This window comes from Bacillus sp. LK2 (assembly GCF_001043575.1).
Lineage (GTDB): Bacteria > Bacillota > Bacilli > Bacillales > Bacillaceae_G > Bacillus_A > Bacillus_A paramycoides.
The window spans coordinates 115,344-229,380 of record NZ_LDUK01000021.1 but is presented as its reverse complement, the minus strand read 5'-3'; the positions used below and the strand labels follow the sequence as shown (position 1 = coordinate 229,380).

The following is a 114,037-nucleotide window of genomic DNA, read 5'->3' as shown; positions in this document are numbered from 1 at the left end:
ATGACATTCTCTGGTGGTTTAATTGACTTTATTTTATTCGGTGTACTACCAGGCCGTACAGCATGGTGGTGGGTAATTGTTGTTGGTCTTGTACTAGCAGTTATTTACTACTTCGGATTCCGTTTTGCAATTCGTAAATGGGATTTAAAAACACCTGGTCGTGAAGTAGCAAATGCTAATGACGGTGCAGGAAAAGCAGAAGCAGGTGAACTTCCTCGTGAAGTATTAGTAGCACTTGGTGGTAAAGAAAATATCGCTTCTTTAGATGCTTGTATTACTCGTTTACGTGTTCAAGTTAACGAACAAAAAAATGTAAACAAAGACCGCTTAAAAGAACTTGGAGCAGCTGGTGTACTTGAAGTTGGAAATAACATTCAAGCTATTTTCGGACCGAAATCTGACACATTAAAATCACAAATTCATGATATTATGTCAGGTCGTACACCTCATGTTGAAAAAGAAGAGCCTGTAAAGGTAGAAGAAACTCCTCAAAAAGTTGATGAAAATGAAACAATCGTATCACCAATTGAAGGAAAAATCTTACCGATTACAGAAGTACCTGACCAAGTATTCTCAGGGAAAATGATGGGAGACGGATTTGCAATTGAGCCGACTGAAGGAACAGTAGTTTCTCCAGTAAACGGTGAGATTGTCAATGTATTCCCTACAAAACATGCGATTGGTATTCAGTCTGAAGGCGGAAAAGAAATATTAATCCACTTTGGTATTGATACTGTAAAATTAAATGGTGAAGGCTTTGAAGCACTTGTAGCACAAGGTGATAAAGTGAAACAAGGACAACCATTATTAAAAGTAGATCTTGCATTCGTAAAAGAAAATGCACCATCTATCATTACACCAATTGTCTTTACGAATTTACAACAAGGACAACAAGTCGAATTGAAAAAAGATGGAAATGTTAAGAAGGGCGACAACGCTATTATTGACATTCAGTAGGAATTTGACGCAAAATGTTTATAATTATAATAGGCGATGTGGTTGACCGAACATCGCCTATTATATACAATAGATGATGTAGTACTCACGTCTATACAACTAAAAAAATTCGTAATTTAAAGGAGATAAATTATCATGGAAAAAATCTTTAAAGTAACTAGCGACTCAGGAATTCATGCACGTCCAGCAACTCTACTTGTAAACACTGCAAGCAAATTCGGTTCTGACATTAACTTAGAGTATAACGGAAAAAACGTTAACTTAAAATCAATCATGGGCGTTATGTCTTTAGGTATTCAACAAGGCGCAGAAATTAAGATCACTGCAAATGGTGATGATGCAGCTCAAGCACTAGCAGCTATCGAAGAAACTATGAAAAACGAAGGATTAGGAGAATAATGACTCTTAATATCCAAGGGATCGCTGCATCAAGTGGGATTGCTATTGCAAAGGCTTTCAGACTTGAGAATCCTGAATTTAACATTGAAAAGAAATCAATTACAAACGAAGCTGCTGAAATTGCACGCTTAGACGCTGCGCTTGAGAAAGCAAAATCTGAACTAGAAGCTATTAAGGACCACGCTTTTGCTGAGCTAGGTGCTGATAAAGCTGCTATCTTTGAAGCACATTTATTAGTATTAAATGATCCGGAATTAGTAAATCCAGTAAAAGATAAAGTAAATAGCGAAAAAGTAAATGCTGAATTTGCAATGGATGAAGTTGCATCAATGTTTATTTCTATGTTTGAAAACATGGATAACGAATATATGAAAGAACGCGCTGCGGATATTCGCGACGTAACAAAACGTGTTCTTGCACATTTATTAGGAATTAACTTCTCAAACCCTGGTACAATTTCTGAAGAAGTAATCATCATTGCTGAAGATTTAACACCATCTGATACAGCTCAGTTAAACCGTAAGTATGCAAAAGGGTTCACAACTGATATCGGTGGACGTACATCTCACTCTGCAATTATGGCTCGTTCTATGGAAATTCCAGCTGTTGTTGGTACGAAAGTTGTTATGGAGAAAATCCAAAACGGCGATATCGTAATCATCGACGGTTTAGATGGAGAAGTAATTGTAAATCCATCAGAAGAAACTCTTCGTTCGTTTGAAGAAAAGAAAGCGAAATTTGAAGAGCAAAAAGCTGAATGGGCAAAATTAAAAGACCAAGCTACTGTAACAAGCGATGGACATCACGTTGAGCTTGTTGCTAATATCGGTACACCAAATGACGTACAAGGCATTATCGATAATGGCGGAGAAGGCGTTGGTTTATACCGTACAGAATTCTTATACATGGGCCGTGACAATCTTCCAACAGAAGAAGAGCAGTTCGAAGCGTATAAAGCAGTTCTTGAAGGTGTAAAAGAAGGTCAACCTGTTGTTGTTCGTACACTTGACATCGGTGGAGATAAAGAGCTTCCATACTTACATTTACCAAAAGAAATGAACCCATTCTTAGGATACCGTGCAATTCGCTTATGTCTTGATGAGCAAGATGTGTTCCGTACACAACTTCGTGCATTACTGCGTGCTAGCGTATACGGTAACTTAAAAATTATGTTCCCAATGATTGCAACTCTTGATGAGTTCCGTCAAGCAAAAGCGATCTTATTAGAAGAGAAAGCAAAACTTGTAGAAGCGGGTACAACTGTTTCTGATTCTATTGAAGTTGGTATGATGGTTGAAATCCCAGCTTCAGCAGTATTAGCAGATCAATTCGCAAAAGAAGTTGATTTCTTCTCTATTGGAACAAATGACTTAATCCAATACACAATGGCTGCAGACCGTATGAACGAACAAGTAGCTTACTTATACCAACCATATAACCCATCAATTTTACGTCTTGTAAAAATGGTTATCGATGCTGCTCATAAAGAAGGCAAATGGGCTGGTATGTGTGGTGAGATGGCGGGAGATTCACTTGCTATTCCATTATTATTAGGTTTAGGTTTAGATGAGTTCAGTATGAGTGCAACATCAATCCTTCCTGCAAGAACACAACTAAGCAAGTTGTCAAAAGCAGAAATGGAAACTTTAGCAGAAAAGGCATTAATGATGTCAACTGCTGAGGAAGTTGTTGAACTAGTTAAAAGCATATAATTATAAAAAAACCTGAGTCGATTTGAAATCGGTCTCAGGTTTTTTCTATGAGAAAAGTAAAGCTTATTTTCTTACTATAGAGGATAAGGGACAGAATTAGATAGCGATTGCGATAATATCAGTTGGGCATACACGTAAAATGCCAGTAAAAGTATTTTGGTTTTGATTATTTTGATTGTTCTTATCGTCTTTATTGTTATCTTTGTTGTTATTAGCTAAAGCAGAGAAAAGAGCAACACCGTTACAGAATCCTTCAAAAATTACATTACGGAATGATTGGTGGCCTCTAATGCTTAAAAGAGAAATTTATGTTCCAACTGAAATGCTAGCAAGTACGTTACATACAGCAGGTCGTTGTGGTCTAACTTCTTCTCTCTCTTTCTCGGTGGTTGCACTCTCTTTCATGATGATGACATTCTCTAAAGTTATCACAGCATCCAAATGATCCAAATATAATCCTCATCACCCCCTTCACATTTATAATCTATGTAAGTTCGGTAGTTCGTGACTGGACAGAGAGTGGAATTTTTTCTAGGGGATTTTCTCATTTTAAACGACTAGATGGGTGTTTATTACGGGATGATGTTTAAAATGGGTAAAATAGCATAAAAAAGTGTAAAGACCACCAAAATGAATGAAATAGGTAATCTTTACACTTTTTTACTTTTATATAAAACGATGATATATACGGGAAGAGCTAAAAGTAGTGGTACGATAGATCGTGAGGTATGTAATCCTTCCTCTAATTGGAACGCTTCTTCTTTTGGGAATTGTAACACTGAAATATTTGCAGCATCGCCAATAAAATATAGAAGCAGTACAGTTACGATGTAACTTAAAAGCGCAATAAAGCTTCCGTATGAATTCAATGAAAATCCCTCTCTTGTTATCTATTTGTTACCATTGTATCATAATTGTAACAAAATAACACGCCTATATTTCAACGATCTAACAAACTTCGACATAAAACGTCATATATTTTTATATATAGGAAATGAATTTTATGATTTTACATGTATTAATGTCGAAATATCTGATTTGATATTACGAATATATGACAAAGAAAAGTAATAAAAAACGAAGGTAATGAATTACCTTCGTTTTTTATTACTTCGCCCATTCACTTACTTGCTCGACGCTCATGCGTGGTGCAGGGTGACCCTTTAAAGTTGATTCACCAATTGTAATAAGCATAATTGGTACGTAACGAGATGAAACATTGAATTCTTCCATTAATGCTTGTGAGTTGAAACCACCAATTGCGCAAGTATCCCAGCCAGTTGCTTTAGCTGCAAGCATAAGTTGCATTGCTGCTAAAGCTGCATTTGAAAAGGCAGCATCTCGCGGATATTGCTCACGATTATATGCAGATTCAATATTTGTAGCTAAGCGCTCTTTTGCTTCTTTTTTCATAAATCCTTGTTCTACAATTGGGCCGTAAACGGGTTCAATATTTTTATAAGCTTCTAAATCACCTAAAATAGCGACTACGGCAGAAGCATCAAGAATTTGTTGTTGGTTATAAGCAATTGGATGTAATCGTTTTTGTACATCTTCTCCTTGGAAAACAAGGAATTTCCAGTGTTGTAAGTTCCAAGCAGAAGGTGCTTGTGCAGCTGCTTTTAAAATATCGTGTAGTTCTGTAGATGAAATTTCTTTTTCAGGGTTGAATGCACGTGTAGATGTGCGTTCATATAAAACGTTAAAAAAATTATTGTTTGTCATTATATATCCTCCAAATTACATATCAACTTAATAAAAATACATATAATATATTCTACTTACATTTTGTAAGTTATCGAATTTAAGGATATAATATCTTTATTTTAATTGTCAAGTTTTAAACAATAAGGTAGGGCATTCATACAAACGATACACTTCATATAATCATACACTAAAAAAGGAATTTCCAGAGTAGATAAGCGCAGATAACATTCTCAATTAGCTTGTTAATATGTATCCCTCACTAATCGGATTTTTTTGGAACAATCTTTTATAAAATGATTGTGAGGAATTCAGTAGAACAAGATATATGAAGTGAGTGAAGACTAGTGATGAACATACTACGTTTTTTATTAGAGAATACTGTTTTCCAAAATGTATTACAAGATCTTCAGTTGAATGTCCTTTATATAGAAGATGGATGTACACATCAACAAACGATAGAAAATGTCCATCCAAAATGTATGTTTATAGCAAATAGTTTTGAAGAAGGAGAAATATTATTTCATAGAACTAGACCGCATATTGTAATTCTGTATGTAACAGATTTTGCTCAAATAAAATATATAAAGAATATATATGATCCGAAGAGTGCATTCATTGTCATTTGGGATCAACAGATAAACAATGAATTTGCAGATTTACTTATGTTAGGAATACGTAATATTGTTATAGCACCAGTAACCCCACAAGTGGTACTTGAGGAAGTAAATAAGAGTTTGTATCAGCTTTCTTTAGTACGACAAGTAAGTTTACAACAAGAATTACTTCAAATGATGTTTGATTTTCAAAATGATTTATTATTTATAGTAGAAGATGATGAAATTGTTGATTGTAATACAAATTTCTTGGAATTTTTCGGTTATGAAAATTTATTTGCATATCGCGAACAGCATTTAGTCTTTGCAGAACATCTTATTAGAGAGAATGGCTATTATTCGACGACCCACGATATAACATGGCTGGATGATACTTTAACAAATGGAAGAAGAATTAAGATGTACAATTATGAAGGAGAAGTGTCTACCTTTTTATTACGTGCCACACCATTGCCAGAAGATTTATCACGATTTGTAGTGAAGTGCACAGAGATTACAGAATTAGATGAAATCTATCAAGAGCAAGAAAGATTGGCTATGATAGATTCATTGACAGAAATATATAATCGTTTAAAATTCCAACAAATATTGGAGACAGAGTGGGAGAATGGAATACGTAAGGATGAAAAAATTGCACTTATTTTGTTTGATATAGATAATTTTAAAACAGTAAATGACACATATGGTCATGATTTTGGCGATTTAGCATTAATACAACTTGCAGATCTTATGAAATCTAAAGTTGAACATCAACATATATTTGCAAGATGGGGAGGAGAGGAATTCATAATATTAGTGACAAATACGGTAGAAAAAGAAGCTTTTCAAGTTGCGGAATCATTGCGATTTTTCATTGAAACAAAACAATTCTCTGGAATTTCGAAATTAACAGCAAGTTTTGGTGTTGCGTTATATGAGCAAGGGATTACAAGAGAAGAATTAATGCAAAGAGCGGATATTGCATTATATGAAGCGAAAAAAAATGGGAAAAATCAAGTGTGTATATATAGAAAAGAAAAAATGTGATTTTTCGCAACAAATTGTTGCGATTTTTTTTTATTGCCGGATAATAGAATGAAGGGTAGTATTTGTAATAACGGAGGAAGTATATGATGAAAAAAATAATGATTATGGCTTCAGTATGCGCTATTATTTGTGGCGGAGTATTTTATTTTCTTTATAGCCAAAAGGAACAAAAAGTATTAACTTCTAAAGTAACGCCTGCTATTGGGTCAAAAGTACAGGGGAGTACAGAAGAAAAAGAAGAACCGAAAATTGATTATGCTAGGATATCCCAAAAGTTGGATGAATATTTGGTAGGAAAGCAATTTAATGGAACAGTCTTGGTGACAGATAAAGAGCATGTTATATTGAATAAAGGATATGGATATGCGGATGTTCAAAATAAAATAGAAAATACGCCACAAACAAAATATCGTATCGGTTCTATTACGAAAACAGTTGTTGCTACATCTATTTTACAATTACAAGAACAAGGGAAATTAAACATTCAAGACAATGTAAATAAATATATTCCTTCATTTCCAGCAGATAAAAATATTACTTTATATCATTTATTAACGCATACATCAGGTTTACCGGGAAAAGGAAAAGGAAAAGTTAATGCAGTTTCACGTATACATTTAATAAATTGGATTGGAAGTCAGAAATTAGAGTTTCCGCCAGGAACTGGCTGGATGTATACGGATTATAATTATATGGTGCTCGCTTATATTATAGAAAATATTACGAAAAAGCCTCTAGGGGATTATGTAAAGGAAAATATATTTGCGAAGGCGGAGATGCATGAATCAGGTATGGGGAATATGGTACCTGGAGATCAAAATTTCACAAAGGGTTATGTAAAGAATAATCAAGAGCTTGAGCCTGCAAAACCATTAAATATGGCCTGGTTATATGGCTGTGGTGAGATGTATACGACAGTGGGGGATATGAAAAAATTAGACGAAGCGATTATAAATGGCAAGCTTCTTTCACAACAAAGTATACAAGCGATGTTTACACCATCTGCAGAGAAAAAATATGCATTTAGTTTTTACATATATCCAGATTATTTCCATAATCATGGTGTACTATCTGGCTGGAATACGTTTAACAATTTCAATAAAGAAAAAGGAACGTTTGTTATTTTATTTTCAAATGTGAAAAATGGTATAGATGATGATTTTAATAAGGAATTTCGAAAGATGGTAAATGATTTATTAGAACAAAGGGGATGAGAAGATGGAATATAAAAATGTATCAGTAGGTTTCATTGGTATTGGTGTGATGGGAAAAAGCATGGTCCACCATTTAATGCAAAATGGTTATAAAGTATATGTATATAATAGAACGAAGGAAAAAGCGGATTCTTTAGTACAAGAGGGTGCGACTTGGTGTGATACACCGAAAGCGTTAGTAAAGCAAATTGACGTTGTTATGACGATGGTTGGATATCCTCACGATGTAGAAGAAGTATACTTTGGGATAGATGGAATTTTAGAACATGCAAATGAAGGTACGATAGCGATTGACTTTACGACATCTACACCAACATTAGCAAAACGTATTAATGAAGTTGCGAAAAATAAGAACGTATTTACATTAGATGCACCTGTATCTGGGGGAGATGTAGGGGCTAAAGAAGCAAGACTAGCAATTATGGTAGGTGGAGAGAAAGAAATATATGATAGATGCTTACCTCTATTTGAAAAACTAGGAACAAATATTCAGTTGCAAGGACCAGCTGGGAGTGGGCAGCATACAAAAATGTGTAATCAAATTGCAATTGCTTCTAACATGATAGGGGTATGTGAAGCAGTAGCTTATGCAAAAAAGGCTGGACTTAATGCAGATAAAGTATTAGAGAGTATTTCAACAGGGGCAGCAGGTAGTTGGTCATTAAGTAATTTAGCACCGCGAATGTTAAAGGGAGATTTTGAACCTGGTTTTTATGTAAAGCATTTTATGAAAGATATGAAGATTGCTTTAGATGAGGCTGAAAAATTACAATTACCAGTACCGGGTTTAAGCTTAGCAAAGGAATTGTATGAAGAGTTAATGGAAGATGGAGAAGAGAATAGCGGAACACAAGTATTATACAAAAAGTATACAAGGGGGTAAATGAGATGGATCTTCAAAAGTTTGATACGATGATTGATGCTGTGCAGCGAGCAACTTGTGTACAGATTAATGGCAAGCAAAAAGAGGCTTTTAAACAAAAATATGATTTTGAACCAAATTTCGAATATGGGCGAGATGAACAAGGACATTATGTTATTCGAACTTCAAAAAAGATGTTAGAAGAAATGGAGTTTTATTTGGCATTGAAGTATGATCGGGATGGAATTGATCTTTACATGCACGCTGAAATTGAAGGTACATGTCATGTATCTGTTAGCTATAGTGAAGAGGCACTACATCTACAAGAATTGTTTCAATTTCTAGAAGAGAATAAATAAAAAGTCCTCATTTGAGGACTTTTTATTTATATAGGCAGGTAAAATATTCAAGTTGTATAATTATAAGCTGGAAGCACGACGGCATCGTTCGATTGGGAATGGAATAACTTGTGCAATGTGATTAGGACCAAACTGTTTTGTGCGAGCATGACGTAATATATAAAATGCGCACAGAATAGAAACAGGAATAGCACCGTACAAACCAAAAAATAAAGCGCTTACACAAGATGCGACAAAACCTAAAACCCCAACTTCTAACTCTTCCATAATAGCTCCTAAAATGACAGGAATAGCTCCGCATGAAACTCCTAGTATAAGTGCGATAAGTAAACTCATGATTATCCCCCTCTGTTTGCAAGATTCTTTTCCTTCTTATTAGTTGTAGTATATCATATATAAAACAGAATTTTCAGAAAAAATTCAAAAAAAGTTCAATAAATGTTCAAAAAATGCACTTGATAAAGTGGAATTATGATCAGGGGATTTGATATATGCAAACGAAAGGGACAAATCTTTTTAGTAAATAAAAAATCAGGCTTACTTCATTTTTATGAAATAAGCCTGTTCCATAGGAGGATGTATATATGTAGAGTGAATAAAAGGTTGGAAAAGGGGGTCCAAATCCTTTTATTCAACCAACTACCTTAATAAATTGGAACCCAACCTTCTGTTGTAACAAAAATACGAATAGCTACAACTTGGCGATCATCTTGCAAGGTAAAATAATGCCTTGCATTTTCAGGAACAGATATTAGATCACCAGGTTCAAGTTCAACATCAAAGAATCGACCATCTTTTCCTTCAATAGCAAAGATGCCATGGCCACTGACAATAAAGCGAACTTCATCGTCAGTATGATGGTGTTCTTTTTGAAAATTAATTAATAACTCGTCAAGGTTAGGTGTGCTATTTGAAAGTGAAATTACATCATGAGCTTTATAACCTCGGCGTTCTGAAACATCAGCAATTTCTTTTGAAAACAATGTTAATATTTCAGCTTTGTTTTCATCTGTTAAGGAGTAAGTTTCTTTTAAATGAGTAGGAAGTTTAGAAATATTCCATTTCTCATATAAAACACCTTCTCCTTGTAGAAAACTTGATACTTCCACTTCATTTTCAATACGAACATTTACTTCATGAATACGAATTTGCGCCATTAGAAACGCCTCCTTGAATTGATAATAGTTTTATATGGAATTGGAATAAAAACTCATAAGCTTCTAATCTTTTCTTTGCATCAAAGCTATCTCGCCCCCATACGGTAATGCCATGGTTTCGAATTAATACTGCTCCTGAATCCCCTTGTATATGTGTTCGGAATTTCTCTCCAAGTGTTGGGATATGAGCATCATTTTCGATAATAGGGATGTTAATCGTTGCACCTTCTTCCCAAATATCAAGAGCTTTAATGATTTCTTGGTTCCGAAGAGACACTGTATCGCTATACAAATTTGTGATGACATTGTTATCAGTTGTATGAACATGAAGGACGCAACCAGCATCCGTGTTATTATAAATATGTGTATGTAATATTGTTTCAGCTGAAGGGCGTAGTTCAGTATCTGAAACAGGAAGTCCTTCGTGATTTACAAGTAAGAAGTCATCTGGAGTTGTTTTGGTTTTGTCTTTCCCACTTGCTGTAATAAGAAAAGTAAGCGGATCATGGCTTACTTTTATAGAAATATTCCCACTTGTTGCTGGAAACCAATTACGAATTGTTAATTCTTTTTTTATCTCGCTTAAGTTATGCCATTGACGGAAAAGCTGTTTCATGATTTCACCTCCAACAAATGTTGTAACTCAGATTGAATATCGTAAAACGTTTCAAATGGTGTATAAGCAATCTGATTCTCCTCACATTTCGTAATAAGGAAGTCGCGAGCGAATACTTTATCGGCTTGTTTTGTTGCTTGTAAATCAGTAATGGAATCCCCTATTACAATATGAAAATCATCTGTAGAGCTTAGTTTACGAATCAATGATGATTTACAGAGACCACAACTATGATGACATTGTTCATCACAAGGATGAGGCCATTTCACTTCAACATAATCTCCTGAAAAATCAGTTGCATTACAATAAATTTGATCTTTAGGGACTATTCCTTGTAAGAGTGGATAGACGAAGAAATCCATTCCGCCAGAAATAACATAAAAAGAAATGTTGTTTTTATTTGCAAATTGTATAAATTCTTTAAAGCCAGCACGAATTTCCGCTGTTTCTTTTAGATGCTTAATAATGTCGTTGTGTAAAGTGGTAGGTAATAATTTAAATAATTGAGAAACACCTTCTTGAATAGAAAGTTCTTGTGATAAAATTCTTTCTTTTATTCCCTCAGCTTCTGGTGGTGCGAAATGTTCCATGATGGACATGATATTATCATTATTTGTGATCGTACCATCGAAATCACAAAACACTTGAATACTCATAATTTCACCTCATAAGATGGATTTCCCCATATTTGTAGCGCACTTTGCAAATTAATCTCATCTACTTCATGGAGTGGAATGTTTTGCAAAGTAGCTTCAATTGCTGCTCGGAAAGCCTTTCCACCGCCCTGTGCTCCATTTGGGTGGCCATGTATACCACCACCAGCGTTAATAACAACATCCTTACCAAAATCACGAAGGATAAAGGGAACGAAACCAGGATGAATTCCAGCAGATGGGACAGGAAAGCTTTGTTTGAAAAACGTGTCTTCTTCAGTCAATTTCTTTGTAATAAGAAGAGCTTCTTCTTTTTCTAATGCAACACTACCGTATGGTGATGGGAATAAAGAGAAATCAGCACCAGCATAACGTAGTAATTTTCCAAGTAGTAATGGAGAAGAGAATCCGTATAGTTTCGATGAAGCGTAAGCGCCACTTACAGCAGGATGTGCCATAATAGGAATTGGAATTTCATCATCTTCTACAAGTGATTGCAGTACATCTAGCCCGTAAGAAAATACATTGAATAAAAGAATGTCTGCTCCAGCTACCACTGCACGTTTCGCATTTTCTTTTAAATCATAAGTTCGTCCTGTTAAATTTACTGCATACAAAGTTTTATGACCGTATGTTTCATATACAGATTGTAATACTTCTTTTCCACATTCGATTCTTTTCGTAAGCGGTGTTAATGAATTTTCAAATAAGATTTCATCATCTTTTACAATATCTATCCCACCAATTGCTTGATCGCGTAGTTGTGTTTTTAAATATCCAATATTACGGCCTATCATCCCTTTAAAAATACTCATTAGAAGAGGGCGATCTTGAACTTGTAACAGGTTTCGAATACCATCAATTCCAAATTTCGGTCCAGGGAACTGTTTTTTTAATTCGTCTGAGAATGTTAAATCTATTAGTTTAATTTCACCATCTAGCGATAGTTTTCCAAACGTTGTTGTCAAAATGGCTGGTAAGTCTGGGCTGAAGTTCAGTGATGGATAATGAATTTTAATAATTCCACGTGTTACCTTTTTAGCAAGGTAAGAGTTTATATGTTCTTGTTCGTCTAATTCTTCTATATGAATGACATTCCCTTTATGTTGTTTTAATTGTTCTTGTAATAAGTGTGGTAAATGAGTCCATGAACCAATTGTTAAACCAATTGCAATTTGTTCCGCTTTTCTTTCTAAGTTGTGAGAATCATCATGGATTAAATATGTCGCTATAATTCCGCTCATTGTTATAACCTCCTAGTTAAATAAAAAAACCTCTCAGCTAAGGAGAGGTTTTTTTACAACCAGCTCCTTATCTGTCAGCGTAACGCTGCGAGAATTAGCACCGTGTCTACAATTGTAGATCGGTTGCCGGGCTTCGTCGGGCTCGTCCCTCCACCTGCTCTTGATAAGAAGTATTTAGAAATGTTTAAATTTTTAAGATATCTGAATTTTGTCAGATATCTTTTATATTGTCAATGACTTTTTGAAAATTTTTAATTTATCGATTCGATTAATGGCTTCTTGCAATCGTTCCTCCGTATGTAATAGACCGACACGAACATAACCTTCGCCATGTTCACCGAATCCAACACCAGGGGCAACAGCGACATGGGCCTCTTCAAGTAACATATCAGCAAATTGTTCAGAAGTGAAACTTTCTGGGACAGGAAGCCATGCAAAGAATGATCCTTTTGGAATAGTTACATTCCATCCGATTGAATGACAAGCTTTAATAAGAGCATTTCTTCGAGATTCATAACAATTTACAAGTTCTACCACACAAGACTGCGAGCTTAATAGAGCCTCACGGGCAGCTTCTTGTACAGCTCCAAAAATACTAACATACATATGATCTTGTAATAAGTTAATCGTTTCAATGACACTTTCATTGCCGACAGCAAAAGCGATACGCCATCCGGCCATATTGAAAGTTTTTGATAAAGTGTAGATTTCAATGCCGGTATCTTTGGCGCCGTCTGTTTGCAAGAAACTAACGGGCTTTTTTCCGTCAAATCCGATAGCACCGTATGCAAAATCGTGAATAACTAATATATTATGCTTATTAGCGAAATGAATTGTTTCATCAAAGAATTCTTTTGATGCTACAGCCCCAGTTGGATTATTAGGGTAGTTCAAAAACATTAACTTTGTTTGTTTGGCAATAGAGTCATCTATTTTTGAATAGTCCGGTAAAAAATTATTTTCTGAGACAAGTGGCATTATTTCAAAGTGTGCTTTGGCTAAAGAAACACCAGATAAATAATCTGGATACCCTGGATCTGGAACGAGAATAGTATCACCAGGGTTTGTAAAACAAAGTGGTAATTCAACGAGTCCAGCTTTTCCGCCAAATAAAATAGCGACTTCGGTAGCGGGATTTACTGTCACTCCGTATTCACGTTCATAAAACGTGGCAACGGCTTCTTTTAAGCTTTCATGTCCGCGAAATGGCGGATATTTATGATGAAGGGTCTTTTCTGCCGCATCTTGTAAAGCCTTTACGATATGCGACGGTGTTGGTTGATCTGGATTTCCTTGACCTAGATTAATAACATCGTGACCAGCTGCAACGACTTTGTTAACTTTTGCAACAAGTGAAGCGAAAAATTGTGTCGGCAATGATGTTACTACCTCGGAAGGTTGAAAATTTTTCATACTTTCCACCTCTTTTGAAAGTTGTTACAATTCTAGTGACAAATGATATAATCTTTCCAGTATTTTGTAAAGAAAAAAATAATGAATGGGGCTGACAAAATGAAAGTCGCATGTATTCAAATGGATATCGCATTTGGGGATGTGGAAAAGAATATTGAAAATGCAAAAAAACAAATAAGAGAAGCTATGAAAGAGCAGCCGGATGTTATTGTACTGCCAGAACTATGGACAACAGGTTATGATTTAACGAGGCTTTCTGAGATTGCGGATAGGAATGGATTGGAAACGAAAGATATGTTGAAAGAATGGTCAAAACAATATGGTGTACATATTGTTGGTGGTTCTATAGCAAAGCAAACGAAGCAAGGTGTTACAAATACGATGTATGTTGTAAATCGCGAAGGGCAGCTAGTAAATGAATACAGTAAAGTGCATTTATTTCAGCTTATGGATGAACATAAGTATTTAATCGCTGGTAATGGAACAGGTGAATTTACGCTAGATGATGTAGAGTGCGCGGGAGCAATTTGCTATGACATTCGTTTTCCAGAGTGGATGCGTGTTCATACTGCTAAAGGCGCAAAAGTTTTATTTGTTGTAGCAGAGTGGCCGTTAGCCCGTTTAGCACATTGGTGCTTGCTTTTGCAAGCGAGAGCAGTTGAAAACCAGTGTTATGTTGTGGCGTGTAATAGAGCAGGAAAGGATCCGAATAATGAGTTTGCAGGTCATTCTTTAATTGTGGATCCTTGGGGTGAAGTTGTTGTAGAGGCAAGTGAAGAGGAATCTATTTTATTTGGAGAGCTTAAACTCGAGAAAATTAAAGAAATACGTAAAGGAATTCCAGTGTTCGCTGATCGCCGTCCAGAATTATACAAATAAAATGTTGACAAGTGATTTTTATTCTTGGTATAGTCTTCATCATAAAGTTGAAAATTCAAAAAAATACAACTCTTATCAAGAGCAGGTGGAGGGATTTGGCCCGATGAAGCCCAGCAACCGACCGTAATACCATTGTGAAATGGGGCGTTTATTACGCCAAAAAGGCACGGTGCTAATTCCAGCAGAAAGTAAACTTTCTGGCAGATAAGAGGGGAGAAGATAAACTTCAAACCTCTTTCTTCGTGGAAAGAGGTTTTTCTTATGTTGAAAAACCTCTGAATTAAAAGGAGGAGAAGACGGTGGGATATTATTCATTAACAGAAGAAACAGCTGTGCAATACGCAAAAGAACAGGGCTATTTTGAAAAGAAAGCAACTGTAATCTGCCATGAAATTGGGGATGGCAATTTAAATTACGTCTTCAAATTAGATGATGGAGAGAAGACGATTATAATAAAACAAGCACTTCCATATGCAAAAGTAGTTGGTGAGAGCTGGCCACTGTCTATAAAAAGAGCGACAATTGAAAGTAAAGCACTGCAAATTTTTGCGAAGTATGTACCGGAATACGTTCCGGAAGTATACAGTCATGATGAGAAGCTGGCAGTAACAGTAATAGAAGATTTATCAAGGTTGACAATTACAAGAAAAGGATTAATAGACGGAGAAGAGTATCCACTTTTATCCCAGCATATCGGTCGTTTTCTAGCACATATTTTATTTTATACTTCAGATTTCGGCTTACGCTCAGAAGAGAAAAGAGTGTTGGATGGCACATTTGTTAATCCTGATCTTTGTAAAATTACAGAAGATTTAGTGTTTACAGATCCATTTGGTCATTATGATACGAATGATTATGAGCCAGATTTGAAACTAGTAGTTGATGAACTTTGGAGTGACAAAACTTTAAAATTAAAAGTAGCGCAGCATAAATATAAGTTCTTAACGAGAAAAGAAGCGCTCATTCATGGGGATTTACATACTGGTAGTATTTTTTCATCACCTGCTGAAACGAAAGTAATTGATCCAGAGTTCGCAACTTATGGCCCGTTTGGATTTGACTTAGGTCAATTTATTGCAAATTTATTGTTAAATGCGTTATCGCGAGAAGAGGAAAAAAGAAATGTGTTGTTTTTCCATATAGAGAAGACATGGAGTTATTTTGTAGAAGCTTTTACGAAGTTATGGATTGGAGAAGGTGTAGAAGCATATACGAAAGAAAAGCAATGGTTACCAATTATTTTGCAAAACATTTTTAGTGATGCTGTTGGATTTGCCGGATGTGAACTTATTCGTAGAACAATTGGCTTAGCGCATGTAGCTGATTTAGATGAAATAGCAGATAAAGAAAGAAGAATCCAAGCAAAGAAACAAGCACTTTACTTAGGAAAAGAACTATTAAAATATGAATCAAAGAGCGCAGATATTCAACTGTTTCGAACATTATTTCAACATACAGTTTTAGGAGGCATAAAGGCATGAGTACAATTATTACTGTTCCGAGATCTGTAAGTTGGAAAGGCGATGCCATTGCGGTATTAAATCAAACCAAACTACCGCATGTCACTGAATACAAAACATTAACGACTATTGAAGAGGTATGGAAAAGCATCATTATGTTAGAAGTACGCGGAGCACCTGCAATTGGAATTGTAGCTGCGTTTGGTTTGACACTTGCGGCAAAGAAATACAATGAGCCAAATATCGATGAATTTCAAAAGAAGTTTAATAGAGATTGTAATTATTTAGGGACATCACGTCCGACGGCAGTGAATTTATTTTGGGCAATCGATCGTATGAGAGAATCTATTCGAGAGATTGCTACAATAAAAGAAGCGCAAAAAATATTAGAGGACGAAGCGCTTCGCATTCAGCAAGAGGATGAAGAGGTGTGCCGAAGTATTGGAGAACATGGTTTAACATGTTTTAAAGACGGTAATAAAATTTTAACAATTTGTAATGCAGGGAGTATTGCAACTGCTAGATATGGTACCGCATTAGCACCGTTTTATATTGGGAAAGAGAAAGGTGTGCATTTACATGCGTATGCGTGTGAAACGAGACCAGTGTTACAAGGTGGTCGTTTAACGACATGGGAATTAGAGCAAGCAAACATTAATGTAACGCTTATTACGGATAATACGGCAGCTCATGCAATTCGAACGAAAGAAATTAATGCAGTTATCGTAGGGGCAGATCGAATCGTTGAAAATGGTGATACTGCTAATAAAATAGGAACATTAAATTTAGCTATACTAGCAAAGTATTTCGGTATCCCATTCTATGTTGCAGCCCCGTTATCTACATTTGATATTACGAAACAAACAGGTGCTGAAATTGTCATTGAAGAAAGAGACGAAACAGAAGTTACGAAAATTTTTGGGAAACAAGTGGCGCCAATAGGTACTTCTGTATTTAACCCTGCATTTGACGTAACACCACATGAATTAATTACAGGTATTATTACTGAGAAGGGTATTTTAAGAGGGGATTATAAAGATGAAATTACGTCATTATTTAAAAAACAAGCTAATTAATGATAGCTTGTTTTTTTATGCCTAAAGTTTTCTTTTTCCCTTATTTATGTAATGAAGGGAGGAGAGAAGGATGGAAGAGTGGATCTCGATGATAGGTAATGTGGGGTTTCCGATTGTTGTAACATTATATTTACTACATCGTATTGAAAGTAAATTAGATGGAGTAATTGTTGCAATTGAAAAACTCCCGCAACAATTACTAAAGTATGAAGATCCTCGCGATAGAAAATAGAATAAAGTTTGCTCTTTGTGAGCAAACTTTCTCCCGCTATGTGCGGGAGAATAATCAGTGAGGATGGACAAAATCCTCACTGATTAAAGTTTCACGTTATTTCTCTTATTGAGCAGTATAACCACCGTCGATAACGACAGCTTGACCAGTTATACCTTTTGCTTTTTCACCAGCTAAAAATATAGCATAATCAGCAATTTCTTGTACTTGTAACAATCTTTTCTGTGGTACAAGTGGATAAATGACATCTTCTAAAACATTTTCAAGTGGTACATTCCGTGTAGTTGCTAAGTCTTGTAGTTGATTGCGTACAAGGGGGGTATCAACATATCCAGGGCAAAGAGCATTTACAGTAATTCCATGAGTTGCTCCCTCTAAAGCAGCCACTTTTGTTAATCCAATTACTCCGTGTTTCGCACTATTATAAGCAGCTTTTCCAGCAAATCCGATAAGGCCGTTAATAGAAGCAATATTAATAATTCGCCCATATTTTTGGTTCTTCATAATAGGAAAGGCATGCTTAATTGCGATAAACGGAGCAATCTGCATAATTTTAATAAGAAGTTCGAACTTATCCGTTGGAAAATCTTCAATTGGTGAGACATGTTGCATTCCGGCGTTATTAATTAATATATCTAATGAACCGAAATGAGTAACTGTTTGAGAAATTGCTGCTGCAATTTCTTCTTCGGAGGTAACGTCACATTTTAAACCGATAGCTTGAAAACCTTCTTTTTGCAATTGTTCAGCAGCTTCTTTTGCACGATCTTCAAGGCGATCACTAATGACAACTTTTGCACCTTCTTTTGCGAAAGCATTTCCCATTTCATAACCAATACCGCTCGCAGCACCTGTTAAAAAAACAACTCGATTTGTAACCATGATGAAAAACACCCCTTCATAATAAAGTGAAATTTAAATCAGTGGAGGGCATCCCTCACTGATTATTAGCCCACAAATAGCGGGCTAATAGTTCTCTTATTGCTCTATTTAGAGAAGCGATAATGAAATTCCTGCAAACATTTGGAAATAATGTCGTTAGCTATCTTGCTTTGCAAAGTAGCCTCTGCTATACTATTTTGTAAAGCAAGATACTTACGCTTACCTATCTTGTAAAACAAGATAGTGGGAGGATTTGAATTATGTCGACAAGTCAAATGCTAAAAGGGATTTTAGAAGGTTGCCTCCTTGCTATTATTTCTGAAGGTGAAATATATGGTTATGAAATGAGTGAAAAACTAGCGAAATATGGCTTCACAATGGCGAGTGAGGGGAGTATTTATCCGTTATTAATACGAATGCAAAAGGAAGGATTAATAACAAGTGTAATGAAGGAATCTCCATCTGGCCCAAAGCGAAAATATTATACATTAACAGAAAAAGGCGAAGAAGCACTAGATGAATTTATGGATCGCTGGGAAGCGATGCAAAGTAGTGTAGAGCGTCTACTGGAAGGGAAGAGGAGCAGAAAATAATGCTATCAAATGAAGCACGCAAGTTTTTATTAGATATGAGATTATTTTTGACTGCAAAGGTTTTACTTATGTATGGTAGTTTATATGGATTAATGAGATGGTATTTAAAAATTGAAGAGAAAAAAGTGTGAATTAGGTGTTTAATAAGAAAAAGGCTGCTTTAGATATGCAAAAAAATATTTCCAAAGAAATATTATATTGGGATTTTTAGAGGGGTTACGTTTACTTTTAGTTCTATATTTTTATTTCTGGCAGCCGGCATTTGCTTTGTTGATGTGAATATGATGTTTTAAACAGTAACAATATTGTTACTGTTTTTTTCTGTGTAATAAAGGACTTTGTAAAGAAAGAGCTTTTTGCTCATTTGTTAATAATGAATTGATATGAACTTGATCAGGGCGGGGGACTATAGGATACATAAGGTTGGATGGAGAAGGATGATGTTCAGAACCTGTTGGAGAATGGGGATCAGCGTGCGTAAGTTTTCCATGAATCCGCCTTGTAAATAAAATATGACCAATTTCGTGAGCGAGGGTGTATATATTTTTTATTGGAGCAGCTGAGTTTGTTAAAACGATATAGCCAGTGAGTTGCTGTTGCTTCGCTAAAGAGTAAGCACAGGCAATTACTGCCGTTTCTTTGAAATAATCACTAGCGATGTAGCAAATGTACAAATCACAATTTGGGGATTCGGAAATACAAGTGTTAAAAAAAGATGATAATTTCGGTTGGTTTTGAATAGAGTTTTTATAACTAATTTCTCCATTCGTAAAGCGGAATAACTCGTTTAATACAATTACATCTTTAATTTGAAATGTAATGGGATACCATATTGATTCTGCGACAGCTAAATCTTTTGCGATACGTTCGTCTGAAATATCAGCTCCTGGGGTAATGCAAATACATATATTTAAATATTGATCCATCGAAAACACCTCAAATGGAAAAAATTCTTCCTATAATATATGTGAGGAAAAGGTGGTAGGTATGGATAAAAACCCTAGTTGTCATTACTTCTATTTTTGGAGGCGTATAACCGTTTTTGTTGAAATATATAATATAAGTCGAAAAAATTTCATAGTTCTATAACGTAGTATGGTCATCTTTTTGATATAGTAAAGAAAAGGGGGAGTATATATGTATACATTAAAAATTGTTTCAGACAGAGAAGCTCTTTATCAATTTGCGAGCTATGTAAGAGTTGTGCAAGGGGTTGAAGATGTATATGTAGAGGTGGGAGAACCTTTATATGAACATCCATTAATGAAATTTCATGTACATATTACAATTGAAGAAAAATATGACCAATATAAAGCGCTACAAGAAATAGCTAGATTAGTAGAATTGGGGCGTTTTACATATGTCCATTATCGTAATGAGGAAATTGAAGAGGCTTTTGAAACTGTAAAATACGAAAGTCTTAGAAAATAAAGGTAAAAAAGGAAGCGAAAGCTTCCTTTTTTAATTGAAAATTACATCAACAAAGGGAAGAGAATTTTGTTATGATAAGGAAGGGTGAGGAAAGGAGAGTTTGCATATTGGGGTATATTGAAGAGTTACGCAAAGTAGTTGGTACGAGACCACTTATTCTAGTAGGATCAGCAATTATTATATTAAATGATAATCAAGAAGTATTGCTTCAATATCGTTCAGATACATATGATTGGGGTGTACCTGGTGGGGCGATGGAACTAGGTGAAACGACAGAAGAAACTGCTCGTAGAGAATTATTCGAGGAGACGGGGCTAAGTGCGAAAATAATGCAATTTCTTGGTGTTCTTTCAGGAAAGGAAGTTTATTTCCGTTATCCAAATGGAGATGAAATTTTTAATGTAATTCATCTTTATCAGGCGCATCATGTAAGTGGAGAATTAAGGCTGGATCATGAAGGGCTGCAGCTTCAATATTTTCCGGTAGATAAGTTACCGAAATTGAATGAAACGACAGAGAAGATTTTACAAAAATTCTTATACGCATTAACAGAATAGAAGGTTAATTCCTTCTATTTTTATTATATTAAATATTTTGATTTTTTAGTATGTTTATAGTATGATAATGGTAGACATACATCTTATGGAAATCCATCTAAAAACTTATTAGGGTACATAAGAGAGGGGCAAGTACAAAATGCATAATGTTGTCATTACAGCTGCAGTTCGTTCACCAATTGGAACTTTTGGAGGAGCACTAAAAAATATAACACCAGTAGAATTAGCTGTTCCTGTACTTCAGGAAGCTGTAAAAAGAGGCGGAGTGGAGCCACATGAAGTTGATGAAGTAATTTTAGGTCATTGTATTCAAAGAACTGATGAAGCAAATACGGCAAGAACGGCTGCATTAGCGGCAGGATTTCCTGACACAGTTACTGGTTATACGATTCAACGTCAATGTTCTTCAGGTATGCAAGCGATTATGTCCGCTGCAATGCAAATTCAATTAGGTGTAAGTGATATTGTTGTTGCAGGTGGAGTAGAAGCGATGAGTTCGAGCCCTTATGCATTAAAACAACACCGCTGGGGACAACGTCTACAGCACGGAGAAATTCGTGATACGGTGTGGGAAGTTTTAGAAGATCCGATTCATCATATTATGATGGGGGAAACAGCGGAAAACTTAGTTGAACAATATGAAATTACAAGAGAGGAACAAGATGAAGTTGCGCTTCGTAGTCATACATTGGCGCTACAAGCGATTGAGTCTGGATATTTTGACGATCAAATTGTTCCTATTACGATAAAAGAACGTAGAAAAGAAGTTGTATTTGCAAAGGATGAACATCCACGTGCAGATATTACAGCTGAAAAATTAGCAGGATTAAAACCAGCTTTCCGTAAAGGTGGATCAGTAACTGCAGGGAATGCATCTGGTCTTAATGATGGAAGTGCAGTTCTAGTATTAATGAGTGAAGAAAAAGCGAAGGAAAAAGGCTTACAGCCATTAGCTAAAATTGTTGGATATTCAGTAGCTGGAGTAGATCCGAAAATTATGGGGATTGGACCGGCACCAGCAATTCGCAAAGGATTAGAAAAAGTAGAGTGGTCATTAGAAGACGCTGATTTACTTGAAATTAATGAAGCTTTCGCTGCGCAATATTTAGCTGTAGAGAAAGAATTAGGTTTAGATCGTGAGAAAGTGAATGTAAACGGTAGTGGTGTAGGACTTGGGCATCCAATCGGTTGTACAGGAGCTCGTATTACGGTAAGTTTAATTCACGAATTAAAACGACGTGGATTAGAAAAAGGTATTGCCTCTCTATGCGTTGGAGGCGGTATTGGAGTAGCATTATTTATAGAAGCGCTATAAAAAAGAGGCAGCGATTGCTGCCTCTTTTTTTATGACTCAAATAAATGATGAAATAATCGATCGCGATTTTCAAAGAAAAGTTTCGTCGTTTGGTAATGCTCCGTTTCTTCTAATGTCGATTCGTGAATCCCTTTTTGAGTTAAAGAGTATATAGTAGATTCGGGATAAGCCATTAAAATAGGAGAATGAGTCGCAATAACAAATTGTGAACCTTGTTCAGCTAGTTCATGCATACGAATAAGCATTGAAAGTTGTCTCATTGGGGATAAAGCTGCCTCAGGCTCATCTAAAATGTATAAACCTTGCCCTGAAAAACGATTCATAAATAATGAGAAGAATGATTCGCCATGGGATTGTTCGTGTAGTGAAATACCACCATAAGAATTAATAACTTTTTCCCCAAGTCCTTCTGAATCGTTATCCATTTCATCAATGTAAGAAGCGACGTTATAAAATGATTCGGCACGTAGAAAGAATCCGTCTTTTGGTGTGTTGAAACTTTTTGAAATTCGAATGTATTCATGTAAAGGTGAATGTGAATCATACGTGTTAAAACGGAAGTTCTTCGTTCCTCCTTCTGCATTAAAACCTAGAGAAACTGCAATTCCTTCGAGTAATGTTGATTTACCAGTTCCGTTTTCTCCAATAATGAATGTTACATTCGGATGGAAAACGAGTGATTGTAATGTTCGAATGGCCGGTAAACAGTATGGATATGCGGAAAAACTAGGGATATTTTCTTTTTGTAATGAGACACTTTTTAAAAAGGGTGTTTCGATCAATGTACAAACCTCAATTCATAAGGGATTTTGTTTCTAAAAAAGTAGCGAATACAAGTGTAAGACAGCTTGCTAATAATATCGTATATTGAAGTGCGCCAAAACCGAGACCTTCCCATCCGAAAGTCATTCTCTTCAATATAAAAATGAAAAGAACGCTCATAAAGCCAACTAGAGCAGGCGTATATTTTATAATGTTAAAGTTCTTCCATAGAAAAAATCCTATGTATGTACTTATTAAAAGAATAGAAAGAATAAGAGAAAAGAAAAGTGTTAACGACACATGAACCTCTCCTCATTTTCTGAATATTTCATGTGATTATAACATTTAAACTATCATATTCCAATGTAAAAATAAATATTGCATAGAGATTGTTCATGTCGTTATGATAGAATGTATTCTATTGAAAATATGAAAAGGAGTAAAAACATGCCGTTTACATTTGCACATCCAGCAGCTGTTCTCCCTTTCGCTAAGAAACATTCTAGCTATATTTCAGTGACGGCTCTTATATTAGGTAGTATGGCACCTGATTTTGAATATTTTTTACATTTTAGGCCATACGGTATTATTGGACATACATGGTCTGGGTTTTTATATTTGAATTTACCATTTGTTATTTTATTAGTATATGCATATCATCGTATTTTAAAAGGACCATTTATAACACATTTACCTAAGCCTTTTGCTAGTTATTATAAATATGTAGTAGATGAGAAGTGGGGGCTTTATACATGGAAAGATCTTTTTGTATTTTGCTATTCTGCTCTATTCGGTATGGTGACGCATGTAGTTTGGGATGCGTTTACCCATAAGACAGGCTATTTTGTTGTGAAAATGCCGTTGTTACAGCAAGGATTACATGGTATTCCAATTTATAAATATATGCAGCATGGGAGTACATGCTTTGGTCTACTATTACTAATATATGTACTATGGGAATATAGGAGAGAAACGGATAAAGATACTAGTTTAGCTTCGGAAAAAAGGAAATATTGGGCTTCATCAATCGTTGTGGCAGCCATTATATTTATCATTCATGCGTTATTAGACCCCTATTTTCATATTTTCCAAATAGGAGGTATAATAGTAGCTGGACTGACAAGTTCGTTTTGTGGACTTCTCTTTGTTTCTATAGTTTACAAAACAAGGGACTAATTAATGTATTTTAATGAATGATAGTGTTAGGAGAAATTAAATGATGAAAGCATGGAAATGTATTTTTGTTTTATGTAGTTTTCTTCTTATGTTAAGTGGTTGCTTCCATCAAGAAGAAAAGAAAGCAGAACCTAAAAAGAAAGAATCTATTCCAGAAACAAAAGAGTATGGTGGGCGTGAGCTTAAAAAAGTAGGGCAAAAGGTGAAAGAAAAAGGATGGGGGACTTTTGAATTAGAACAGATCAATTCTGTGAATCAAACATTTGAAGTGGCCCCAATGAAAATTCACGTACAAGACGTTAAAGTAATCTCATTATCACAAATGAGCAAAGATGCAAAAAATACATTAAAAGTGTATACTGCATTAACTCCTGAAGAAGTAAAGCGTAGATTGGGAGATAAAGTTAGTCAAGAAGATGCTGAATTATACGCATCGTTAAGTGGAACAGAGATTAGTGATACGATTCGTTATGTTGAAATTACATATAAGGTAGAAAATAGTGGAGATAAAAATATGCAATTTTTCTCTATGAATGATGTTACAATAAATGACAAACAACATTTTAATGTAGCGACTCAAAACTTTTTATACGATGAAGATACCCTCGTTGGTACAAAGAGTGTATCAAGGGAAGATTATAAGCCTGGTGAGACACGAGAAGGAATTATCGGTCTAATACTCGATGATGGAAAAGAAAAGGTAAAGGATATTAAGTTTACGACAGATGATTTAGCAGCAGGAGATACAAATGAAACTGTTAAAGAACCGCAAACTTTTAATATTTCACTTTCTAAATAAGATATCTTAATAATAATGTAAGAAAAAACAGTCAGCATTCAAAATTATGCTGACTGTTTTTTTAGTTCTTTAACGTATGACTCTACATTTTGAAAAGGCACTTTAATTTTAAAAGCATCTTTTTGTTCATTAAATTGTTTTTCATTATAAGGACCGAATCGTTTATTGTGTTTTACATCGATAATCCAATAATGTTCACTTTTTTTATTTGTTATTGCTGAATCAGGATTATTTGGATCTGATTTTTCCTCAATTTGTTTTGCGATAATATATTTATCATCCCAAGCAATCTCTGTAATTTTTGCAGGGATATACTGTGTTGCATATACAGCATCCTGTGTGGGGAAAAGTTCAAATGCATCTCCAGAAGTATGCATGAGTTCGTATTCATCGTTAATCGTATAGGTTAAATGATTTGTATTGCCTGCACAACCTGTTAATAAGAATGCGGCAAATAGGATTATCCATCTTTTCAATATGGGAACCTCCTTTACAATGCTGTTGTAACACATTGTACAAGAAAAGTAAGAGAAACGCTAGTTTACAATGTTTTTTAGAAGTGGTACGATGAAACGGGTAAAGAAGGATATGAAGGAGTCGACACAGAATGAAGTTAAAGATGCATCGTCCAGCGCTTGTAATGAATCGCATAGGTGCTTCCCTTATTGACATGTTTTTAATCTCGGTTACGTACGGTGCAGTAGTAGCTATTATCACCGGAAACTATAGTGCTATTTTTAATCGTTTTAATATAAGTTTAGGTGACTATAGGTATGACCTCACACTTGTTTTCGTATTAATGGCAATAAATTTTATTGTGTTACCTTTTCTTTGGAACGGTTCTACACTTGGTAAAAAGGTAACAAGAACAAAAATAATCTCATTAACGAGTGAAAAACTAACGTTACAAACATTAATAATACGATTTTTTGTATTATTATTACCAGGCATATTATTACTTGGAATTCCATTAATATGCAATGTATATATGATGTTATTCCGCAAAGATAATTGTGGCTTCCATGATTTAATTGCAAAGACGAAAGTGATGAGTCTTGTATAAGCGATATGTAAATTATGTATTCTATTAAAAATAATAGTAATAAAGAGGGGGGGAATCAGCGTTTCTCTCCCTATTGATTATAAGCCATACCAATCGTGTTTTTACGAGCAGCGAGACTCCCATTTAATTTAGATGGGAGTCTTATTTAAATTTTGTAAAAATAATCATTTACCTCTTATTGTTTTACAAAATTCGATAAATGGAATTGATATAATGGAATTTATATAGGGCGGATATCTCCTATATAGTACCCTCCATATTGCTGAAGGATGTTTAAAGAAGCGAGTAGCTAATTCAAACATCCTATTTTTTGTTTTAATAGATTGAAAATTAAGAAAATTATATAATGAATGCACATAATATTGTTGTATAACAAAGGGGGAAGTTAGAATGACGGGAGGTAGCTTGATTTTTTGGGGAATTCTTATTTTTATCGGCTTAATTTTTGATCAATATAATAGTAAGAAAAAAGAAGGAGTAAAAAAGTAAACGTTTACAATTTATAATGTTAACTTTTCCTGCTTGCAGACTAATCTATTAAAGGAGTATACTGAATCACGGTAAGACTTATAGAAGGGGTAATGAAAATGAAGCTTGCAGGAAAGGTTGCCATTGTAACTGGTGGTGGCATCGGTATTGGACGTAGTACAGCTCTTTTGTTGGCTAAGCAAGGCGCAAAAGTAATTGTGACGGACATTGATCAAGAAAGTGGACAAGCAACAGCGGATGAAATTACGAATCTAGGCGGAGAGGCACTTTTTGTCTCCTATGATATGGAAAAGCAAGGAGATTGGCAACGAGTTATCAGTTTTGCAATGGAGGCATACAGTCGTGTTGATATGCTTTTTCAAAATGCTGGTCTATATAAAATAGATTCTATTTTTTCCCGTCAACAAGAGAACGATTCCAATGTACTTTGTATTAATGACGTTTGGATAGAGATAAAACAATTAACGTCATCTTTTATGAAACAGCAAGAAGAAGTGGTGCTCAGTGACTTACCGGTTTTCGGTATTATTAGCACGAAAGGACAATCATTTCATACAATAGAAGCCCTAGTATAATAATGGAAAACCGCCCTCAGCATATATGTGGACGGTTTTTTTGTATGTTATATATTAAGAATTTACTTTTTAACGAATACGTTGTTCGGTTTGACTATCAAAGAAATGTGCTTTGTTCATATCAAATGCAAGTTTAATTTGGTCACCAGGTGAAAAAGTATGTCTTGCATCAACACGTGCTGCGAAATCTTGACTTCCAAGTTTCATATATAAAATGGATTCAGCACCTAACAACTCTGCAACTTCAATTTTTGTTGTAAAAGTAGTAGTTTGTGAAGCTTCTAAAAATAATAGTTCATCATGAATATCTTCTGGACGAATACCTAATACAATTTCTTTGTTTACATAGCCTTGTTCGCGTAATAACTTCATTTTTCCTTCAGATACTTTAATCTTTAGTGCATTTTCTATAACGAAATCGGTTTCAGTTAATTTTCCACGGAAGAAATTCATTGCTGGTGAGCCGATAAATCCACCAACGAAAATATTTTCAGGTGTTTCATATACTTCTTTTGGAGTTCCGATTTGTTGGATTTTTCCGTCTTTCATAACAACAAGACGTGAAGCCATTGTCATTGCTTCTGTTTGATCATGTGTTACATAAATTGTTGTCGTTCCAAGGCGGTGATGTAATTTGGAAATTTCTGAACGCATTGCAACACGTAGTTTTGCGTCTAAGTTTGATAATGGTTCATCCATTAAGAAAACTTTTGCGTCTCGAACAATTGCTCGACCTAATGCAACACGTTGGCGTTGTCCACCAGATAAAGCTTTTGGTTTTCTATTTAAATATTCTTCAAGCCCTAAAATTTGAGCGGCATCTTTCACTCGACGGTCGATTTCATCTTTCGGTATTTTTCGAAGTTTTAATCCAAATGCCATATTATCATATACACTCATATGTGGATAAAGAGCGTAGTTTTGGAAGACCATTGCGATATCTCGATCTTTTGGAGGAACATCGTTCATTAGCTTACCATCAATTGAAAATTCTCCCTTTGAAATATCTTCAAGGCCAGCCACCATTCGTAGTGTAGTAGATTTTCCGCAGCCAGAAGGGCCAACGAATACGATAAATTCTCTATCTTGAATGTGTAAATTAAAATCTGTTACGGCTGTTACGTTATTATCATATATTTTATAAATGTTTTCTAATTTCAGTTCTGCCATGATATTTCCCCCTAGAAATTTATGCAAACGTTTTCTTTGAATTCATTATAAACGAATAGATTCAAAAAAGAAATAAAAACACTAGAAAAAAATAAAACGTTTTCATTCTTCTTATTGAATATATAATAAGTTCCGTATGTTTTCTTAAAAAAAGAAAATAAACATTGTAAGCGCTATTTTAAATTTGGATAGAATCTGTTATCATTCAGTAATGAAAACGTTTGCGCCTTAAAAAAGAAAAAGAATTTATAGTATAGATGAAATGGGGTAGCATAATGGAAAAGCAATGGTGGAAAGAAAGTGTAGTATATCAAATTTATCCTCGTAGTTTTATGGATAGTAACGGTGATGGTATAGGTGATCTTCGTGGAATTCTTTCGAAGCTAGATTACTTAAAAGAATTAGGTATTGATGTAATTTGGTTATCACCAGTCTATGAATCTCCAAACGATGATAACGGTTATGATATAAGTGATTATTGTAAAATCATGCATGAGTTTGGATCAATGGGAGATTGGGATGAACTATTGCATGAAATGCATAAACGTAATATGAAACTTATGATGGACTTAGTTGTTAATCATACTTCAGATGAACATAATTGGTTTATTGAATCACGTAAATCGAAAGATAATGAATATAGAGATTACTATATATGGCGTCCTGGAAAAGACGGGAAAGAGCCGAATAACTGGGGAGCAGCTTTTAGTGGATCTGCATGGCAGTATGATGAAATGACAGATGAATATTATTTACATCTGTTTTCTAAAAAACAGCCAGATTTAAATTGGGATAATGAAAAGGTAAGACAAGATGTTTATAAAATGATGAAGTTTTGGTTAGAAAAAGGAATTGATGGATTCCGTATGGATGTTATTAATTTTATTTCTAAAGAAGAAGGCTTACCAGCCGTTGAAACTGACGAAGAAGGATATGTTTCAGGTCATAAGCATTTTATGAACGGTCCGAACATTCATAAATATTTGCATGAAATGAATGAAGATGTATTGTCTCATTATGATATTATGACAGTTGGTGAAATGCCGGGAGTAACGACAGAAGAGGCCAAATTGTATACAGGAGAAGACCGGGACGAATTGCAAATGGTATTCCAATTTGAACATATGGATTTAGATTCTGGAGAAGGCGGGAAATGGGATGTAAAACCATGTTCACTCCTTACATTGAAACAAAATTTAACAAAATGGCAAAAAGCATTAGAACAAACGGGATGGAATAGTCTTTATTGGAATAATCATGATCAGCCGCGCGTTGTATCTCGTTTTGGTAATGATGGGGTTTATCGTACTGAATCAGCGAAAATGTTAGCGACAGTACTTCATATGATGAAGGGAACACCGTATATTTATCAAGGGGAAGAAATCGGAATGACCAATGTTCGATTTGAATCAATTGATGAATATCGAGATATTGAAACACTAAATATGTATAAAGAAAAAGTTATAGAGCGTGGCGAAGATAAAGATAAAGTGATGCAATCTATTTATATAAAGGGCCGAGATAACGCTAGAACTCCAATGCAGTGGGATGATAGAGAACATGCTGGATTCACAACGGGTGAGCCTTGGATTGCGGTAAATCCTAATTACAAAGAGATTAATGTGAAACAAGCGATGCGAGACGAAGAATCAATTTTTTATTACTATAAAAAGTTAATTGAGTTACGCAAAAACAATGAAATAGTAGTGTATGGAGCATATGATTTAATACTAGAAAATAACCCGTCTATTTTTGCTTATGTAAGAACGTATGGAGAAGAAAGACTTCTTGTTATTGCAAACTTCACTGCGGATGAATGTGTATTTGAATTGCCTGAGGACATCATTTATAGCGAATCAGAGTTATTAATACACAATTACGACGTGGAAAGCGGATTGATAGATAACATTACATTACGTCCATATGAAGCAATGGTGTATACATTAAAATAAGAAAAAGCCTTATGCCCGAGCGGCATAAGGCCTTTTCTATTACCATTTTAATATTGAGAATCCATACGGAGGGAGTGTAACTTGTAGTACACTTGCTTCCGCTGAAAATTCTTCATTTGTATATATATCGATTATTTTTTTTCCGGTAATATGAAGAGGGAGTGGAGCTGTAATTTCGTTGTTAGTAGGATTTAAAACGAAAAAGATAGTTTCACCTTCATATGTTTTTGTATAAGAAATATAATTATGTTCATCATTTGCTTCAATAAATTGAAAAGCACCATTTCCTCCAAATGCTTTATATTGTTTCCGTAATGAAATTAATGTTTGTATATGTGTGAATAATAGGTGGTCTTGTTCTTTTATATCCCAAATCATACATTTACGACAACCTGGGTCCATTCCGCCATCCATACCGATTTCGTCTCCGTAATAAATACAAGGAGAACCAATGAAGGAAAGGTGGAATACATAGAGTAACTTTAACTTGTTTTTATCCCCGTTACATGTCGTTAAAATTCTTGGTGTGTCATGACTGTCTAATAAATGAAATGCAGCCTCGTTTACATTCATAGAGTAGGAATGTAAAGATTCTGTAATTTGTTTCATAAATTCACTTGCTTTAATGGAATCGTTAGCAAAGTAAGAAAGCAAAGCATTTGTAACAGGGTAGCTCATGACAGCATCAAATTGATCACCTTGTAGCCATGGGAGTGCATCGTGCCAAATTTCTCCTAAAATATATACTTCAGGATTTATTGCTTTTATTTCACTTCGGAATTCTCTCCAAAAACTATGATCGACTTCATTTGCTACATCAAGGCGCCAACCATCTATATGGAATTCTCTTACCCAATAACGACCTACTTCAAGTAAGTATTCTTTTACATCTGGGTGTGCAGTATTTAATTTAGGCATATATGGTGTAAACGCGAAAGTATCGTAATTAGGAAGTGGCTCGGTTATGATCGGAAATTCATGAATGTGGAACCACTCTTTATAAGCTGACTTCTCGCCATTTTCTAGTACGTCTTGGAATTTATCGAAAAAATATCCACTATGATTAAAAACAGCGTCAAGCATTACTTTTATACCATGTTTATGACACGCCTGAACGAGTTCTTTAAAAGTTTCTTTTGTCCCAAATTGTGGATCAATTTCCATGTAGTCAATTGTGTCATATTTATGATTCGAATGAGCCTTAAAAATAGGAGTGAAATAAATGCCGGAGATTCCAAGCTTCGCAAGATAATTAAGATTTTGAAGAATCCCAGCAAAGTCACCTCCGAAAAAATTAGTCGCAGTTGGCTCTGTACTTCCCCAAGGAAGGGTATTCTTTGGATTTATTGCGCTATCCCCGTTAGCAAATCGTTCTGGGAAAATTTGATACCATACTGTGTCTTTAATCCAGGACGGGGCTTTGAAAACATCTTTTGCATGAATAAACGGAAAACAGAAAAAGTTACCAACATCGTCATTTGGGATGTTAGAAAAAAAACCGCGCTCTGTATAAATAAGAGTTTCTGCATCATTTTTTAATTCAAATCCATAACGTAAGCGTTTAAACTTTGGTTCAATCGAAATTGACCAATAATCAAATAGCTCAGTAGAACCAGTTTTTTTCATCGGTGTACTTGCTGTAATCCATTTCCCATTTTGCCATTCGTAAGGATCACCGTAGATAAGAGTGGCGGTGTGAACATCGTTTCTTTTTGTACGCATCCGGATGTGAATCGTTTTTTCGTCGTAAGCGTATGCATAATTATCTTTTGGCCTATGATAAATCGCTTCTTTAAACATATAGAAAATCCCCCTTTAATATCTCTATACATATCGTTCCCTTAAACGTAATAATAAAGAATGTGTTGCAAACGATTGCTTTTCTCATAACTTTAATATTGCTTATAAGAGTAGTATTCATTTCAGATAAAGTCAATGTATAAAGAGTAGAAGAAGATTATTTTGAAAATTAATATTTGCAAAATGAATAAAAGGATGTATAATGATAGACAAATAGCGCAAACGTTTTCATAGATTATGATATTGTTTGCGCTTCTATTAAACTATCTAATGCAAACGTTTTCAATCAAAAGGTACATAGACAATTTAGGGAGGTTTTTGGGATGAAGAAAGCATTATCACTATTAACGATTTCAGCATTGTCAATCGGTATGTTATCTGCATGTGGACCGAAAGATTCAGGGAAAAAAGAAGCAAGTAAAGAGAAGAAGGATTATGATCTTCTCGTTTGGGAAGATGAGAAAAAAGGTGTTGGTCTAGAGCCGGCAGTGGAAAGTTTTGAAAAGAAATATAATGTGAAAGTAAAAGTTGTAGAGGTTCAGATGACGAAACAAATAGAAAAACTTCGTCTCGACGGTCCAGCTGGTACAGGACCAGATGTTGTAACATTACCGCATGATCATATTGGTAATGCGGTAACAGAAGGGCTACTTTCAGAGGTGAAAGTGGATGATGCGGTAAAAAATAAATTTACAGATCTATCAATAAAGGCACAAACATACGACGGAAAACTATACGGTTTACCAAAAGCAATTGAAACACCAATTTTTATTTACAATAAAAAATTCATGCAAAAAGCACCAGAAACGATGGACGAGCTGTTTAACTTCTCAAAAGACTTTACGAAGGATGGCAAGTACGGATTTTTAGCATTAGGAGATAACTTCTACTTTGCTAACGCGTTTATGGCGGGTATGGGCGGTTATGTATTTGGTGAAAAAGATGGAAAACTGACTCCGACAGATATTGGATTAAATAATAGTGGTGCAGTACAAGGTGCTGAATATATTCAAAAATGGTATAAAGAAAAATTATTACCAAAAGGAATTATTGGTGAATCTGGCGGTTCAGCTGCAGATGGATTATTTAATGAAGGAAAAGCAGCATCTATTATGAACGGACCATGGGCATTCCAAGCGATGGAAAAGGCTGGAATTGATTATGGTGTTGCTCCAATGCCGAAATTACCAAATGGTCAACCGATGAAAACATTTGTTGGGGTAAAAGGATGGCATGTAACAAGCTTCTCTAAACAAAATGATTTAGCTACAAAATTCACTGAGTGGGTAACAAATGAAGAAAATGCAAAAATTCGATTTGAGAAAACAAAAGAAATTCCTCCAGTAAAATCAGTGATGGAAGATCCAGTTATTAAAGATAATGAGGCTGCAAAAGCAGTTGCGACTCAATCAGAAAATGGAATTCCAATGCCAAATATTCCAGAAATGCAAGAAGTTTGGAAACCAGCTGGAGATGCGCTTCAATTAGTTGTATCAAATAAACAAGAGCCAAAAGCAGCACTTGATGATGCAGTGAAACAAATTAAAGGTAATATTGAGGCAAATCATAGTAAGAAAAAATAAGGTGAAATTCGTGCCTCTAAATATGAGAGGCACGAATTCTCTCCCTTCCAAGTAGGAAGAAAAAAGGGGGAAGGAACATGCAAACATCTATAGAACCAACGAAAGATGTGAACGGTTCAAAGCATAGGAAATTAGCGACCATGTTATCAATCATTCCAGGCATTGGTCAACTATATAATAAACAATACGTAAAAGGTCTTATTTTTCTAGTACTAACAGGTTCATTTATTGTAGCATTTGCTGATTTATTAAATATAGGATTATGGGGAATTGTAACACTAGGTACAGAAGTTCCACGCGACCATTCTGTCTTTCTATTAGTAGAAGGGATTTTGGCACTTATCGTCATAGTGTTCGGACTAGGAATATATGCATTTAATTTATATGATGCATATCAAAATGGGAAGAAACGTGATATAGGAACACCATTAAACTCAGTAAAAGAGCAATATCGCAATTTATTAGATCAAGGTTTTCCATATTTAATGGTTTCACCAGGGTTTCTATTACTTATCTTTGTTGTTGTATTTCCAATCATTTTCGTAATTTTAATTGGATTTACGAACTACGATTTGTATCATTCGCCACCAGCTAAATTAGTTGATTGGGTGGGTTTTAAAAACTTTATTGATATTTTCACATTACCAATGTGGAGAGATACATTTTTAAGTGTGTTCTCTTGGACTGTCATTTGGACGTTCGTTGCAACGACATTACAAGTAGCACTTGGAATTTTTTTAGCGATTATCGTAAATCAGCCTGGTATTAAAGGGAAGGCGATTATTCGTACAATCTTTATTTTGCCGTGGGCTGTTCCAGCATTCGTGTCTATTCTTGTATTTGCTGGTATGTTTAATGAGACATTTGGAGCAATTAACAATCAAGTATTAGATTTATTCGGAATTGAAAAGGTTGCTTGGATGACTGATCCATTTTGGTCGAAAATCGCTTTAATTATGATTCAAACGTGGCTTGGATTCCCGTTTATCTTTGCAATGACGACAGGTATATTGCAATCGATTCCAGGAGAATTATATGAAGCAGCTACAGTAGATGGTGCAACAGCTTGGCAACAGTTCCGCAAAATTACATTGCCACTTGTTTTATATGCAACAGCGCCAATATTAATTACGCAATATACGTTTAACTTTAATAACTTTAGTATTATTTATCTATTTAATAGCGGGGGACCTGCTGTGTCTGGACAAAATGCAGGTGGAACGGATATTTTAATTTCATGGATCTATAAGTTAACGATGACTTCGGCGCAGTACGGAAAAGCAGCAGCTCTTACAATGATTTTATCGTTAATCGTTATTACAGTTGCGTTATGGCAATTTAAGAGAACAAAATCATTCCAAGAAGAGGATATGATGTAAATGAATATTAAACGACAAAAGATGTTACGTCTTTCATTAAGTTATTTAGTTATCTTCGTAATGTGTGCTATTATTTTCTATCCATTACTATGGATTATTGGCTCATCGTTTAATCCAGGAGATAGTTTGTCTGGTTCTAGCATTATTCCGAAAAATGCAACGTTAGATCATTATCGTCAGCTACTTGATCTTGATTCAAGTAATTACTTACTTTGGTATAAAAATACTTTAAAAATTAGTGTAATGACGATGATCTTTTCGGTGTTAGCAATTAGCTTTACTGCTTATGCATTTTCGAGATATCGTTTTGTTGGAAGAAAGAATGGTTTATTAACATTTTTAATTCTCCAAATGATCCCGAACTTTGCAGCGTTAATCGCGCTATATATATTAGCTCAGTTAACAGGATTAATTGATACACATCTTGCATTAATTTTAATTTATGTAGGCGGAGCAATTCCGATGAATACATGGCTTATGAAAGGGTACTTTGATACAATTCCGAAAGAGTTGGATGAATCAGCTCGTATGGATGGAGCAGGGCATTTTCGTATTTTCTGGCAAATTATTATGCCACTTGCAAAACCAATCGTAGCGGTTGTAGCGTTATTCACTTTCATCGGTCCGTTTACGGATTTTATTTTAGCAAGTGTTATTTTGCGCACACCGGAAAATTATACTTTAGCAGTTGGATTATATGAAATGGTAGCGAAAAAATTTGGTAATGAATTTACGACATTTGCAGCGGGTTCAGTATTAATTGCAATACCAATTTCGATTTTATTCCTATCATTACAAAAATACTTTATTTCTGGTTTAACAGCTGGAGGTACGAAAGGATGAAAATGGGACATTACGTCCCATTTCTCTTTTCATCTCCCTATAAAAAATTTGTAGGGAGATGAAAAGAGATTTGACATCACATGCGAAAAGATGTGAAATAAATAGTATATTATAGTATAGGAAAATAAAGCTATATCCCTTACAATACATGGAGAGGGAGAAGATAATAATTTTTGCAAGATAGAACGAAGTGATGAAAGTTTGTGATTTCTCCTATTACTTGCAACGATTGCGAGATAATAATATATGAAGTATGGCAGAAAAGTGAGAGGAGGGGATTTTTATGACAGTTACAATTAAAGACGTGGCGAAGAAAGCAAATGTTGCGCCATCGACGGTTTCACGTGTAATTGCTGATAATCCAAGTATAAGTGAAAAAACAAAGCGCCGTGTTCGAAAAGTAATGAGTGAACTAGGCTATCACCCGAATTTAAATGCAAGAAACCTTGCGAACCAAACAACGAAAACGCTTGGGCTCGTTATGCCGAGTTCGGCAAGTAAAGCTTTTCAAAATCCGTTTTTCCCAGAAGTTATAAGAGGGATTAGCTCATTCGCACACATGGAAGGGTATGCGCTCTATATGTCGACAGGTGAAACGGAAGACGAAATTTTTAATGGTGTTGTAAAGATGGTACAAGGGCGTCAAATTGGTGGAATTATTCTTTTATATTCAAGAGAAAATGACCGGATCATTCAGTATTTACATAATCAAAATTTTCCGTTTGTTTTAATCGGAAAACCATATGATCGAAAAGATGAAATTACATATGTAGATAATGACAATTATACGGCTGCAAGAGAAGTAGCGGAATATTTGATTTCATTAGGGCATAAACAAATCGCGTTCATTGGCGGTGGCTCAGATTTACTTGTAACGAGAGATCGTTTGGCAGGTATGAGTGATGCTTTGAAACTAGCAGACATTTTATTACCGAAAGAGTACATTTTACATTTTGATTTCTCAAGAGAAGGTGGACAACAGGCTGTAGAGGAGTTAATGGGACTTGAACAACCACCGACAGCAATTATGGCGACTGATGATTTAATTGGACTTGGCGTACTAAGCGCACTTTCTAAAAAAGGGTTCGTTGTACCAAAGGATGTTTCTATTGTAAGCTTTAACAATGCCTTATTATCAGAAATAGCTAGTCCACCACTTTCGACAGTTGATGTGAATATTTATCAATTAGGGTATGAAGCAGCAAAAGCTTTAGTCGATAAGGTGGAGCATTCGGAGTCTACTGCAAAATGTATCATTATTCCGCATAAGTTATTGAAACGTCAAACCTGTGATCATTATGCATAAAAAGCTAAGAGTTTAACTCTTAGCTTTTTGCTTTAGAAAGGCTTCTAAACGGTCACAGCCTTCTTTTAAAGTTTCGATACTATAAGCGTAGGAAAGGCGAAGGTAGCCTTCACCGTATTCAGAAAATGCCGTTCCAGGAACGACGGCCAGCCCAGCTTCTTTTACAAGATCAAGTGCAAAATCAAATGATGAAGATGTTAAGTTTCCGACATATGGGAATAAGTAAAACGCACCCGTTGGCTTCTCGACTGTTAAGCCCATTTGAATGAGTCTATTATATACATAATCAAGGCGCTTTTTATATTGGTGGCGCATCATCTTCGGTGCATCTTTAGCAGCTGTTAAAGCCTCGATTGCAGCATATTGGGCAATTGAAGTAGCGCATGTAACATTGTATTGGTGAACTTTTAAAATATGTTTTGCTAAATAGCTTGGAGCAAATAAAAGTCCGATACGCCAGCCAGTCATAGAGTGTGATTTTGATAAGCCGTTAATGACAATAGTCTTCTCTCGCATTTCTGGGAAATGAGCAATAGACATGTGCTTTTCTTCATATACAAGTTCGCTATAAATTTCATCAGAAAGAACGAATATATTTTTATCTTTTAAGACAGATACAATATCTTTTAATTCTTCTTTTGATAGGGTAACACCAGTTGGATTAGAAGGATACGGTAAAACAACGCATCTTGTTCGTTCAGTAATTGCATTTTGCAATGCTTCAGCTGTTAAACGAAATCCAGTTTCACGAACATCTATAAAAATAGGCGTTGCCCCGCATAGTCGAATAATAGGCTCGTAACCTGGATAAATAGGAGCAGGTAAAATCACTTCCGTTCCTGGCTCCAAAATTGTACGGAATGCAACATCAATCGCTTCGCTAGCACCGATTGTAACAATGGTTTCGTTTTCAGGTGAATAGTGTAAATCGTAATTATCTTTTACAAAGTTACAAGCCGCCTCGCGTAATTTTAGTAAGCCAGCGTTATGTGTATAGCTTGTATAATTTTCTGTAATGGCCCGTTTAGCAGCTTCTTTTACTAGAGAAGGTGTAGGGAAATCGGGTTGCCCAATTGTTAAAGAGATAAGATTATCATAGTTTTGAATCATGTTAGAGAATTGGCGGATTCCAGAAATTTGGATGTCCTTCACTCTAGGGTTAATGAATTGTTCCATTGTATCTCCCTTTCTTCCGTTTGAAAATTAAGTTCATTTTATCATATTTTTCATTATTACGCTTTGTATATAAACTTTATCCTGCTATTTGTGAGCGGTAAGGATCTCCTATATTAAAATTCAATGGAAGTAAGAGATAAGAACAGATTAGGTGTGAGGTAATTAAGATTTCCCTTCAATCTAGGTATAAATGTTGCTGTACATGTTGCACAAAAAAAGCCGCTGAAAGCGACTTTTTAATAACCGTATTCCCAATCTATTTCATCTTCGTTCCAAAGTACGGAAGATACTTTGCCAAGATGGACAACAGATTCATTTACAGCACATGTACAGTTTTCTTCCCCCGTTTTATGTTGCAATTCTTCGTATACTGATTTTTCAACGTTTTCTAGCACAACCAAATTTTCTTCTTTTAAAACAAGCGTAGTACCCGCCATATTTATCTTCCTCCTACTAAAGTAATGATCACTTATTTGTAAACATAGATAGTATGGATTATATGCTGTATTTTGCGATAGTTGTCCGTCCAGTGAAGTGTTTTTTATTTTCTTTGTAATCCGTATTCATTGTATACTGCACGAAGGAAATTTGGTACAGGGTTTACAATCATTTCGGAAATCTGTAACATTTATTATTAGTTGTTAACAAATAATTAACAAATATGTTAAGAAAAATCAAAATTTTAAAACAAATAGACTTATAAATGATATAATCATATCAAAATACATATAGGGGATGAGAGGCTATGGAGCTTATCCGTGATTTAATGATCCAAATTGCCATCATTATTTTGCCACTATTTTTATATGAAGCGATTCGTTTAAATCGTTATCAAGAAATGCTTCCGAAGCCTAATCGCTACTTTATTATGTTTTTATCTAGCGTTACACTCGTTCTCTCCATGACATATTCTATTTGCTTTGGTACCGTTTGCGGATACAATTTTCATCCAATCCCGATTGTTAGTGGTTTTTTATATGGTGGGATTGTTGGGCTCATCCCTGCCATTATTTTTGTTACATATGAATGGTTTTTAAAGGGAATCAGTTGGTTTCCTATTGTAGAAGTAATATTTCTTTCGATAATTCCATTGTTCTTGTCAAAGAAATGGTCTCTTTTTTCAAGAGATAAGAAGCTAATATTAGCTTTTATGATTTCATCAGTTTATGTTCTTGTTTCATTAGTATTTAGTATGTTTAATGTCCTTTTGGAAACAGGTTTTACACCATATGTATCTCATCTATATAGTAGGTATATATTTGCTTCACTTATTATGGTTATGACAATGGTATTTCAAGTATATTTGACTGAGTATTTAAATGAGAATGCATTATTGCGTACAGAGATGCAAAAATCAGAAAAACTTAATATTGTAAGTGAGTTAGCTGCAAGTGTAGCGCATGAAGTTCGAAATCCCCTCACTGTTGTACGGGGATTTATCCAATTACTAGAGAGTACGGAAGACGTGAAAAATAAAGAGTATATGCGTCTCGTATTAGCTGAACTAGATCGTGCTGAACAAATTATTTCAGATTATTTGAATTTAGCAAGGCCTCAAATTGAAAAGAAAGAACATATTTGTTTATCAGCGCAATTGATTGAAATGACAACTCTTATGTCATCATTTGCAGCGATGCAAGGTGTATATTTGCAAGTTGAGATTTCTGAGAGTCTTTACACAATCGGTGATAAGACGAAGTTGAAGCAAGCTATTATGAATGTTGTTAAAAACGGTATTGAAGCAATTCAAGGAAACAAAGGGTATTTAAAAGTAACAGCTGTTCAAAAAGATGAAATGATCGTAATAAGAGTTAAAGATAGTGGTGTTGGAATGACAAAAGAACAGTTAGCAAGGCTTGGACAACCTTATTATTCTTTGAAAGAAAAAGGAACAGGATTAGGCCTTATGGTAACATTTAGTATTCTACAAGCACATAATGGTACACTGGAATATAAAAGTGAAAGTGGAAAAGGAACTGAAGCGATTATTATATTGCCAGCTGTAAGAAATAAGGAATAAAAGTTACCGGTAGAAGGTAACTTTTTATTTTATGTTACATTAGAAAAATATATATGATTTTACTCATTTGTTTTTTCTTGTTTTGTTCGAACAAATAAACTTCTAAATGATTGAAAGAAGCTTTGCTCTTTTGAGGCGGCGACTAATCTTTTTGTTTCTTGAATTTCGCGAATAACTTGCATAAGCTGTGCATCACGGCTACTGTCTTTATTGTAAATTTGGTTGACGAGTTTATTCATTTTCTCTTCTTGTTTGGATTCTCGCTTATACATATGATTCATTAATAAGTCCATCTTTTCTTTTTGGAGTGCATCTGTTTGAGCAGCATGATCAACTAGCTCTTGTAGCATTTTTTCTTGTGAACCTTCTTTGACATAAACTTGTTGCATCAGTTCATCTAACTTCTCATCTTTTAAACGATTTTGTGTAATAAGGGTAGAATTTTGATGAATAATTGCCTCATTTAATTGAGCGAGCATCTCAAGCTTTAACATGAATTCTTCAAAGTTACGCCCGTCATCTTTTGTTTGTACTTCTTGCTTGTTTTGTGCAATTGGTATTGGGGGATTATCTTTTTCCTTTAAAATAATTGGAATTGTTTCTGAAATATCTTCTTGTAATGTCGCTGCTCTTTCGTGTATGGATTTTAATAGTTTTAAATCATCCATTCTATAAATACGCGCATCAGCAGCTTTTGAAATGATATAACCATGTTCCTCTAAAAGTTGACTATATTTTCGAACTGTATGTTTTGGGATGCCTGTTTTATTCGTGACATCTTTCGTTTTATAGATTGCGTCCATGAAATTTCCTCCCCAAAAAGTATCGTATATACCAATTCAATCTTTTATGATAACTTCCTTTGAAAAAGAATGTCGGAAGGTTATTAGTTTTCTACAGGATTAGTGAAAAGGTGAGGGAAAATGAATGTTTTTGGCGGAATGGAGAGGAAGAGCTAAAATAATGTCTGAAAACATATATAGAAGAAGTTTGTTATAATAACTGAGGAAAAGAAATTGGTAGGAACATGGAGGTACACATGAAGCAATTAAAAGGTATTATCATTTCAATTATTGCAATTCTTTCTCTGCTGGTAGCGGTCTATGAAGTACTTATTCCAGAGAAGACAAGTAATAAAAAAACAACAACTACGTATGATCAAGTTTTAGAGTTCCCGAAAGAACGTTATCCAGAGACGGGAAAACATATAACGGATGCTATAAAAGAAGGGCATTCAGAAATTTGTACAATTGATCGTAATGGTGCAGCGGATAGAAGGAAATTATCGTTAGCACCATATCCGTCGAAGAAAGGTTATGATCGCGATGAATGGCCAATGGCGATGTGTAAGGAAGGCGGAAAAGGAGCTCATATTGAATATATAAGTCCAGCAGATAATCGTGGTGCAGGTTCTTGGGTAGGGAATAAGCTAGATAAATATCCAGATGGTACGCGTGTGAAATTTGAAGTGAAATAGTAACCGGCGTACAGTTCATAGTGGAGGAGAAGGATAGTTATGGAATTAACAATTTCATATTCGCAATTAATGGTGATGAACTCTGATAATCAGCAGCCTTATGTAGATTGGACTCCTGAAGATTTTGAAAGAGGTTATGCTGAGGTGGATGGAGCGATTATTTTTGAAGCAATCTCTGACTATACTTGTGAAGTGGAAGTGACTTGTGGAAAGCATATTGAGAAGGAAGAAGTGGTTCGAACGATATCAGTTCCTTTCACTGTGAAGAATGAAGGAGTTTTTATAACGAGTATTCTTTCTAATAAATTGCATATTCCTATTCCGAATGGGGAATATAGGATAGTCTTGCAGGCGACTCCTCTTGAAAAGCCAACAGACGATGAATTGTATAAAGTACGATACGACTTCTGTTTTGAAAGTGTAGAATAAAAAAACGTGTTATCCTTTTTGAAGGATAACACGTTTTTTTATTATGCATTTGTCTTTAGGAGAGAACGAGCGTCTTTCGCTGCCTGAACCATATACTCTAAGGCAGGTATAACTTCTTCGGTTCTTCTAGTTTTTAAACCACAGTCTGGATTAATCCAGAAATATTTAGGATCACATACTTGTAAAGATTGTTCTACGATTGCAAACATTTCGTCTTTACTTGGGACACGTGGGCTATGAATGTCATATACACCTAGACCAATTCCTTTTTCATATGTTGTATGTTTTAATGTATCAATAAATTCCCCATGACTTCTTGATGTTTCGATGGAAATAACATCTGCATCTAATGCGCGAATTGCATCTACAATATCTTCGAAGTTACTGTAACACATATGAGTGTGAATTTGTGTTTCATTTTCTACAGAAGATGTTGCTAAAAGGAATGATTGAACTGCCCATGTAATATATGCATTCCAATCTTTTTCTTTTAACGGCATTCCTTCACGAAGTGCTGGCTCATCGACTTGGATTACCCTAATTCCGGAAGATTCAAGTAATTCAATTTCATGACGAAGTGCTAATGCAATTTGATATGAAACTTCTTTTCTTGAAATGTCATTTCGAACGAATGACCAATTTAAAATAGTGACAGGTCCAGTTAGCATACCCTTTACTACTTTCTCTGTTAAGCTTTGTGCATATACAGTTTCTTTAATAGTCATTCCATTTATAAAGGCAACATCACCATAAATAACAGGTGGTTTCACACAGCGAGAACCGTATGATTGTACCCATCCATTTTTAGTAAAGGAGAAGCCAGCAAGTCTTTCACCAAAGTATTCCACCATGTCAGTTCTCTCGAATTCACCGTGTACTAGGACATCAAGACCAATATCTTCTTGGTAACGAATCCACTTCTCAGTTTCCTTTTCAATAAATTGATTATATTGTTCATTTGTAATATCGCCGTTACGCCACTGTTTACGTGTTTGACGAACTTCAGTCGTTTGTGGGAAGCTACCGATAGTTGTTGTTGGTAACAGTGGTAACTGTAAAGCCACTTGCTGTAATTCATATCTTTTTTCAAATGGAAGAGGACGTGAGAAATCATCTTCTTTAAGTGCTGTACGCGCTACTTTTACATCTTCACGATTACGTGCAGCTGATGAACGGATTGCATGATGTGCATTACGATATGTTGTCAGCTCGTTACTGATGCTTTCAACACCTTTAGTAAGAGCAGATTGGATAAGGACTAGTTCTTCTAACTTTTGATTGGCAAATGCAAGTGCATCAAATAGTTCGGTTGATAAATGCTTTTCTTCTGTCTTATCAATTGGAGTATGCAATAAGCTACAAGAAGGTTGAACAATTAAACCTTTTGCTGTGACTTGATTTTGTAATGTTGTAAATAAAGAAAGTACATCATCAAGATCAGCTCTCCAAATGTTACGGCCATCTATACAACCGATAGCTAAAATTTTATCAGCTGGGAATCCATATTTTGAAATAGCATTTACATTACCTTCTTTGCCATGAACAAAGTCCAATCCAATACCAGAAACAGGGAATGTAATAATTTCTTCATAGTTTTCTTCTACACTATCAAAATATGTTTGTAGAATAAGGTTAGCATTTGGAACTTCTTTATGAATAGCTTCGTAAAGTTCTTTCGCTTGATTAATTTCATCTTTTGTTAAAGATGCGAAGATTGGTTCGTCAACTTGAATAATTTGTGCTCCAGCTTCGTGTAATTCAGAGAATAATTGTACGTAAGGTGCAACTAGCTGTTTTAAAATAGTGGCAAATTGATCTTCGGTATAACCTTTTGCTAGTTTTAGGAATGTATAAGGTCCTAAAATAACTGGTTTTCCATCGACGCCTAACTCTTTTTTCGCTTCTTCATATAAACGAAGGGGACGATTGTCTTTTAAAGAGATTTGTAACCCTTCTTCATATTCAGGAACAATATAATGATAGTTTGTGTTAAACCACTTTGTCATTTCAGAAGCAACATGATCTTTAGATCCACGTGCCATTGCAAAATATACATCAAGGTAAGATGTAAACTCTGAAAAACGTGATGGGATGAATCCTAACATGTAGGCTGTATCCAGAACGTGGTCATAATATGTAAAATCGCCTATTGGAATTAATTCAATTCCTTTTTCTTGCTGTACCTTTACGTGTTGAAGGCGGATTTCTTTCATTGTCGTTAAAAATGTCTCTTCATCAATTTTATTGGACCAAAAAGCTTCCAATGTTTTTTTCCACTCTCGTTGTAGTCCGATACGTGGATAACCTAAGTTACTTGTTTGAATTGCCATTTTAAATTCCTCCCTAATTGAAAGTAAGCATTTCCGTTTACTAGGAAATACCTATAACAAAAAGCATAAAGGCATAGAAAATAAGCCTTCCTTTTTGTTCTTAACACCTCATCATCATCCGTGAGTCTATCAGTGTTGTTAAAATAGGCAGGTCTCCTGACTTATGCTTCATATAATTTCTTTCACCTTCCCGTTTTCACAGTGGCACAAAAAAGAAATCTCAGCATTTACAGTGGCGGGACCGTGTTGGAGTTTCACCAAACTTCCCTTTTAAACACGAAATAAAATTTTCGTGTACCTATTTTCCTTTTGAAAGGAATTTAACAAGCGATATGATATTGAAACAAATTCTAACATAATTTTTAGAATTTTGTCTACTGTTTTAAAATAAGAAAATTCTAAAGTTTTTCATTTCCTTGTATTTGTAATTTTTGAAATATTTAGGTCGGTTTTTATACTAGAATGAGGGTGTTTTGAACTGTGAAACAATGGTGGGATTAAGTTTTTCTAAAAGAGGTGATACCTCTTTTAGAAAAACTTAATCAGTCTCTACTCCTATTTCTGAAAGGCGGCTTGCAGTTGCATCTTTTAGGAGTGTGTTTAGCCAGCGCAATTCAACATTAATATGCTCAATGACGCTCTGTAAAATATATAGTTGGGCACGAGGAACTATTTGTTTGTTATGATCGTATATTGTTTGCATTGTATGTAAGTATTGAACCGTATCATCTCTCTTTTTTTCTAAAATAGGAACTAGTGCTTGTTCGTCACTAAAGTGAGCGAAAGAGAGTGCTGAATAAATTGGTTTATATATTTGATTTTTTGCTTCAAATTGTTTTAATAATAAAGTGTGGAAAAGGTTTTTTCCTTCCTCGGTTATATGGAAGATTGTTTTATCTGGTCTATTCGTATCTCGAACAATATTTGTAACACGAATTGCACCTTGCTTTTCTAATTGCTCGAAGGCATAGTATAGTGATCCCTTGGCATATTTAATATAACAATCCATTTGTCTCTCTTTCATTATGTGCTGTACTTCATATGGATGCTTATCCCCTTCGAGTAGCAAGCCGAGAATGACTAATTTCATACTCATGCTGTCTCAACTCCTGTATATAGAAATTTTATACATATTATAAACGGTATATCCTCTTTCATAAAGGGATATACCGTTTCATTTTTCCATATTAGCTTACTTGTTTTTGTTTTTGTTTTTGTTTCGTTTTTGGTCCTGTTAAAAGACGTTCTTTTCCCATAAGTAAAATACAGATTATACTTAGTATAGCTGGGATAAGTGCCCAAAAAAATGTATTAGCAATAGATGTTGCAAGGGCATCCTTAATTCCGCTCAGTATTTCAGGTGGTAGCTTTTCAGTAGCGTTTGGTGATAATAAGAAGCTGGTGTCTCCACCTTTTGGTGCCATTTTTGCTAATTCAGGAGGAAAGACTGCTTTTAATTTATCAGTGAAGATATGATTTTGAATCGTACCGAAAATAGTGACACCAAGGGTCATTCCTAGTGAACGGAAGAATGAATTTGTTGATGTAGCAGAACCGCGATCTCTCATTTCTAGTTTGTGAATAGATGCCATACTTAAAACTGAGAAGGAGAATCCAACTCCAAGTCCAGCGAGAATCATAAACATTGTTACGAGTGTACGAGGTGTTTCCATTGTTAAGGTGCTTAGTAAATAAATACCAAGAACGAAGAAAGCTCCAGATACCATCATAATGTTACGATAGCTTGTTCGTGAAGCTAACTGTCCACCAGTTTGACTCCCGATTACAGACCCTACCATCATTGGTGTTAAAATTAATCCAGCATTTGAGGCCGAACCACCGAGAACACCTTGAACGAAGATTGGAATATAAACTGTGCAGATGATAAAAGCTGCACCATAGAAAAAGGCAACCCCTTGGCTGGCTGCAAATAAAGGCTTTTTAAATAAATGGAAAGAAATAATAGGCTCAATCGCGTTTCTTTCTACGAAGAAGAAAATAATAAGCATAATAACAACTGCTGTAAATAAACCAATAATTACATTAGAATTCCATGCATATTCTTTACCGCCAAGTTCTAGAGCAAACATTAAACAAACGATACTAATGACCAGTGTAATGGCGCCAGCCCAGTCAATTTTTTGTTTTCGATATTCTAGAGACTCGTTGTAGTATTTAGTAATGAAGAAGAAGGAGATAAGTCCTAATGGAATATTAATATAGAAGACCCAGTGCCAGCTTATATAATCTGTAATATATGCACCCAATAAAGGTCCGAAAACACTAGATGTCCCGAAAACAGCACCAAATAGTCCTGTCATTTTCCCTCGTTTTTCAGGTGGGAATATATCATACATAATTGTAAATGCGATAGGCATAAGAGCGCCGCCACCAATTCCTTGAATGGCTCTATAAATACTTAGTTGTTCAATACTTGATGCTGTCCCGCAAAGGGCAGAACCGAATAAGAAAAGAATTAGTCCACCAATATAAAAACGTTTTCGTCCGTACATATCAGACAGCTTACCGAAAATAGGCATTCCGGCCATTGTTGCTACCATGTATGCAGATGTGACCCAAACGAATTTGTCGAACCCTCCTAGGTCTCCGACGATAGTTGCCATCGCGGTTGCGACTATTGTATTATCCATTGCTGCCATTAGAATACCAAGCAATAAACCAGCAACAACAAATTTTGTTTTGCTTGAGTCTTTTTTTGATAGTTGTGTTTCCAAATATAGCCCTCCTTTAATAAAAATTAAACTAACTTAAGTTTTTGGGTGCAGTGCATAAAAAACTTCATGTACAGTTTGTCTCGTTCCGGCTTTATTTATAAAAAATTGCACTGACATGATATAAAGATTAGAAATCATAAATTATATTATAGTCAAATTTGACTAAAAGGCAAACTTTTTCTTTCACCAAATTATTCTCTTATCCTGCTATTTACGGGCAGTAAGACTTGACGTTATTACATAGTCAATGAGGGAAAATGTAAAAAAATATTTAATAAAGAATAGCCCCTGTCACCTATTAAAAATGGTTTTTTCTTTATATTGTCGAATAGGATAAAAGGAAGAGAAATAATTAATGCTGTTTGTAACAAGTTCCAATATTTTTTTGTGTGATTTATTGTGTAGATAGGCAGAATAAAGTTGTATAGATGATACATCTGGAATGAGGTGAATTTACATTATGAAAATATGGAAACGAATTTCGGATCAAGGAAGGTATTTTATACCGTTGCAGCCTGTGTTGTGGATTGATGGTTCAAAAAAAGAAACGGAAATTCCTAATGTAGCCGTCACATTGCAAATCCGTAGTATGTATAAAGAAAAATTTTCATATGAACTAGCCTTTGATGTCAATGATATACTTATTATTCGTCTTGAAGTTGAAAATAAAGGAGTTGAAATGATTTCACGAGTTGTCGTAAGTCATATGATTCGTGACTATTTTGCGTATATCCCCAATTCTTTAAAGACAGATAAGGGGATAAGTGAATTTTTATTTCAGCTTGTAAGGTGGCGAATCGATAATTTATCACCAAATGAAAAAGTGGAATTAATTTGTAAAATAAAAGCAAATAAAGAGAAAGCTCCTCCAAATTCAGTATTTCAAGCTACATACACATGTCAATATAAAGGATTATCATATGGCCCACTGCAAACAAATGAAGTGGTTGTAAGGCAATGATAAAAAGGAACCTGAGTGAAAGGTTCCTTTTTTAATGAAGATTGTGTTTCTTGAGTAATTTCTTTTGTTCTATTCCTTTTTTTCCTACATAGTTATTTTTGTATCCAACATATAGAATGAATAGAAATGAACTAACATTTACTATAGCGTCAATTTGATCGTTTGTAATGAAGTTTATTCCGAAAGATTTAAATAGTAGTGTTAATGATAATAAAAAACCAGCTAGTAAGCGCATAATATCTGATAGATTTTCTTTTTGAGGCATATATGTCACTCCTTTCTAAAAACGATATATAGTATATATATGAAATAGAATAGAAAAGGTATACAAGCTTAAGCGAAAATGTGCATCGAATATGTACATTTTTTATTTTGTAGAAAAACATTATTTTTATAGAAACATATATTGGTACGATAAAAGAGCAAGCGTGCGTATGAATGTTGAAGTGGGAGGAATGACGAACAACGATTTTGTCGTTGATTTTTTCAGGAAAGTAGCTGCTTTATCCGAAAGAGATTCTCGTAATATTACATTGTACATTCTTTCAGTAAAAGAGTGGGATGTAATAAAAGGCACAGTGCAAGAAAAAAGTTGGATGAGTTAGTCCAAAGAGTGGAGCCTACAATTGTAAAGACAGTTCGAAAAGGCGATGTAGTTACGAGATGGGATGAAAATAAATACGTTATTGTAGTAGTTGATAATGGCTATGAAAAATCAACAATAACAAATCGATTAATCAAAAATATTCAAAATGAAATAGCAAATGATTTACTAAGTGTTACTTTACTATTTGGCGCTGCTAGTTATTCGGGAGAGGGGAAAACTTTTGAAGAGTTGTTAAGAAAGGCACAAAATCAATTGTATAATTATGGAAATTCGCAAGGTGATGAGTGAAAGCTTGATTTGAAGAAGTATGATATAAAGAAATTTCCCTGTAATATTTTTTTGTTTTTTGTTACAAAAAACATTTTTTTGTAACAAAGTCCTTTAAAAATATATGTAATCAGCATATAATTATGTTGGATGTGTCAATGCATTTTGCACAATGCGTTTTATTTTAAAAGTGTAGAGGAAAATAAGCTCTACACTTTTCCTTTTTAGGAAATCAAAAGAATATTTGTAAGTTGTTGCGAGATAACCTTTGTACTGTGTAAAATGGACAAAGAGATTATTTGATAGAAAGCGGAAAGGGAATGATGGAATGATAGACGTGAGAGACCAACAATCATCTTTTATCAGGTGAATTATTATAGTTGTTCTTGCAGTTATTAAAACTGAGGTAAATTCCTTTGTGTTTGAAGCTATTACATAATTTGAAACTACTAAATAATACAGATGTAGAAACGAAAAACGTAATTTTAAGTACTAAATTTGTGCAAGAAAAGAGAGAAGCTATACAAGCATGATAAATAATTATTGATGATCTTCGTAAAAAGATGTGAGAGTGAAAGAGATGAAGGATTTATACATTTTGTATGGGATTTTTGGCGCGATGATCGTTTATTAATAGGAGGAATAGATGTTGAAATATAATAAATTAGCAATTGTAACTGCATTATCAATGACTTTACTAGCTGGTTGTTTCGGTCCGAAACCAGAAGAGGAACTATATGTTGCATTTGAGAATGCTGCCAAGCAAGAAAAAACAATGTTTGAAGATGCGAAAAAGCTTGAATCATTAGAGAAAGAAGGACAAGCATTATATAATCAAATTGTTCAAGAAGGAAAAGATAATAATCAGGCTGTTAAGGAAAAGCTTGATCAAGCAGTGAAAAATACAGATGAACGAGAAAAAGTTCTTATTAAAGAAAAAGATGCGTTAAATAAAGCGCAAGAAGAAGTGAAATCGGCTGATAAGTATGTGGGGAAAATTGAAGATAATAAATTAAAAGACCAGGCGGATAAAGTAAAGAGTACTTATGAGAAACGACATGATTCATTCAAAAAAATGTATGATAGTTATAATAAATCTTTAAAGCAAGAAAAAGAATTGTATACAATGCTACAAGATAAAGGGACAAAATTAAAAGATATTAGTGAGAAAGTAAAGACAGTAAACCAATCTTATAAGGATATTGAGCAAGAAAAAGATAAGTTTAATGAATATACAAAATCATATAATACAGAAAAAGTTGCATTCTATAAGCAAGCAAATATTAAAATTAAAGAAGATAAAAAATAAAACAGTTTGGCCTATATTAGGCCAAACTGTTTTATTTTTTTGTATAGGTACGGCTATACCATGGAACTGGTTCGCTTAATTTTTTTTCTTGTTTTACTGCTTCCGGACCAATATAATCTTGAAGTGTTTTTTTTGCAATAGTTAAAGATAAGGTTGTTTTCGGATTTCGATAGGAGGATTCAAGATGACCAAGATGTGGTAGGGTGCGAAAATCATCTTTCGTAGGAGGGATATGGAAAAAATAATCACCTAAACGTATGAGAACATCAGATTGTTGTTGACTAAAACGCGGATTTCTAGAAAAATGTAATCCTTCTTTGATAGCTTTTTTTTCAGCAATGAGACGTTCTAAAGCGGTCTTTTTTAACCAGTATAAGTATTTAGGATTAGTTGCAGCTTTAGCATGTCGATTCACAACGAAAATAGATTGAGCTAGTCTGTTAATAGAATGTTGGTTATGTAATTGAGATTGTGGTTGTGAAGGTTTCATATTGAATCTCCTTTCAAGTTTTCCTTATTATAACATAAATAAAATAGGTTTTTATTATATGCAAAAAGTGATTGTATATATTTTCAATATTAAAGCAATATTGTTACAAAAAACAACTATTTTGTATAATAGTGATAGAATATGTTTTAGAAATTTGATAATGAAAGAGTGAGAAGTTTGAAAGAAATATTAAAACAACAATATGCCATTATAGACATAGGCTCCAATACAATGCGTTTAGTTATTTATGAAAAACAAAACGGTGGTTTTTATAAAGAGATTGAAAATACGAAAGTAGTTGCTAGGCTAAGAAATTATTTAGTCAATGGTGTATTAATTGAAGAGGGAATAGAAGTGTTGTTACAAACATTATTTCAATTTCAAGAAAGTACACGATTCTATAAGTTACATCATGTACTTTGTGTTGCAACGGCAACAATTAGACAGGCTGAGAATCAAGATGAAATTAAAAAACTTGTTGAAGGACAAACAGATTTTACTCTTAGAGTTTTATCAGAATATGAAGAAGCACGTTATGGTTATTTAGCAGTTATGAATTCTACTTCGTTTTCAGAAGGAATTACAGTTGATATCGGTGGGGGAAGTACAGAAGTTACATACTTCCGTAATAGAGAAATTTTAGAATACCACAGCTTTTCTTTTGGAGCACTTTCTTTAAAGCAACAATTTATTCAAGATAATATTCCTACTACAGAGGAGTTAGATGAGATTAGAAGCTATTTATGTAGTCAATTCCGAACGCTACCATGGATAATCGATAAAAAATTGCCACTTATCGCAATTGGGGGTAGTGCGAGGAACATGGTGAAAATCCATCAAAATTTAATTTGTTATCCTATAGCTGGACTACATTTATACAAAATGAAAGAAGAAGATATTGAAAATGTGAAAGATGAATTAAAACAATTATCATTCATAGAACTTCAAAAATTAGAAGGATTAGCAAAAGATCGAGCAGATACAATTATTCCAGCTGTCGAAGTATTTCATACGCTTGTTAATGTTATACAGGCACCTGCTTTTGTATTAAGCAAAAAAGGATTAAGAGAAGGTGTTTTCTATGAAGAATTAACGAAAGATTTGGGGATTTCATACTATCCGAATGTAGTGGAAGAAAGTTTACATTTATTATCATATGAATACGAATTAGATATGGAATTTGTTATTCAACTTATTAAACTAGGAACATTAATCTGCAAACAACTTGAAGGAGCTGGACTCATTTCTATGTCAGCGAAAGACTGGGAAATATTCCATCAAGCAGCGAAAGTATTTAATATTGGAAAATATATAGATGAAGAAGCGAGCCGTTTACATACGTTTTACTTACTAGCCAACAAAACAATTGATGGTATGATGCATAAAGATCGAGTTAGATTAGCACTTATAGCTTCTTATAAATCAAAAATGTTATTTAAACAGCATTTGGCACCGTTTGAAGGGTGGTTTGATAAAAGTGAACAAAAGAAAATTCGATTATTAGGGGCTGTATTACAATTTTCGGCTGCTTTAAATGTGAGACAAAGGCCGCTTATTGAAACGATATATATAACGGAAAGTAAAGAAGGTTTAACATTCAGGATTTTATGTGAACAATCGGCATTAGCGGAAAAAGTTCAAGCGGAAAAACAAAAAAAACAGCTAGAAAGAGTATTAAAAACGAATATTAATTTAGTATTCGAATTAAAACGATAAGTGGTACGGATATCTTTACAAAAAATTAACACTTTAGAATATTGTAATTTGATAAAATAAAAGGAACTAAATTATATTGAAAAAGTTTCAAAGGGAAGTGTGAAGAGAATGGAATTGCTAAAGGGGAATTTAGTAAATTTAAATGATACAGCTTATTATAATAATCGTGAATTAAGCTGGCTAGCGTTTAATGAACGTGTACTACAAGAAGCACAAGATGAAAATAATCCACTTTTAGAAAGATTAAAGTTTATTAGTATTTTCAGTTCAAATTTAGATGAATTTTTTATGGTGCGCGTAGCAGGTTTGAAAGATCAAGTAAGTGCCGGATTTAATCAGCCAGAAAATAAGGCAGGTTTAACACCGAAGAAACAGTTAAATAAGATTGCGATAAAAGCTCATGAGTTAATGACTGTGCAGTATAACACATTTAAAAATTATGTATTACCAGCGCTTGAACTAGAGGGGATTGAGCGTTTAACATTCCGTGATTTGACGAAAGAGCAAAGGGAATTTATCGAAGAATATTTCGATGAACAAATATTTCCAGTTTTAACCCCTGTTGCTATTGATGCGTATCGTCCATTTCCGATGTTATTAAATAAAAGTTTGAATTTAGCTACTATTTTATATGATGAGAAGCAAGCTGAGGAAGAAAATCGTACGAAGTTAGGAATTGTACAAGTACCTTCATTACTTGAGCGTTTCATATTTTTACCGAGTGAAGGACAAAAGCATAAATTTATTTTATTAGAAGATGTAATTAGTGGTTTTACCCATAAATTATTCACAGGATATAAAGTATCGCCTGTTACTCGTTTTCGTATTACACGTAATGCGGACTTAACAATTCATGAAGAAGGTGCACGTGATTTATTAAAAGTAATTGAAAAAGAATTGAAAAAGCGTAAGTGGGGAGCTGCTGTTCGTTTAGAAGTTGGTAAAGAACACATTGATGAAAGAGTATTGTCGTTACTATATGAAGTGTTGGAAGTAAAAGATGAAGATGTGTATATGATGGATGGACCGCTAGATTTAACATGTTTATTCTCCTTATATAAAAAATTAGCGCCTTTATATGAGCATCTTGTATATCCAGCCCTTATTCCTCAACCTCCTCAAGACTTAGGTGATGAGGAAGATGTATTTGAAAAAGCGATAGAACATGATATTTTATTACACCATCCATTTGAGTCGTTTCAGCCAGTCGTTGATTTTGTCCGTGATGCGGCAGAGGACTCGAATGTACTTGCGATTAAACAAACATTATATCGTGTAAGTGGAGACTCCCCAATAATTCAGGCTTTGAAGGTGGCGGCTGAAAAAGGAAAACAAGTGACGGTATTGGTTGAATTAAAGGCGAGGTTTGATGAAGAGAATAATGTTCATTGGGCTAAAGAACTGGAACAGGCTGGATGTCATGTTATTTACGGAGTAAGTCACTTGAAAACGCATAGTAAAATCACACTTGTTGTAAGGAGAAAAAACGGGAAAATCGAAAGGTTTGTACATCTTGGAACAGGAAATTATAATGATGCAACAGCGAAGTTGTATACTGATTTTGGATATATTACATCGCGAAAAGACTTTGGTGTAGATGCAACGAATTTCTTTAATTATTTGAGTGGTTATACAACGAAACCGCATTTTCATCATCTATCTGTTGCACCGTTTGATATAAGAGAGCAATTTATGGACTTAATAGATGAGGAAATCCGTTATCATAGACAATATGGAAATGGATATATTATCGCTAAGATGAATTCGTTAACAGATAAACCATTAATAAAAAAAATGTATGAAGCATCACAAGCTGGGGTTAAGGTAGAGCTCATCGTTAGAGGGACATGTTGTTTAAGGCCTGGGATTCCAAATGTAAGTGAAAATATTCGTGTAGTTAGTGTTGTTGGAAGATATTTAGAACATAGTCGTATTTATTATTTCCATCATAATGGCGATGAAAAAATATATTTATCTTCAGCTGATTTGATGACGCGAAATATGGAAAAACGAGTAGAAATATCCTTCCCAATTTTAGATATTGAAATGAAAGCGAGAATAAAGGCAATTTTACAGCTTATTTTAGCTGATAACGTGAAAACACGTGAACAAAATAAAGATGGTGACTATTACTATATAATTAATAGTAGTATAGAAGAAATTGATAGCCAAGTGAACTTATTTAAGATGGCGTATCAAAATACAGACGCTGAATAATGAAAATATAGTAAAAACCTCTTAATGCAATTAAGAGGTTTTTACTTTTTTCTCTATCATATGTTCCATAAATGGAAGAATGAGTAGAGAGAATAGTTTTTATTATAGGCGTGTGATGAATCGGTTCGTTGGTTTAAATTAATAATAGAATGGTTGTTGACAAGGCCCTCCGTAACAAGGAAAAGGTGCTGGTGGTGGGAAAGGTGGTGGATATGGCGGATAAAACGGTCTAGGGCCGAAAGCTAATGCTCCACCGAGCAATCCTCCAGCAATTCCAGCTAGAAATGGAACGCCGAAAAATGGAAAGAAGCGTGAGTCGCCTACTGGACCAATAGGTGCTGAACGAACTGGGACTGGTTGATAATATGGATACATGAACAAACCTCCTTTACTGGACTCACTTTTATCATATGGTGAACCAAGCGTGGATGAGCGCGTACAAGAAAGGATGTATAAGAAAATAGGCAAATATATGTTACGAATGTTGTAGGGTAAAAAGCGTAATTTCAGGTTTAGCCATAAAGCGGAATGGGACGCGTGTTCTTCCAAGACCTCGATTGACATAGAGAGTCAAATTTCGAACGTTATAGAAACCTTCAATGTAGTATTTCGCGAGAGCTGGGGTAATAATAGCACCTAAAAAAGGAAGTTGTACTTGTCCACCGTGGCTATGACCAGAAAGTTGAAGATTGATTGGATATGTAGCGATTTGTGGTGCGATATCTGGCTCGTGAACAAGAACAATTGTATAAATATTTTGCTGGGCACGTTGTAATGTTTCCTCTATTTTTGGCTTGCCTAGTAGTATATCATCGATTCCAAAAATGGAAATTTCACTATTATCCAATAAACGAATTCGTGTTTCTTTATTTTGTAAAAGTTCAAAACCAGATTCACGCATGATGTGATCATAGTATTCAGTTCCATATCCGCCGTGGTCGTGGTTTCCATAAATAGAAAATTTACCGAATGGTGCTTTTATATTTTTTAAGATGGATGCAACAAAAGGAGCTTCAGTATATGTTTGGTAGTTGTCAATAAGATCACCAGTAAAAAGGACAATATCTGGATTTTCGGCATTGATTTTGGAAACGATTTGAGATAGGTGTTGGAGTGAGAAATAGTATCCAAGATGTAAGTCACTAAATTGAAGGATCTTCATACCGTGAAAACTTCTTGGTATGAGTGATGATTTAAGTATGTGCTTTGTAAAAGAGACGCAATGTGGTTCTATATATTTCGCATAATAATAGCCGATGCTAGCGGTTATAAGTGAATATAGACAAGTGCGTATTCCAGCCTTTAAAAATTTCCTTCTTGTAATTTGCTTCATAATAATGTGAGTATACCTATCAGGTTTACAGCAAGTGTATGTATTCCATATACAGGTTACTCGAATCTCCTTTCAGTTTGTTTTTTTTAATATATTTTAGACTCGAGAAAAGTAGTATAGATTAAGAAAAATAGAAGAGAAAGAAATTTCTCTACATTAAAATATCAGAAAACTTTAAAAATATAAAGATTTCTATCAAATTAAATGATAAAATGAATGTGTATTCATTTTTGGGAGGGGATGTAATTGAAAGAAAAAGTAGTTATTATAACAGGTGGATCAAGTGGAATGGGAAAAGGAATGGCGACTCGTTTTGCAAAAGAAGGGGCACGAGTTGTTATTACAGGGCGTACGAAAGAAAAGCTAGAAGAAACAAAGCTAGAGATTGAACAGTTCCCAGGGCAAGTATTACCTGTACAAATGGATGTACGAAATACCGATGATATTCAAAGAATGATTGAACATATTGATGAGAAGTTTGGACGAATTGATATTCTAATAAATAATGCAGCTGGAAATTTTATTTGTCCAGCAGAGGATTTATCTGTGAATGGCTGGAATGCTGTCATTAATATTGTATTAAATGGAACGTTCTATTGTAGCCATGCTGTCGGGAAGTATTGGATTGAGAAAGGTATAAAAGGAAATATCATTAACATGGTGGCAACATATGCATGGGATGCAGGCCCAGGAGTCATTCATTCAGCTGCAGCAAAGGCTGGAGTATTAGCAATGACGAAAACGCTTGCTGTTGAGTGGGGACGTAAATATGGAATACGAGTTAACGCTATCGCACCAGGACCAATTGAACGCACAGGTGGTGCCGATAAATTATGGATTTCAGAAGAAATGGCTAAGCGTACATTGCAAAGTGTTCCACTTGGTAGACTGGGTACACCAGAAGAAATTGCGGGTCTAGCTTATTATTTATGTTCAGATGAAGCTGCATACATAAATGGAACTTGTATGACAATGGATGGTGGTCAACATTTGCATCAATATCCATTTTAAAAGGGATAAAAAAATGAATGATTTATTCATTTCTTTGTGGTAAAATATGACGAAATTGTGACATGTAAAAGAAAAGTGTTTACAAGAGGGGATATATACGTTATATTTAAGACCTCTTTTTTCTTCATAGTAGAATTGCTAATTCCCCTTAGCATTTTACCCCTCTAATCCCTTCAGGAAAACTGAAGGGATTTTTTATTATTTTTCCGTAAATATCATGTTATAATTTTTGAAAAGTAAAGGGAGGGAAGCACGTTGATAGATGCATTAGATGTAATGAGTAACTTGGATAAAGTCCTTCCTTATTATCAAGCTATTTTTAGTGCTGATGAGCATACAGTAATTGGATATGAAGTTGTAGGACGTATTCAAACAGAAGAGGGCATACAAAGTTTAGCCTCTTTCTTTCATGATGATTCTATTCCGAGTGAGTTCCAACTTGAAGCAGATAACAATATTGTAGAAAAAGCTTTAAATAGGTATTTAGAAAGCGATCAAAAATTATTATTGTTTATACATCGGAATGCTAATGTATTAATGAATGATGAAGATGAAAGTTTGCTTCAACTTTTGTTGATGTATGAAAAAAAAGGTTTAAACTTGAAGCGCATTGTTTTAGAAATAACAGAACACGAATGTAAAGAAGATATAGAACAATTTAATCATTTACTTATGTATTATCGTACATACGGTATTCAAATTTCGATTAATAAAGTTGGAACAGGTACAAGTAATTTAGAGCGTATTAGCGTGTTAGCGCCGGATATTTTAAAAGTAGATTTAACAAATTTAAGGCAAACTGCACTTTTACAATCTTATCAAGATATTTTATATTCCCTATCATTACTTGCAAGAAGAATTGGGGCAACATTGTTATATGAAGAAATAGATGCTTTTTATCAACTGCAATATGCTTGGAAAAACGGTGGTAGATATTATCAAGGTAATTATTTGAAAGAATGTTTACCAGATTTTATTGAAACAAATGTTTTAAAAGAGCGACTTGGTAATGAATGTCACCAATTTATTCAGCATGAAAAGAAGAAATTGCAAAAAATTTATAATTTAACAGAGATGTTACGTAATCAAATTGGAGATGTTTTATCCAAACAAAAAAAGAATGAAGATATAAATGATTGGTTATTACAGTTTAGTCAAAGTGTATCACAATATAGTTTCCGGATATTTATTTGTAATGAAGATGGTTTTCAGCAATCTGGTAATATCATGAAAAAAGATGGTGAATGGATTATTATGCCAGAGTATTATATGAAGAACTGGAGTTGGCGCCCGTATTTTCTAGAGAATATAATGAAAATGCGTTTTGAGAATAAGGCAAGACTTTCAGATTTATATGCTGATATCGAAACTGGTGAAATGGTACGAACATTTTCTTTCCCAATTGATGATGAAAACTTTTTATTTATAGATTTATCTTATGAATATTTATATGAAGAAGATGTTTTATTTTAATGCACGAAGAGATTCGTGCATTTTTTTGTTTGTTTTTATCATAAATTGGTAATAGTGAAAATGATGATGAAAATGCTGTCTATCGTTGTAAAGATTTTACGAACGAAATCATCCCTTTCTTTGCATAATCATTGTTACAATGAATACTACAAAGACAAGCTCTTTAAAGGGAAGGTGAAAAAATGAGGAAATATGGAATATGGTTTGTTCTATTTGTATGTGTTGCCTTTCTAGTTGGTTATAGTGTCACAACTGTTTTAGGAAAAGAAGAAGTGAAAGTTGATCGGAAAGAAGTGTTTACAACGATACAAAAAGGGTATGAGACACAATTTTCAATCCGTGGGAAGCATTTGCCAATGAATAGGATGATAGAGACGTTATCACCGTATTTTACAGATAATTTCCTTCAAGTTTTTACAGATGAAAACAGTAGAAATGATAAGCAGAGTGGTGAATATTTACTTCCGGCAAAAGAGGCTCCTTTCTCCTTTAGTTCAGAAACAAAAATGTCTTATGATGAAGAGCATAAAAATTTATATGTATATGAGCGGGCGAAAAATGGACAATATCAAATTGTGACATTGCAAAAGGACAACGGGAAATGGAAATTAGCAGGGTATCATGAAAGTCAGGAACTTTTGACTGAAATAAAAAGGTTGCAACAATTATAAAAATAGGAATAGGTGTCTTCCTATTCCTATTCCTATTCTATATTTAATAACTGCTGTAATTTTTCGATTTGAAAACCTGCGACAACTTCTCCGTCAATTACAACTGTTGGAGTTGAATAGGAGTCATAGTCATATAAAAGGCGATTGCGAGCGGCAGCGTCTTTTTTTACGTCAAATTCTTCATATGCAACGTTATTATGTTTTAAAAATTCTTTCACAATGACACATGGCGGACAATCTGGTTGTGTATAAACCTCAATTTTTTTCATTGTAATTCCTCCCTTTTTCTGTTTTTTATTATATTCTGCCAGTATAAAAATCGCAATAAAGAAGAGAAAAGATGAACTTTCTTCTTTTTACTTCGTATTTCGACAAATTTTAGTTGAGTTTCTGGTCAAGAACCTTTATCCTAGAGTGTGGAACATTTTTTCTGTTATGACGGATAGAATGAGTATAGCTGTAAAACCTATTGGTAGGAAGATCAGAGAAAGGAGAGATTTCATGTCTCTACTCCAAGGAATTTTAACTCGACTTGTTAGTCTACAAGAACAAGCTGAAAGCGGTGAAGTAGCACAACGCTATTTTGAAGTGAACGGTGAGCGCAAATGTAGCGTGAAATTTTTCGATAAAAGTGAAATGTATGAGTTAGAAGTGTATCAACAAGGTGAAAAACCTCAAGTGTATCAATTCGATAACATCGACATGGTTGCAATTGAGATTTACGATATCATTTCTTGATACATATAAAAAAGGTACTACCAAATGGTAGTACCTTTTTTAGTTATATTACTTAAAAAGCTATACAGGTAGTGAAAATCGCATTTTTAGTCCCGATCAAATAAAGGAGTTTTTACAAACGTACATGTATAGGAATTTTTTGTTTTTCCTACAATGGTAGTAAATATAAAATAGGAGGTGTGAAGAATGGAACGCTTACCGATTGTTATTTGTCCGAATTGCCACAATCACGCTGAAATTATTCATGTATTAACCGCCCAGTCTAATCAAAATGTAATTTATACGTGTAGGTTTTGTCATTATGTAATTCGAAATATTGAAACGAATAAAGGGTAGTAGTTATAATTTTTGTTTTTGTCCCATACAATGAGAATACGAAAAGTCTGTCTAATTGAAAGGACGTGACTATGTGGACGGTGAGCATACATTTTATAATGTTTCAGAGAGACATTTGAATTTTGATATGGTCTTTAACCGCATTTGCAGTTTCATTGAAAAGGATCCACGAAATTTATATCGATTATCTATTGGGACAGACTCACAAGCGCATCAAAAGGATACGAGGTTTATTACAGCGATACATATTCATCGGGTTGGAAAAGGAGCATGGGGATGTTTGCACCATAAATCAGTAAAAAACAAGCCAGCAACATTGCGTGAGAAGATATATTTAGAAACACAGTTTAGTCAAGAAATCGCCTGTCTATTTACTCCCAATCGTATACAAACAATATGGGATTTATTGCACCCATACGCTCAAGAAGGGGCAGGGTTCATAATGGAAATTCATTTAGATATCGGGAATGATGGTTTAACAAAAGAATTTATTTTAGATATGACGATGAAAATTCAAGCAATGGGATTAACCGCAAAAATTAAACCGGATTCTTATGCGGCGTTTAGTTATGCAAATCGATATACTAAATAGTACGAAACGATTTCTATATATTTGCGGCTTTTAAATGCAATTGTCAAAAACTGAATATTACATCTATTAAATAGGTTGAAAATTTTATATAATAAGGGTGACGATGCGAGTGTAAGGAGAGGAGTATATGGAAAAGGAGTTAATTTTAACAAAAGAAGAAGAAAGTTTATTACTGGATATTCTGTTTCAGCAAAATTACGCGAGCGAAATTTTAGCTGTGGAGCTTACAGATATTGAGAATGGTTTAAAAAAGACAGATGTGACACAATATAAAAAAATAACAAGATTATTTTACCGATTAAAAAATAAAGGGTATTAAGCGCTACCGGAATGGTAGTCTTTTTTTTGTGTTGTATGCTAAAATGGCTGTGTATCTTTATTTTTATTAGAATAACGTAAGGACAAAATAATAATGTGAAAACGCTATCATAAAATGTGAATAGGATCAAGAATATTAGCAGGAAAAAGGAAAATGGGGGATGTAACATGATTAGTATTCCGAAAGACGAGTTTCAACAAATTCTTGTGAAGGATTTAATGATTTCATCAGAGAAGGTGGCACATGTCCAAATAGGGAATGGTTTAGAACATGCTTTACTCGTTCTTGTGAAATCTGGATATTCGGCGATTCCTGTTCTAGATCCGATGTATAAATTACATGGGTTAATTAGTACTGCTATGATTTTAGACGGTATTTTAGGGTTAGAGCGCATTGAGTTTGAAAGACTTGAGAATATGAAAGTGGAACAAGTGATGAAGGAAGATATTCCAGTTCTTATGTTAGAAGATTCCTTTGCAAAAGCTTTAGAAATGACAATTGATCATCCTTTTATTTGCGCTGTCAATGAAGAAGGGTACTTCGAGGGGATTTTAACACGTCGAGCTATTTTAAAATTGTTGAATAAAAAAGTGAGACAGCATAATCGATAACGTGAAAAAAGTGACTTCATAGAAAAGAAGAAGTCACTTTTTTTCGTGCATATCAGTTGTGTATGTATTATATTTAAAAAGACATAAAACATAAGAAAAGTTTGAGCTGAAAAATCGTTCTTCTGTATAAAAGTGTTTAATTAAATTAAGGATGAAAAGCTTATTGAAATTAGGTGTATGGAAGCTAAGGAAAGAGGGAGAAAGTTGCAAATTGATGATTTTCAAATGATGGTTGTGTTAGCTCAGGAATCAAATATGAGAAAAGCGGCGGAACGTTTATTTGTTTCCCAACCTGCGCTTAGCCAACGATTACAATCTATGGAGAAACAATGGGGAATGAAATTTTTTATCCGTTCACAAAAAGGATTGACAATTACACCTGAAGGGGAAAAAGTCGCAAATTATGCAAAAGAAATGTTGCAAAAGGAAGAAGATATAAAAAGTGAACTGGCTGTTTTTAGAACAGAAACTTACGGGACGCTAAAGATAGCTGTTGCGTCAGTCATTGGTCAATATTGGCTTCCGCCTGTTTTGAAAAAATTTGTGCATAAGTATCCTTCTGTGAAGATATCTCTGTTCACTGGCTGGAGTAGTGAAGTTCAAAAGCAATTTTATGAAGGGGACGTTCACGTCGCTATATTAAGAGGATCACAAGAATATAAAGGACAAAAGCAACAATTGTTTGAAGACGAATTATATTTAGTTGATAAAGAAATAAAAGATATTTCGATGTTAAAAGAGACGAATAGACCATTTATTCAATTTAAAAGTGACTCGACCTACTATGGACAAATACAAAATTGGTGGTATGGGTTATTTTCCAATCCACCTAAACGGACGATTGTAGTTGACCAAATTGAAACGTGCAAACAGCTCGTTTTAAATGGTATAGGTTATGCTCTTTTACCTTCGACGGTTTTAAAAGAAGTGCAGGAAAATATGTATAAAACACCTGTTCAATTAACGAGAGAAACATGGTTATTGACGAGTGACTCAGCGAGACAATTGAAGCAAGTGCAAGCATTTTTAGAAATTATAGAAGAAATTCAAATGGAAAAATAAGATTATTGTCTTGCTACTCGCTCTATCGTTTGGTAGAGTAACAATATAAATGGATTTAGGAGGCAACAAGAATGAAAATGATGGACGCTAACGAAATTATTTCGTTTATTCAAAAAAGTGAAAAGAAAACTCCTGTAAAGGTATACATAAAAGGGGAATTAAAAGAGGTAACATTCCCTGAAACAGTACAAGCATTTGTAAATAAAAAATCTGGTGTTTTATTCGGAGAATGGTCTGAAATTAAGACAATTCTTGAAGAAAATAAAAAGCACATCGTTGACTACGTTGTAGAAAACGACCGTCGTAATTCTGCAATTCCGATGCTTGATTTAAAAGGTATTAAAGCTCGTATCGAGCCAGGTGCGATTATTCGTGATCATGTTGAAATTGGTGACAATGCAGTTATCATGATGAATGCAACAATTAACATCGGTGCTGTAATTGGTGAAGGTTCTATGATCGACATGAACGCAGTACTTGGTGGACGCGCAACAGTTGGTAAAAATTGTCACGTAGGTGCAGGTGCTGTACTTGCAGGTGTTATTGAGCCGCCTTCTGCAAAACCAGTTATCGTTGAAGATGATGTTGTAATTGGTGCAAATGTAGTTGTTTTAGAAGGTGTAACAGTAGGTAAAGGTGCAGTTGTAGCAGCAGGAGCTGTTGTAACAGAAGATGTGCCTCCATATACAGTTGTTGCAGGAACCCCAGCACGTGTAATTAAAGAAATTGATGAGAAGACAAAAGCAAAAACTGAAATTAAACAAGAGCTTCGTCAATTAAACCCAGAGAAATAAAAAAACAAAAAGCGTAAGAGCATAAATGGGCTCTTACGCTTTTTATAGATAGAGGTGCAAAAATGACAGTAAGCAAATTTGTCAAAATTCGTAGAGATTTACATAAGATTCCGGAAATTGGATTTAAAGAGTGGAAAACACAACAATATATTTTAGATTACATAGGAACTCTCCCTAATGAATATTTAGAAGTGAAGACATGGAAGACAGGTGTAATCGTTAAAGTAAATGGGGAAAATCCAGAGAAAATAATAGGCTATCGCGCAGATATAGATGGTTTACCAATTACAGAGGAAACAGGGTATGAGTTTGCTTCTGTTCATGAAGGAATGATGCATGCATGTGGACATGATTTGCATACGACAATTGGTTTAGGCCTTCTAACAGCAGCTGTAAGCGAAAGAATAGATGATGATATTGTGTTTATATTCCAACCAGCAGAAGAAGGGCCAGGTGGTGCTCTTCCTATGTTAGAAAGCGAAGAGCTAAAAGAATGGAAGCCGAATATAATTCTTGGTCTTCATATTGCGCCAGAATACCCTGTGGGGACAATTGCAACCAAAGAGGGGTTATTATTTGCAAATACATCAGAGTTATATGTTGATTTAAAAGGGAAAGGTGGACATGCTGCATATCCGCATACAGCAAATGATATGATTGTTGCAGCAAGTCATCTCGTTACACAACTTCAATCAGTTATTAGTCGTAATGTGAACCCTCTTGACAGTGCTGTAATTACAATTGGGAAAATCACAGGCGGTACAGTTCAAAACATCATCGCAGAAAAATCTCGTTTAGAAGGAACGATTCGTACACTATCCGTTGAGTCAATGAAACGTGTTAAAAGTCGAATTGAGGCAATTGTCGCGGGTATAGAAGCTTCTTTCCAATGCGAAGCTGTAATTGACTATGGAGCAATGTATCATCAAGTGTATAATCATGAAGAGTTAACGAGAGAGTTTATGCAATTTGTAGGTGAACAAACAGATATGGATGTCATTACATGCACTGAGGCAATGACAGGTGAAGATTTTGGCTATATGCTTCGAGAGATACCTGGATTTATGTTTTGGCTTGGAGTAAATTCAGAACATGGTTTACATCATGCGAAATTAAAACCAGACGAAGAAGCTATTGAGCAAGCAATAGCATTTTTAGATCAATATGTGAAGTGGAAAGGAAATAGAAAGTAAACTTACTTGCTAACTTTGCAAAAGTTTAGAGTAGGCGCCTCTTAGTTCTGAGACGAAAACATCTTTCATATTTGTTAGTGTTAGACAACTTCATACAAATGGATGAAGTGAAATTTAGCGTATTAATAATGAGCAGGGGGAAGCCACTGCTCATTATTAATTCTCGCTAATAGGGAAGATAATTGTTTAACTACCGTATATATGTTTACTTTTAGTATAAAAAGTGTGTAAAATCAATGTGATACATAGAAAAAAGGGTGGGGAATTACGTGCAAATTAGCAGTGCGATTTTATGTTTCGTCTTATATGCATATGTTATTATTGCGGCGGTTTATTTTGGGATAAGTTTTTACGCCTATCGTTTAGCGAATAATAGTGAATATGAAGAAACATATAAATGGGTGAAAAGATATTTATCACCTGTACTAGAAATTATGAATGGATTTGTTCTTTTTTTATTTATTGGATTAATTGCTTTCTCAACTAGTTTAGTAGGGAATAAGACTACATTATTTGTACTAGGTATCATTATTTTTATGCTATTAGGAATTCGGATTGGTAATACGGTGTTTTGGAATGAAAGAAAAATAGATGGTTGGACAGGCATGTTAATTCCATGTATGCTAGCTGCGATCGTGACGAATATAGAACATGAATATTATCAATTACATTTTTGGCTTATCATTGTTTTAACAATCCTCTCTGTTTTGTATATAAGTACTGTCGTGCTAACATACATTGCAAATGAAAAAGGAGATACAAAAGGTACACGCTTCTTTAGAGGACGTGCATTATTATGGAGTGTGCCAACAATGGCAGTTATAGGAATTATTGCGATATTAGTAAATGGATATCAATTTTCTAATTGGCAACTGTTTTTAGAAAATTGGTGGATCTTCATTGTTTCGTTTATAGCCTTTTTAGGTGCAACGCATTATTTATTCCATCAACATCATTACATATTGGCACTGTTATTCGCATTTACACAACTTTTATTTGCTTTTTTTGGACAAGAAACATTATTGTTCGTTTTTGAAACATTTAGTTCGTTTGGAAATATATTTGTATTCGGTATGTTAATTTTCAGTATCGCATTTTATTTACAACAGTATTTTTATATGCAAAAACAAAAATAAGGATTATATACAGGTTTTTGTAGCAAATATAAAGTATGTTACAATAAAACCACATAGTACTTGATGTTATTGGAGGAATTCCTGTGAGTGAAAAAGAGAAAGAATTTGCTGTCATTGGGCTTGGGCGTTTTGGTGGAAGTATTTGCCGCGAACTAGCGCAATTAGGTATGGAAGTAATGGCAATTGATTCAGATGAAGATAAAATTAATGAGTTTGCAAATATTGCTTCGCATGCTGTAATTGCGGATTCAACAGATGAGATGGTATTAAAAAGTCTTGGTATCCGTAACTTTGACCATGTGGTCGTTGCTATTGGAGATAATTTAAATTCAAGTATTTTAACAACGTTAATTTTGAAAGAATTAGGTGTGAAAAATATTACTGTGAAAGCTCAAAATGACTACCATGAAAAAGTGTTAAGTAAAATAGGGGCAGATCATATTGTGCATCCAGAACGAGATATGGGAAAAAGGATTGCTAATAATATCGCATCAAGTAATGTGTTAGATTACCTAGAGCTTTCAGATGAACATAGTATTGTAGAGATTATTGCAAATAAGAAAATTGATGGACACTCTTTAATTGAATTAGATATTCGTGCGAAGTTTGGTTTGAATATTGTAGCAATTAAACGTGGCAAAGAAGTTATCGTATCTCCTCGAGCTACAGAAAATATTCAAGCAGGAGATATATTAATTGTAATTGGTCATGACGATGAAGTAGATCGTTTTAAGCATTTTTTAAGATAAGAGAAAAGGACAATGCCAAGAAGGCATTGTCCTTTTTCTTATATTTCCATAATGATTGGTAAAATCATTGGACGACGTTTCGTTTTTTCGTATAGGAATGGTGCTAATGTGTCTGTAATCTCATTTTTAATTTCAGACCATTGTGTTGTTTTTCGCTCCATTACTTTTTCTAAATGTGTTGTAATTAACGTTTGTGCATCATTGATTAAATCGCTGCTTTCACGCATATAAACGAAACCACGTGAGATGATATCAGGTCCTGCTGCAACTTTAAATTCTTTCATATCAATGCTTACAACTACAATTACAAGCCCTTCTTCAGAAAGAATGCGACGATCACGTAATACGATATTACCGATATCTCCAATACCGTTTCCATCAATATAGACAGAACCAGATGGGATTTTTCCAGCTACGCTTGCTTCGTCAGAACGTAAAGCAAGAACATCTCCATTATCCATAATGAAACAATTTTCTTCTGGAATACCACAATCATTAGCTAATTTCATATGCATACGTTGCATACGATACTCACCATGAATTGGCATGAAATATTTCGGCTTAATAAGACGTAGCATCAACTTCTGTTCTTCTTGTCCACCGTGTCCACTCGTATGAATATTTGAGAGTTTACCATGGATGACATCAGCGCCAGCGCGGTACAACATGTTAATTGTACGACTTACGCTAATTGTATTGCCTGGGATTGGTGAAGAAGAGAAAACAACTGTATCGCCAGGGATAATTTGAATTTGACGATGCGTACCGTTAGCAATACGTGAAAGTGCTGCCATCGGCTCACCTTGACTACCTGTACATAAAATAACAACTTTATTAGCTGGTAGGCGGTTTAGCTGAGATGTATCTATGAATGTATCCTTTGGACATCGTATATAACCAAGGTTTTGTCCGATTTCAATAGCAGCTTCCATACTTCGACCGAAAACAGCCACTTTACGATTGTTTTCAACAGCAGCCTCAACAACTTGTTGTAAGCGATGTATATTCGATGCAAAGGTTGCGAATATAATACGACCTTCTACCTTGCGGAATATATCTTGAATACTATCACCAACGCGGCGTTCAGACATCGTAAAGTTCGGAACTTCACTGTTTGTACTATCAGATAGGAGACAAAGTACACCGTCTTTTCCGATTTCGGCCATTTTAGTTAAATCTGCTGGCTCACCGACTGGTGTGAAATCGAACTTGAAATCACCAGTATGAACGACTTGTCCTTGAGGTGTTTTCACAACAACTCCGTATGAATCTGGAATACTGTGAGTTGTACGGAAGAAGGAAACAGATGTTTTTTTGAATTTTATAACATCATCTTCTTGAATTTCATAAAGTTTCGCTTTACGAAGCAATCCGTGCTCTTCTAATTTGTTTTTAATTAGGGCAATTGCTAATTTACCGCCGTAAATCGGAATGTTCACTTGACGTAATAGGTAAGGGATTCCACCAATATGATCTTCGTGACCATGTGTAATGAATAATCCTTTAATTTTATCTTCGTTTCGCACAAAATAAGTGTAATCTGGTATTACATAATCGATTCCGAGGAGTTCGTCTTCTGGAAATTTAATTCCAGCGTCAATTATAATAATTTCATCTTGAAATTGAACAGCATATGTATTTTTGCCGATTTCACCAAGTCCACCGAGAGCAAAAACAGCAGCCTGATCATTTTTTAGGAATTTCATATGATTATACGATCTCCGCTAATATTAAATCAGCGTTTTGTTTTTCATATTCAAGATGAGCACCAGTAACAGACTGAACAAACTCGATATTATATGCGAACTTTTGTAATTTTTTACGAACATCCTTTTCAGACGTAGCCTCTAAATATAAAACTTTTGTATTTTCACGTACTGGGACCTCAGTTAATTTTTCTTGATAAAATACTTTAAAAATCATTTGGAAAACCTCTCCTTGTCTATGTTTTGCATTATCTGTTACTTATTATAAAGCAAACAGTCACGATTTTCATGTTTTTTCGAATGAGAATGAAGAAAAAGCCCGAAATGGGCACAATTTAAGCGATTGTCTTTTTACGGACTAGATCATTTAAATAACGCTTGAGCTTTTTCTTCAGCTTCTTCAGCATGATTACTCCTTCCTTTCCTTATTTGAAACATGCATATTACTAGTGATAACTTCGCCCTCCGTACAAGAAAGAAGATTAGAAGTGAATTATGAATCTTGTCCTTTCAAGTACAGTGTAAGTTATCTTGTAGTAACGATTAGTAGCCGTTAGTTATAGCTATAGTATGAGAAAGAATGGAAAAGAAAATTCATCCGAACAAGTATCCACATTTTTTACTAATAGTATATGCGTATTCCATAAATAAGGTCAGAAAGTGAACGCTTTCTTCACAGATGTTTAATATGTTATACTTTTTTTGGGATTTTGAAAAGTGATAACCAAAATAGGAATATAGAGTGCCAGAAAGGATTTTGACAAATGAATGATAAAATTGTCTTTTTTGATATTGATGGAACATTATTAGATCATGATAAAAAAATTCCGCAATCTACACGAGATGCAGTACGACATTTACAAGAAAAAGGCGTGCATGTAGCAATTGCGACAGGACGTGCTCCATTTATGTTTGAAGATATTCGGAAGGAACTTAATATTCATAACTATGTCAGTTTTAATGGACAGTACGTTGTGTTTGAAGACGAGGTGATATTTAACAATCCATTACATCCAGCTGCTCTACATAAGTTTACTGAGTTTGCAAAAAAAGAAGGATATCCCCTTGTATATCTTGATCATCAAGAAATGAAAGCGACAGTAGAATATCATGATTATGTGAAAGAGGGGTTTGGGAGCTTACACTTTAAGCATCCAGCATATGAGCCTGAGTTTTATGAGGAACGCGATATATATCAAACGCTTCTTTTTTGTGAAGTAAATGAAGAAGAAAAGTTTATTCATCAGTATCCGGATTTTCATTTTATTCGTTGGCATGCATATTCAATGGATATTATTCCTAATGGTGGTTCTAAGGCAAAAGGAATTGAGAAATTTATTGAGAAATTAGGGTTTAACCGTGAACAAGTATATGCATTTGGGGACGGATTAAATGATTTAGAAATGATTGAAGCAGTAGGAACAGGAATTGTGATGGGGAATGGTCATGAGGACTTGAAAAAACTAGCTAATTATGTGACAAAAGATGTTAGTGAAGACGGTATTTATCATGGGTTGAAATGGGCTGGGTTGTTGTAAGTGGATATGGAACCCATTTCATATAAGTAAAAAGGCGGAAGTTAAATCTTCCGCCTTTTTACTTATCGCTCTAGAGGTTTTGAATCATCAGGAGCTGCAAATGGATTGTCTTTATTAATATGGTCATAGAACATAACACCATTTAAATGGTCGATTTCATGTTGGAATACAATTGCCGGTAACCCTTTTAATCGTAGTTTTACGTCTTCACCGTTAATAGTTGTGGCTCTCACCGTAATCCTTGTATAACGAGGAACATAACCAGATACTTCACGGTCTACAGATAGACACCCTTCACCACTTGGTAAATGTGTACGTTCAACAGAATGACTAATAATTTTTGGATTAAATAATGCGTAACTATATAACGTATCATTTGTATCGGTCACATGAACAGCGATCATTTTCTTTGAAACACCGATTTGCGGAGCTGCTAATCCTATTCCAGGGCGCAAATTATATTTTTCAGCCATTTCAGGGTCTTGGCTATTTATTACAAATTCGATCATTTCTTTAAGGGTATTTGTATCTTCTTCGCTCGCTGGTAATGAAACTTCTTCTGCGACTTCTCGCAAAATAGGATTTCCTTCGCGAATTACATCATTCATTGTAAGCATATGTAATCTCTCCTTTCTTCTTTAGTCTACCAAAGGAGATAAAAAAAGTCATCGGCAAGTAAGGTAGGGCTACTTGGAAACAAATCTTCTATAGATAAGTTATGTGCATAATAAAAAGAAAAGACGGCAAAGCCGTCTGTTTCTTTCCATAGTTGTTTCATTTTACATTAGCGAATGCAAGCAGCACCAACGATAATTAAAAGGATAAACAACACAACGATTAATGCGAAGCCGCACCCAGATCCGCCGCAAGAACCGCCATAACCGTAGGAAGGATATGAACAAGTCGTTGGATAGCAATATGAGTATCCGTACATGAGATGACCTCCTTTATCATTTCCCGCTAATACTGCGGTTACTTTAATGTATGGAGTAGCAGTAAGAAATGTATGGGTGTTCACCTAGAAAAGGGAGAAGAGTTTGTATATTTTTATTGGGAAGAGAGAAAAACTAAGGAGAATTAAATCGTTTACATATTATTCTAAGAGCAAAAACAAGCTAAAAAGGGAATAATATAACAGTGGGTTAATGCTTACTAATACAGATGTGAAAAATAAAAACACGTTTGTGTAGAGGAAACCTGCATATTATTTATAAAAAAACGTATTCAAAGTAATTGACATCGTAATTAGAATAGTTGTAAACTAAAAAACGTGATCAAGATTGTATTAATATGTTTCTGAAAAAACATTAGTACAGATTGTTAGGTACACAAAATTATTCTCAACCGACAGACAAATTTGTTGGTTTACATTGTTACGTTTTCAGTCTAGCTAATAGATAGTGAAAGCGTTTCAGAATATGGTTCAAGAGAGGAAGAGGTGAACGGAATGGGTACTAAAACAAAAAAGACCCTATTTAATGTTGATGAGCAAATGAAAGCTATCGCAGCTCAATTTGAAACATTACAAATTTTAAATGAAAAAGGCGAAGTTGTGAATGAAGCAGCTATGCCTGAATTATCTGATGATCAATTAAAAGAATTAATGCGCCGTATGGTGTATACTCGCGTACTAGATCAACGTTCTATTTCTTTAAACCGTCAAGGACGTTTAGGATTCTACGCACCAACAGCTGGACAAGAGGCTTCTCAATTAGCAAGTCATTTCGCACTTGAAGCAGAAGATTTCATCTTACCAGGATATCGTGATGTGCCACAATTAGTATGGCACGGTTTACCATTATACCAAGCATTCTTATTCTCTCGTGGACATTTCATGGGTAACCAAATGCCTGAGAATGTAAATGCACTTGCTCCACAAATCATTATCGGTGCGCAAATCATCCAAACTGCTGGTGTTGCGTTAGGTATGAAACTACGTGGTAAAAAATCTGTTGCTATTACTTACACTGGTGACGGTGGTGCTTCACAAGGTGACTTCTACGAAGGTATGAACTTTGCGGGTGCATTCAAAGCTCCAGCAATCTTCGTTGTACAAAACAACCGTTATGCAATCTCTACTCCAGTAGAAAAGCAATCTGCAGCTAAAACTGTAGCACAAAAAGCAGTAGCAGCAGGTATTTACGGAATTCAAGTAGACGGTATGGATCCATTAGCTGTATACGCAGCAACTGCTTTCGCTCGTGAGCGCGCAGTAAACGGCGAAGGCCCTACTTTAATCGAGACTTTAACATTCCGTTATGGTCCACATACAATGGCTGGTGATGACCCAACTCGTTACCGTACAAAAGATATCGAAAACGAATGGGAACAAAAAGATCCAATCGTACGCTTCCGTGCATTCTTAGAAAACAAAGGCCTATGGTCTCAAGAAGTTGAAGAGAAAGTAATCGAAGAAGCAAAAGAAGATATCAAACAAGCAATTGCTAAGGCTGACCAAGCTCCAAAACAAAAAGTTACTGATTTAATGGAAATCATGTACGAAAAAATGCCTTACAACTTAGCTGAACAATATGAAATTTACAAAGAAAAGGAGTCGAAGTAAGCCATGGCTCAAATGACAATGATTCAAGCAATCACTGATGCTTTACGCGTTGAAATGAAAAATGACCCTAACGTACTTGTGTTTGGTGAAGACGTTGGTGTAAACGGCGGAGTATTCCGTGCTACTGAAGGTTTACAAGCTGAATTCGGTGAAGATCGTGTAATGGATACTCCACTTGCAGAGTCTGGTATTGGTGGACTTGCAGTTGGACTTGCACTTGAAGGTTTCCGTCCAGTTCCAGAAATTCAATTCTTCGGTTTCATTTATGAAGTAATGGATTCAGTTTCTGGTCAATTAGCTCGTATGCGTTACCGTTCTGGTGGACGTTGGACTGCTCCAGTAACAATTCGTTCGCCATTCGGTGGTGGTGTTCATACTCCTGAACTACACGCTGATAGCTTAGAAGGATTAGTGGCACAACAACCTGGTCTAAAAGTTGTTATTCCATCTACTCCATACGATGCAAAAGGTCTTTTAATCTCTGCGATTCGTGACAACGATCCAGTTATCTACTTAGAGCATATGAAATTGTACCGTTCATTCCGTCAAGATGTACCAGAAGGCGATTACACAATTGATTTAGGTAAAGCTGATATCAAACGTGAAGGTACAGATGTATCTGTTATCGCTTATGGTGCTATGGTTCATGCTGCATTAAAAGCTGCTGAAGAACTTGAAAAAGAAGGTATCTCTTTAGAGGTTGTTGACTTACGTACAGTTCAACCATTAGATATCGAAACAATCATCGCTTCTGTTGAAAAAACAGGCCGCGTAGTTGTAGTTCAAGAAGCTCAAAAACAAGCTGGTATTGCAGCTAACGTTGTAGCGGAAATTAACGACCGTGCAATCTTAAACTTAGAAGCTCCAGTTGTACGTGTTGCAGCTGCTGATACAGTATTCCCATTCTCTCAAGCTGAGAGCGTATGGTTACCAAACCATAAAGATATTGTTGAAGCTGTTAACAAAGTAATGAACTTCTAATTTTTAGTTTTTCATGTGCAGAAGAAATCAGCACATGCTGGTTTCTTTTGTACATATTCCATAATAATGAAATGAATCAGGGGGCTGAATTCCGTGGCATTTGAATTTAAACTACCAGATATCGGTGAAGGTATCCACGAAGGTGAAATCGTAAAATGGTTTATTAAACCAGGCGATGAAGTAAATGAAGACGATGTACTTCTTGAAGTACAAAATGATAAAGCAGTAGTAGAAATCCCTTCTCCTGTTAAAGGTAAAGTACTTGAAGTACTTGTAGAAGAAGGAACAGTTGCAATTGTAGGAGATACATTAATTAAATTTGATGCTCCTGGATACGAAAACCTTAAATTTAAAGGTGACGATCATGATGCAGCTCCAAAAGCTGAAGAAGCAGCAGTAGAAGCTCCAGCAGCGGAAGCTACTCCAGCAGCAACTGCAGAAGTAGTAAATGAGCGCGTTATCGCTATGCCATCTGTTCGTAAATATGCTCGTGAAAAAGGTGTAGATATTCATAAAGTAGCTGGTTCTGGTAAGAACGGCCGCGTTGTGAAAGCTGACATCGATGCATTTGCAAATGGTGGACAAACAGTAGCAGCAACTGAGGCTCCAGCAGCAGTAGAAGCTACTCCAGCAGCAGCGAAAGAAGAAGCACCAAAAGCACAACCAATCCCAGCTGGTGAATATCCAGAAACTCGTGAGAAAATGAGCGGTATCCGTAAAGCGATTGCAAAAGCAATGGTTAACTCTAAGCATACAGCTCCTCACGTAACATTAATGGATGAAATTGATGTAACTGAGCTTGTTGCTCACCGTAAGAAGTTCAAAGCTGTTGCAGCGGACAAAGGTATTAAATTAACTTACCTTCCATACGTTGTTAAAGCTTTAACATCTGCATTACGTGAATACCCAATGTTAAACACTTCTTTAGACGATGCATCTCAAGAAGTAGTTCATAAACATTACTTCAACATCGGTATCGCAGCTGATACAGACAAAGGTCTATTAGTACCAGTTGTTAAAGATACAGATCGCAAGTCAATCTTTACTATTTCTAACGAGATCAATGATCTTGCTGGTAAAGCACGTGACGGTCGTTTAGCTCCAACTGAAATGAAAGGTGCTTCTTGCACAATTACAAACATTGGTTCTGCAGGTGGACAATGGTTCACTCCAGTTATCAATCACCCAGAAGTAGCAATCCTTGGTATCGGCCGTATTGCTGAGAAACCAGTTGTGAAAAACGGTGAAATCGTTGCAGCTCCAGTATTAGCATTATCTCTAAGCTTTGACCATCGTTTAATTGACGGCGCAACTGCTCAAAAAGCATTAAACCAAATTAAACGTTTATTGAATGACCCACAATTATTAGTAATGGAGGCGTAATAACAATGGTAGTAGGAGATTTCCCAATTGAATTAGATACAGTCGTTGTTGGTGCAGGTCCTGGTGGATACGTTGCGGCAATTCGTGCAGCACAATTAGGTCAAAAGGTAGCAATTATTGAAAAAGCTAACCTTGGTGGCGTATGCTTAAACGTTGGATGTATTCCTTCAAAAGCGTTAATCAATGCAGGTCATCGTTATGAGAATGCAATGCATTCTGATGACATGGGTATCACTGCAGAGAACGTAAAAGTTGACTTTACAAAAGTTCAAGAATGGAAAAACGGCGTAGTTAAGAAATTAACTGGCGGTGTTGAAGGCCTTCTTAAAGGTAACAAAGTTGAAATCATTCGCGGTGAAGCTTACTTCGTAGATGCTAACACATTACGCGTAATGACTGAAGATGCAGCTCAAACTTATACGTTTAAAAATGCTGTTCTTGCAACTGGTTCTACACCAATCGAAATTCCTGGATTCAAATACTCTAAACGTGTTATCAACTCTACAGGCGCTTTAAGCTTACCTGAAATTCCTAAAAAACTTGTTGTAATCGGCGGCGGTTACATCGGTATGGAATTAGGTACTGCATATGCTAACTTCGGTACAGAAGTTACTGTAGTAGAAGCTGGCGACGAAATCCTAGCTGGTTTTGAAAAAGCAATGAGCTCTGTTGTTAAACGTGCTCTTCAAAAGAAAGGTAACGTAAACATCCATACAAAAGCTATGGCTAAAGGCGTTGAAGAAACAGAAACTGGCGTAAAAGTTAGCTTCGAAGTTAAAGGTGAAATCCAAACTGTAGAAGCAGATTACGTATTAGTAACTGTAGGTCGTCGTCCAAATACTCAAGAAATCGGTCTTGAGCAAGTTGGAGTTAAAATGACTGACCGCGGTATCATCGAAATCGATGAGCAATGCCGTACAAATGTACCAAACATCTATGCAATCGGTGATATCGTTCCTGGACCACCATTAGCTCACAAAGCTTCTTACGAAGGTAAAGTAGCTGTTGAAGCAATTAGTGGCCATGCATCAGCTATCGATTACATCGGAATTCCTGCAGTATGCTTCACTGATCCAGAATTAGCATCTGTTGGTTACACTAAGAAACAAGCTGAAGAAGCTGGAATGAGCGTAACTGTATCTAAGTTCCCATTCGCTGCAAACGGTCGTGCATTATCATTAAACAGCACTGACGGTTTCGTACAACTTGTAACACGTAAAGAAGATGGTCTTCTTGTAGGTGCACAAGTTGCAGGTGCAGGCGCTTCTGATATTATCTCTGAGATTGGTTTAGCTATCGAAGCTGGAATGACAGCTGAAGATATCGCTCAAACAATCCATGCTCACCCAACATTAGGTGAAATCACAATGGAAGCAGCTGAAGTTGCTCTTGGAATGCCAATTCACATTGTAAAATAATTTAAGTAATGTAAATAACCCATCTCTTATTTTAAGAGATGGGTTATTTTTATTTCCATAAAATGAGTTGCAAGGTCTTTATATGTACTTGTCGAATGAATATATAATACTTTAATGAACTGTTAAAACATATGTTACTTTAAAAGTGGTATATATGCCCTCGTATAATATGTAATTGATTCAAATTTAACCCCATATATTAATAAAATAGAGCATGTCAAAGGAGAAGGTTCCATGAAAATATTACATGTTATATTTTATCATTTTCTACTATGGAGTGGTTTTTCCATTGTATTATCATTATCAAATGGAGATAAATTCCATTACAAAGTAATTCTCTTTTTCGTATTTCTTTATTTAGCGTATGTGATAGCATGTTTTGTATTACACGTCAGGAAACGGGCTCTATTTCTTACGTGTTCAAATTGTATACTTTTTTTTATCATATTATCGATTTTTTAAATTAGCGTTTATAGAAATACATTGTTCTTCCATTAAATAATTGTAACTCTCCTTCTAATTTCTTCGCTAGAAAACGGCTAAATTCGTTTGCTTTTCCTTTATCACCGAATGTTGCTGTAGTGGGTAAAGAAATCTGAATGAAAGATTGTTCATTTTCTATCCCGATTCCAACATAAATTGAATCATATCGATCGTGACTAGATTGAAGTTTTAATGTTGTTGCTGATGTATCTAATATTTCATAAGGAAAAGCTGTATTTGTATAAGTATAATTAATTTGATCACCAGTCTTGGAGGTGATGGTTTTATAGTAATGAAAAAGGTGTTTTACATCTTCTATTGAAACAGATTGTTTATTGGATTTAGGTACAAGTGTGATAAAGGCATGTTGCATATAAATTCCCCCTAGCTTAGTAGAATAATATAATTCTACATCCTACTGAATTTTTTGACAATTAAAAGGAGTATTACTTTTTTTGTTTAATATATTTATGAGTAGGAAGTGTTACTTAGAAAGGTGGAAACTAATGTTTGAAAAATTGTATGATGAGCATGAAAGTGTGAAGGTACGATTTTTAGGGTTTATGACGCATGATACACGCTATGATTTTGGAGTTATTTATACCAATATGTTTTTTGGAAAGCCACTCATTGTTTGCATGCAAACAGGAAGATCGACTTTGCTTGGACGAGATGATGTGGAGAATGTTCAATATATACAAGAAACTTTTAAGTTAGGATCGGAAGAGGAAGCCGAGGAGGTAGCTCAGTTTTTTAAATTTCTTGTTCCGTCTACATCTTTACATGCGGAGTATGAAGAATAATTAATGAGAAACAGTCGTACGTATGGATATGGCTGTTTTTTCATGTTAATATCGCATACTAATTAAAATTAAAAATATTTAATGTGTTATACTAAAAACCTATTGACGTAAAAAGTATAACATATTAAAATAAAGACAGAAAGTTAAGCGGTTACAAAAGTTTTTGGGATTATAAACTTAGGGGGAAATGAAAAATGGGAACAATCGTATGTCAAGATTGTGAAGGTACAATTGCACACTTCGAGGATGAGAAAGTAACGGTACTTTACGGGAAATGTGGATCTTGCGGATGTGATCACACAGAGCATACAAAAGCCCAATAATTGATAGGAAATGGACAGCTAAAAGTTTTTAGGACCATAAACTTAGGGGGAAATGAAAAATGGGAACAATCGTATGTCAAGTTTGCGAAGGAACAATCGCACATTTTGAGGATGAGAAAACGACAGTACTTTATGGGAAATGTGGATCAAATTGTGACTGTGCTAGTAGAGACAATGCGAAAGCTTAATCATATATAAGTAGATTATTCTTAAAACTCAGGGGGACATGAAAATGGGAACAATCGTATGCCAAGTTTGTGAAGGAACAATCGCACATTTTGAAGATGAAAAATCAACAGTACTTTATGGGAAGTGTGGATCTCATTGCGAATGTGACCATAAAGAACATACAAAAGCTTAATGATAAGAGAAAACGCCTACTTGTGTAGGCGTTTTTTTAATAGATTGTAGTTGTATGTCCAACTGTTGCAACGATTGCATCATCTCTAATAGGGATAAATCCTATCGCTGTTTGTGGCGTGTTAGGAGAAGCGTAGTGACTCATAATACGACTATCAATACGAGTAATAAAATCGGTCAAATAAGCTGAAATAAAAGCGTAAGGAACCCTTCGTTCATTTAATAAATAAATAATTTCCTCTTTCGTTTTTACGCCTACACCATGTCCGTAAAAAAAGGAATTTCCTAGATAGATTGTGTTTTCTCCTTGCCACTCAATCGTAGCTGGATTCACTTGTGGGTTTTTAAAGTAAACGAGGTCACCTGGAACGATATCGCCACTCGTTTTTGTTATGAGCTTTAAGTCGCGATCGTAGTCCCATGTATAAAGTAAAAGGTTCGCGAATAGACGGTTGAAAGTTTCTTCCTCATATAATGCTAGTAATGCTTTGTAAAAAATGATAATCATTGCGGTGGCGCATTCAGTTCCATATAGTTTTCCATTTTTAAAAATATCTTGGATGGCAATAGAGGGTGGTACGTTTGGAAGGAGTTGAAACCCTCCAAGTGATGTTCTTTCCCAAAACTGAGGGTTGCAAAAAGATTGTTGAAATGTACGAAACTGAAAGCCACTTTGAAAAAGTTCTAGCGCGGAAGTAATAATATTAACTCGTAAATTAAGATCAAAGCTGAGTTCATCAGCTGTTCGGAAGGAATAAACTTCTTGATTTCCCGCCATTATGGATAAAATTTGTTGTTTCTCAGCTGCAAATGGCTCATATTCATTTGTGATATAAGGGTGTACAATAGAACGGCCTATCACAATCATAATGGTATCCCCACCTATACGTTACATTCTTTAGTATCGTATGAGGAAAAGAAAAAAAGGTGAAAGAAAAGCCTATCAACTGATAGGCTTGTACTCTTTAATAACACGTAATGTTTGTAATGTCATATCTTCTGGGCCTTGTACAGGTAACCCAGCTTCTAAATTTTTACGAATATACTCTAAGTTTTCTTGTGTAATAATTTCCCCCGGAGTAAAGATTGGAATCCCTGGCGGATAAACCATAACAAAATCAGCTATAATACGACCTGCTGCGTTTTCAAATGGAATGACTTCCGTTTCTGAATAAAAAGCATCTCTAGGAGAAAGTGCTAGCACAGGTATTTCGGGTATTTCTACTTGTACTTGAACACCTTTATCCGCTCTATTTCTAAATGTTGCTGCTAAATCTTGTAATGCTCTAATAAGTATATTTGTTTCACTTTCTGTATCACCAAAAGTGACAAGACAAAGTATATTATATAAATCAGAGAGTTCGACTTCAATGTTGAAATGTTCTCTAAGCCATACTTCAGCCTGATGGCCTGTAATACCTAAATCTTTTACAGATACAATTATCTTTGTAGGATCATAGTTAAAAGTAGCATCTGTGCCTAGCATCTCTTTTCCAGGACAATAAAGATGCTCAATAACATTTATAGCATCACGAACATGTTCAGCTAATTGTATTGTTTGTTCTATGAGAGCTTTTCCTTCTGTAGCAAGACGTTTTCTAGCAACATCAAGTGATGCTAACAAAATGTAAGAAGTTGATGTAGTCGTAAGCATGCTAATAATGGATTGAACATGTTTTACGTTAACAAGACCCTCTTTTACATTAAGAATAGAGCTTTGGGTTAAAGACCCTCCTAATTTGTGAACACTTGTTGCTGCCATATCTGCACCCGCTTGCATAGCTGACATCGGCAGTTCATCATGAAAATGGATATGAACACCGTGAGCTTCATCAACAAGTACAGGAATATCGTAAGAATGAGCTAATTCTACAATCTGCTCTAAGTCTGCAGCAAACCCAAAATATGTTGGATTTATAACAAGTAAACCTTTCGCATCTGAGTGCTCTTCAAGAGCCTTTTTGACAGATTGAATTGTAATCCCATGTGAAATACCGAGCTTCGGATCAATCTCAGGATGCATGAAAATTGGTTTTGCACCTGAGAAAATAATAGCTGACATTACTGATTTATGCACATTTCGTGGCACGAGGATTTTATCCCCAGGACCGCAAACGCTCATCACCATTGTCATAATTGCACCACTTGTACCTTGAATAGAAAAGAATGTATGATCTGCACCGAAAGCAGCGGCTGCTAAATCCTGTGCTTCTTTAATCATACCCTTTGGATGATGTAAATCATCGAGCGGCGCAATATTAATTAAATCAATTGCTAATGCATTATGCCCAATAAATTCGCGAAATGTAGGATCCATGCCCTGTCCTTTTTTATGACCAGGAATATGGAATTGAATTGGATTTCGCTTACTGTGCTCAACTAAAGCGGTAAACAATGGTGTTTCGTATTGGGACAATCTATACACCCCTTCTTCTTTGTAATATTTATTAGAGTTTGTTTTATATGATTTCATCTCATTCTAAAAGGAAATTAAGATGACATACTTTTAGAACGTGACTTGTTTTTCTGCCATTCACAAAAGCCTTTTTGGGGATGGTAGTCTCACTTTATTTTCTATAAAACAAAAGCATTATATCACCAATAATTATAGATGTATAGAAAAAATTCATTTTCAAGGTGAGTATGTTTAATAGTTATATTTTAAATACCGCAAAGAGGAAGACAATTCCATTGAAATGAATAAATGGTGTATAATGCAGAGTGGCTATAGTGAAGAATAAAAGTTTCTCTTAAAGGTAGCATAATGGAAAAAGAAAGAATACTGAATGAGGTGCAAAAATGGAATATCAATATCCACTTGACTACGATTGGTCAAATGAAGAAATGGTAGCAGTTGTAAAGTTTTATGAAGCGATTGAAAAAGTATATGAAAAAGGAGTTTTGAGAGAAGATTTGATGGAATTATATCGTCGTTTTAAAGAGATTGTGCCATCGAAGGCAGCGGAGAAAAAAATAGATAAAGAATTTCAAGAAGTAAGTGGATATTCTATATATCGTGCGATTCAAAAAGCAAAAGAAGTAGCGGAACAAAAGATTGTAAAAATGTAAAAAAATTTTGAAAAATAAAATACAAAGTGCTATAATGTGATAACAACTAAAAACGGACAATATAAATTGTCCGTTTTCTGCTATCGATTACAAAGTGCATATAAAGGAAGGAGTGATTGCATCGTAGATTCAATCTTAGCAAGGAATTGTTCGTTGGTCATTGCTGAAAACTCCTCTGGTGGTATATGAATACCGACTAATAATTCTGCTTTTTTCACAGTAGCTAAACGTTCAATCATCTTTTGTAAGTCTTCTGTTTCAAGCGTTTCATGTAATTTTACACCTGGTTTAGTATGGTCAATGGACCAAACGAAGTCATTTGGAATATTTGTTTTTAAATCATTTAAATGTTCTAAGAAGGCGTGAGCCGTCTCCACTTTTTGTGGACACTCATAGATTAAACCAAAGTATATGAAGGCATGAGTACCCCATAAACCAATTTGAAAGTGTGGTAACATTTTATATCCACGTTTATTTGTTGAAAAAGCAACCCAAGTATCGTTTGGTGGATTGACTTTGCGGCGTGCATGTTTTGCTACATGATAGAAAAAGTTATCATCAGTTTGTTGTGATAAATATTCTGCAAACTGTTCCCCTAAAGCTTCTAGCTTAGGATGAATATTCGTTTTAATTGCGCTCATTCGTTCTTCAAGACCATCAACAGTAAAGACTTCAAAATCAGTTGATGTGAATGTTTGTAGTGTCATGATTGTTCCTCCAACTCCTATTTTGTTTTAATTTTAGCATAGCTTGTACTATTCATAAAAAAAACAGCACAAAAAAATTTAAATAAAAAAATATAATTTTGTTGCATAGATGATTTATCCAACATAGTATAGTATAAAACAAAAAATCAGAAAATTGAATCAATTCTAGTCCGAGGGCAGACGAATATTGGGAGGAGGCAAAAAAATGAGACAGGTGATTAATGCGTTAAAGAGAACAGATGCTGAAAAAAGAATTCCGGTGCTACGTTTGGAGCTAGATTATGAATTAGCAACTTTATACGATGCGATGATGGAGAACGACAAACAGAAAAAAGAAGAGTGCGTACAAAAATTAGAAGTGTTAAGACTTGAAATGATTCGTTTAGAAGCGTAATAATAGTATATGTATAAAAAATTAGTTGGTGCGAACCTTATAAAGGGTTCGTTTTTTCTGTGAACAGTATAGATCGGAGTGTTTAAACATGCAAGAGGTATGGAAAGACATCGATACACACGCGAAACAGTGGATTCGAGAAGCGGGAGAACGTTTAATGGCTTCACTGAAAAAAGCACTTATTATAGAAACAAAATCCAATGCAGCTGATTTAGTAACGAACATGGATCGAGAAACGGAGCAGTTTTTAATTGGGAAAATTAAAGAAACATTCCCGGCTCATAATATTTTAGGAGAAGAGGGCTACGGAGATGAGATTACTTCTTCTAATGGGGTTGTTTGGTTAATTGATCCAATTGACGGCACGATGAACTTTGTTCATCAAAAAAGGAATTTCGCAATCTCAATTGGGATTTATGAGAACGGTATCGGAAAGATTGGTCTTATTTATGATCCAGTTCATGACGAATTGTATCATGCGGTAAAGGGAAATGGCGCTTTTTGTAATGATTTATCTATTCCTCCGCTGGAAGAAGGAACAGTAGAACAGGGAATTATAGCTCTAAATGCGGTATGGCTTACCGAAAACCCATTACTTAATATGGAAAAAATGATGAGGCTCGTTAAGAAAGCGAGAGGTACGAGGTCTTATGGTTGTGCAGCGTTAGAAATGGTATACGTTGCAACAGGGAGATTAGATGCATATGTAACACCGCGATTATCACCATGGGACTTTGGCGGGGGACAGATTATTGTAGAAGAAGTTGGCGGGAGGGTAACAACCTTCTCAGGAGCTCCTCTTTCTATCGTAGAGAAGAGCAGTGTGTTAGTTGCGAAGCCAGGAGTATACGAGGAGTTATTCCCATTTGTATCGCAGTAACAAAAAAAGTAAGAGGCTATAAAAGAAGCTTCTTACTTTTTAGTGTTATTGCGATTTACGCATTTTTCTTTTTGTTGCAAAACCGTATCCAACTGTAACAAATGTGCCGATAATGCAAATAATAATACCGATGGGACTATTTTCAGCAATCATAATACCGATACCAATTAAGAAGATAACACCGATAATTGCTGTTAATAAAAAGCGATATTGAATGTGTTCCATTTCTTCACCCTCCAATCTCATTTTACTTTCACAAAAGTAAGAATACAACTATATTTTCATTCTTGATTTTATTTTGATTGCCATTGTATCCCCTTCGCTCTTATAATAGAGAAGGATTAAAAAGACATTAGGAGTTGGACATGTTGAAAAAACGACAAGATTTACGAAATATAGCAATTATTGCCCACGTTGACCATGGTAAAACAACACTTGTTGACCAGTTATTACGTCAAGCGGGGACGTTCCGTGCGAATGAACACATTGAAGAACGCGCAATGGACTCAAATGATCTAGAAAGAGAACGTGGTATTACAATTTTAGCGAAGAATACTGCGATTCACTATGAAGATAAAAGAATTAACATTTTAGATACACCTGGTCACGCTGACTTCGGTGGAGAAGTAGAACGTATCATGAAAATGGTTGATGGTGTTCTACTTGTTGTTGATGCATATGAAGGTTGTATGCCACAAACACGATTTGTTTTAAAGAAAGCTCTTGAGCAAAATTTAACGCCAATCGTTGTTGTAAACAAAATTGACCGTGACTTCGCTCGCCCTGATGAAGTAGTTGATGAAGTAGTCGACTTATTCATCGAACTTGGTGCAAACGAAGATCAATTAGAGTTCCCGGTTGTATTTGCATCAGCAATGAACGGAACAGCAAGCTTAGATTCAAATCCAGCAAATCAAGAAGAGAATATGAAATCATTGTTTGACACAATCGTTGAACATATTCCAGCACCAGTTGATAACAGCGAAGAGCCACTTCAATTCCAAGTAGCACTTCTTGATTACAATGACTATGTTGGTCGTATCGGGGTTGGACGCGTATTCCGTGGTACAATGAAAGTAGGACAACAAGTTGCATTAATGAAGGTTGACGGAAGTGTAAAACAATTCCGTGTAACTAAATTATTTGGTTACATTGGATTAAAACGTCAAGAAATTGAAGAAGCAAAAGCTGGAGATTTAGTAGCTGTTTCAGGTATGGAAGACATTAACGTAGGTGAAACGGTATGTCCGGTTGAGCATGAAGAGGCTTTACCATTATTACGTATTGATGAGCCAACACTACAAATGACATTCCTTGTAAATAACAGCCCATTTGCAGGTCGTGAAGGTAAATACATTACATCTCGTAAAATTGAAGAGCGTCTTCGTTCACAATTAGAAACAGATGTAAGTTTACGTGTAGATAATACAGATTCTCCTGATGCATGGATCGTATCTGGACGCGGAGAGTTACATTTATCTATCTTAATTGAAAATATGCGTCGTGAAGGTTATGAACTACAAGTATCTAAGCCTGAAGTAATTATTAAAGATGTTGATGGCGTAAGATGTGAGCCTGTAGAGCGCGTACAAATCGATGTGCCTGAAGAATACACTGGTTCTATTATGGAATCAATGGGTGCACGTAAAGGTGAAATGTTAGATATGGTGAATAACGGAAACGGTCAAGTTCGCCTTACTTTCATGGTTCCAGCACGTGGTTTAATTGGTTACACAACAGAATTCTTAACATTAACTCGTGGTTACGGTATTTTAAACCACACATTTGATTGCTACCAACCAGTACATGCTGGACAAGTTGGTGGACGTCGTCAAGGTGTTCTAGTTTCACTTGAAACAGGAAAAGCATCACAATACGGTATTATGCAAGTTGAAGATCGCGGTGTAATCTTCGTTGAACCAGGTACAGAAGTATATGCTGGTATGATCGTTGGAGAACATACACGTGAGAATGATTTAACAGTTAACGTTGTAAAAATGAAACAACAAACTAACATTCGTTCTGCGACGAAAGATCAAACTTCAACAATGAAAAAACCACGCTTAATGACTTTAGAAGAGTCATTAGAGTACTTAAACGATGACGAGTTCTGTGAAGTAACTCCAGAATCAATTCGTCTACGTAAAAAGATTCTTGATAAGAGCGAGCGCGAAAGAGCTGCTAAGAAAAAGAAATCTGTTGAAGCGTAAAATAATAGAACAGCTACCTTTTATAAAGGTAGCTGTTTTTATTTTGTTTATTTTTTTAGAATATTTACTCTTTTTGTGGACAGTATTTTTTTTGCGGGTTAATCTAGTATTAAGTACATAAAGAGAATTTGTTTTCATGAGAAGGGGTGAAAGGTAGTGTTAGAAAGAATGTCATTTTTCGCGAAATTGTGCAAAGTCGATGAAAATCCAGAACTAGGGATGTGGTTGCTTTATGGAACAATTATTATATTAAGTGCACTTGTATATAATTTAGGATTCGCAAGGAAACTATCGGTACTGAAAAATATAGTGATATATACATCTTTAGCAATTGGATGCACGGTATTAACTTTCTTTGCAGTTTTTTTACCTGTTGGAGAAGGGCTCGTTGTGGCGGCAATTGTACTTGGAATTTATAGACTGCGTTTACGTCAAGCTAGACAACAAAAAGCAGGGTGAAAAGGGGGACTTCCATGCGCTCAGTACAAGATGCACTATATAATTGGTTAACAATTAAAACGGTTGCGGAAGCACGTCCAGATGATAATGCCGCACAAGAAACGTATTTATTATTTCAAAATATGATATATGAAGAGCATAAATTAAGAAATGTAGAAGTTGAAAAGAACGAGGAAATGTATTTGATTACATATGAAATTGATGGGGAAATGAGGTGTGCAAGATTTCCAGTAGAAGCAATTGATTGTTTTTTGGATCAGATGAATCGTGAACCAGAAAAATACAAATAAGTCCTTATCTATATGATTAAGGACTTATTTACGATCTACCAATCGTCTTCTACTTTTTTATCACGATATAATCGGAAATTACCACTTGCATGGCGCTCCATAGTACGATCTGCAATTCGTTCCGTACATTCCATGCACATATATGTATGAATAGGGCGATTACGCAGTTTTTTTGCCATAGGATTTTCGTCATCTAACATATCTTTTTTATCACAAATCATACATTTGACTCTCATTTCGTCACCTCAATACGAATTCTATCAGTATAAGTATATCATGGAAGCATAATGTTTTTGAATAATAGCCGGAAAAAATAATATTTTCGCAATTCGAAAAATAAGTTATGATAAGGATATAGAAAGAATATTTGGAGGTGGAAATATGGCGAATGTAGTAGAGCCTACATTGACAGATGATTTAGTACAATCGTTACGTAAAGAATGTATCGTTATGATAGCAACGACAGATTTTGAAAAACAAATGCCTAACGTAAGTGCTATTTCTTGGGTATATGCAGTGAGTGAAACTAGTATTCGATTTGCGGTAGATCAACGCTCACGTATTGTGGAAAATATGCGGCATAATGCAGGGGTGGTTTTGACTATAATGGCGAATGAATCCGTATTTTCCATAAGTGGTGAAGGTGAAATTTTAACAGATAGAATGGAAGGGATTCCTCTGAAATTAACTGTAATAGAAGTAAATGTGCAAGAAGTTCGTGATGTTATGTTTTATGGAGCGAAACTTGCTACAGAACCAGCATATGAAAAAACATATGATCTTCGAGCTGCGAAAAAGCTTGATAGTCAAGTGTTAGTAGGCATGAAAGGATTATAAATGGGGTTAATAGGAAATTAGTTCATTAACTTTTGTAATTGAGTATTGTGATTTAATGTGAAAAATTATAATTAAAAGTAATATATTGAATAGAAATGAATAAAAAATAAAGAAAAGGTTTAATTTCTATGAATTTCGATTCTACCTCGTTTATACGGTACATATAATTATAACAATGGTTCGTCCATACTTTATGGATGAAACCCTTGTTCTACAAATTTAAAAGTGGAGTCAGGGGGTAACAGGTTGGATAAAATTTATGTGTTAGATACGAATGTACTTTTGCAGGATCCTTTATCTATTTTTTCATTTGAAACAAATGAAGTAGTGATTCCAGCAGTTGTATTAGAAGAGGTTGATTCGAAAAAACGTTATATGGATGAAGTAGGACGAAATGCTCGCTATGTATCTAAGTTAATAGACAAATTTCGTGAAATAGGAAAGCTGCATGAAAGTATTCCGCTAGAAAACGGCGGTACATTTCGTATTGAATTAAATCATCGCTCATTTGTTCAACTGCAAGATATCTTTGTAGAAAAAACAAATGATAATCGAATTTTAGCTGTAGCGAAAAACCTCTCTTTAGAAGAACAAGAAAAAGAGGATGGGAAATCAGTTATTTTAGTAAGTAAAGATGTGCTCGTAAGGGTAAAAGCCGATGCAATCGGATTGCAGGCTGAAGATTATTTAAGTGATCGAGTAATTGAAGTGGAAAATATATATTCAGGATTTTTAGAAGGGTATATATCAAAAGAACAATTAGATTATTTTTATGAAAAAGGTGAACTACCTTTATCTGAAATTGCAAACCATCCTTTTTATCCAAATCAATTTGTTGTAATGAAGGATGCGCTAGGTGGCTCTAGCTCCGCACTAGGGATTGTCGATCACTTAGGTAAGAAGGTAAAGAAACTTATTTTTCACAATGAGCAAGTGTGGGGGATACGTCCGCGAAACGTACAGCAAATTATGGGATTAGAATTGTTACTTCGGGAAGATATTCCACTTGTAACGTTAACAGGGAAAGCAGGTACAGGAAAAACGTTACTTGCATTAGCTTCGGGACTAATGCAAACGGAAGATTTAGGGTTATATAAAAAACTACTTGTTGCGAGACCAATTGTTCCGGTAGGAAAAGATATAGGTTATTTACCAGGAGAAAAAGAAGAAAAGTTAAGACCGTGGATGCAGCCGATTTTTGATAATCTAGAGTATTTATTTAATACGAAAAAGCCTGGAGAGCTAGATGCTATTTTAGCTGGGATGGGTTCGATTGAAGTAGAAGCACTTACCTATATACGCGGGAGAAGTATTCCAGATCAGTTCATTATAATTGACGAGGCGCAAAACTTAACGAAACATGAAGTAAAGACGATATTAACAAGGGTAGGAGAAAAAAGTAAGATTGTATTAATGGGAGATCCTCAGCAAATTGATCACCCATATTTAGATGAATATAATAATGGTTTAACGTATGTTGTAGAGAAGTTTAAAGAACAACGTATTAGTGGTCATGTAAAGTTTGTTAAAGGAGAGCGTTCTAATTTAGCTCAACTAGCAGCGGATTTATTATAAAAAGGAGTGGGCATAAGCTCACTCCTTTTTACCGTTTAACTATACAATTAAATAATTGTAAATTTACGGATGTTACGGATTGGATTTTGTCTATTAGATCCATCATGGAAATATAGATGAACAGGTCCGTCTTCTCTTAACGGTTTTCCTTCTTTTGAAAAACCAAGAATAGCTTTTTCGACTGTTTCTAATGGAAGTGTAACTGTATTGTCTACTGTTTCAATTACGACTTGAGTAGCATCGTCTGAAAGTTCAGCGTTCGTAAGAAATGGATGAAATGGTATACCGAATGTACCGGTAATAAGCTGTTCTTTTTTATATTTCTTTACACTTTTTTGGATTGGTGGGAAGGCAGCACCATCACGGATTTCACGATCCCAATGTTCTGAAGTATGCTTTAAGTATGTTTCTAATTCGGATATTTCTTCTCTAGTTTCATCAAAGTAAGTTGTTAAATCTACTTTCCGGTCATCAAAAATCCAAACAGTTGGATCGATAGTGATCGGAAAACGAACTTTTCCATTAATAAATAAAATTTCGCTCATTGTTGTTCCCCCATTTGTGTTATACTCCCACTTTTCAGTATAATAGTATTAGACACTGTTGTCACAAAAAATGTTTCTATTGCATTTTATTAAAACTATCGCTAATATTAATAGATAAGAGAGAGTAGGACGGAAACGGAGGGAATCAATTTGGCGTCTGAGACAGTATCAAATCATCAGGAAAAGGCACTTGCCCTTCTACAAGCGGATGCGGAGAAGATCTTAAGACTTATTAAGGTGCAAATGGACCATCTTACAATGCCGCAATGTCCATTATATGAAGAAGTGTTAGACACACAAATGTTTGGACTATCCCGAGAGGTCGATTTTGCGGTTCGCCTTGGTCTTATTGCAGAAGAACAAGGGAAAGCAATGTTAGGAGAGCTCGAACGTGAGGTATCTGCACTTCATGAAGCATCTACAAACAAACAACAATAACGGGTTCAAATAAGGGGGCTCAAACTGAAATAGTTTGGGCTTTTTATTTGTATAATAAAGCAGGAAGAACCTATATACATATGGAATACAACAATAATTAAATTGACACAGAAAGAGGAAATGAAATGAAAAAAGTATGGAAGTCAATGGATTATTCATTATTACTTCCTCTTGTTATCTTATGTGTGCTGGGAGTAATAATGGTATATAGTTCTAGTTCCATTGTTGCGATTTCGAGGCATAATTGGCCGGCAAATTACTTTTTTAAAAGGCAATTAGTAGCTCTGGCTGTTGGAACAATAATGTTAGCGATCATCATTTCTATTCCTTATAAACTTTGGAGAAAGCGAATAGTTCTATTGGCAATGGGAATAGGTAGTCTTGGTTTATTAGCAGCAGCATTGGCTTTCGGTCAGGAAATAAATGGTGCAAAAGGGTGGATATTAGGTATACAGCCCGCTGAATTTGTTAAAATATCGATTATTATTATTTTAGCTCGTTTTTTTGCAAGAAGACAAGAGACAGATACGCCTGTTTTTAAAGGATCGGGAGTTACGCTTGCTTTTGTTGGATTGGCAATGCTTTTAATTTTAAAGCAAAATGATTTAGGTACCGATTTGTTAATTGGGGGAACAGTTGGAATTATGTTTCTTTGCTCGGGAGTGCGGATCAATTTGTGGATAAAACGAATTGTTTTAACTTCTATAATATGGGTTCCATCTCTTTATTTGCTAGCTAACTTTAAGTTAAGTGCGTACCAAAAAGCTCGCTTTTCAGTCTTTCTTGATCCATTTAATGATCCTCAAAATGATGGATTCCAGCTAATAAATTCTTTTATTGGAATTGCTTCAGGAGGACTAAACGGTCGAGGACTAGGAAACAGTGTACAAAAATATGGATACTTACCAGAACCGCAAACGGATTTTATTATGGCAATTATATCTGAAGAGCTTGGTTTTATTGGTGTGGCTGTTATTTTAATTTGTTTGCTACTTATTATCATTCGTTCATTCAGGATTGCTCAAAAGTGTAAAGATCCATTTGGAAGCTTAATAGCAATTGGTATTGCTAGTTTATTTGGGATTCAAACGTTTGTTAACGTAGGTGGCATGTCTGGATTAATACCACTTACAGGTGTGCCTTTGCCATTTATAAGTTATGGCGGTAGTTCCTTATTAGCAAATCTACTTGCAATGGGTATACTATTGAATATTGCTAGTCATGTAAAACAACAAGAGAAGCAACAAAACGAAATGACTAAAGAAAGAGAACAAGGTGGACCGCATCTTGTTGTTGTAAAATAAAAGCACACTGGGCTAAAAAGCTCAGTGTGCTTTTTATTTCGATCACCTTTAATGTGATATACTAATTTGTTATTATGGTTAAAAATATATCATATATAAATTAATGTGATATACAATAAGGTTGTTAGAAAACGAAGAGGTATGCTATACTATTTTTGTGAAACAAATTGATCAGAAAACTTATCATTTGTTGAAAAATAAGGTATGATGAATAAAAATAAAGTGAAGCTTTCTAAGTATAATATAATGTAGAAAGTGAAGAACTTCACGCTCTTTAGAGTGTGTATGTATTTTATCTCTAGAGTGGTAGGAAAGTAGAGGGGGAAAATCATGACAAAGCTGCAACGTATTCAAAAAGTATTGGTAGCTAACCGTGGAGAGATTGCAATTCGTGTATTTCGAGCATGTTCAGAACTTGGATTAAACACAGTTGCAATCTATTCGAAAGAGGATAGTGGTTCTTATCATCGCTATAAAGCCGATGAGTCCTATTTAGTTGGGGAAGGGAAAAAGCCAATTGATGCTTATCTAGATATTGAAGGCATTATTGAGATTGCGAAAAGTAATCATGTAGATGCAATCCACCCTGGATATGGTTTCTTGTCAGAAAATATTCAATTCGCAAAACGTTGTGAAGAAGAAGGGATTATCTTTATCGGTCCAAAAAGTAAGCATTTAGATATGTTTGGAGATAAAGTTAAAGCAAGAACACAAGCGCAGCTAGCACAAATTCCAGTTATTCCTGGTAGTGATGGTCCAGTAAATTCATTAGAAGAAGTCGCAGAATTTGCTGAAAAGTATGATTACCCGATTATTATTAAAGCATCGCTTGGTGGCGGTGGTCGTGGTATGCGTATCGTGCGCACTAGTGAAGAATTAAGAGAATCGTATAATCGTGCGAAATCAGAAGCAAAAGCAGCTTTTGGTAATGATGAAGTTTACGTTGAAAAATTCGTTGAAAAACCTAAACATATAGAAGTACAAATTTTGGCAGATGAAGAAGGTAATGTTGTGCATTTATATGAGCGTGATTGCTCTGTACAACGACGTCATCAAAAAGTAGTTGAAATTGCACCGAGCGTGTCGCTTTCAGATGATTTGCGTCAGCGAATTTGTGATGCTGCAGTAAAGTTAACGAAAAATGTGAATTATTTAAATGCTGGAACAGTTGAATTCCTAGTAAAAGGTGATGAGTTTTACTTTATTGAAGTAAATCCACGTGTTCAAGTAGAACATACAATTACAGAAATGATTACAGGAATTGATATTGTTCAATCACAAATTTTAATTGCAGATGGACATGCTTTACATAGTAAGATTGTAAGTGTGCCGAAACAAGATGAGATTATTGTACATGGTTATGCCATTCAATCTCGTGTAACGACAGAAGACCCGCTTAATAACTTTATGCCTGATACAGGGAAGATTATGGCATATCGATCAGGCGGTGGTTTTGGTGTTCGTCTTGATACAGGTAATAGTTTCCAAGGTGCAGTTATTACACCGTACTATGATTCTTTACTTGTAAAAGTTACAACTTGGGCGCTTACTTTTGAACAAGCTGCTGCAAAAATGGAACGTAACTTAAAAGAATTCCGTATTCGTGGTATTAAAACAAATATTCCATTCTTAGAGAATGTAGTAAAACATAAAAACTTCTTATCGGGAGAATATGACACTTCATTTATTGACGCGTCACCTGAACTGTTCTTGTTCCCAAAACGTAAAGACCGCGGAACAAAAATGTTAAATTACATTGGTACAGTAACAGTAAATGGCTTCCCAGGAGTAGGGAAAAAAGAGAAGCCAATTTTCCCAGATGCTCGTATACCAAGTGTAAAACACTCAGAACCAATTCAAAACGGAACGAAACAAATTTTAGATGAGCGCGGGGCGGATGGATTAGTAAAGTGGGTTCAAGATCAAAAACGTGTGCTTTTAACGGATACAACATTCCGTGATGCACATCAATCTTTACTTGCAACGCGTATTCGTACAAAAGATTTACATCAAATCGCAGAGCCAACAGCGAGAATGTTGCCAAACTTATTCTCCGCAGAAATGTGGGGCGGTGCAACGTTTGATGTTGCGTATCGTTTCTTAAAAGAAGATCCATGGGAACGATTACTAGATCTTCGTGAAAAAATGCCGAACGTTTTATTCCAAATGTTACTTCGTTCTTCAAACGCAGTTGGATACAAAAACTATCCAGATAATTTAATTCAAAAATTTGTAGAATGTTCCGCTCAAGCTGGAATTGATGTGTTCCGTATTTTTGATAGCTTAAACTGGGTAGAAGGTATGAGAGTTGCAATTGATGCTGTACGAGATACTGGTAAAATTGCAGAAGCGACAATGTGTTACACAGGAGACATTCACGATCCATTACGCACCAAATATGATTTAAATTATTATAAAAACTTAGCGAAAGAGCTGGAAGCATCAGGAGCTCACATTTTAGGAATTAAAGATATGGCGGGCTTATTAAAGCCGAATGCAGCATATGATTTAGTTTCAGCATTAAAAGAGACGGTGTCGATTCCAATTCATTTGCATACACACGATACTAGCGGAAATGGTATTTTAACGTATACGAAAGCGATTGAAGCAGGCGTTGACATTGTTGATGTAGCGGTGAGTTCTATGGCTGGTCAAACGTCACAACCGAGTGCGAATACTCTATACTATGCGTTAGGTGGAAATGAAAGACAACCAGATGTTAATATAGACTCATTAGAAAAACTATCTCATTATTGGGAAGATGTACGTAAATACTATGCGCCATTTGAAAGTGGTATGAACGCTCCTCACACAGAGGTGTATATGCACGAAATGCCAGGTGGACAGTATAGTAATCTTCAACAACAAGCGAAGGCGGTTGGTTTAGGAGATCGTTTTGATGAAGTTAAAGTAATGTACCGTCGTGTTAATGACATGTTTGGAGATATTGTAAAAGTAACACCGTCATCTAAAGTTGTTGGTGATATGGCATTATTTATGGTTCAAAATCATCTGACAGAACAAGATATTTTAGAGCGTGGACATTCTATGGACTTCCCGGGATCTGTTGTTGAAATGTTCTCTGGAGATTTAGGTCAACCATATGGTGGTTTCCCGAAAGAATTACAAAAAATTATTTTAAAAGGGAAAGAGCCATTAACAGTAAGACCAGGTGAATTATTAGAGCCAGTAGATTTCGATGCTTTAAAAGAAGAGTTATACCATAAACTTGGGCGAGAAGTAACGATTTTTGATGTAGTCGCATATGCATTGTATCCGAAAGTATTTATGGACTACGAAAAAGTTGCCGCACTTTATGGAAACGTATCTGTGCTTGATACACCGACATTCTTCTATGGTATGAGACTTGGTGAAGAAATTGATGTGGAAATCGAACAAGGTAAAACATTGATGGTTAAACTAGTATCAATTGGAGAACCGCAGCCAGATGGAAATCGTGTTCTTTACTTGGAATTTAACGGTCAACCACGTGAGATTGTTGTGAAAGATGAAAGTGTGAAAGCAACAGTTGCCCAACGTGTGAAAGGAAACCGTGAAAATCCAAATCACATTAGCGCAACGATGCCAGGAACTGTTGTTAAAGTAGTTGTAAAAGAAGGCGATGAAGTGAAAAAAGGCGATTCTATGGCAATTACAGAAGCAATGAAAATGGAAACGACGGTTCAAGCACCATTCAATGGTAAAGTGAAGAAAGTATATGTAAATGATGGTGATGCAATTCAAACGGGAGATTTACTCATTGAATTAGATCATTAAAATAAAGAAAAAGAGCTGTGCGAAAGCAGCTCTTTTTTTGTTGCAAATAATACCTTGCCGAATTGGCAAGGTATTAAAGTGTTACTTTATTTTATTTTGCTTAGAAGTCGATACGGCTTCTTTTGCATTGACTGTACTTCTTGTACCTAACATAGCTAAATAGCATAGTACTGCAAACAAGCAAGAAATGAAGAGTGAGTGTAATAATGCCATTGATAAACTAGCATTTGTATATACAACTAAAATTCCTACAATAGCTTGAAGTGTTACAAGGATAAATGAAATAATCCATCCCCAATATACTACACGCTGCTGTTTGTAATGACGAATAGCAATAATCATCACATATAGTATCCAAAAGAATATTAACATCGCTGCAACTCTATGTCCCATTTGAACCCACTCATGTAGTTGAGTTGGAATAGGTCTGTTTTTACTGCATAAAGGGAAGTCTGGACAGGCTAAGCTAGCTCGTTCGTGACGTACTAAAGCTCCTGTGTAGACAACGATATAACTGTAAATTGTTACACCATAAATATGAAATTTCATTTTTTTGTCCATAATAAGTGAACGTGCATCGAATTTCTGATCAATTTCAAAAATAAGACACGTTAACAAGATGACAGAAGCAAATGAAATTAAGGAAATACCAAAATGAATAGCTAGTACAGCAGGTATTTGTCCCCAAACAACTGCAGCTGCCCCCATTAATGCTTGTGCAACTAAAAATACGAAGGATAAAATTGCTAACGTCTTTGTTTCACGCACATGTTTATAATATTTCCAGGACAAGATACAAAGAAGAGTAACAAGGATACCTGCTGATCCCGATGTTAAGCGGTGACTCAGCTCAATAATAGTTTCCATTGATAAATTAGATGGAACAAATTCACCGTTACAAAGTGGCCATGATTTACCGCACCCTTGGCCTGAACCTGTTTTTGTAACTAAAGCGCCTCCTAGTAAAACTACTAATAAATCGAGACTTGTAATGACTGCTAACCATTTAATAAAGCGTTGCAATCTCTTTCACCATCTTTCTGCTATGAAGTTATTGCGAAATATTTTCATTCCATTATGTATAGAATAAAACGTGCTACAGTCCTATGATATATAAAAAATAATAAAATAGCAAAGAAATGAAGGGTGAGGACAACGTATACAGAATAAAGAAAAAAATGGGATTTTAAATACATATTTTAGGCGAAAATGAGGCTATTTTGAAAAGAAATGGGGAGAATACATGCTAAATATGACAAAATAGTTTATTATAGAAGATAACATCATGTTATGATAAGGATAGGTTAGAATAAAGTTTTTTATTATTCGACACAAAAAGTTCATGTTTTCTTCACAAATTGTTCGGGAAATATGATTTAATATATTGGAGTATGGGCGTAGATTAGTAGTAGAATGGGTTAACAATATTTCTACTGTAATAATATTGCTATATAGAAGCGAAATATTTCGCTTAGAAAGATGATAGGTTTAAGAGGGGGTTAAAGTGATGAACCATGCAACAAGTGAGCTGCATGATGAGTCAGCTGTTTCAAGTGTACCGGAAACAACTCGGTTACAAGATTTATCAGCGCTCGTTAAAATGGGGATTGTAAACTCAAATACACTTACTGTATTTACAGGATTTTGGTTGGCTTTACATTTTAATGGATTGAGTGTTATGGACCATCTGGATAAGCTATTTTTTACAATCGTTGGTTCTGCATTAATTATGGCAGGGGTATGTTGTTTAAATAACTACATTGACCGAGATATCGATCCATTAATGGAGAGAACAAAAAACCGTCCAACGGTAACAGGTAAATATAAACCTGGATTTGCACTTGCATTTGGACTTGTAATTTTACTTCTTGGCTTCGTATTTTTATTACTTACGACACCAATGGCAGTATTAATCGCATTTATTGGTGCCTTCACATATGTAGTTTTATATACATTATGGACGAAGAGAAAATATACGTTAAATACTGTTGTAGGTAGTATATCAGGAGCTGTTCCACCTTTAATTGGATGGGCGGCAATTGATCCATCTTTAGATCATCCAATAGCTTGGATGTTATTTTTAATTATGTTTATTTGGCAAATCCCACATTTCCTCGCGTTAGCGATGAAACGTGTTGATGAATATCGCAATGCAGGAATCCCAATGCTTCCTGTTGTACAGGGATTTAATATTACGAAACGTCAGATTATGATCTGGACAGTATGTTTATTACCACTACCATTTTATATGAGTGGGCTTGGAGTAACCTTCATGGTAATTGCAACATTGCTTAACATCGGATGGATCGTACTAGGGTTTTATGGCTTCCGTAAGCAAGATGACATCAAATGGTCCGTAAAAATGTTTGTTTACTCCCTGAATTACTTAACAATCTTATTTGTGTCAATGATTGTAGTTACATTCTTCTAAGACAACGACATGATTGGATTTCTTTACGTTGAGATTTACTTTACTTAACTATAAAGTACAATCTAATTCACAAAGAAAGTGGGGGTTGTTTGTATGAAGAAACAGTGGCGACTGCTTTCGTTCGTTTCACTGCTGGCTTTACTGTTAGGGGGATGCGGTAAAGCCTTTCAATCTACTTTAATTCCGCAAGGGGAAGTAGCAAAAATGCAATACGATTTGCTCTTGCTAGCGAGTGCAATCATGGTAGGAGTAGTACTTGTAGTTACTATTATTTTCTTATATGTAATTGTGCGTTTCCGACAAAAAAAGGGTGAGGAAGATTATATTCCAGAGCAAGTTGAAGGGAATCACAAACTAGAAATTATATGGACAGTTATTCCGATTATTCTTTTATTAATCTTGGCTGTTCCGACTGTTACATATACATTCAAACTTGCTGATGTAAGTGCGATGGAGAAAAAGAATATTGATAAAGATACTATCGTTGTTGATGTAACAGCGAATCTTTATTGGTGGGAATTTTCTTATAAATCAGAAAAAATAGTAACTTCTCAAGATTTAGTTATCCCCACAGGCAAGAAAGTGTATTTGAATTTGAAGGGTGCCGATATTAAACATTCGTTTTGGGTTCCATCTTTAGCTGGTAAAATGGATACAAATACAGATAATGTGAACAAAATGTGGTTAAAGGCAGATAAGTCGGGCACTTATAATGGTTTTTGTGCAGAATTTTGTGGCCCATCACATTCTTTAATGCAATTCAAAGTGAAAGCTCTGGATGAAAGCGAGTACAAAAAATGGCTTGCTGACATGAAGAAGATTGATGGGAAGAAAGAAGTAGCGTCTACAAAGGCGCAAGAAGGTCAAGACGTATTTAATAAAAGCTGTATTGGTTGTCATGCAGTGGGATCAAATGATAGTAGACCACCTTCTGCTCGTATCGCACCAAACTTAGCAAACTTTGCTGATCGCGATATGGTTGCCGGTATTGCCGAAAATAATGAAGCGAACTTAAAAAAATGGCTCAAAGATCCTGAAAATATGAAGCCAGGTAATAAAATGACTGGTAAATATGGTAACTTAACGGATGATCAAATTGATGCATTAAATGCATATTTACAAACGTTAAAGATTGAAAAGTAAAGAGGGATCATTTGCGAAGGGGAGGTTGAAAACGTGAGTTCTGTAGCAAAAAAACAGGGGATGGGTGCTGTCATATGGGATTATTTAACGACAGTAGACCATAAAAAGATTGCCATTCTCTATTTAATTGCAGGTGGATTGTTTTTTGTAATAGGCGGAATAGAAGCGCTATTTATTCGCCTTCAGTTAGCGATTCCTAACAATGCTTTTCTAGTTGGGGATGCTTATAACCAAGTATTAACGATGCACGGTACAACAATGATTTTCCTCGCAGCTATGCCACTCGTGTTTGCATTTATGAACGCCGCAGTACCACTTCAAATTGGAGCACGTGATGTGGCGTTCCCGTTTTTGAATTCACTTGGATTTTGGTTATTTTTCTTTGGTGGAGTATTTTTAAATTTAAGTTGGTTTTTAGGGGGAGCACCTGATGCAGGTTGGACATCGTATGCATCTTTAGCTTTATCCTCCAAAGGACATGGTGTTGATTTTTATGTACTCGGCTTGCAAATATCAGGTATTGGTACATTGATTGGAGGTATTAACTTCCTTGTTACAATTATTAATATGCGTGCGCCAGGAATGACATATATGCGCATGCCGATGTTTACATGGACAACATTTGTAACATCTTCACTTATATTATTTGCATTTCCACCGTTAACTGTAGGATTAGGGCTTCTAATGTTAGATCGTTTATTTGGCACAAGTTTCTTTAATCCAGCATTAGGTGGGAACACAATTATATGGGAGCATTTATTCTGGATCTTCGGTCATCCAGAAGTATACATTCTTATACTCCCAGCTTTCGGAATATTCTCAGAAATCTTCGCTACATTTTCGAAAAAACGATTATTCGGTTATTCATCGATGGTGTTCGCGACTGTATTAATTGGATTTTTAGGCTTTATGGTATGGGCGCATCATATGTTTACCGTTGGTCTTGGTCCTGTTGCAAATGCTATCTTCTCAGTTGCAACAATGGCGATTGCAGTTCCGACAGGTATCAAAATCTTTAACTGGCTCTTTACAATGTGGGGTGGAAGTATTCGGTTTACGACACCAATGATGTGGGCGGTAGCTTTTATTCCATCATTCGTTATGGGTGGAGTTACAGGAGTTATGCTTGCGTCGGCACCAGCTGATTATCAATTCCATGATAATTATTTCGTAGTAGCACACTTCCATTATGTAATTGTCGGCGGTGTTGTATTTGGTTTACTTGCAGGTGCACACTATTATTGGCCGCTTATGTTTAATAAAATATTAAATGAAACGTTAGGAAAGATAACATTTTGGTTATTCTTTATTGGTTTCCATTTAACGTTCTTTATCCAACATTTCCTTGGTTTAATCGGTATGCCGCGTCGTTACTACACATATTTAGAGGGGCAAGGATTAGAGGTTGGAAATATGATTAGTTCAATTGGAGCAGTTTTCATGGCCCTTGGAACGATTGTTCTTTTGTTCAATGTTATAAAAACAACAGTATCAAAAGAAAAAGCTGGTCGTGATCCATGGAATGCGCGTACATTAGAGTGGACAATGCCAGCGCCTACACCAGAATACAATTTCAAACAATTACCATTTGTTCGTGGGTTAGATCCGTTTTGGATTGAAAAACGCGAAGGTAAAAAAGAGATGACAGCGGCGGAACCAGTCGGTGATATTCATATGCCGAATGCTTCATTTTCACCGTTTATCATTTCTCTAGGTCTATTTATAGCCGCTTTTGGTGCGATGTATATGCAAGGCGGCAAAGATAAGTTTTGGTTATTAGTAGCAATTATAGGTTTGATCATTACATTCGGTACAATGTTCCTTCGCTCAGTAATCGATGATCATGGATATCATATTCATAAGGAAGATTTAGAAGATAAGGGGGGCAAGGCATAATGCATGTAGATGAAAAATTAACGAATGAAACATTTCCAGCAGAGCCTGAAAAAGCAACCCTTGAGGGGAAAAATAAGTTTGTCGGTTTTTGGTTATTTCTTGGAGGCGAGACAGTGTTGTTCGCTTCCTTATTTGGCACATATTTAGCGTTAAAGAATTCTACAAATGGTGGACCAACATCTCAAGAAATGTTTCAAATGCCGCTCGTTTTCATCATGACGATGTTGTTGTTGACAAGTAGTTTAACGAGTGTATATGCAATGTATCATATGAAAAATTTCAATTTTAAGAAAATGCAACTGTGGCTACTTATAACAGTGTTGCTTGGCTTAGGATTTTTGGGGTTTGAAATCTATGAGTTTTATCATTATACACATGAATTTAAGCATACTATGAGAAGTAGTGCATTTGGTTCTGCATTTTATGCTCTTGTTGGTACGCATGGGCTCCACGTATTGTTTGGATTGTGTTGGATTTCGACATTAATCTTTAGAAATGCGAAGCGAGGCTTAAATTTATACAATGCACCAAAGTTTTACGTTGCATCAATTTATTGGCACTTTATAGATGTAGTTTGGGTGTTTATTTTCACTGTAGTATATTTGATGGGAATGGTGGGATAAACAATGGCAATTAAGCAAACGAATAATCCTAAGGTTGATCTTGTTTATCGGAAAAGAAAAAGTGCAGAGGAAATGAAGCACCAAGTTATTACGTTTGCACTAATGATCTTTTTAACATTTGTTGCATTTGCAGCGGTAGCATATCCGAAAACATTTAGTCCAATTTTTTCGGTACCATTTATTTTATTGTTGGCAGTTGTTCAAGTTGTATTTCAATTATATTATTTCATGCATATGAGTCATAAAGGACATGAAGCGGCGAGTTTCTTCTTATACACTGGATTGTTAATAGGTTTATTAACGATTTTAGCCTTTATGACAATTGTGTGGATTTAAACAGTAGTAGTTGGAGGGCTCTGATTTATCATAGCCCTCTTTTCATATGAAAGATAAGAATTTTGAAAAGGTAGGTGTGAAAATGGAGAATTTATGGATATTTGGTTTTCAGGCTTTATGGAGTCCGATTTTTCTGTTATTTATGGCCTCGATTCTTATTAGTTATTTCTTAATTATTGGACCGTATAGAACACGATTTGAAAATGCGACGAAGGTAAGTAAAAAGCAGATTTTTTATTTTACGACCGGGATTGTTCTTTTGTATTTTGTAAAGGGAGGACCTATTGATTTAATTGGTCATATTATATTTAGTGCACATATGTTTGAGATGGCAGTAATGTACATTGCAGTTCCTCCATTATTATTGCTTGGTATACCTGTTTGGTTATATCGTTATATTACTTCTTTTAAGTTTGTTCAAATTGTACTAAAGGCTTTTGCTAAACCGCTTATTGCGTTGTTTGTATTTAATGGTCTGTTTTCCTTTTATCATTTGCCAATTGTTTTTGATACAGTAAAACAAAGTCAAATAGCACACCCCATTTGCCTCGCTATATTGTTTTTTACAGCAATGATGATGTGGTGGCCGATGTTAAATCCACTGCCGGAATATCAAACATTAAGTGATATAAAGAAACTTGGTTATATGTTTGCTAATGGTATTTTATTAACCCCAGCTTGTGCGTTAATAATTTTTGCGACTGAACCATTATTTGCAACATATACAGATCCGGCTGCTTGGATGAAGGCGATGGAGCTTTGTGTACCGGCTGGTACTTTATCAGATTTAAATATTACTGGACCAGAATTTTTACATTGGATACCAGTAGTGCAAGACCAACAAACAGGCGGTATCATTATGAAAATTGTCCAGGAAATAGTGTACGGCACGATTATCGGCTATGTGTTCTTTAGATGGGCACGTAGAGAGCGTGAAAAGGATAAGGAGCAATTACAGGAGCTACCACCGTATTTACAGACTAAGTAGAAAAAGCGTACGGGAGCCCATACGCTTTTTTCTTTTTTAGTTGTAGTGGACATTTAAAAAGATTGAATTTTCAATCTTTTTTGTTAACCTAGTGTAGGCATGTACTAAAAGTGGATATAAAACTTACTACTAGCTTTAATACGTAATATTTCCAGATGTAGTGCTAGTTTTTTAGAGAGTTACAAATTTATATTGTTTTCTTTAATAAACACAAACTATTTTAAGGGGGATTTTAAATGGGTAGTAGTGGAAGTATGGTAAAGCCGATTAGTGGTTTTTTAACAGCGTTAATTCAATATCCAGTACCGGTAGTGGAGTCGCGTGCAGACATTGATAAACAAATTAAACAGATCATAAAAACAATTCATTCAACTAAATCAGGCTATCCTGGATTAGAATTGATAGTATTTCCTGAATATAGTACACAAGGGCTCAATACAAAAAAATGGACTACAGAAGAGTTTTTATGTACAGTGCCTGGGCCAGAAACGGACTTATTTGCTGAGGCATGTAAAGAATCTGAAGTATATGGTGTTTTTTCTATAATGGAAAGAAATCCTGATGGTGGAGAACCGTATAATACAGCAATTATTATTGATCCACAAGGTGAAATGATTTTGAAGTATCGTAAGTTAAATCCTTGGGTGCCAGTCGAACCTTGGAAAGCTGGAGATTTAGGCTTACCTGTTTGTGATGGACCTGGAGGAAGTAAATTAGCTGTTTGTATTTGTCATGATGGCATGTTTCCTGAAGTAGCCCGTGAAGCGGCCTATAAAGGTGCAAATGTCTTGATTCGTATTTCTGGATATAGTACACAAGTTAGTGAACAATGGATGTTAACCAATCGTTCAAATGCATGGCAAAATTTAATGTATACATTGTCAGTGAACTTAGCGGGTTATGATGGTGTATTTTATTACTTTGGTGAAGGACAAGTATGTAATTTTGATGGGACTACTTTAGTGCAGGGACACCGAAACCCTTGGGAGATTGTTACTGCTGAAGTATATCCAGAGCTAGCAGATCAGGCTAGATTAGGATGGGGTCTAGAAAATAATATATATAATTTAGGTTCAAGGGGGTATGTCGCGACTCCTGGTGGGGTGAAAGAAAACCCGTATACGTTTGTAAAAGATTTAGCTGAAGGTAAATATAAAGTCCCTTGGGAAGATGAGATTAAAGTAAAAGATGGATCCATTTATGGGTATCCAGTCAAAAAGACGATTCATTCTTAGGAAAGATAAATAGAACAAGCGCATCATATTGATGCGCTTGTTCTATTTACTCAATAATTTGAAATTCTTTCAACTCTTTTTCAATATTTAGTAGGAGCTGTTCGCTTTTTTGAAGTACATTCGTTGGGAAAATCTCGTCATCACCATATTCAACGCCGTGAGGGTAATAATGTTTTCCTAATAAGGGTGGCAATAGTTTTACTTGAGCGTGTCTGCTGCCGATGTCACCTTCAACAGCAAAACCTTGTACGCGTAAATAATAAATATCCTTTAATATTTCAAATTTATAATCATATGTAACGCGTTCGTAATCCCATTGTCCAGCAAGTACAAAATGATTGTTTTCCATAATCTCAGTTAAAAGAGTTAAATCAATGACTGCACCATTAAATTTCGTATTTGTAAATTGCATAGAATACCTCCTTCTTTTTATGGTGTTTTATTATTTTTATAATAGTATGAATAGTAAGAAAGTGCAATTCATATTGAGAGAAAAGGGATAATCCAGACTTTTTTCGTGAAAATATGATATAGTGAAAAGAGTACGGTACACACAAAAAAAGGAAAGAAAAGGCTTTGTGTATATCTCAATTTTATGTTTTGTTCAGGAGGTATATCGTTTGAAGAAATTATTGCGTATCGTAATGATTACATTTTTAATTTTAGCTGTTGATTTATACGGGAAGTTACTCGTTTCACAATATATATTAACTCCATCGCACTCTAAGCAAGAAAATAAAATTGTGAAAAAGAAAAAGCAAGTAAATGAAGAATCCACAGACACTGTTTTAAATATGATTGGTGGGGATCCTGAGAATTTATTAGCAAAGTGGGGCGAACCGTCTCGAATAGAGCCGTCTGCTTATGGATATGAATGGTGGGTGTATAATCAAGATTTAACTCAGTATGTTCAATTTGGAGTTGCTGAACGTAAAGTTGTAACGGCGTATGTTGCTGGTGATCAAGTCAAGGTAGCTCCCTATTATATAAATGAAAAGTATGAAGAGGTATATAAAAAGAATCCGCTTTCACATGAGATTTCATTAAAAAGAGGAAAGAATAGTTATCAATTTGAGTTATCTGATACGGAAATAATGGAACAACCACTAATCCCTGTAGAAGATGGGTGGGCACAATTATATTTTGATCACTTTACACATGAACTTGTTGGTGTTCGTTATATGGATGATGAAACGTTATTACGCCAAAGGCCGTATCAGCTTGTTTATTCAGGTGAATTAATAGCAGAACAGCCGTTGACGCCAGAAAAAATGAAGCAAGTAGAAAATGGAAATATGCAACAAATTCTCGACTTAACAAATATTATTCGAAGTCGTCATCAATTACCGTTGTTAACATGGGATCAACAAACTGCAGATGTTGCATTTGGCCATAGTAAAGATATGAAGGATAATAATTATTTTTCACACGATTCTCCTACCTTTGGTACATTAGGAGATCGTTTGCAACGTGGGCAAGTGGCTTTTCAACTTGCTGGTGAGAATATAGCCGCGCAACATAGTGATGGAATTGCAGCTGTACAAGGCTGGTTAAATAGTGAGGGTCACAGAAAGAATTTATTAAATGAACAATTTACTGGATTAGGTGTTGGGGTATATGATAAATTTTATACTCAAAACTTTATCCGAAAATAAAAAGGTGCATGAATCGTCTAAAAATAGGCGAACCATGTGCCTTTTTTTTCTTACAATATAGTAGATATACATGAAGAGGTGAGTAGTATGCCAACAACAAAAGGACCGTTACATCCATCGGTTCAACAGTTTAAAGAGTTTGTAAACCATCACCCTAAAATGGTTCATGAGGTTAGAAGTGGTCAAAAAACTTGGCAGCAATTTTATGAAGAATGGTACCTACTTGGTGAAGAAGATCAAATATGGGCAGCGTATAGACCTGATGGAGCACCTGCTTTTTCTTCAGTAAAAGAAAATAAAGAAGAAAAAGAAAATCGAACTGAGGAGGAAAAAACTGCTGATGTGATGGGGCAAATGCTTTCTTTCTTTAAAAAGCTAGACGTAGAACAAATGCAACACCATTTAGCAAATGTAACGAGTGCGATTGGTAGTGTGCAGCAAGTTATCCAACAATTTCAAGGGAACCGCACGCAGCAAGAACAAAATACTTCTGAAAATAATCCATTTTTCTTTCAAAAGGATTAGGGGGAAAGAGGATGAGAGCAGAGCTTATGGAGTTTATAAAGGCTGATGAGGATTTAGCTCGTTATATTCGGGAACAGCCATACTGGTACCGGAAATTAACACGTAATCCAGAAGAAAAAGAGGCTTTTGAGTTAGCTGCCATGCAACATTTCAAAAAAACGATACCAGATAAAGTAGAAAAATTTCAAAATCAATTGGCGGTTGCCTCAATTATGATTGATATGTTCCAGTATATGAAGCAGCAAAATGCGACGTAAAATTGGAAGGGAAAACTATGTCCGTTATGCAAAACTTTTGTTACAATAGAATCGGATTATTAAAAAAGGAGTTGCAGCATGACGGAAATTTGTTTAGTACGACATGGACAAACTGATTGGAATTTTCAAGAGATTATTCAAGGGCGCGAAGATATTCCGCTCAACGAAGTTGGGAAAAAGCAAGCGAGTCAAAGTGCAGCTGCCTTGCAAGCGGAATCGTGGGATATAATTATAAGTAGCCCGTTAATTAGAGCGCAAGAAACGGCTAAGGAAATTGCTGGGGCTATTGGATTGCAATCTATTTTATTAGATGAACGATTTATGGAACGTAATTTTGGGGAAGCTTCTGGGAAACCAGTTGCAGCTGTTAGGGAGTTAATTGCAGAAGGTAATGTAGAAGGAATGGAGCAGGATGAAGAGATTGTAGAGCGCTGTTATACCGCATTACAAGAGGTTGCAGCAACACATGGAGATAAACGTATTATCATTGTTGCGCATTCACATGCAATAAAAGCGATTTTACACGCAATTGCGCCAGATGAAATTACATTTAAAACGCCATTAAAAAATGCATGTATTAGCTACGTGAAAGAAAATGGTGGGAAATGGGATGTTCTTAAATATAATATTGCGGAGCATATTATTGTATAAAAGTACAAGGGAATTGTATGGAAATGAGTTAGAATCATATCTTTCTTTTAGGTGAGACACTTCAATTAGTAGTTCTGTGCCAAATGTGTTATGATGAATACTTGGAGGTGTCTCTCATGATTGTAGCGACGCTGGAAAGCGTATTGATTTTAGATAAGGCAGAGCAGCTTGCAAAAGCGATTATCTGTTCAGATATAGCAGAAGATTATCGTAAGTATTATAAGGATTTGCAAGAAGATATGGAAGTCCAGACGTTAATTCAGCAATTTACAGCGATGAAAGAGCGATATGAAGAAGTGCAACGTTTTGGTAAATATCATCCTGACTATACTTTCGTTTCGACGAAAATGAGGGAATTAAAGCGTTCTGTAGATTTGCATGATAAGGTTGCAGCCTTTAAAAGAGCAGAAACTGATTTACAAAAGTTATTAGATGAAGTTAGTGTAGCAATTGGTTCTGAGGTGTCATCTTCCATTAAAGTTCCAACAGGAAATCCATTTTTTGATGTGGGTGGCTGTGGCGGTGGCTGTGGTACCGGAGGCGGTTGTGGTTGTAAAAAAACGGGGTAATTTACCCTGTTTTTTAGAATATAGAAGAAAACGTATACAGAGTTTGTCCTATAATGTCATAAATTTCTGATTGGTTTTCATAAAATATAAGAATATAAGTTTTTAAAAAGGAGAAGATGGAGAAGATTATGTTCGGGCAACGACAAAGTATGATTGTTTATTTACATTCATTGAAACATGCCAAGATTTTAAGGAAATATGGTAACATTCATTACATATCAAAACGATTGAAATATGCCGTTGTATATTGTGATATGGAACAAATTGAGCATATGATGCAAAAATTGAATAAACTTCCTTTTGTAAAAAAAGTAGAACAGTCGTATCGCCCGTTTTTAAAAACGGAATTCGAAAATTCGCGTCCTGACCGGGCAAAAGAATACGATTATAGCTAAGTAAAAAAATCCCCCGCTAAATTCAGTTGGGGATTTTTTTATTTGAAATAACGTGTTATCTCATTGGAGGAATGAAATTGTTCATTCGTAAAATACCAATCAGATGATTAAAAAATAGTTCTTTTTCAGGGAAAGTTGTTGATGGTTTTACAGTAAAGGGTGTAACTTTTTTTCCTATTTGTTCTGCCATTTCTTCAAATAAAACGACACGTTTGCTTTTTTTATTTTCAAGTATAGGAATGCCTTCACGACATATGTATAATGGCTGGAAATCGCCAGTAGTTGTCGGTTTTAGTATTACAACAAGTGAACACACTTTTTTTTCGTTTTTTACAGTTTCAAATTGTAACATATGTGTTACACGTTCTTGGTTTGTTTTGGCAATTTCAAGTAATTCATATAAGTCAGAGTAGCCTTCTCCGAGTTCTATAAAGCGTTGAATCATATTTTTTCCTCCTCTTTCTTTTACTGTACCATCTCACTTTTTAAATGAAAAGTAGACAAAGAAAAAAACCCTGCAAAGCAGGGCCCTTCTAATACTAGTATGTACTAGTAAGAAGGCAAAGGGAGAGGAGAAACCGGAGGAAGAACTTATGGGGAAACGTAAGTCTTCTCCGCGGTTGGCAACAACATCGAAGGTGATGTTGTTATATTTATTTATGTCCAATCTAAATGAAGATATACATAATGAAATTAAAATTTATGTTTGGCTTTTTATTTTTCTTTTTTTTATTTTATGATAGGATAAAAAAGGTAAAGTAGAGCTGATGTACATAAAGGGTTCTTGTTCGCAAATAGTGAGATGAATATGTAAGAAATAGCGAACGGTTATTTTAACTAAAGTTCTCTATTGGTTAAGTAACGAATTAGTGAAGAATTGTATGGTTTGGTAGCGGTTACTGAATTCAGATGGATTTGCTGTAATCGCTCGATAGATTGAAATAAAGGTAGTGACAACAGATGAGAGTAGTTTCAGGAAAATGTAAAGGGCACCCACTTAAAGCGGTACCTGGTAATACAACACGGCCAACGACAGATAAAGTGAAAGAATCTATTTTTAATATGATAGGTCCTTATTATGATGGTGGTATCGCTCTTGATTTATTTGGTGGTAGCGGTGGCCTTGGAATTGAGGCCATAAGTAGAGGGATTGATAAAGCGATTTTTGTTGACCGAGATAGTAAAGCGATAAAAGTAATTCATCAAAATTTAGAAAGCTGTAGAATACATGAACAAGCTGAAGTGTATCGAAATGATGCAGAGCGTGCGGTAAAGGCGCTTATAAAGCGTGAAATATCATTCGATCTTATACTAATAGACCCTCCATATAAAGATCAAAGAATTGTATCTCTAATTAGTGTGATGGATCAACATGGATTGTTAAATGAAGATGGATTAATTATGGCAGAACATGGCGATGACGTAGTTTTACCTGATTCTATAGGAGAACTTGTAAAAGTGAGAGCAGAAAATTATGGGATTACAGCAATTTCGATTTATAAGTATGAAGGTGAGGGGACAGAATGACAAGTATAGCTATTTCTTCAGGAAGTTTTGATCCAATTACCCTTGGACATTTGGATATTATTAAAAGGGGAGCAAAAGTATTTGATGAAGTGTATGTAGTTGTATTAAACAATTCATCAAAAAAACCATTTTTTTCAGTAGAAGAGCGCTTAGAGTTAATTAAAGAGGCAACAAAGGACATCCCGAATGTAAAAGTTGATTCACATAGTGGATTATTAGTGGAATATGCAAAAATGCGTAATGCAAATGCGATTTTACGCGGGTTACGAGCGGTTTCTGATTTTGAATATGAGATGCAAATTACTTCTATGAATCGAAAATTAGATGAAAATATCGAAACCTTTTTTATTATGACAAACAATCAATACTCATTTTTAAGCTCGAGTATTGTGAAAGAAGTTGCAAGATATGGTGGAAGTGTAGTAGACCTTGTTCCTCCAGTTGTAGAGCGTGCTTTAAAAGAAAAGTTTCAAACCCCGTTAAAGTGAACGGGGTTTTTCTTTATCCCTCTATTTGCGGACAGTAAGACTCACACCTCAAAATTCGGCTGAAGCAATGAATTTAGGTGGGAGTCGGGCTGCCCGTAAAAGCCCGATTGGTGAAGGTTAATAAAATCTGTAGGGGATGAACAAAACCTCCACGGATTAAAGTTTCACTTTATTAATGCGTAAAAACAGTAAGATAACATATAAATATAAACAAAATAAAGTGAAGATAGGTCCGTAGTGTATAAACGATGTCCAAACATCATTAAGTGCAGAAGAATGATTCAATAAAAATACGGGAATATCTTCTTGTGTAGGTGAGAAAGAATGAACTTTTTCATAAAATGGTCCCCAAAATATAAAAGTGAGAATAGGAGCGAAAATACTTTGGATAATTCGCGCTAAAAAATATGGTTTAAAACGGATGTCTGTCTCCGCTAATATGCTTGCTACTTGAGCCTGAATAGAAAGACCGCTAAATGCTAATATGAAGCTTGTTACCATCGCTTGTTGAAGAAGTGTGGTTTCATTTATTTGACTAATCATTTGGCTTCCAAGTGTCATTTCAAAAATACCAGATAGTATCGGAATGCTAAATTCGGATGTTAGTTGGAAGAATGATAAAATATGTTGCATAATAAAAGAAAGCGCTTCTGTAATTTGGAAAACAGTAATCATTTTATTTAAAACAGAGAATAAAATAATAAACCCACCAATCATGAGTAATGTTTGAATAGAAGAAACGATAGCGTCTCCGAGTAGTTTTCCGATTGGTCTTTTTTCTTGCATACGCGTTTGGTGGAGGACTGAGAAAGGGTTTTGAAAGGGACGTTTTTGGATAGTATGTTTGTCTTTTATGTAGGTATCGTTATTGCCGTAAAAACGCATAATTAATCCGACGGCAAAGTTACTTATATAATGTGCAGCTGCTAATACAAACCCTAATTTCGGATTATTGAAAAAACCGATAGAAACAGCTCCGAAAATAAAAAGTGGATTAGAAGAATTTGTGAAAGATACGAGTCGTTCTGCTTCAATTTGTGTTAGTTGATTGCTTTTGCGTAGTCTAGCGCTTAATTTGGCGCCAGCAGGGAATCCTGAAGCCATTCCCATTGCCCAAACAAACCCGCCTACCCCTGGAACACGAAAAAGTGGCCGCATTAGCGGCTCTAATATAACACCGATAAATTTTACAACACCAATACTGATTAGAAGTTCCGCAATGATGAAAAACGGTAGTAGTGAAGGGAATACAACTTCCCACCATATATTTAACCCGCGAATTGAAGCTTGCAAGGCAGCTTGGGGGTGGAGTACAAGAGAAAAGGTTAAAAATAACATTGATATGGTAAGAAAAGCAGTTTTCCATTTTTCGTACATGTAAGAAAATCCCCCTTTGTCCCAAAAACGTTCATTTCAGTATACGTGGATATGTGGTGAATTTAGACCATAAGTATGAAAAAGGAATGAAAAAAATTAAAGGGTGAGAAAAATGAAGGAACCAAAAATTGGTTTAGCGCTTGGATCTGGAGGTGCGAAAGGTTTTGCTCACATTGGGGTAATAAAAGTGTTAAGGGAAGCTGGCATCCCTATTCATATGATAGCAGGTAGTAGTATAGGAGCGTTAATAGGCACATTTTATGCAGCGAGTTGTAACGTTGAAAGGCTGTATAAATTGGCAGCTGTTTTTAAAAGGAAATATTATTTAGATTTTACAGTTCCTAAAATGGGATTTATTGCTGGAAAACGTATTAAAGATATGATTAAAATGTTTACATATAATAAAAAATTAGAAGAGTTAGATATCCCAACGGCTGTTGTGGCTACTGACATTTTGAAGGGGGAAAAAGTTGTCTTTACAAGTGGCCCGATAGCAGAGGCGGTTCGAGCTAGTATATCTGTACCGGGGGTGTTTGTTCCAGAAAAAATAGATGGCCGCTTATTAGTGGATGGAGGAGTAATCGATCGTATTCCAGTATCAGTTGTAAAAGATTTAGGTGCTGATATTGTTATTGCTGTTGATGTATCTCCGATTAAGGTGAATGGAGAGGTTACATCTATTTATGATGTGATTATGCAAAGTATTGAAATTATGCAACATGAACTTGTAATGAACCGGCAAATAGCATCAGATTTAATGATGCGACCAGCTGTTGAACAATTTAGTTCGCGTGCTTTTACACATATTGAAGACATTATAAGGGTCGGAGAAGTGGAAGCAGAAAAACACATTTCAAACATTTATTTACTAATTGAGCAGTGGAAGGAGAAACATAATGTTTAAGCGTTTTCGGTTTATATATGCAATTTTAATAGGTGTTATATTGGCGATGTTACTTGTTTATGTACGTTTGCCATATTATGTGACAAAACCAGGTATGGCGGCGAAATTAGCGCCATACGTTCAAGTAGATGGTGGAACGAAAGAGTCTGGTGATTTCATGCTTGTCACTGTCTCGATGGGACCGGCCAATGTGGTGAATTTAATAGCCGCGCAGTTTAATAAATATACACATATTTCGAAAGCGGAAGAAATATTACAAAGAGGCGAGAGTGATGAAGAATATCAATTTCGCCAAAATTATGCAATGAAAGATTCGCAAAATGCAGCAATCTATAATGCTTATAAACGTGCAAATCGTTCTGTTTCTTTTGAAAATAAAGGTGTACTAGTTGCAGGTGTAGCAAAGGGTATGCCGTCAGAAGGAAAGCTGAAGCTTGGGGATGTTATTATAGCTGTCGATGGAAAAATATTTGACAAGACGGAACAATTTATTGAGTATATGACAGGGAAAAAAGAAGGGGATACAGTAAATATTGAATATAAGCGAGGGGGAAAACAGTTTAAAGAAAATTTAAATGTAAAGACAATTCCTAACGGAAATGGACGCGTTGGTATAGGGGTCTCTATTGTTACGGAAAGAGAATTAGTAGTGGACCCGAAAGTGAAAATTGATTCCCATGAAATAGGGGGGCCATCAGCAGGTTTAATGTTCACATTAGAAATTTATAATCAGCTTGTGGAAGAGGATTTAACGAAAGGACATGAAATAGCTGGAACAGGTACAATCAATGAACAAGGAGAAGTTGGTCCAATTGGTGGCATTCAGCAAAAAGTGGTAGCTGCTAGTGATGCGGGTGCTGAGGTATTCTTTGCGCCGAATGAAAAAGGTGCGGAGAAATCAAATTATAAAGATGCGCTTGAGGCTGCAAAAGATATTAAAACAAAGATGAAAATTGTACCAGTGGATACATTGGATGATGCGTTGAAGTATTTGGAAAAAATGGGCGAAAAAAAGTAAACCTCTCTGAAAAAGAGAGGTTTTTTTATAAGAATCTTGTTGTTGTTTCGTCGTAACGAATTGGATGATGCGTTGCGTCTTGCTTTAGCGATTGTGTCCGTATCGGTTCTTTCATTATGGAGAAATATACAGCATTTGCTTTTCGTTCTATGTCTAAAGTAGGGTGTTTGAATGTTTTTGTATGGGTAAGGATTGGGAGATCTATTTTTTTCTTATTTTTAGAAAGGTAAGTTTGTCCTTTTTGTGACATACCGAGTAGACGGATATACGGTGCGTATTGCTCTATATTTGCATTGTATATTTCTTCCTTCGTTGTATTTGTTAAAATATGTGTACAAGCTCTTTGTAATCTAGTCCATGTATAACGTTTTGTTTTTAATGCTTCCATGAATGAATGGAACGATGAACTGTCCTGTATTTTTGATAAAATACGATGCTCTAAACCTTCTTCCATTTCATATATATGTTGTAAGTCTTGAGAAGACATGGTCATGAGTTTGTATTTGAAAAACGAAAAGTAATTTTCCCAGTTATGTAACACACCGTAGTTTTGCTTGTAATTTTCTAAAAGAGAAGCAGACGTTTTCGGGATAAAAGGCTCAATAGTTGAAAATGAACTGTTTTCGCTAAATAGTTGCTTACGAATACTTGTTGCGCTTGCAATATGTTTATTATGAAATGTTTCATCATGATAATGAGAGGCGAATCTTTTTATAGTTTGTACTTGCATGGCACTATTTTGTGAGAGAATTGCCTTGATGTATTGTAAGCCTAAAATGTTATTTGGTTGTGACATATCTACGTTTTTTTCGGGTGGTAAGATGCGTAGAAAGGCTTCAGATGTTGCTTTTGCGTAACTATTCCCCTCGTTCATAAATTGTTTTACAAGACGATTAAAAGTCTCTTCTTCATTTTTTTGTACAGAAATGGTATTATAAAAATTTTCAGTTTGCCCATCTTCACTACCGA

General features: G+C 35.2%; 126 protein-coding genes, 3 pseudogenes and 3 riboswitches (2 of these 132 only partly in view). Of the genes and pseudogenes, 86 read left to right on the top strand and 43 right to left on the bottom strand.

The genetic code is table 11. From position 1 onward, the window contains the following. From ptsG to ptsP, 3 genes are all read left to right on the top strand, one after another. On the top strand, window positions 1–957 hold the final stretch of the coding sequence (gene ptsG, locus VK90_RS16085) for a PTS glucose transporter subunit IIABC (RefSeq protein ID WP_025150161.1). 1,107 nt of this gene lie to the left of the window's left edge; the window shows 957 of its 2,064 coding nt (coding positions 1,108–2,064); its start codon lies beyond the left edge, outside the window; the stop codon is at window positions 955–957. A gap of 135 nt (window positions 958–1,092) precedes the next feature. After that, entirely contained in the window at window positions 1,093–1,356 is a 264-nt protein-coding gene (ptsH, locus tag VK90_RS16080) for a phosphocarrier protein HPr (protein WP_000411079.1), read from the top strand. Beyond that, a complete protein-coding gene (gene ptsP / locus VK90_RS16075) occupies window positions 1,356–3,068 on the top strand; it encodes a phosphoenolpyruvate--protein phosphotransferase (protein ID WP_002173284.1) in 1,713 nt (570 codons plus the stop codon). Before ptsH ends, ptsP begins: the two co-directional genes overlap by 1 nt. A gap of 96 nt (window positions 3,069–3,164) precedes the next feature. Here the strand turns inward: ptsP and VK90_RS16070 are convergent. From VK90_RS16070 to VK90_RS16060, 3 genes and pseudogenes are all read right to left on the bottom strand, one after another. After that, window positions 3,165–3,522 (bottom strand): annotated as a pseudogene (locus VK90_RS16070) (DUF3915 family protein). Window positions 3,523–3,718: 196 nt separating this feature from the next. Continuing rightward, complete coding sequence (locus tag VK90_RS16065) at window positions 3,719–3,937, bottom strand: hypothetical protein (RefSeq protein ID WP_002173282.1); 219 nt, start codon at window positions 3,935–3,937, stop codon at window positions 3,719–3,721. A gap of 238 nt (window positions 3,938–4,175) precedes the next feature. Then, on the bottom strand, window positions 4,176–4,793 hold the full coding sequence (locus tag VK90_RS16060; RefSeq protein WP_048374085.1) for a nitroreductase family protein: 618 nt from the start codon (window positions 4,791–4,793) through the stop codon (window positions 4,176–4,178). Window positions 4,794–5,122: 329 nt separating this feature from the next. Between VK90_RS16060 and VK90_RS16055 the strand changes: the two genes are divergently transcribed. From VK90_RS16055 to VK90_RS16040, 4 genes are all read left to right on the top strand, one after another. Next, on the top strand, window positions 5,123–6,415 hold the full coding sequence (locus VK90_RS16055; protein WP_048374084.1) for a GGDEF domain-containing protein: 1,293 nt from the start codon (window positions 5,123–5,125) through the stop codon (window positions 6,413–6,415). An 83-nt stretch (window positions 6,416–6,498) separates the two neighbouring features. Continuing rightward, window positions 6,499–7,629 carry a serine hydrolase domain-containing protein gene (locus VK90_RS16050; protein ID WP_048374083.1) on the top strand — a complete coding sequence of 377 codons (1,131 nt, stop codon included), beginning with the start codon at window positions 6,499–6,501 and terminating at the stop codon, window positions 7,627–7,629. 4 nt (window positions 7,630–7,633) lie between these two features. Then, window positions 7,634–8,512, top strand: a complete 879-nt coding sequence (locus VK90_RS16045) for an NAD(P)-dependent oxidoreductase (protein ID WP_048374082.1) — start codon at window positions 7,634–7,636, stop codon at window positions 8,510–8,512. A 5-nt stretch (window positions 8,513–8,517) separates the two neighbouring features. Further along, on the top strand, window positions 8,518–8,850 hold the full coding sequence (locus VK90_RS16040; RefSeq protein WP_048374081.1) for a DUF3909 family protein: 333 nt from the start codon (window positions 8,518–8,520) through the stop codon (window positions 8,848–8,850). Between the two features lie 60 nt (window positions 8,851–8,910). Here VK90_RS16040 and VK90_RS16035 read toward each other — a convergent pair whose 3' ends face one another. The 6 genes from VK90_RS16035 to VK90_RS16010 all read right to left on the bottom strand — a co-directional run bounded on the left by VK90_RS16035 (window position 8,911) and on the right by VK90_RS16010 (window position 13,933). Next, window positions 8,911–9,186 (bottom strand): hypothetical protein, encoded by a 276-nt coding sequence (locus tag VK90_RS16035; protein WP_002173276.1) that lies wholly within the window; start codon window positions 9,184–9,186, stop codon window positions 8,911–8,913. A gap of 308 nt (window positions 9,187–9,494) precedes the next feature. Further along, window positions 9,495–10,007 carry a 1,2-dihydroxy-3-keto-5-methylthiopentene dioxygenase gene (locus VK90_RS16030; protein WP_048374080.1) on the bottom strand — a complete coding sequence of 171 codons (513 nt, stop codon included), beginning with the start codon at window positions 10,005–10,007 and terminating at the stop codon, window positions 9,495–9,497. Next, window positions 9,985–10,623: a methylthioribulose 1-phosphate dehydratase gene (locus VK90_RS16025; RefSeq protein WP_048374079.1), complete on the bottom strand. Its 639-nt coding sequence runs from the start codon at window positions 10,621–10,623 to the stop codon at window positions 9,985–9,987. Before VK90_RS16025 ends, VK90_RS16030 begins: the two co-directional genes overlap by 23 nt. Next, window positions 10,620–11,279 (bottom strand): 2-hydroxy-3-keto-5-methylthiopentenyl-1-phosphate phosphatase, encoded by a 660-nt coding sequence (locus VK90_RS16020; protein WP_048374078.1) that lies wholly within the window; start codon window positions 11,277–11,279, stop codon window positions 10,620–10,622. The genes VK90_RS16025 and VK90_RS16020 overlap by 4 nt, the downstream gene beginning before the upstream one ends. Continuing rightward, the gene (gene mtnW / locus VK90_RS16015; RefSeq protein WP_048374077.1) at window positions 11,276–12,520 is read right to left on the bottom strand and encodes a 2,3-diketo-5-methylthiopentyl-1-phosphate enolase; all 1,245 of its coding nucleotides are present in this window, start codon (window positions 12,518–12,520) and stop codon (window positions 11,276–11,278) included. The genes VK90_RS16020 and mtnW overlap by 4 nt, the downstream gene beginning before the upstream one ends. 64 nt (window positions 12,521–12,584) lie before the next feature. After that, a riboswitch (SAM riboswitch) is annotated at window positions 12,585–12,690 on the bottom strand. Between the two features lie 52 nt (window positions 12,691–12,742). Beyond that, window positions 12,743–13,933 carry a pyridoxal phosphate-dependent aminotransferase gene (locus tag VK90_RS16010; RefSeq protein WP_048374076.1) on the bottom strand — a complete coding sequence of 397 codons (1,191 nt, stop codon included), beginning with the start codon at window positions 13,931–13,933 and terminating at the stop codon, window positions 12,743–12,745. Window positions 13,934–14,032: 99 nt separating this feature from the next. Here VK90_RS16010 and VK90_RS16005 point away from each other — a divergent pair, with 99 nt between their 5' ends. The 4 genes from VK90_RS16005 to VK90_RS15990 all read left to right on the top strand — a co-directional run bounded on the left by VK90_RS16005 (window position 14,033) and on the right by VK90_RS15990 (window position 17,580). Next, window positions 14,033–14,812 carry a carbon-nitrogen family hydrolase gene (locus tag VK90_RS16005; RefSeq protein WP_048374075.1) on the top strand — a complete coding sequence of 260 codons (780 nt, stop codon included), beginning with the start codon at window positions 14,033–14,035 and terminating at the stop codon, window positions 14,810–14,812. Between the two features lie 69 nt (window positions 14,813–14,881). Continuing rightward, a riboswitch (SAM riboswitch) is annotated at window positions 14,882–15,023 on the top strand. Between the two features lie 88 nt (window positions 15,024–15,111). Continuing rightward, window positions 15,112–16,293: an S-methyl-5-thioribose kinase gene (gene mtnK, locus VK90_RS16000; protein WP_048374074.1), complete on the top strand. Its 1,182-nt coding sequence runs from the start codon at window positions 15,112–15,114 to the stop codon at window positions 16,291–16,293. Beyond that, window positions 16,290–17,348, top strand: a complete 1,059-nt coding sequence (mtnA, locus tag VK90_RS15995) for an S-methyl-5-thioribose-1-phosphate isomerase (RefSeq protein ID WP_048374073.1) — start codon at window positions 16,290–16,292, stop codon at window positions 17,346–17,348. The genes mtnK and mtnA overlap by 4 nt, the downstream gene beginning before the upstream one ends. A 70-nt stretch (window positions 17,349–17,418) precedes the next feature. Further along, the gene (locus VK90_RS15990; protein ID WP_002173267.1) at window positions 17,419–17,580 is read left to right on the top strand and encodes a YvrJ family protein; all 162 of its coding nucleotides are present in this window, start codon (window positions 17,419–17,421) and stop codon (window positions 17,578–17,580) included. 105 nt (window positions 17,581–17,685) lie between these two features. Here the strand turns inward: VK90_RS15990 and VK90_RS15985 are convergent, their stop codons facing one another. Then, window positions 17,686–18,462: a 3-hydroxybutyrate dehydrogenase gene (locus VK90_RS15985; protein WP_048374072.1), complete on the bottom strand. Its 777-nt coding sequence runs from the start codon at window positions 18,460–18,462 to the stop codon at window positions 17,686–17,688. A 260-nt stretch (window positions 18,463–18,722) separates the two neighbouring features. On the opposite strand from VK90_RS15985, the gene VK90_RS15980 reads away from it, so the two are divergent. From VK90_RS15980 to VK90_RS30765, 3 genes and pseudogenes are all read left to right on the top strand, one after another. Beyond that, complete coding sequence (locus VK90_RS15980) at window positions 18,723–19,055, top strand: PadR family transcriptional regulator (RefSeq protein WP_048374071.1); 333 nt, start codon at window positions 18,723–18,725, stop codon at window positions 19,053–19,055. Then, a complete protein-coding gene (locus tag VK90_RS31100; protein ID WP_269431822.1) occupies window positions 19,055–19,186 on the top strand; it encodes a hypothetical protein in 132 nt (43 codons plus the stop codon). The genes VK90_RS15980 and VK90_RS31100 overlap by 1 nt, the downstream gene beginning before the upstream one ends. Window positions 19,187–19,219: 33 nt before the next feature. Beyond that, a pseudogene (locus VK90_RS30765) lies at window positions 19,220–19,348 on the top strand (DNA-binding protein); the annotation flags it as partial. A gap of 15 nt (window positions 19,349–19,363) precedes the next feature. On the opposite strand, the gene VK90_RS15975 reads toward VK90_RS30765, so the two are convergent. Further along, the gene (locus tag VK90_RS15975) at window positions 19,364–19,981 is read right to left on the bottom strand and encodes an ImmA/IrrE family metallo-endopeptidase (protein ID WP_002173262.1); all 618 of its coding nucleotides are present in this window, start codon (window positions 19,979–19,981) and stop codon (window positions 19,364–19,366) included. A 211-nt stretch (window positions 19,982–20,192) separates the two neighbouring features. Here VK90_RS15975 and VK90_RS15970 point away from each other — a divergent pair, with 211 nt between their 5' ends. From VK90_RS15970 to VK90_RS15960, 3 genes are all read left to right on the top strand, one after another. Further along, entirely contained in the window at window positions 20,193–20,486 is a 294-nt protein-coding gene (locus tag VK90_RS15970; protein ID WP_002173261.1) for a DUF3928 family protein, read from the top strand. Between the two features lie 107 nt (window positions 20,487–20,593). Then, entirely contained in the window at window positions 20,594–21,043 is a 450-nt protein-coding gene (locus VK90_RS15965; RefSeq protein ID WP_002173260.1) for an NUDIX hydrolase, read from the top strand. A 139-nt stretch (window positions 21,044–21,182) separates the two neighbouring features. After that, on the top strand, window positions 21,183–22,358 hold the full coding sequence (locus VK90_RS15960) for an acetyl-CoA C-acetyltransferase (RefSeq protein WP_002173259.1): 1,176 nt from the start codon (window positions 21,183–21,185) through the stop codon (window positions 22,356–22,358). A gap of 29 nt (window positions 22,359–22,387) precedes the next feature. On the opposite strand, the gene VK90_RS15955 is transcribed toward VK90_RS15960, so the two are convergent. Next, window positions 22,388–23,140: an AAA family ATPase gene (locus VK90_RS15955; RefSeq protein ID WP_048374070.1), complete on the bottom strand. Its 753-nt coding sequence runs from the start codon at window positions 23,138–23,140 to the stop codon at window positions 22,388–22,390. Window positions 23,141–23,150: 10 nt separating this feature from the next. Beyond that, window positions 23,151–23,420 (bottom strand): hypothetical protein, encoded by a 270-nt coding sequence (locus VK90_RS15950; protein WP_048374069.1) that lies wholly within the window; start codon window positions 23,418–23,420, stop codon window positions 23,151–23,153. Window positions 23,421–23,567: 147 nt separating this feature from the next. On the opposite strand from VK90_RS15950, the gene VK90_RS15945 reads away from it, so the two are divergent. Next, a complete protein-coding gene (locus VK90_RS15945) occupies window positions 23,568–24,296 on the top strand; it encodes a DUF4184 family protein (RefSeq protein WP_048374068.1) in 729 nt (242 codons plus the stop codon). Between the two features lie 40 nt (window positions 24,297–24,336). After that, window positions 24,337–25,095, top strand: a complete 759-nt coding sequence (locus VK90_RS15940; RefSeq protein WP_048374067.1) for a hypothetical protein — start codon at window positions 24,337–24,339, stop codon at window positions 25,093–25,095. A gap of 44 nt (window positions 25,096–25,139) precedes the next feature. Here VK90_RS15940 and VK90_RS15935 read toward each other — a convergent pair whose 3' ends face one another. After that, entirely contained in the window at window positions 25,140–25,571 is a 432-nt protein-coding gene (locus VK90_RS15935; RefSeq protein ID WP_048374066.1) for a DUF3997 domain-containing protein, read from the bottom strand. Between the two features lie 131 nt (window positions 25,572–25,702). On the opposite strand from VK90_RS15935, the gene VK90_RS15930 reads away from it, so the two are divergent. From VK90_RS15930 to VK90_RS15920, 3 genes are all read left to right on the top strand, one after another. After that, complete coding sequence (locus VK90_RS15930; protein ID WP_002173253.1) at window positions 25,703–26,158, top strand: RDD family protein; 456 nt, start codon at window positions 25,703–25,705, stop codon at window positions 26,156–26,158. A 390-nt stretch (window positions 26,159–26,548) separates the two neighbouring features. Next, complete coding sequence (locus VK90_RS15925) at window positions 26,549–26,647, top strand: hypothetical protein (protein WP_002173252.1); 99 nt, start codon at window positions 26,549–26,551, stop codon at window positions 26,645–26,647. A 65-nt stretch (window positions 26,648–26,712) separates the two neighbouring features. Beyond that, on the top strand, window positions 26,713–27,222 hold the full coding sequence (locus VK90_RS15920; protein ID WP_048374065.1) for an SDR family NAD(P)-dependent oxidoreductase: 510 nt from the start codon (window positions 26,713–26,715) through the stop codon (window positions 27,220–27,222). 69 nt (window positions 27,223–27,291) lie between these two features. Here VK90_RS15920 and VK90_RS15915 read toward each other — a convergent pair whose 3' ends face one another. Further along, the gene (locus tag VK90_RS15915; protein WP_048374064.1) at window positions 27,292–28,392 is read right to left on the bottom strand and encodes an ABC transporter ATP-binding protein; all 1,101 of its coding nucleotides are present in this window, start codon (window positions 28,390–28,392) and stop codon (window positions 27,292–27,294) included. A gap of 275 nt (window positions 28,393–28,667) precedes the next feature. On the opposite strand from VK90_RS15915, the gene VK90_RS15910 reads away from it, so the two are divergent. Beyond that, entirely contained in the window at window positions 28,668–30,344 is a 1,677-nt protein-coding gene (locus VK90_RS15910; protein ID WP_053081429.1) for a glycoside hydrolase family 13 protein, read from the top strand. 39 nt (window positions 30,345–30,383) lie between these two features. On the opposite strand, the gene VK90_RS15905 is transcribed toward VK90_RS15910, so the two are convergent. Further along, window positions 30,384–32,144: an alpha-glycosidase gene (locus tag VK90_RS15905; protein WP_048374062.1), complete on the bottom strand. Its 1,761-nt coding sequence runs from the start codon at window positions 32,142–32,144 to the stop codon at window positions 30,384–30,386. Window positions 32,145–32,467: 323 nt separating this feature from the next. On the opposite strand from VK90_RS15905, the gene VK90_RS15900 reads away from it, so the two are divergent. The 4 genes from VK90_RS15900 to malR all read left to right on the top strand — a co-directional run bounded on the left by VK90_RS15900 (window position 32,468) and on the right by malR (window position 37,255). Further along, window positions 32,468–33,727 (top strand): extracellular solute-binding protein, encoded by a 1,260-nt coding sequence (locus VK90_RS15900; RefSeq protein ID WP_048374061.1) that lies wholly within the window; start codon window positions 32,468–32,470, stop codon window positions 33,725–33,727. A gap of 77 nt (window positions 33,728–33,804) precedes the next feature. Beyond that, a complete protein-coding gene (gene malC, locus VK90_RS15895; protein WP_025150411.1) occupies window positions 33,805–35,106 on the top strand; it encodes a maltosaccharide ABC transporter permease MalC in 1,302 nt (433 codons plus the stop codon). Then, window positions 35,107–35,949 (top strand): maltosaccharide ABC transporter permease MalD, encoded by an 843-nt coding sequence (gene malD, locus VK90_RS15890; protein ID WP_048374060.1) that lies wholly within the window; start codon window positions 35,107–35,109, stop codon window positions 35,947–35,949. A 283-nt stretch (window positions 35,950–36,232) separates the two neighbouring features. Next, window positions 36,233–37,255 (top strand): maltose operon transcriptional repressor MalR, encoded by a 1,023-nt coding sequence (malR, locus tag VK90_RS15885; RefSeq protein ID WP_002173244.1) that lies wholly within the window; start codon window positions 36,233–36,235, stop codon window positions 37,253–37,255. 12 nt (window positions 37,256–37,267) lie between these two features. Here the strand turns inward: malR and VK90_RS15880 are convergent, their stop codons facing one another. Then, window positions 37,268–38,431 carry an aminotransferase A gene (locus tag VK90_RS15880; protein ID WP_048374059.1) on the bottom strand — a complete coding sequence of 388 codons (1,164 nt, stop codon included), beginning with the start codon at window positions 38,429–38,431 and terminating at the stop codon, window positions 37,268–37,270. 236 nt (window positions 38,432–38,667) lie between these two features. Further along, a complete protein-coding gene (locus tag VK90_RS15875) occupies window positions 38,668–38,868 on the bottom strand; it encodes a hypothetical protein (protein ID WP_000929285.1) in 201 nt (66 codons plus the stop codon). A 308-nt stretch (window positions 38,869–39,176) separates the two neighbouring features. Here VK90_RS15875 and kinB point away from each other — a divergent pair, with 308 nt between their 5' ends. After that, window positions 39,177–40,451, top strand: a complete 1,275-nt coding sequence (gene kinB, locus VK90_RS15870) for a sporulation sensor histidine kinase KinB (protein WP_048374058.1) — start codon at window positions 39,177–39,179, stop codon at window positions 40,449–40,451. Window positions 40,452–40,510: 59 nt separating this feature from the next. On the opposite strand, the gene VK90_RS15865 is transcribed toward kinB, so the two are convergent. After that, the gene (locus VK90_RS15865) at window positions 40,511–41,254 is read right to left on the bottom strand and encodes a DUF3967 domain-containing protein (RefSeq protein ID WP_025150415.1); all 744 of its coding nucleotides are present in this window, start codon (window positions 41,252–41,254) and stop codon (window positions 40,511–40,513) included. A gap of 236 nt (window positions 41,255–41,490) precedes the next feature. Between VK90_RS15865 and nucA the strand changes: the two genes are divergently transcribed. Both nucA and comJ read left to right on the top strand, forming a co-directional pair. Next, window positions 41,491–41,928: a DNA-entry nuclease gene (gene nucA / locus VK90_RS15860; protein WP_048374057.1), complete on the top strand. Its 438-nt coding sequence runs from the start codon at window positions 41,491–41,493 to the stop codon at window positions 41,926–41,928. 39 nt (window positions 41,929–41,967) lie between these two features. After that, complete coding sequence (gene comJ, locus VK90_RS15855; RefSeq protein WP_048374056.1) at window positions 41,968–42,357, top strand: competence protein ComJ; 390 nt, start codon at window positions 41,968–41,970, stop codon at window positions 42,355–42,357. Window positions 42,358–42,398: 41 nt separating this feature from the next. Here comJ and metE read toward each other — a convergent pair whose 3' ends face one another. The 3 genes from metE to VK90_RS15840 all read right to left on the bottom strand — a co-directional run bounded on the left by metE (window position 42,399) and on the right by VK90_RS15840 (window position 47,422). Further along, window positions 42,399–44,687: a 5-methyltetrahydropteroyltriglutamate--homocysteine S-methyltransferase gene (gene metE / locus VK90_RS15850; RefSeq protein ID WP_048374055.1), complete on the bottom strand. Its 2,289-nt coding sequence runs from the start codon at window positions 44,685–44,687 to the stop codon at window positions 42,399–42,401. A gap of 129 nt (window positions 44,688–44,816) precedes the next feature. Next, a riboswitch (cobalamin riboswitch) is annotated at window positions 44,817–45,004 on the bottom strand. Between the two features lie 221 nt (window positions 45,005–45,225). Further along, window positions 45,226–45,783: a PadR family transcriptional regulator gene (locus VK90_RS15845; protein ID WP_048374054.1), complete on the bottom strand. Its 558-nt coding sequence runs from the start codon at window positions 45,781–45,783 to the stop codon at window positions 45,226–45,228. A 91-nt stretch (window positions 45,784–45,874) separates the two neighbouring features. Then, a complete protein-coding gene (locus VK90_RS15840) occupies window positions 45,875–47,422 on the bottom strand; it encodes an MDR family MFS transporter (RefSeq protein WP_048374053.1) in 1,548 nt (515 codons plus the stop codon). Window positions 47,423–47,882: 460 nt separating this feature from the next. Between VK90_RS15840 and VK90_RS15835 the strand changes: the two genes are divergently transcribed. Next, on the top strand, window positions 47,883–48,383 hold the full coding sequence (locus VK90_RS15835) for a hypothetical protein (protein ID WP_048374052.1): 501 nt from the start codon (window positions 47,883–47,885) through the stop codon (window positions 48,381–48,383). Between the two features lie 31 nt (window positions 48,384–48,414). Here the strand turns inward: VK90_RS15835 and VK90_RS15830 are convergent, their stop codons facing one another. Further along, the gene (locus VK90_RS15830; RefSeq protein WP_048374051.1) at window positions 48,415–48,648 is read right to left on the bottom strand and encodes a phage holin; all 234 of its coding nucleotides are present in this window, start codon (window positions 48,646–48,648) and stop codon (window positions 48,415–48,417) included. A 136-nt stretch (window positions 48,649–48,784) separates the two neighbouring features. On the opposite strand from VK90_RS15830, the pseudogene VK90_RS15825 reads away from it, so the two are divergent. Beyond that, a pseudogene (locus VK90_RS15825) lies at window positions 48,785–49,278 on the top strand (diguanylate cyclase domain-containing protein); the annotation flags it as partial. Window positions 49,279–49,903: 625 nt separating this feature from the next. Continuing rightward, complete coding sequence (locus VK90_RS15820; RefSeq protein ID WP_048374050.1) at window positions 49,904–50,566, top strand: YkyA family protein; 663 nt, start codon at window positions 49,904–49,906, stop codon at window positions 50,564–50,566. A 31-nt stretch (window positions 50,567–50,597) separates the two neighbouring features. Here the strand turns inward: VK90_RS15820 and VK90_RS15815 are convergent, their stop codons facing one another. Continuing rightward, window positions 50,598–51,056 (bottom strand): YkyB family protein, encoded by a 459-nt coding sequence (locus VK90_RS15815; protein WP_025147723.1) that lies wholly within the window; start codon window positions 51,054–51,056, stop codon window positions 50,598–50,600. Between the two features lie 177 nt (window positions 51,057–51,233). On the opposite strand from VK90_RS15815, the gene VK90_RS15810 reads away from it, so the two are divergent. Next, on the top strand, window positions 51,234–52,772 hold the full coding sequence (locus VK90_RS15810; protein ID WP_048374049.1) for a Ppx/GppA family phosphatase: 1,539 nt from the start codon (window positions 51,234–51,236) through the stop codon (window positions 52,770–52,772). A gap of 108 nt (window positions 52,773–52,880) precedes the next feature. After that, window positions 52,881–54,989, top strand: a complete 2,109-nt coding sequence (locus VK90_RS15805) for a polyphosphate kinase (RefSeq protein WP_048374048.1) — start codon at window positions 52,881–52,883, stop codon at window positions 54,987–54,989. A 138-nt stretch (window positions 54,990–55,127) separates the two neighbouring features. Here the strand turns inward: VK90_RS15805 and VK90_RS15800 are convergent, their stop codons facing one another. Continuing rightward, the gene (locus VK90_RS15800) at window positions 55,128–55,364 is read right to left on the bottom strand and encodes a hypothetical protein (RefSeq protein WP_002173230.1); all 237 of its coding nucleotides are present in this window, start codon (window positions 55,362–55,364) and stop codon (window positions 55,128–55,130) included. 100 nt (window positions 55,365–55,464) lie between these two features. After that, entirely contained in the window at window positions 55,465–56,322 is an 858-nt protein-coding gene (locus VK90_RS15795; RefSeq protein WP_048374047.1) for a metallophosphoesterase, read from the bottom strand. A 246-nt stretch (window positions 56,323–56,568) separates the two neighbouring features. Here VK90_RS15795 and fadH point away from each other — a divergent pair, with 246 nt between their 5' ends. The 3 genes from fadH (at window position 56,569) to VK90_RS15780 (ending at window position 59,477) form a co-directional block, all read left to right on the top strand. Continuing rightward, window positions 56,569–57,333 (top strand): 2,4-dienoyl-CoA reductase, encoded by a 765-nt coding sequence (gene fadH, locus VK90_RS15790; protein WP_048374046.1) that lies wholly within the window; start codon window positions 56,569–56,571, stop codon window positions 57,331–57,333. Between the two features lie 255 nt (window positions 57,334–57,588). Continuing rightward, on the top strand, window positions 57,589–58,806 hold the full coding sequence (locus VK90_RS15785) for an EAL domain-containing protein (protein WP_048374045.1): 1,218 nt from the start codon (window positions 57,589–57,591) through the stop codon (window positions 58,804–58,806). Window positions 58,807–58,988: 182 nt separating this feature from the next. Then, window positions 58,989–59,477: a DUF3993 domain-containing protein gene (locus VK90_RS15780; protein WP_048374044.1), complete on the top strand. Its 489-nt coding sequence runs from the start codon at window positions 58,989–58,991 to the stop codon at window positions 59,475–59,477. A gap of 32 nt (window positions 59,478–59,509) precedes the next feature. On the opposite strand, the gene VK90_RS15775 is transcribed toward VK90_RS15780, so the two are convergent. After that, window positions 59,510–59,746 (bottom strand): glutaredoxin family protein, encoded by a 237-nt coding sequence (locus VK90_RS15775; protein WP_000717875.1) that lies wholly within the window; start codon window positions 59,744–59,746, stop codon window positions 59,510–59,512. A 232-nt stretch (window positions 59,747–59,978) separates the two neighbouring features. On the opposite strand from VK90_RS15775, the gene VK90_RS15770 reads away from it, so the two are divergent. The 10 genes from VK90_RS15770 (at window position 59,979) to VK90_RS15730 (ending at window position 67,007) form a co-directional block, all read left to right on the top strand. Next, window positions 59,979–60,215: a YkuJ family protein gene (locus tag VK90_RS15770; protein WP_000055151.1), complete on the top strand. Its 237-nt coding sequence runs from the start codon at window positions 59,979–59,981 to the stop codon at window positions 60,213–60,215. Between the two features lie 186 nt (window positions 60,216–60,401). Next, window positions 60,402–60,551, top strand: a complete 150-nt coding sequence (locus VK90_RS30275; RefSeq protein ID WP_033795377.1) for a hypothetical protein — start codon at window positions 60,402–60,404, stop codon at window positions 60,549–60,551. 73 nt (window positions 60,552–60,624) lie between these two features. Beyond that, window positions 60,625–61,143: a ribonuclease H-like YkuK family protein gene (locus VK90_RS15765; RefSeq protein ID WP_002173223.1), complete on the top strand. Its 519-nt coding sequence runs from the start codon at window positions 60,625–60,627 to the stop codon at window positions 61,141–61,143. A 127-nt stretch (window positions 61,144–61,270) separates the two neighbouring features. After that, window positions 61,271–61,462, top strand: coding sequence for an antirepressor AbbA (gene abbA, locus VK90_RS15760; protein WP_002173222.1), 192 nt, complete (start codon window positions 61,271–61,273; stop codon window positions 61,460–61,462). A 167-nt stretch (window positions 61,463–61,629) separates the two neighbouring features. Next, the gene (gene cbpB / locus VK90_RS15755) at window positions 61,630–62,073 is read left to right on the top strand and encodes a cyclic-di-AMP-binding protein CbpB (protein ID WP_002173221.1); all 444 of its coding nucleotides are present in this window, start codon (window positions 61,630–61,632) and stop codon (window positions 62,071–62,073) included. 177 nt (window positions 62,074–62,250) lie between these two features. Further along, on the top strand, window positions 62,251–63,135 hold the full coding sequence (locus VK90_RS15750; protein ID WP_025147731.1) for a LysR family transcriptional regulator: 885 nt from the start codon (window positions 62,251–62,253) through the stop codon (window positions 63,133–63,135). Window positions 63,136–63,206: 71 nt separating this feature from the next. Next, on the top strand, window positions 63,207–63,929 hold the full coding sequence (dapD, locus tag VK90_RS15745; protein ID WP_048374043.1) for a 2,3,4,5-tetrahydropyridine-2,6-dicarboxylate N-acetyltransferase: 723 nt from the start codon (window positions 63,207–63,209) through the stop codon (window positions 63,927–63,929). 62 nt (window positions 63,930–63,991) lie between these two features. Further along, window positions 63,992–65,122, top strand: a complete 1,131-nt coding sequence (locus tag VK90_RS15740; RefSeq protein WP_048374042.1) for an N-acetyldiaminopimelate deacetylase — start codon at window positions 63,992–63,994, stop codon at window positions 65,120–65,122. Window positions 65,123–65,391: 269 nt separating this feature from the next. Next, window positions 65,392–66,258 carry a hypothetical protein gene (locus tag VK90_RS15735; protein ID WP_048374041.1) on the top strand — a complete coding sequence of 289 codons (867 nt, stop codon included), beginning with the start codon at window positions 65,392–65,394 and terminating at the stop codon, window positions 66,256–66,258. Between the two features lie 83 nt (window positions 66,259–66,341). Continuing rightward, window positions 66,342–67,007, top strand: coding sequence for a potassium channel family protein (locus VK90_RS15730; RefSeq protein WP_001290442.1), 666 nt, complete (start codon window positions 66,342–66,344; stop codon window positions 67,005–67,007). 38 nt (window positions 67,008–67,045) lie between these two features. Here the strand turns inward: VK90_RS15730 and rnjA are convergent, their stop codons facing one another. Beyond that, complete coding sequence (gene rnjA, locus VK90_RS15725) at window positions 67,046–68,713, bottom strand: ribonuclease J1 (RefSeq protein WP_000670372.1); 1,668 nt, start codon at window positions 68,711–68,713, stop codon at window positions 67,046–67,048. Window positions 68,714–68,717: 4 nt separating this feature from the next. Then, the gene (locus VK90_RS15720; protein WP_048374040.1) at window positions 68,718–68,930 is read right to left on the bottom strand and encodes a DNA-dependent RNA polymerase subunit epsilon; all 213 of its coding nucleotides are present in this window, start codon (window positions 68,928–68,930) and stop codon (window positions 68,718–68,720) included. A gap of 547 nt (window positions 68,931–69,477) precedes the next feature. Between VK90_RS15720 and VK90_RS15715 the strand changes: the two genes are divergently transcribed. Next, window positions 69,478–70,251 (top strand): Cof-type HAD-IIB family hydrolase, encoded by a 774-nt coding sequence (locus tag VK90_RS15715; protein ID WP_048374039.1) that lies wholly within the window; start codon window positions 69,478–69,480, stop codon window positions 70,249–70,251. A 62-nt stretch (window positions 70,252–70,313) separates the two neighbouring features. On the opposite strand, the gene def is transcribed toward VK90_RS15715, so the two are convergent. Beyond that, a complete protein-coding gene (gene def / locus VK90_RS15710) occupies window positions 70,314–70,868 on the bottom strand; it encodes a peptide deformylase (RefSeq protein ID WP_048374038.1) in 555 nt (184 codons plus the stop codon). Between the two features lie 167 nt (window positions 70,869–71,035). Beyond that, entirely contained in the window at window positions 71,036–71,185 is a 150-nt protein-coding gene (locus VK90_RS15705) for a YjcZ family sporulation protein (protein WP_025147739.1), read from the bottom strand. 513 nt (window positions 71,186–71,698) lie between these two features. Between VK90_RS15705 and pdhA the strand changes: the two genes are divergently transcribed. From pdhA to VK90_RS28750, 5 genes are all read left to right on the top strand, one after another. Further along, window positions 71,699–72,814, top strand: a complete 1,116-nt coding sequence (pdhA, locus tag VK90_RS15700) for a pyruvate dehydrogenase E1 component subunit alpha (RefSeq protein WP_000536893.1) — start codon at window positions 71,699–71,701, stop codon at window positions 72,812–72,814. Between the two features lie 3 nt (window positions 72,815–72,817). After that, the gene (gene pdhB / locus VK90_RS15695; protein ID WP_000068162.1) at window positions 72,818–73,795 is read left to right on the top strand and encodes a pyruvate dehydrogenase complex E1 component subunit beta; all 978 of its coding nucleotides are present in this window, start codon (window positions 72,818–72,820) and stop codon (window positions 73,793–73,795) included. 93 nt (window positions 73,796–73,888) lie between these two features. After that, the gene (pdhC, locus tag VK90_RS15690; RefSeq protein ID WP_048374037.1) at window positions 73,889–75,178 is read left to right on the top strand and encodes a pyruvate dehydrogenase complex dihydrolipoyllysine-residue acetyltransferase; all 1,290 of its coding nucleotides are present in this window, start codon (window positions 73,889–73,891) and stop codon (window positions 75,176–75,178) included. A gap of 5 nt (window positions 75,179–75,183) precedes the next feature. Then, window positions 75,184–76,596, top strand: a complete 1,413-nt coding sequence (gene lpdA / locus VK90_RS15685; RefSeq protein ID WP_048374036.1) for a dihydrolipoyl dehydrogenase — start codon at window positions 75,184–75,186, stop codon at window positions 76,594–76,596. A 234-nt stretch (window positions 76,597–76,830) separates the two neighbouring features. Next, on the top strand, window positions 76,831–77,058 hold the full coding sequence (locus tag VK90_RS28750) for a hypothetical protein (RefSeq protein WP_071718792.1): 228 nt from the start codon (window positions 76,831–76,833) through the stop codon (window positions 77,056–77,058). Between the two features lies 1 nt (window position 77,059). On the opposite strand, the gene VK90_RS15680 is transcribed toward VK90_RS28750, so the two are convergent. Then, entirely contained in the window at window positions 77,060–77,452 is a 393-nt protein-coding gene (locus VK90_RS15680; RefSeq protein WP_025147743.1) for a DUF1885 family protein, read from the bottom strand. 133 nt (window positions 77,453–77,585) lie between these two features. Here VK90_RS15680 and VK90_RS15675 point away from each other — a divergent pair, with 133 nt between their 5' ends. The 4 genes from VK90_RS15675 (at window position 77,586) to VK90_RS15660 (ending at window position 78,566) form a co-directional block, all read left to right on the top strand. Beyond that, window positions 77,586–77,882, top strand: coding sequence for a DUF3055 domain-containing protein (locus VK90_RS15675; protein WP_048374035.1), 297 nt, complete (start codon window positions 77,586–77,588; stop codon window positions 77,880–77,882). 194 nt (window positions 77,883–78,076) lie between these two features. Beyond that, window positions 78,077–78,205, top strand: coding sequence for a GapA-binding peptide SR1P (locus VK90_RS15670; RefSeq protein WP_000536778.1), 129 nt, complete (start codon window positions 78,077–78,079; stop codon window positions 78,203–78,205). A gap of 59 nt (window positions 78,206–78,264) precedes the next feature. Beyond that, window positions 78,265–78,393: a GapA-binding peptide SR1P gene (locus VK90_RS15665; protein WP_002173207.1), complete on the top strand. Its 129-nt coding sequence runs from the start codon at window positions 78,265–78,267 to the stop codon at window positions 78,391–78,393. A gap of 44 nt (window positions 78,394–78,437) precedes the next feature. Then, the gene (locus VK90_RS15660; RefSeq protein ID WP_000536785.1) at window positions 78,438–78,566 is read left to right on the top strand and encodes a GapA-binding peptide SR1P; all 129 of its coding nucleotides are present in this window, start codon (window positions 78,438–78,440) and stop codon (window positions 78,564–78,566) included. A gap of 36 nt (window positions 78,567–78,602) precedes the next feature. Here the strand turns inward: VK90_RS15660 and VK90_RS15655 are convergent, their stop codons facing one another. Together VK90_RS15655 and speA are read right to left on the bottom strand one after the other, a co-directional pair. Then, complete coding sequence (locus VK90_RS15655; protein WP_048374034.1) at window positions 78,603–79,433, bottom strand: protein-glutamine gamma-glutamyltransferase; 831 nt, start codon at window positions 79,431–79,433, stop codon at window positions 78,603–78,605. 75 nt (window positions 79,434–79,508) lie between these two features. After that, entirely contained in the window at window positions 79,509–80,981 is a 1,473-nt protein-coding gene (gene speA / locus VK90_RS15650; protein ID WP_025147746.1) for an arginine decarboxylase, read from the bottom strand. Between the two features lie 383 nt (window positions 80,982–81,364). Here speA and VK90_RS15645 point away from each other — a divergent pair, with 383 nt between their 5' ends. Beyond that, a complete protein-coding gene (locus VK90_RS15645) occupies window positions 81,365–81,634 on the top strand; it encodes a UPF0223 family protein (protein ID WP_025147747.1) in 270 nt (89 codons plus the stop codon). A gap of 80 nt (window positions 81,635–81,714) precedes the next feature. Here the strand turns inward: VK90_RS15645 and VK90_RS15640 are convergent, their stop codons facing one another. After that, a complete protein-coding gene (locus VK90_RS15640) occupies window positions 81,715–82,341 on the bottom strand; it encodes a YktB family protein (protein WP_048374033.1) in 627 nt (208 codons plus the stop codon). A 205-nt stretch (window positions 82,342–82,546) separates the two neighbouring features. Here VK90_RS15640 and VK90_RS15635 point away from each other — a divergent pair, with 205 nt between their 5' ends. Next, on the top strand, window positions 82,547–82,735 hold the full coding sequence (locus tag VK90_RS15635; RefSeq protein ID WP_001250168.1) for a hypothetical protein: 189 nt from the start codon (window positions 82,547–82,549) through the stop codon (window positions 82,733–82,735). An 88-nt stretch (window positions 82,736–82,823) separates the two neighbouring features. Continuing rightward, window positions 82,824–83,615: an inositol monophosphatase family protein gene (locus VK90_RS15630; RefSeq protein WP_048374032.1), complete on the top strand. Its 792-nt coding sequence runs from the start codon at window positions 82,824–82,826 to the stop codon at window positions 83,613–83,615. Between the two features lie 45 nt (window positions 83,616–83,660). Here VK90_RS15630 and VK90_RS15625 read toward each other — a convergent pair whose 3' ends face one another. Further along, window positions 83,661–83,840, bottom strand: coding sequence for a DUF5325 family protein (locus VK90_RS15625; protein ID WP_048374031.1), 180 nt, complete (start codon window positions 83,838–83,840; stop codon window positions 83,661–83,663). 140 nt (window positions 83,841–83,980) lie between these two features. Here VK90_RS15625 and typA point away from each other — a divergent pair, with 140 nt between their 5' ends. The 3 genes from typA (at window position 83,981) to VK90_RS15610 (ending at window position 86,574) form a co-directional block, all read left to right on the top strand. Continuing rightward, a complete protein-coding gene (typA, locus tag VK90_RS15620; RefSeq protein WP_048374030.1) occupies window positions 83,981–85,825 on the top strand; it encodes a translational GTPase TypA in 1,845 nt (614 codons plus the stop codon). Window positions 85,826–85,981: 156 nt separating this feature from the next. After that, window positions 85,982–86,284 (top strand): YlaH-like family protein, encoded by a 303-nt coding sequence (locus tag VK90_RS15615; protein ID WP_002173199.1) that lies wholly within the window; start codon window positions 85,982–85,984, stop codon window positions 86,282–86,284. Window positions 86,285–86,298: 14 nt separating this feature from the next. After that, window positions 86,299–86,574 (top strand): hypothetical protein, encoded by a 276-nt coding sequence (locus tag VK90_RS15610; RefSeq protein WP_025147751.1) that lies wholly within the window; start codon window positions 86,299–86,301, stop codon window positions 86,572–86,574. Between the two features lie 35 nt (window positions 86,575–86,609). Here VK90_RS15610 and VK90_RS15605 read toward each other — a convergent pair whose 3' ends face one another. Continuing rightward, a complete protein-coding gene (locus VK90_RS15605; RefSeq protein ID WP_002173197.1) occupies window positions 86,610–86,810 on the bottom strand; it encodes a YlaI family protein in 201 nt (66 codons plus the stop codon). A gap of 145 nt (window positions 86,811–86,955) precedes the next feature. Here VK90_RS15605 and VK90_RS15600 point away from each other — a divergent pair, with 145 nt between their 5' ends. Further along, window positions 86,956–87,411, top strand: a complete 456-nt coding sequence (locus VK90_RS15600; RefSeq protein WP_048374029.1) for a pyridoxamine 5'-phosphate oxidase family protein — start codon at window positions 86,956–86,958, stop codon at window positions 87,409–87,411. Between the two features lie 246 nt (window positions 87,412–87,657). Further along, the gene (locus VK90_RS15595) at window positions 87,658–88,986 is read left to right on the top strand and encodes a PhoH family protein (protein WP_048374028.1); all 1,329 of its coding nucleotides are present in this window, start codon (window positions 87,658–87,660) and stop codon (window positions 88,984–88,986) included. A gap of 47 nt (window positions 88,987–89,033) precedes the next feature. Here the strand turns inward: VK90_RS15595 and VK90_RS15590 are convergent, their stop codons facing one another. Then, on the bottom strand, window positions 89,034–89,531 hold the full coding sequence (locus tag VK90_RS15590; RefSeq protein WP_048374027.1) for a hypothetical protein: 498 nt from the start codon (window positions 89,529–89,531) through the stop codon (window positions 89,034–89,036). Between the two features lie 150 nt (window positions 89,532–89,681). Between VK90_RS15590 and VK90_RS15585 the strand changes: the two genes are divergently transcribed. From VK90_RS15585 to pyc, 3 genes are all read left to right on the top strand, one after another. Next, entirely contained in the window at window positions 89,682–89,969 is a 288-nt protein-coding gene (locus VK90_RS15585) for a YlaN family protein (protein WP_048374026.1), read from the top strand. A 125-nt stretch (window positions 89,970–90,094) separates the two neighbouring features. Beyond that, window positions 90,095–91,273 (top strand): FtsW/RodA/SpoVE family cell cycle protein, encoded by a 1,179-nt coding sequence (locus VK90_RS15580; RefSeq protein ID WP_048374025.1) that lies wholly within the window; start codon window positions 90,095–90,097, stop codon window positions 91,271–91,273. Window positions 91,274–91,603: 330 nt separating this feature from the next. After that, window positions 91,604–95,050, top strand: a complete 3,447-nt coding sequence (gene pyc / locus VK90_RS15575; RefSeq protein WP_048374024.1) for a pyruvate carboxylase — start codon at window positions 91,604–91,606, stop codon at window positions 95,048–95,050. Between the two features lie 81 nt (window positions 95,051–95,131). Here the strand turns inward: pyc and ctaA are convergent, their stop codons facing one another. Beyond that, complete coding sequence (gene ctaA / locus VK90_RS15570) at window positions 95,132–96,073, bottom strand: heme A synthase (RefSeq protein ID WP_048374023.1); 942 nt, start codon at window positions 96,071–96,073, stop codon at window positions 95,132–95,134. 484 nt (window positions 96,074–96,557) lie between these two features. Here ctaA and ctaB point away from each other — a divergent pair, with 484 nt between their 5' ends. The 7 genes from ctaB (at window position 96,558) to VK90_RS15535 (ending at window position 103,702) form a co-directional block, all read left to right on the top strand. After that, the gene (gene ctaB / locus VK90_RS15565; protein WP_002173189.1) at window positions 96,558–97,481 is read left to right on the top strand and encodes a protoheme IX farnesyltransferase; all 924 of its coding nucleotides are present in this window, start codon (window positions 96,558–96,560) and stop codon (window positions 97,479–97,481) included. 93 nt (window positions 97,482–97,574) lie between these two features. Then, complete coding sequence (gene coxB / locus VK90_RS15560; RefSeq protein ID WP_002173188.1) at window positions 97,575–98,624, top strand: cytochrome c oxidase subunit II; 1,050 nt, start codon at window positions 97,575–97,577, stop codon at window positions 98,622–98,624. Window positions 98,625–98,684: 60 nt separating this feature from the next. Beyond that, window positions 98,685–100,520, top strand: coding sequence for a cytochrome c oxidase subunit I (ctaD, locus tag VK90_RS15555; protein ID WP_197088215.1), 1,836 nt, complete (start codon window positions 98,685–98,687; stop codon window positions 100,518–100,520). Beyond that, window positions 100,520–101,143, top strand: coding sequence for a cytochrome c oxidase subunit III (gene ctaE, locus VK90_RS15550; RefSeq protein ID WP_002173186.1), 624 nt, complete (start codon window positions 100,520–100,522; stop codon window positions 101,141–101,143). The genes ctaD and ctaE overlap by 1 nt, the downstream gene beginning before the upstream one ends. A 3-nt stretch (window positions 101,144–101,146) precedes the next feature. Continuing rightward, window positions 101,147–101,479, top strand: coding sequence for a cytochrome c oxidase subunit IVB (gene ctaF, locus VK90_RS15545; protein WP_048374021.1), 333 nt, complete (start codon window positions 101,147–101,149; stop codon window positions 101,477–101,479). An 82-nt stretch (window positions 101,480–101,561) separates the two neighbouring features. Continuing rightward, complete coding sequence (gene ctaG, locus VK90_RS15540; RefSeq protein WP_002173184.1) at window positions 101,562–102,467, top strand: cytochrome c oxidase assembly factor CtaG; 906 nt, start codon at window positions 101,562–101,564, stop codon at window positions 102,465–102,467. 236 nt (window positions 102,468–102,703) lie between these two features. Further along, the gene (locus tag VK90_RS15535) at window positions 102,704–103,702 is read left to right on the top strand and encodes a formamidase (protein ID WP_000535796.1); all 999 of its coding nucleotides are present in this window, start codon (window positions 102,704–102,706) and stop codon (window positions 103,700–103,702) included. A 46-nt stretch (window positions 103,703–103,748) separates the two neighbouring features. Here VK90_RS15535 and VK90_RS15530 read toward each other — a convergent pair whose 3' ends face one another. Beyond that, window positions 103,749–104,114, bottom strand: coding sequence for a YugN family protein (locus VK90_RS15530; RefSeq protein ID WP_048374020.1), 366 nt, complete (start codon window positions 104,112–104,114; stop codon window positions 103,749–103,751). Window positions 104,115–104,322: 208 nt separating this feature from the next. Here VK90_RS15530 and VK90_RS15525 point away from each other — a divergent pair, with 208 nt between their 5' ends. The 6 genes from VK90_RS15525 (at window position 104,323) to VK90_RS15500 (ending at window position 107,754) form a co-directional block, all read left to right on the top strand. Further along, on the top strand, window positions 104,323–105,357 hold the full coding sequence (locus VK90_RS15525) for a CAP domain-containing protein (protein ID WP_048374019.1): 1,035 nt from the start codon (window positions 104,323–104,325) through the stop codon (window positions 105,355–105,357). Between the two features lie 87 nt (window positions 105,358–105,444). Next, window positions 105,445–105,882 (top strand): YlbD family protein, encoded by a 438-nt coding sequence (locus tag VK90_RS15520; protein ID WP_048374018.1) that lies wholly within the window; start codon window positions 105,445–105,447, stop codon window positions 105,880–105,882. An 11-nt stretch (window positions 105,883–105,893) separates the two neighbouring features. Next, window positions 105,894–106,139 (top strand): YlbE-like family protein, encoded by a 246-nt coding sequence (locus VK90_RS15515; protein ID WP_002173180.1) that lies wholly within the window; start codon window positions 105,894–105,896, stop codon window positions 106,137–106,139. A 78-nt stretch (window positions 106,140–106,217) separates the two neighbouring features. Continuing rightward, a complete protein-coding gene (locus tag VK90_RS15510) occupies window positions 106,218–106,790 on the top strand; it encodes a histidine phosphatase family protein (RefSeq protein WP_048374017.1) in 573 nt (190 codons plus the stop codon). Window positions 106,791–106,906: 116 nt separating this feature from the next. Then, window positions 106,907–107,359 carry a YlbF family regulator gene (locus VK90_RS15505; RefSeq protein ID WP_025147766.1) on the top strand — a complete coding sequence of 151 codons (453 nt, stop codon included), beginning with the start codon at window positions 106,907–106,909 and terminating at the stop codon, window positions 107,357–107,359. Between the two features lie 128 nt (window positions 107,360–107,487). After that, the gene (locus tag VK90_RS15500) at window positions 107,488–107,754 is read left to right on the top strand and encodes a YlbG family protein (protein WP_002088292.1); all 267 of its coding nucleotides are present in this window, start codon (window positions 107,488–107,490) and stop codon (window positions 107,752–107,754) included. Window positions 107,755–107,809: 55 nt separating this feature from the next. Here the strand turns inward: VK90_RS15500 and VK90_RS15495 are convergent, their stop codons facing one another. Beyond that, window positions 107,810–108,199, bottom strand: a complete 390-nt coding sequence (locus VK90_RS15495) for a DUF7147 family protein (RefSeq protein ID WP_002173177.1) — start codon at window positions 108,197–108,199, stop codon at window positions 107,810–107,812. Between the two features lie 515 nt (window positions 108,200–108,714). Here VK90_RS15495 and rsmD point away from each other — a divergent pair. After that, complete coding sequence (rsmD, locus tag VK90_RS15490; protein WP_002173176.1) at window positions 108,715–109,281, top strand: 16S rRNA (guanine(966)-N(2))-methyltransferase RsmD; 567 nt, start codon at window positions 108,715–108,717, stop codon at window positions 109,279–109,281. Next, window positions 109,278–109,769, top strand: coding sequence for a pantetheine-phosphate adenylyltransferase (gene coaD / locus VK90_RS15485; protein ID WP_025147769.1), 492 nt, complete (start codon window positions 109,278–109,280; stop codon window positions 109,767–109,769). The genes rsmD and coaD overlap by 4 nt, the downstream gene beginning before the upstream one ends. A gap of 156 nt (window positions 109,770–109,925) precedes the next feature. On the opposite strand, the gene ylbJ is transcribed toward coaD, so the two are convergent. After that, the gene (ylbJ, locus tag VK90_RS15480; RefSeq protein ID WP_002173174.1) at window positions 109,926–111,146 is read right to left on the bottom strand and encodes a sporulation integral membrane protein YlbJ; all 1,221 of its coding nucleotides are present in this window, start codon (window positions 111,144–111,146) and stop codon (window positions 109,926–109,928) included. 112 nt (window positions 111,147–111,258) lie between these two features. On the opposite strand from ylbJ, the gene VK90_RS15475 reads away from it, so the two are divergent. Beyond that, entirely contained in the window at window positions 111,259–112,050 is a 792-nt protein-coding gene (locus tag VK90_RS15475) for a patatin-like phospholipase family protein (RefSeq protein ID WP_048374016.1), read from the top strand. After that, entirely contained in the window at window positions 112,043–113,068 is a 1,026-nt protein-coding gene (locus VK90_RS15470; RefSeq protein ID WP_002173172.1) for a SepM family pheromone-processing serine protease, read from the top strand. Before VK90_RS15475 ends, VK90_RS15470 begins: the two co-directional genes overlap by 8 nt. Window positions 113,069–113,093: 25 nt before the next feature. Here VK90_RS15470 and VK90_RS15465 read toward each other — a convergent pair whose 3' ends face one another. After that, window positions 113,094–114,037, bottom strand: the 3' portion of a protein-coding gene (locus tag VK90_RS15465) for a nucleotidyltransferase (RefSeq protein WP_048374015.1). Its footprint extends 238 nt past the window's final position; only the last 944 of its 1,182 coding nucleotides appear in the window; the start codon falls outside the window, past its right edge; it ends in the stop codon at window positions 113,094–113,096.

What these genes read in the sequence shown, in the direction of transcription:
- ptsH (WP_000411079.1), top strand. Translation starts at nt 1,093, where the DNA reads ATGGAAAAAATCTTTAAAGTAACTAGCGACTCAGGAATTCATGCACGT.
- ptsP (WP_002173284.1), top strand. Translation starts at nt 1,356, where the DNA reads ATGACTCTTAATATCCAAGGGATCGCTGCATCAAGTGGGATTGCTATT.
- VK90_RS16060 (WP_048374085.1), bottom strand. Translation starts at nt 4,793, where the DNA reads ATGACAAACAATAATTTTTTTAACGTTTTATATGAACGCACATCTACA.
- VK90_RS16055 (WP_048374084.1), top strand. Translation starts at nt 5,123, where the DNA reads ATGAACATACTACGTTTTTTATTAGAGAATACTGTTTTCCAAAATGTA.
- VK90_RS16050 (WP_048374083.1), top strand. Translation starts at nt 6,499, where the DNA reads ATGATGAAAAAAATAATGATTATGGCTTCAGTATGCGCTATTATTTGT.
- VK90_RS16045 (WP_048374082.1), top strand. Translation starts at nt 7,634, where the DNA reads ATGGAATATAAAAATGTATCAGTAGGTTTCATTGGTATTGGTGTGATG.
- VK90_RS16040 (WP_048374081.1), top strand. Translation starts at nt 8,518, where the DNA reads ATGGATCTTCAAAAGTTTGATACGATGATTGATGCTGTGCAGCGAGCA.
- VK90_RS16035 (WP_002173276.1), bottom strand. Translation starts at nt 9,186, where the DNA reads ATGAGTTTACTTATCGCACTTATACTAGGAGTTTCATGCGGAGCTATT.
- VK90_RS16030 (WP_048374080.1), bottom strand. Translation starts at nt 10,007, where the DNA reads ATGGCGCAAATTCGTATTCATGAAGTAAATGTTCGTATTGAAAATGAA.
- VK90_RS16025 (WP_048374079.1), bottom strand. Translation starts at nt 10,623, where the DNA reads ATGAAACAGCTTTTCCGTCAATGGCATAACTTAAGCGAGATAAAAAAA.
- VK90_RS16020 (WP_048374078.1), bottom strand. Translation starts at nt 11,279, where the DNA reads ATGAGTATTCAAGTGTTTTGTGATTTCGATGGTACGATCACAAATAAT.
- mtnW (WP_048374077.1), bottom strand. Translation starts at nt 12,520, where the DNA reads ATGAGCGGAATTATAGCGACATATTTAATCCATGATGATTCTCACAAC.
- VK90_RS16010 (WP_048374076.1), bottom strand. Translation starts at nt 13,933, where the DNA reads ATGAAAAATTTTCAACCTTCCGAGGTAGTAACATCATTGCCGACACAA.
- VK90_RS16005 (WP_048374075.1), top strand. Translation starts at nt 14,033, where the DNA reads ATGAAAGTCGCATGTATTCAAATGGATATCGCATTTGGGGATGTGGAA.
- mtnA (WP_048374073.1), top strand. Translation starts at nt 16,290, where the DNA reads ATGAGTACAATTATTACTGTTCCGAGATCTGTAAGTTGGAAAGGCGAT.
- VK90_RS15990 (WP_002173267.1), top strand. Translation starts at nt 17,419, where the DNA reads ATGGAAGAGTGGATCTCGATGATAGGTAATGTGGGGTTTCCGATTGTT.
- VK90_RS15985 (WP_048374072.1), bottom strand. Translation starts at nt 18,462, where the DNA reads ATGGTTACAAATCGAGTTGTTTTTTTAACAGGTGCTGCGAGCGGTATT.
- VK90_RS15980 (WP_048374071.1), top strand. Translation starts at nt 18,723, where the DNA reads ATGTCGACAAGTCAAATGCTAAAAGGGATTTTAGAAGGTTGCCTCCTT.
- VK90_RS31100 (WP_269431822.1), top strand. Translation starts at nt 19,055, where the DNA reads ATGCTATCAAATGAAGCACGCAAGTTTTTATTAGATATGAGATTATTT.
- VK90_RS15975 (WP_002173262.1), bottom strand. Translation starts at nt 19,981, where the DNA reads ATGGATCAATATTTAAATATATGTATTTGCATTACCCCAGGAGCTGAT.
- VK90_RS15970 (WP_002173261.1), top strand. Translation starts at nt 20,193, where the DNA reads ATGTATACATTAAAAATTGTTTCAGACAGAGAAGCTCTTTATCAATTT.
- VK90_RS15960 (WP_002173259.1), top strand. Translation starts at nt 21,183, where the DNA reads ATGCATAATGTTGTCATTACAGCTGCAGTTCGTTCACCAATTGGAACT.
- VK90_RS15945 (WP_048374068.1), top strand. Translation starts at nt 23,568, where the DNA reads ATGCCGTTTACATTTGCACATCCAGCAGCTGTTCTCCCTTTCGCTAAG.
- VK90_RS15940 (WP_048374067.1), top strand. Translation starts at nt 24,337, where the DNA reads ATGATGAAAGCATGGAAATGTATTTTTGTTTTATGTAGTTTTCTTCTT.
- VK90_RS15930 (WP_002173253.1), top strand. Translation starts at nt 25,703, where the DNA reads ATGAAGTTAAAGATGCATCGTCCAGCGCTTGTAATGAATCGCATAGGT.
- VK90_RS15925 (WP_002173252.1), top strand. Translation starts at nt 26,549, where the DNA reads ATGACGGGAGGTAGCTTGATTTTTTGGGGAATTCTTATTTTTATCGGC.
- VK90_RS15915 (WP_048374064.1), bottom strand. Translation starts at nt 28,392, where the DNA reads ATGGCAGAACTGAAATTAGAAAACATTTATAAAATATATGATAATAAC.
- VK90_RS15910 (WP_053081429.1), top strand. Translation starts at nt 28,668, where the DNA reads ATGGAAAAGCAATGGTGGAAAGAAAGTGTAGTATATCAAATTTATCCT.
- VK90_RS15905 (WP_048374062.1), bottom strand. Translation starts at nt 32,144, where the DNA reads ATGTTTAAAGAAGCGATTTATCATAGGCCAAAAGATAATTATGCATAC.
- VK90_RS15900 (WP_048374061.1), top strand. Translation starts at nt 32,468, where the DNA reads ATGAAGAAAGCATTATCACTATTAACGATTTCAGCATTGTCAATCGGT.
- malC (WP_025150411.1), top strand. Translation starts at nt 33,805, where the DNA reads ATGCAAACATCTATAGAACCAACGAAAGATGTGAACGGTTCAAAGCAT.
- malD (WP_048374060.1), top strand. Translation starts at nt 35,107, where the DNA reads ATGAATATTAAACGACAAAAGATGTTACGTCTTTCATTAAGTTATTTA.
- malR (WP_002173244.1), top strand. Translation starts at nt 36,233, where the DNA reads ATGACAGTTACAATTAAAGACGTGGCGAAGAAAGCAAATGTTGCGCCA.
- VK90_RS15880 (WP_048374059.1), bottom strand. Translation starts at nt 38,431, where the DNA reads ATGGAACAATTCATTAACCCTAGAGTGAAGGACATCCAAATTTCTGGA.
- VK90_RS15875 (WP_000929285.1), bottom strand. Translation starts at nt 38,868, where the DNA reads ATGGCGGGTACTACGCTTGTTTTAAAAGAAGAAAATTTGGTTGTGCTA.
- kinB (WP_048374058.1), top strand. Translation starts at nt 39,177, where the DNA reads ATGGAGCTTATCCGTGATTTAATGATCCAAATTGCCATCATTATTTTG.
- VK90_RS15865 (WP_025150415.1), bottom strand. Translation starts at nt 41,254, where the DNA reads ATGGACGCAATCTATAAAACGAAAGATGTCACGAATAAAACAGGCATC.
- nucA (WP_048374057.1), top strand. Translation starts at nt 41,491, where the DNA reads ATGAAGCAATTAAAAGGTATTATCATTTCAATTATTGCAATTCTTTCT.
- comJ (WP_048374056.1), top strand. Translation starts at nt 41,968, where the DNA reads ATGGAATTAACAATTTCATATTCGCAATTAATGGTGATGAACTCTGAT.
- metE (WP_048374055.1), bottom strand. Translation starts at nt 44,687, where the DNA reads ATGGCAATTCAAACAAGTAACTTAGGTTATCCACGTATCGGACTACAA.
- VK90_RS15845 (WP_048374054.1), bottom strand. Translation starts at nt 45,783, where the DNA reads ATGAGTATGAAATTAGTCATTCTCGGCTTGCTACTCGAAGGGGATAAG.
- VK90_RS15835 (WP_048374052.1), top strand. Translation starts at nt 47,883, where the DNA reads ATGAAAATATGGAAACGAATTTCGGATCAAGGAAGGTATTTTATACCG.
- VK90_RS15830 (WP_048374051.1), bottom strand. Translation starts at nt 48,648, where the DNA reads ATGCCTCAAAAAGAAAATCTATCAGATATTATGCGCTTACTAGCTGGT.
- VK90_RS15820 (WP_048374050.1), top strand. Translation starts at nt 49,904, where the DNA reads ATGTTGAAATATAATAAATTAGCAATTGTAACTGCATTATCAATGACT.
- VK90_RS15815 (WP_025147723.1), bottom strand. Translation starts at nt 51,056, where the DNA reads ATGAAACCTTCACAACCACAATCTCAATTACATAACCAACATTCTATT.
- VK90_RS15805 (WP_048374048.1), top strand. Translation starts at nt 52,881, where the DNA reads ATGGAATTGCTAAAGGGGAATTTAGTAAATTTAAATGATACAGCTTAT.
- VK90_RS15800 (WP_002173230.1), bottom strand. Translation starts at nt 55,364, where the DNA reads ATGTATCCATATTATCAACCAGTCCCAGTTCGTTCAGCACCTATTGGT.
- VK90_RS15795 (WP_048374047.1), bottom strand. Translation starts at nt 56,322, where the DNA reads ATGAAGCAAATTACAAGAAGGAAATTTTTAAAGGCTGGAATACGCACT.
- VK90_RS15780 (WP_048374044.1), top strand. Translation starts at nt 58,989, where the DNA reads ATGAGGAAATATGGAATATGGTTTGTTCTATTTGTATGTGTTGCCTTT.
- VK90_RS15775 (WP_000717875.1), bottom strand. Translation starts at nt 59,746, where the DNA reads ATGAAAAAAATTGAGGTTTATACACAACCAGATTGTCCGCCATGTGTC.
- VK90_RS15770 (WP_000055151.1), top strand. Translation starts at nt 59,979, where the DNA reads ATGTCTCTACTCCAAGGAATTTTAACTCGACTTGTTAGTCTACAAGAA.
- VK90_RS30275 (WP_033795377.1), top strand. Translation starts at nt 60,402, where the DNA reads ATGGAACGCTTACCGATTGTTATTTGTCCGAATTGCCACAATCACGCT.
- abbA (WP_002173222.1), top strand. Translation starts at nt 61,271, where the DNA reads ATGGAAAAGGAGTTAATTTTAACAAAAGAAGAAGAAAGTTTATTACTG.
- cbpB (WP_002173221.1), top strand. Translation starts at nt 61,630, where the DNA reads ATGATTAGTATTCCGAAAGACGAGTTTCAACAAATTCTTGTGAAGGAT.
- VK90_RS15750 (WP_025147731.1), top strand. Translation starts at nt 62,251, where the DNA reads ATGGAAGCTAAGGAAAGAGGGAGAAAGTTGCAAATTGATGATTTTCAA.
- dapD (WP_048374043.1), top strand. Translation starts at nt 63,207, where the DNA reads ATGAAAATGATGGACGCTAACGAAATTATTTCGTTTATTCAAAAAAGT.
- VK90_RS15740 (WP_048374042.1), top strand. Translation starts at nt 63,992, where the DNA reads ATGACAGTAAGCAAATTTGTCAAAATTCGTAGAGATTTACATAAGATT.
- rnjA (WP_000670372.1), bottom strand. Translation starts at nt 68,713, where the DNA reads ATGAAATTCCTAAAAAATGATCAGGCTGCTGTTTTTGCTCTCGGTGGA.
- VK90_RS15720 (WP_048374040.1), bottom strand. Translation starts at nt 68,930, where the DNA reads ATGATTTTTAAAGTATTTTATCAAGAAAAATTAACTGAGGTCCCAGTA.
- VK90_RS15715 (WP_048374039.1), top strand. Translation starts at nt 69,478, where the DNA reads ATGAATGATAAAATTGTCTTTTTTGATATTGATGGAACATTATTAGAT.
- def (WP_048374038.1), bottom strand. Translation starts at nt 70,868, where the DNA reads ATGCTTACAATGAATGATGTAATTCGCGAAGGAAATCCTATTTTGCGA.
- VK90_RS15705 (WP_025147739.1), bottom strand. Translation starts at nt 71,185, where the DNA reads ATGTACGGATACTCATATTGCTATCCAACGACTTGTTCATATCCTTCC.
- pdhA (WP_000536893.1), top strand. Translation starts at nt 71,699, where the DNA reads ATGGGTACTAAAACAAAAAAGACCCTATTTAATGTTGATGAGCAAATG.
- pdhB (WP_000068162.1), top strand. Translation starts at nt 72,818, where the DNA reads ATGGCTCAAATGACAATGATTCAAGCAATCACTGATGCTTTACGCGTT.
- lpdA (WP_048374036.1), top strand. Translation starts at nt 75,184, where the DNA reads ATGGTAGTAGGAGATTTCCCAATTGAATTAGATACAGTCGTTGTTGGT.
- VK90_RS28750 (WP_071718792.1), top strand. Translation starts at nt 76,831, where the DNA reads ATGAAAATATTACATGTTATATTTTATCATTTTCTACTATGGAGTGGT.
- VK90_RS15680 (WP_025147743.1), bottom strand. Translation starts at nt 77,452, where the DNA reads ATGCAACATGCCTTTATCACACTTGTACCTAAATCCAATAAACAATCT.
- VK90_RS15675 (WP_048374035.1), top strand. Translation starts at nt 77,586, where the DNA reads ATGTTTGAAAAATTGTATGATGAGCATGAAAGTGTGAAGGTACGATTT.
- VK90_RS15670 (WP_000536778.1), top strand. Translation starts at nt 78,077, where the DNA reads ATGGGAACAATCGTATGTCAAGATTGTGAAGGTACAATTGCACACTTC.
- VK90_RS15665 (WP_002173207.1), top strand. Translation starts at nt 78,265, where the DNA reads ATGGGAACAATCGTATGTCAAGTTTGCGAAGGAACAATCGCACATTTT.
- VK90_RS15660 (WP_000536785.1), top strand. Translation starts at nt 78,438, where the DNA reads ATGGGAACAATCGTATGCCAAGTTTGTGAAGGAACAATCGCACATTTT.
- VK90_RS15655 (WP_048374034.1), bottom strand. Translation starts at nt 79,433, where the DNA reads ATGATTGTGATAGGCCGTTCTATTGTACACCCTTATATCACAAATGAA.
- VK90_RS15645 (WP_025147747.1), top strand. Translation starts at nt 81,365, where the DNA reads ATGGAATATCAATATCCACTTGACTACGATTGGTCAAATGAAGAAATG.
- VK90_RS15640 (WP_048374033.1), bottom strand. Translation starts at nt 82,341, where the DNA reads ATGACACTACAAACATTCACATCAACTGATTTTGAAGTCTTTACTGTT.
- VK90_RS15635 (WP_001250168.1), top strand. Translation starts at nt 82,547, where the DNA reads ATGAGACAGGTGATTAATGCGTTAAAGAGAACAGATGCTGAAAAAAGA.
- VK90_RS15630 (WP_048374032.1), top strand. Translation starts at nt 82,824, where the DNA reads ATGCAAGAGGTATGGAAAGACATCGATACACACGCGAAACAGTGGATT.
- VK90_RS15625 (WP_048374031.1), bottom strand. Translation starts at nt 83,840, where the DNA reads ATGGAACACATTCAATATCGCTTTTTATTAACAGCAATTATCGGTGTT.
- typA (WP_048374030.1), top strand. Translation starts at nt 83,981, where the DNA reads ATGTTGAAAAAACGACAAGATTTACGAAATATAGCAATTATTGCCCAC.
- VK90_RS15610 (WP_025147751.1), top strand. Translation starts at nt 86,299, where the DNA reads ATGCGCTCAGTACAAGATGCACTATATAATTGGTTAACAATTAAAACG.
- VK90_RS15605 (WP_002173197.1), bottom strand. Translation starts at nt 86,810, where the DNA reads ATGAGAGTCAAATGTATGATTTGTGATAAAAAAGATATGTTAGATGAC.
- VK90_RS15600 (WP_048374029.1), top strand. Translation starts at nt 86,956, where the DNA reads ATGGCGAATGTAGTAGAGCCTACATTGACAGATGATTTAGTACAATCG.
- VK90_RS15590 (WP_048374027.1), bottom strand. Translation starts at nt 89,531, where the DNA reads ATGAGCGAAATTTTATTTATTAATGGAAAAGTTCGTTTTCCGATCACT.
- VK90_RS15580 (WP_048374025.1), top strand. Translation starts at nt 90,095, where the DNA reads ATGAAAAAAGTATGGAAGTCAATGGATTATTCATTATTACTTCCTCTT.
- pyc (WP_048374024.1), top strand. Translation starts at nt 91,604, where the DNA reads ATGACAAAGCTGCAACGTATTCAAAAAGTATTGGTAGCTAACCGTGGA.
- ctaB (WP_002173189.1), top strand. Translation starts at nt 96,558, where the DNA reads ATGAACCATGCAACAAGTGAGCTGCATGATGAGTCAGCTGTTTCAAGT.
- coxB (WP_002173188.1), top strand. Translation starts at nt 97,575, where the DNA reads ATGAAGAAACAGTGGCGACTGCTTTCGTTCGTTTCACTGCTGGCTTTA.
- ctaD (WP_197088215.1), top strand. Translation starts at nt 98,685, where the DNA reads ATGGGTGCTGTCATATGGGATTATTTAACGACAGTAGACCATAAAAAG.
- ctaE (WP_002173186.1), top strand. Translation starts at nt 100,520, where the DNA reads ATGCATGTAGATGAAAAATTAACGAATGAAACATTTCCAGCAGAGCCT.
- ctaF (WP_048374021.1), top strand. Translation starts at nt 101,147, where the DNA reads ATGGCAATTAAGCAAACGAATAATCCTAAGGTTGATCTTGTTTATCGG.
- ctaG (WP_002173184.1), top strand. Translation starts at nt 101,562, where the DNA reads ATGGAGAATTTATGGATATTTGGTTTTCAGGCTTTATGGAGTCCGATT.
- VK90_RS15535 (WP_000535796.1), top strand. Translation starts at nt 102,704, where the DNA reads ATGGGTAGTAGTGGAAGTATGGTAAAGCCGATTAGTGGTTTTTTAACA.
- VK90_RS15530 (WP_048374020.1), bottom strand. Translation starts at nt 104,114, where the DNA reads ATGCAATTTACAAATACGAAATTTAATGGTGCAGTCATTGATTTAACT.
- VK90_RS15520 (WP_048374018.1), top strand. Translation starts at nt 105,445, where the DNA reads ATGCCAACAACAAAAGGACCGTTACATCCATCGGTTCAACAGTTTAAA.
- VK90_RS15515 (WP_002173180.1), top strand. Translation starts at nt 105,894, where the DNA reads ATGAGAGCAGAGCTTATGGAGTTTATAAAGGCTGATGAGGATTTAGCT.
- VK90_RS15510 (WP_048374017.1), top strand. Translation starts at nt 106,218, where the DNA reads ATGACGGAAATTTGTTTAGTACGACATGGACAAACTGATTGGAATTTT.
- VK90_RS15505 (WP_025147766.1), top strand. Translation starts at nt 106,907, where the DNA reads ATGATTGTAGCGACGCTGGAAAGCGTATTGATTTTAGATAAGGCAGAG.
- VK90_RS15500 (WP_002088292.1), top strand. Translation starts at nt 107,488, where the DNA reads ATGTTCGGGCAACGACAAAGTATGATTGTTTATTTACATTCATTGAAA.
- VK90_RS15495 (WP_002173177.1), bottom strand. Translation starts at nt 108,199, where the DNA reads ATGATTCAACGCTTTATAGAACTCGGAGAAGGCTACTCTGACTTATAT.
- rsmD (WP_002173176.1), top strand. Translation starts at nt 108,715, where the DNA reads ATGAGAGTAGTTTCAGGAAAATGTAAAGGGCACCCACTTAAAGCGGTA.
- coaD (WP_025147769.1), top strand. Translation starts at nt 109,278, where the DNA reads ATGACAAGTATAGCTATTTCTTCAGGAAGTTTTGATCCAATTACCCTT.
- ylbJ (WP_002173174.1), bottom strand. Translation starts at nt 111,146, where the DNA reads ATGTACGAAAAATGGAAAACTGCTTTTCTTACCATATCAATGTTATTT.
- VK90_RS15475 (WP_048374016.1), top strand. Translation starts at nt 111,259, where the DNA reads ATGAAGGAACCAAAAATTGGTTTAGCGCTTGGATCTGGAGGTGCGAAA.
- VK90_RS15470 (WP_002173172.1), top strand. Translation starts at nt 112,043, where the DNA reads ATGTTTAAGCGTTTTCGGTTTATATATGCAATTTTAATAGGTGTTATA.